The sequence below is a fragment of the Paenibacillus sp. alder61 genome, from assembly GCF_020179875.1.
Taxonomy (GTDB): Bacteria; Bacillota; Bacilli; order Paenibacillales; family Paenibacillaceae; genus Fontibacillus; species Fontibacillus faecis.
The window spans coordinates 173,014-260,340 of the sequence record NZ_JAIUDG010000007.1; the positions used below are offsets into that span (position 1 = coordinate 173,014).

The 87,327-nt window shown below is 47.8% G+C and carries 87 protein-coding genes and 1 pseudogene; 37 read left to right on the forward strand and 51 right to left on the reverse strand.

Annotated elements, in window-relative coordinates; translation table 11 throughout:
• Window positions 1-17 precede the first annotated feature (17 nt).
• Complete coding sequence (locus LBW89_RS09355; RefSeq protein ID WP_213506560.1) at window positions 18-512, forward strand: MarR family transcriptional regulator; 495 nt, start codon at window positions 18-20, stop codon at window positions 510-512.
• A gap of 78 nt (window positions 513-590) precedes the next feature.
• Here LBW89_RS09355 and LBW89_RS09360 read toward each other — a convergent pair whose 3' ends face one another.
• From LBW89_RS09360 to LBW89_RS09370, 3 genes are all read right to left on the reverse strand, one after another.
• The gene (locus LBW89_RS09360; RefSeq protein WP_225039056.1) at window positions 591-1,133 is read right to left on the reverse strand and encodes a hypothetical protein; all 543 of its coding nucleotides are present in this window, start codon (window positions 1,131-1,133) and stop codon (window positions 591-593) included.
• Window positions 1,134-1,228: 95 nt separating this feature from the next.
• Window positions 1,229-1,696 (reverse strand): phage tail protein, encoded by a 468-nt coding sequence (locus LBW89_RS09365; RefSeq protein ID WP_148453890.1) that lies wholly within the window; start codon window positions 1,694-1,696, stop codon window positions 1,229-1,231.
• 26 nt (window positions 1,697-1,722) lie between these two features.
• Window positions 1,723-2,220: a GyrI-like domain-containing protein gene (locus tag LBW89_RS09370; protein ID WP_148453892.1), complete on the reverse strand. Its 498-nt coding sequence runs from the start codon at window positions 2,218-2,220 to the stop codon at window positions 1,723-1,725.
• 102 nt (window positions 2,221-2,322) lie between these two features.
• On the opposite strand from LBW89_RS09370, the gene LBW89_RS09375 reads away from it, so the two are divergent.
• Window positions 2,323-3,306: a helix-turn-helix transcriptional regulator gene (locus LBW89_RS09375; RefSeq protein WP_148453893.1), complete on the forward strand. Its 984-nt coding sequence runs from the start codon at window positions 2,323-2,325 to the stop codon at window positions 3,304-3,306.
• Here LBW89_RS09375 and LBW89_RS09380 read toward each other — a convergent pair.
• The 4 genes from LBW89_RS09380 to LBW89_RS09390 all read right to left on the reverse strand — a co-directional run bounded on the left by LBW89_RS09380 (window position 3,301) and on the right by LBW89_RS09390 (window position 6,722).
• Entirely contained in the window at window positions 3,301-3,993 is a 693-nt protein-coding gene (locus LBW89_RS09380) for an aspartate/glutamate racemase family protein (protein ID WP_148453895.1), read from the reverse strand. The genes LBW89_RS09375 and LBW89_RS09380 overlap by 6 nt on opposite strands.
• Window positions 3,994-4,109: 116 nt before the next feature.
• Window positions 4,110-4,649, reverse strand: a complete 540-nt coding sequence (locus LBW89_RS27700; RefSeq protein ID WP_318249347.1) for a CBO0543 family protein — start codon at window positions 4,647-4,649, stop codon at window positions 4,110-4,112.
• A 27-nt stretch (window positions 4,650-4,676) separates the two neighbouring features.
• The gene (locus tag LBW89_RS09385) at window positions 4,677-5,681 is read right to left on the reverse strand and encodes a DUF3231 family protein (RefSeq protein WP_225039057.1); all 1,005 of its coding nucleotides are present in this window, start codon (window positions 5,679-5,681) and stop codon (window positions 4,677-4,679) included.
• Between the two features lie 96 nt (window positions 5,682-5,777).
• Window positions 5,778-6,722 carry a DMT family transporter gene (locus LBW89_RS09390; protein ID WP_148453899.1) on the reverse strand — a complete coding sequence of 315 codons (945 nt, stop codon included), beginning with the start codon at window positions 6,720-6,722 and terminating at the stop codon, window positions 5,778-5,780.
• 165 nt (window positions 6,723-6,887) lie between these two features.
• On the opposite strand from LBW89_RS09390, the gene LBW89_RS09395 reads away from it, so the two are divergent.
• Window positions 6,888-8,231 (forward strand): PLP-dependent aminotransferase family protein, encoded by a 1,344-nt coding sequence (locus LBW89_RS09395; RefSeq protein WP_148453901.1) that lies wholly within the window; start codon window positions 6,888-6,890, stop codon window positions 8,229-8,231.
• A gap of 68 nt (window positions 8,232-8,299) precedes the next feature.
• On the opposite strand, the gene LBW89_RS09400 is transcribed toward LBW89_RS09395, so the two are convergent.
• On the reverse strand, window positions 8,300-8,878 hold the full coding sequence (locus LBW89_RS09400) for an NAD(P)H oxidoreductase (protein WP_148453903.1): 579 nt from the start codon (window positions 8,876-8,878) through the stop codon (window positions 8,300-8,302).
• 218 nt (window positions 8,879-9,096) lie between these two features.
• On the opposite strand from LBW89_RS09400, the gene LBW89_RS09405 reads away from it, so the two are divergent.
• Complete coding sequence (locus LBW89_RS09405) at window positions 9,097-9,480, forward strand: winged helix-turn-helix transcriptional regulator (RefSeq protein WP_148453906.1); 384 nt, start codon at window positions 9,097-9,099, stop codon at window positions 9,478-9,480.
• Window positions 9,481-9,546: 66 nt separating this feature from the next.
• Here the strand turns inward: LBW89_RS09405 and LBW89_RS09410 are convergent, their stop codons facing one another.
• Together LBW89_RS09410 and LBW89_RS09415 are read right to left on the reverse strand one after the other, a co-directional pair.
• Window positions 9,547-10,008: an NUDIX hydrolase gene (locus tag LBW89_RS09410; RefSeq protein ID WP_148453908.1), complete on the reverse strand. Its 462-nt coding sequence runs from the start codon at window positions 10,006-10,008 to the stop codon at window positions 9,547-9,549.
• A gap of 252 nt (window positions 10,009-10,260) precedes the next feature.
• Window positions 10,261-10,710, reverse strand: a complete 450-nt coding sequence (locus tag LBW89_RS09415; protein ID WP_148453909.1) for a MerR family transcriptional regulator — start codon at window positions 10,708-10,710, stop codon at window positions 10,261-10,263.
• Window positions 10,711-10,883: 173 nt separating this feature from the next.
• On the opposite strand from LBW89_RS09415, the gene LBW89_RS09420 reads away from it, so the two are divergent.
• Window positions 10,884-11,735, forward strand: a complete 852-nt coding sequence (locus LBW89_RS09420) for an aldo/keto reductase (protein WP_148453911.1) — start codon at window positions 10,884-10,886, stop codon at window positions 11,733-11,735.
• A gap of 56 nt (window positions 11,736-11,791) precedes the next feature.
• Here LBW89_RS09420 and LBW89_RS09425 read toward each other — a convergent pair whose 3' ends face one another.
• From LBW89_RS09425 to LBW89_RS09450, 6 genes are all read right to left on the reverse strand, one after another.
• Window positions 11,792-14,089: a DEAD/DEAH box helicase gene (locus LBW89_RS09425; protein ID WP_148453913.1), complete on the reverse strand. Its 2,298-nt coding sequence runs from the start codon at window positions 14,087-14,089 to the stop codon at window positions 11,792-11,794.
• A gap of 20 nt (window positions 14,090-14,109) precedes the next feature.
• Complete coding sequence (locus LBW89_RS09430) at window positions 14,110-14,841, reverse strand: ABC transporter permease (protein WP_148453915.1); 732 nt, start codon at window positions 14,839-14,841, stop codon at window positions 14,110-14,112.
• 187 nt (window positions 14,842-15,028) lie between these two features.
• Complete coding sequence (locus tag LBW89_RS09435; protein ID WP_148453917.1) at window positions 15,029-15,964, reverse strand: LytTR family transcriptional regulator DNA-binding domain-containing protein; 936 nt, start codon at window positions 15,962-15,964, stop codon at window positions 15,029-15,031.
• 229 nt (window positions 15,965-16,193) lie between these two features.
• Window positions 16,194-16,565: a collagen-like protein gene (locus LBW89_RS09440; RefSeq protein ID WP_148453919.1), complete on the reverse strand. Its 372-nt coding sequence runs from the start codon at window positions 16,563-16,565 to the stop codon at window positions 16,194-16,196.
• Between the two features lie 591 nt (window positions 16,566-17,156).
• Window positions 17,157-21,617: an S-layer homology domain-containing protein gene (locus tag LBW89_RS09445; RefSeq protein WP_225039058.1), complete on the reverse strand. Its 4,461-nt coding sequence runs from the start codon at window positions 21,615-21,617 to the stop codon at window positions 17,157-17,159.
• 414 nt (window positions 21,618-22,031) lie between these two features.
• The gene (locus LBW89_RS09450; RefSeq protein WP_148454564.1) at window positions 22,032-22,718 is read right to left on the reverse strand and encodes a TetR/AcrR family transcriptional regulator C-terminal domain-containing protein; all 687 of its coding nucleotides are present in this window, start codon (window positions 22,716-22,718) and stop codon (window positions 22,032-22,034) included.
• Between the two features lie 136 nt (window positions 22,719-22,854).
• Between LBW89_RS09450 and LBW89_RS09455 the strand changes: the two genes are divergently transcribed.
• From LBW89_RS09455 to LBW89_RS09475, 5 genes are all read left to right on the forward strand, one after another.
• The gene (locus tag LBW89_RS09455; protein ID WP_148453923.1) at window positions 22,855-24,207 is read left to right on the forward strand and encodes an MATE family efflux transporter; all 1,353 of its coding nucleotides are present in this window, start codon (window positions 22,855-22,857) and stop codon (window positions 24,205-24,207) included.
• A 102-nt stretch (window positions 24,208-24,309) separates the two neighbouring features.
• Window positions 24,310-25,485 carry a sensor histidine kinase gene (locus LBW89_RS09460; protein WP_170287110.1) on the forward strand — a complete coding sequence of 392 codons (1,176 nt, stop codon included), beginning with the start codon at window positions 24,310-24,312 and terminating at the stop codon, window positions 25,483-25,485.
• Window positions 25,472-26,116 carry a response regulator transcription factor gene (locus tag LBW89_RS09465; RefSeq protein ID WP_148453925.1) on the forward strand — a complete coding sequence of 215 codons (645 nt, stop codon included), beginning with the start codon at window positions 25,472-25,474 and terminating at the stop codon, window positions 26,114-26,116. The genes LBW89_RS09460 and LBW89_RS09465 overlap by 14 nt, the downstream gene beginning before the upstream one ends.
• Window positions 26,117-26,232: 116 nt before the next feature.
• A complete protein-coding gene (locus tag LBW89_RS09470; protein ID WP_148453927.1) occupies window positions 26,233-27,126 on the forward strand; it encodes a CPBP family intramembrane glutamic endopeptidase in 894 nt (297 codons plus the stop codon).
• Window positions 27,127-27,153: 27 nt separating this feature from the next.
• Window positions 27,154-27,726, forward strand: coding sequence for a DUF4062 domain-containing protein (locus LBW89_RS09475; protein WP_148453929.1), 573 nt, complete (start codon window positions 27,154-27,156; stop codon window positions 27,724-27,726).
• A gap of 491 nt (window positions 27,727-28,217) precedes the next feature.
• Here the strand turns inward: LBW89_RS09475 and LBW89_RS09480 are convergent, their stop codons facing one another.
• Window positions 28,218-28,862 (reverse strand): histidine phosphatase family protein, encoded by a 645-nt coding sequence (locus LBW89_RS09480; RefSeq protein WP_225039059.1) that lies wholly within the window; start codon window positions 28,860-28,862, stop codon window positions 28,218-28,220.
• A 256-nt stretch (window positions 28,863-29,118) separates the two neighbouring features.
• Between LBW89_RS09480 and LBW89_RS09485 the strand changes: the two genes are divergently transcribed.
• Window positions 29,119-29,517, forward strand: coding sequence for a nuclear transport factor 2 family protein (locus LBW89_RS09485; RefSeq protein WP_170287112.1), 399 nt, complete (start codon window positions 29,119-29,121; stop codon window positions 29,515-29,517).
• Window positions 29,518-29,553: 36 nt separating this feature from the next.
• Entirely contained in the window at window positions 29,554-30,444 is an 891-nt protein-coding gene (locus LBW89_RS09490; protein ID WP_148453933.1) for an ergot alkaloid biosynthesis protein, read from the forward strand.
• 60 nt (window positions 30,445-30,504) lie between these two features.
• On the opposite strand, the gene LBW89_RS09495 is transcribed toward LBW89_RS09490, so the two are convergent.
• On the reverse strand, window positions 30,505-31,131 hold the full coding sequence (locus LBW89_RS09495) for a TetR/AcrR family transcriptional regulator (protein WP_148453935.1): 627 nt from the start codon (window positions 31,129-31,131) through the stop codon (window positions 30,505-30,507).
• A 217-nt stretch (window positions 31,132-31,348) separates the two neighbouring features.
• On the opposite strand from LBW89_RS09495, the gene LBW89_RS09500 reads away from it, so the two are divergent.
• Window positions 31,349-32,245, forward strand: coding sequence for a class I SAM-dependent methyltransferase (locus tag LBW89_RS09500; RefSeq protein ID WP_148453937.1), 897 nt, complete (start codon window positions 31,349-31,351; stop codon window positions 32,243-32,245).
• A 99-nt stretch (window positions 32,246-32,344) separates the two neighbouring features.
• Window positions 32,345-32,800, forward strand: a complete 456-nt coding sequence (locus LBW89_RS09505) for a DoxX family protein (RefSeq protein WP_148453939.1) — start codon at window positions 32,345-32,347, stop codon at window positions 32,798-32,800.
• A gap of 113 nt (window positions 32,801-32,913) precedes the next feature.
• On the opposite strand, the gene LBW89_RS09510 is transcribed toward LBW89_RS09505, so the two are convergent.
• The 7 genes from LBW89_RS09510 to LBW89_RS09540 form a co-directional block, all read right to left on the reverse strand.
• A complete protein-coding gene (locus tag LBW89_RS09510) occupies window positions 32,914-33,492 on the reverse strand; it encodes an MBL fold metallo-hydrolase (protein ID WP_170287113.1) in 579 nt (192 codons plus the stop codon).
• 13 nt (window positions 33,493-33,505) lie between these two features.
• Window positions 33,506-34,030 carry a DUF5946 family protein gene (locus LBW89_RS09515; RefSeq protein WP_148453943.1) on the reverse strand — a complete coding sequence of 175 codons (525 nt, stop codon included), beginning with the start codon at window positions 34,028-34,030 and terminating at the stop codon, window positions 33,506-33,508.
• A 55-nt stretch (window positions 34,031-34,085) separates the two neighbouring features.
• Window positions 34,086-34,502 carry a VOC family protein gene (locus LBW89_RS09520; protein WP_148453945.1) on the reverse strand — a complete coding sequence of 139 codons (417 nt, stop codon included), beginning with the start codon at window positions 34,500-34,502 and terminating at the stop codon, window positions 34,086-34,088.
• Between the two features lie 36 nt (window positions 34,503-34,538).
• Entirely contained in the window at window positions 34,539-35,324 is a 786-nt protein-coding gene (locus LBW89_RS09525; protein WP_225039060.1) for a YwqG family protein, read from the reverse strand.
• A 91-nt stretch (window positions 35,325-35,415) separates the two neighbouring features.
• Window positions 35,416-35,895 carry a DinB family protein gene (locus LBW89_RS09530; protein ID WP_148453947.1) on the reverse strand — a complete coding sequence of 160 codons (480 nt, stop codon included), beginning with the start codon at window positions 35,893-35,895 and terminating at the stop codon, window positions 35,416-35,418.
• Between the two features lie 65 nt (window positions 35,896-35,960).
• Window positions 35,961-36,584: a hypothetical protein gene (locus tag LBW89_RS09535; protein WP_225039061.1), complete on the reverse strand. Its 624-nt coding sequence runs from the start codon at window positions 36,582-36,584 to the stop codon at window positions 35,961-35,963.
• Window positions 36,585-36,790: 206 nt separating this feature from the next.
• Window positions 36,791-38,920 (reverse strand): 5'-nucleotidase C-terminal domain-containing protein, encoded by a 2,130-nt coding sequence (locus tag LBW89_RS09540; RefSeq protein WP_148453949.1) that lies wholly within the window; start codon window positions 38,918-38,920, stop codon window positions 36,791-36,793.
• 447 nt (window positions 38,921-39,367) lie between these two features.
• Here LBW89_RS09540 and LBW89_RS09545 point away from each other — a divergent pair, with 447 nt between their 5' ends.
• The 4 genes from LBW89_RS09545 to LBW89_RS09560 all read left to right on the forward strand — a co-directional run bounded on the left by LBW89_RS09545 (window position 39,368) and on the right by LBW89_RS09560 (window position 43,537).
• Window positions 39,368-40,051: a response regulator transcription factor gene (locus LBW89_RS09545; RefSeq protein ID WP_148453951.1), complete on the forward strand. Its 684-nt coding sequence runs from the start codon at window positions 39,368-39,370 to the stop codon at window positions 40,049-40,051.
• A complete protein-coding gene (locus tag LBW89_RS09550; RefSeq protein ID WP_148453953.1) occupies window positions 40,044-41,414 on the forward strand; it encodes a sensor histidine kinase in 1,371 nt (456 codons plus the stop codon). Before LBW89_RS09545 ends, LBW89_RS09550 begins: the two co-directional genes overlap by 8 nt.
• A gap of 87 nt (window positions 41,415-41,501) precedes the next feature.
• Window positions 41,502-42,869, forward strand: a complete 1,368-nt coding sequence (locus tag LBW89_RS09555; protein ID WP_148453955.1) for a S41 family peptidase — start codon at window positions 41,502-41,504, stop codon at window positions 42,867-42,869.
• Window positions 42,870-43,081: 212 nt separating this feature from the next.
• Window positions 43,082-43,537, forward strand: a complete 456-nt coding sequence (locus tag LBW89_RS09560; protein WP_148453957.1) for a hypothetical protein — start codon at window positions 43,082-43,084, stop codon at window positions 43,535-43,537.
• A 479-nt stretch (window positions 43,538-44,016) separates the two neighbouring features.
• Here the strand turns inward: LBW89_RS09560 and LBW89_RS09565 are convergent, their stop codons facing one another.
• The 5 genes from LBW89_RS09565 to LBW89_RS09585 all read right to left on the reverse strand — a co-directional run bounded on the left by LBW89_RS09565 (window position 44,017) and on the right by LBW89_RS09585 (window position 48,195).
• The gene (locus LBW89_RS09565; protein ID WP_148453959.1) at window positions 44,017-45,210 is read right to left on the reverse strand and encodes a winged helix-turn-helix domain-containing protein; all 1,194 of its coding nucleotides are present in this window, start codon (window positions 45,208-45,210) and stop codon (window positions 44,017-44,019) included.
• A gap of 225 nt (window positions 45,211-45,435) precedes the next feature.
• A complete protein-coding gene (locus tag LBW89_RS09570) occupies window positions 45,436-45,843 on the reverse strand; it encodes a VOC family protein (protein ID WP_148453961.1) in 408 nt (135 codons plus the stop codon).
• A 149-nt stretch (window positions 45,844-45,992) separates the two neighbouring features.
• Complete coding sequence (locus LBW89_RS09575) at window positions 45,993-46,853, reverse strand: DUF4261 domain-containing protein (RefSeq protein ID WP_148453963.1); 861 nt, start codon at window positions 46,851-46,853, stop codon at window positions 45,993-45,995.
• 190 nt (window positions 46,854-47,043) lie between these two features.
• On the reverse strand, window positions 47,044-47,778 hold the full coding sequence (locus LBW89_RS09580) for a DUF4241 domain-containing protein (protein ID WP_148453965.1): 735 nt from the start codon (window positions 47,776-47,778) through the stop codon (window positions 47,044-47,046).
• Window positions 47,779-47,829: 51 nt separating this feature from the next.
• Window positions 47,830-48,195, reverse strand: a complete 366-nt coding sequence (locus LBW89_RS09585; RefSeq protein WP_225039062.1) for a MerR family transcriptional regulator — start codon at window positions 48,193-48,195, stop codon at window positions 47,830-47,832.
• A gap of 115 nt (window positions 48,196-48,310) precedes the next feature.
• Here LBW89_RS09585 and LBW89_RS09590 point away from each other — a divergent pair, with 115 nt between their 5' ends.
• Together LBW89_RS09590 and LBW89_RS09595 are read left to right on the forward strand one after the other, a co-directional pair.
• Complete coding sequence (locus tag LBW89_RS09590) at window positions 48,311-48,961, forward strand: nitroreductase family protein (protein ID WP_148453967.1); 651 nt, start codon at window positions 48,311-48,313, stop codon at window positions 48,959-48,961.
• Window positions 48,962-49,070: 109 nt separating this feature from the next.
• A complete protein-coding gene (locus LBW89_RS09595) occupies window positions 49,071-50,294 on the forward strand; it encodes a hypothetical protein (protein WP_148453969.1) in 1,224 nt (407 codons plus the stop codon).
• 229 nt (window positions 50,295-50,523) lie between these two features.
• On the opposite strand, the gene LBW89_RS09600 is transcribed toward LBW89_RS09595, so the two are convergent.
• Entirely contained in the window at window positions 50,524-51,162 is a 639-nt protein-coding gene (locus tag LBW89_RS09600) for a TetR/AcrR family transcriptional regulator (protein WP_148453971.1), read from the reverse strand.
• A gap of 194 nt (window positions 51,163-51,356) precedes the next feature.
• Here LBW89_RS09600 and LBW89_RS09605 point away from each other — a divergent pair, with 194 nt between their 5' ends.
• Both LBW89_RS09605 and LBW89_RS09610 read left to right on the forward strand, forming a co-directional pair.
• Window positions 51,357-52,115 (forward strand): SDR family oxidoreductase, encoded by a 759-nt coding sequence (locus LBW89_RS09605; protein WP_148453973.1) that lies wholly within the window; start codon window positions 51,357-51,359, stop codon window positions 52,113-52,115.
• A 21-nt stretch (window positions 52,116-52,136) separates the two neighbouring features.
• Window positions 52,137-53,003, forward strand: a complete 867-nt coding sequence (locus tag LBW89_RS09610; protein WP_148453975.1) for an SDR family NAD(P)-dependent oxidoreductase — start codon at window positions 52,137-52,139, stop codon at window positions 53,001-53,003.
• Between the two features lie 246 nt (window positions 53,004-53,249).
• On the opposite strand, the gene LBW89_RS09615 is transcribed toward LBW89_RS09610, so the two are convergent.
• On the reverse strand, window positions 53,250-54,137 hold the full coding sequence (locus LBW89_RS09615) for a LysR family transcriptional regulator (protein WP_148453977.1): 888 nt from the start codon (window positions 54,135-54,137) through the stop codon (window positions 53,250-53,252).
• A 113-nt stretch (window positions 54,138-54,250) separates the two neighbouring features.
• On the opposite strand from LBW89_RS09615, the gene LBW89_RS09620 reads away from it, so the two are divergent.
• Window positions 54,251-55,654: an MFS transporter gene (locus tag LBW89_RS09620; protein WP_148453979.1), complete on the forward strand. Its 1,404-nt coding sequence runs from the start codon at window positions 54,251-54,253 to the stop codon at window positions 55,652-55,654.
• A gap of 16 nt (window positions 55,655-55,670) precedes the next feature.
• Window positions 55,671-55,772, forward strand: a pseudogene (locus LBW89_RS09625) (short-chain dehydrogenase); the annotation flags it as partial.
• Between the two features lie 77 nt (window positions 55,773-55,849).
• Here the strand turns inward: LBW89_RS09625 and LBW89_RS09630 are convergent.
• The 5 genes from LBW89_RS09630 to LBW89_RS09650 all read right to left on the reverse strand — a co-directional run bounded on the left by LBW89_RS09630 (window position 55,850) and on the right by LBW89_RS09650 (window position 61,052).
• The gene (locus LBW89_RS09630) at window positions 55,850-56,917 is read right to left on the reverse strand and encodes a hypothetical protein (RefSeq protein WP_148453981.1); all 1,068 of its coding nucleotides are present in this window, start codon (window positions 56,915-56,917) and stop codon (window positions 55,850-55,852) included.
• Window positions 56,918-56,997: 80 nt separating this feature from the next.
• Entirely contained in the window at window positions 56,998-58,071 is a 1,074-nt protein-coding gene (locus tag LBW89_RS09635; RefSeq protein ID WP_148453983.1) for a hypothetical protein, read from the reverse strand.
• Between the two features lie 119 nt (window positions 58,072-58,190).
• Complete coding sequence (locus tag LBW89_RS09640) at window positions 58,191-59,252, reverse strand: hypothetical protein (protein WP_148453985.1); 1,062 nt, start codon at window positions 59,250-59,252, stop codon at window positions 58,191-58,193.
• Window positions 59,227-59,814 carry an RNA polymerase sigma factor gene (locus tag LBW89_RS09645; protein WP_148453988.1) on the reverse strand — a complete coding sequence of 196 codons (588 nt, stop codon included), beginning with the start codon at window positions 59,812-59,814 and terminating at the stop codon, window positions 59,227-59,229. The genes LBW89_RS09640 and LBW89_RS09645 overlap by 26 nt, the downstream gene beginning before the upstream one ends.
• Before the next feature lie 209 nt (window positions 59,815-60,023).
• A complete protein-coding gene (locus LBW89_RS09650; protein ID WP_148453990.1) occupies window positions 60,024-61,052 on the reverse strand; it encodes an alpha/beta fold hydrolase in 1,029 nt (342 codons plus the stop codon).
• Window positions 61,053-61,200: 148 nt separating this feature from the next.
• Between LBW89_RS09650 and LBW89_RS09655 the strand changes: the two genes are divergently transcribed.
• The 3 genes from LBW89_RS09655 (at window position 61,201) to LBW89_RS09665 (ending at window position 64,057) form a co-directional block, all read left to right on the forward strand.
• Entirely contained in the window at window positions 61,201-62,094 is an 894-nt protein-coding gene (locus tag LBW89_RS09655) for a LysR family transcriptional regulator (protein ID WP_148453992.1), read from the forward strand.
• Window positions 62,095-62,658: 564 nt separating this feature from the next.
• Window positions 62,659-63,561, forward strand: a complete 903-nt coding sequence (locus LBW89_RS09660) for a hypothetical protein (protein ID WP_148453994.1) — start codon at window positions 62,659-62,661, stop codon at window positions 63,559-63,561.
• 76 nt (window positions 63,562-63,637) lie between these two features.
• Complete coding sequence (locus tag LBW89_RS09665; protein WP_148453996.1) at window positions 63,638-64,057, forward strand: hypothetical protein; 420 nt, start codon at window positions 63,638-63,640, stop codon at window positions 64,055-64,057.
• Between the two features lie 147 nt (window positions 64,058-64,204).
• Here LBW89_RS09665 and LBW89_RS09670 read toward each other — a convergent pair whose 3' ends face one another.
• Window positions 64,205-64,906, reverse strand: coding sequence for a DUF4386 domain-containing protein (locus LBW89_RS09670; protein ID WP_148453998.1), 702 nt, complete (start codon window positions 64,904-64,906; stop codon window positions 64,205-64,207).
• 89 nt (window positions 64,907-64,995) lie between these two features.
• On the opposite strand from LBW89_RS09670, the gene LBW89_RS09675 reads away from it, so the two are divergent.
• From LBW89_RS09675 to LBW89_RS09685, 3 genes are all read left to right on the forward strand, one after another.
• Window positions 64,996-65,865: a helix-turn-helix transcriptional regulator gene (locus LBW89_RS09675; RefSeq protein ID WP_148454001.1), complete on the forward strand. Its 870-nt coding sequence runs from the start codon at window positions 64,996-64,998 to the stop codon at window positions 65,863-65,865.
• A gap of 261 nt (window positions 65,866-66,126) precedes the next feature.
• Window positions 66,127-66,990, forward strand: coding sequence for a helix-turn-helix transcriptional regulator (locus LBW89_RS09680; RefSeq protein ID WP_225039063.1), 864 nt, complete (start codon window positions 66,127-66,129; stop codon window positions 66,988-66,990).
• A 96-nt stretch (window positions 66,991-67,086) separates the two neighbouring features.
• Window positions 67,087-67,959 (forward strand): SDR family oxidoreductase, encoded by an 873-nt coding sequence (locus LBW89_RS09685; protein WP_148454005.1) that lies wholly within the window; start codon window positions 67,087-67,089, stop codon window positions 67,957-67,959.
• Window positions 67,960-68,251: 292 nt separating this feature from the next.
• On the opposite strand, the gene LBW89_RS09690 is transcribed toward LBW89_RS09685, so the two are convergent.
• The 5 genes from LBW89_RS09690 to LBW89_RS09710 all read right to left on the reverse strand — a co-directional run bounded on the left by LBW89_RS09690 (window position 68,252) and on the right by LBW89_RS09710 (window position 73,161).
• Window positions 68,252-69,205, reverse strand: coding sequence for an alpha/beta hydrolase (locus LBW89_RS09690; protein ID WP_148454007.1), 954 nt, complete (start codon window positions 69,203-69,205; stop codon window positions 68,252-68,254).
• A 71-nt stretch (window positions 69,206-69,276) separates the two neighbouring features.
• A complete protein-coding gene (locus LBW89_RS09695; RefSeq protein WP_148454009.1) occupies window positions 69,277-69,915 on the reverse strand; it encodes a peroxiredoxin-like family protein in 639 nt (212 codons plus the stop codon).
• An 18-nt stretch (window positions 69,916-69,933) separates the two neighbouring features.
• On the reverse strand, window positions 69,934-70,365 hold the full coding sequence (locus LBW89_RS09700) for a MarR family winged helix-turn-helix transcriptional regulator (protein ID WP_148454012.1): 432 nt from the start codon (window positions 70,363-70,365) through the stop codon (window positions 69,934-69,936).
• A 501-nt stretch (window positions 70,366-70,866) separates the two neighbouring features.
• Window positions 70,867-71,103 (reverse strand): DUF6953 family protein, encoded by a 237-nt coding sequence (locus LBW89_RS09705; protein ID WP_148454014.1) that lies wholly within the window; start codon window positions 71,101-71,103, stop codon window positions 70,867-70,869.
• A gap of 309 nt (window positions 71,104-71,412) precedes the next feature.
• Window positions 71,413-73,161, reverse strand: coding sequence for an ABC-F family ATP-binding cassette domain-containing protein (locus LBW89_RS09710; RefSeq protein WP_148454016.1), 1,749 nt, complete (start codon window positions 73,159-73,161; stop codon window positions 71,413-71,415).
• A 335-nt stretch (window positions 73,162-73,496) separates the two neighbouring features.
• Between LBW89_RS09710 and LBW89_RS09715 the strand changes: the two genes are divergently transcribed.
• On the forward strand, window positions 73,497-75,521 hold the full coding sequence (locus LBW89_RS09715; protein ID WP_148454018.1) for a right-handed parallel beta-helix repeat-containing protein: 2,025 nt from the start codon (window positions 73,497-73,499) through the stop codon (window positions 75,519-75,521).
• A gap of 218 nt (window positions 75,522-75,739) precedes the next feature.
• Here LBW89_RS09715 and LBW89_RS27890 read toward each other — a convergent pair whose 3' ends face one another.
• Window positions 75,740-76,021 carry a helix-turn-helix transcriptional regulator gene (locus LBW89_RS27890; protein ID WP_225039064.1) on the reverse strand — a complete coding sequence of 94 codons (282 nt, stop codon included), beginning with the start codon at window positions 76,019-76,021 and terminating at the stop codon, window positions 75,740-75,742.
• A complete protein-coding gene (locus LBW89_RS09725; protein ID WP_148454022.1) occupies window positions 75,933-76,781 on the reverse strand; it encodes an epoxide hydrolase family protein in 849 nt (282 codons plus the stop codon). The genes LBW89_RS27890 and LBW89_RS09725 overlap by 89 nt, the downstream gene beginning before the upstream one ends.
• 285 nt (window positions 76,782-77,066) lie before the next feature.
• Between LBW89_RS09725 and LBW89_RS09730 the strand changes: the two genes are divergently transcribed.
• Together LBW89_RS09730 and LBW89_RS09735 are read left to right on the forward strand one after the other, a co-directional pair.
• A complete protein-coding gene (locus LBW89_RS09730) occupies window positions 77,067-77,297 on the forward strand; it encodes a hypothetical protein (protein ID WP_211373311.1) in 231 nt (76 codons plus the stop codon).
• Window positions 77,298-77,477: 180 nt separating this feature from the next.
• Window positions 77,478-78,926, forward strand: coding sequence for a serine hydrolase domain-containing protein (locus LBW89_RS09735; RefSeq protein WP_148454024.1), 1,449 nt, complete (start codon window positions 77,478-77,480; stop codon window positions 78,924-78,926).
• Between the two features lie 72 nt (window positions 78,927-78,998).
• Here LBW89_RS09735 and rlmH read toward each other — a convergent pair whose 3' ends face one another.
• Window positions 78,999-79,478: a 23S rRNA (pseudouridine(1915)-N(3))-methyltransferase RlmH gene (gene rlmH, locus LBW89_RS09740; RefSeq protein WP_148454027.1), complete on the reverse strand. Its 480-nt coding sequence runs from the start codon at window positions 79,476-79,478 to the stop codon at window positions 78,999-79,001.
• A 298-nt stretch (window positions 79,479-79,776) separates the two neighbouring features.
• Between rlmH and LBW89_RS09745 the strand changes: the two genes are divergently transcribed.
• Genes LBW89_RS09745 through LBW89_RS09755 form a run of 3 tightly spaced genes read left to right on the forward strand, consistent with a single transcriptional unit; the run spans window position 79,777 to window position 82,507 of the window.
• Complete coding sequence (locus tag LBW89_RS09745; RefSeq protein WP_148454029.1) at window positions 79,777-80,355, forward strand: sigma-70 family RNA polymerase sigma factor; 579 nt, start codon at window positions 79,777-79,779, stop codon at window positions 80,353-80,355.
• Window positions 80,345-81,475, forward strand: a complete 1,131-nt coding sequence (locus tag LBW89_RS09750) for a DUF4179 domain-containing protein (RefSeq protein ID WP_170287115.1) — start codon at window positions 80,345-80,347, stop codon at window positions 81,473-81,475. Before LBW89_RS09745 ends, LBW89_RS09750 begins: the two co-directional genes overlap by 11 nt.
• Window positions 81,476-81,496: 21 nt before the next feature.
• Entirely contained in the window at window positions 81,497-82,507 is a 1,011-nt protein-coding gene (locus LBW89_RS09755) for a hypothetical protein (protein WP_148454033.1), read from the forward strand.
• Between the two features lie 458 nt (window positions 82,508-82,965).
• Here the strand turns inward: LBW89_RS09755 and LBW89_RS09760 are convergent, their stop codons facing one another.
• The 3 genes from LBW89_RS09760 to LBW89_RS09770 all read right to left on the reverse strand — a co-directional run bounded on the left by LBW89_RS09760 (window position 82,966) and on the right by LBW89_RS09770 (window position 85,766).
• Complete coding sequence (locus tag LBW89_RS09760; RefSeq protein WP_148454035.1) at window positions 82,966-83,133, reverse strand: CxxH/CxxC protein; 168 nt, start codon at window positions 83,131-83,133, stop codon at window positions 82,966-82,968.
• Between the two features lie 152 nt (window positions 83,134-83,285).
• Window positions 83,286-84,737 (reverse strand): CAP domain-containing protein, encoded by a 1,452-nt coding sequence (locus LBW89_RS09765; protein WP_225039065.1) that lies wholly within the window; start codon window positions 84,735-84,737, stop codon window positions 83,286-83,288.
• A gap of 132 nt (window positions 84,738-84,869) precedes the next feature.
• On the reverse strand, window positions 84,870-85,766 hold the full coding sequence (locus tag LBW89_RS09770; RefSeq protein WP_225039066.1) for an EamA family transporter: 897 nt from the start codon (window positions 85,764-85,766) through the stop codon (window positions 84,870-84,872).
• Window positions 85,767-85,893: 127 nt separating this feature from the next.
• Here LBW89_RS09770 and LBW89_RS09775 point away from each other — a divergent pair, with 127 nt between their 5' ends.
• Window positions 85,894-86,781: a helix-turn-helix transcriptional regulator gene (locus LBW89_RS09775; protein ID WP_225039073.1), complete on the forward strand. Its 888-nt coding sequence runs from the start codon at window positions 85,894-85,896 to the stop codon at window positions 86,779-86,781.
• Here the strand turns inward: LBW89_RS09775 and LBW89_RS27475 are convergent.
• Entirely contained in the window at window positions 86,771-86,899 is a 129-nt protein-coding gene (locus tag LBW89_RS27475) for a hypothetical protein (protein ID WP_263639096.1), read from the reverse strand. The two genes, LBW89_RS09775 and LBW89_RS27475, sit on opposite strands and share 11 nt — an antisense overlap.
• 183 nt (window positions 86,900-87,082) lie before the next feature.
• Window positions 87,083-87,327: IS3 family transposase (locus tag LBW89_RS09780; protein ID WP_225039067.1), on the reverse strand; the 245-nt coding region annotated here is incomplete at its 5' end.

Here is an 87,327-nt window from a genome sequence, read left to right on the forward strand (position 1 = left end):
AACTTGGAGGTATGTAAATGTCAAGGGACTCTTTTCCTTTCACCGAGCTTTCTTCTTTGCAGCAAGATGTACTGGATGAATTACGGCAAAACAGCGCCCGCGCCGTCATGTTTCATCAGTTGATTTCCGAAAAGCTGGGGTTGAACGCCACCGATCACAAATGTCTGGATTACATCAATCGCGCAGGCCCCGTAACCGCCGGACAGCTGGCCCAACTGACCGGTCTTACCACAGGGGCGGTTACAAGTGTCATCGACCGGTTGGAACAAGCGGGATATGTGGTTAGAGATAAAGATCCGAATGATCGCAGACGCGTGGTCGTCAAGCCCGCTCCGGAAGGATCGGCCCAGATTTCGCCAATGTTTGAATCCGTTATGCAATCGACGCTTCAAATCATCTCGCAGTATTCGACAGAGGATTTGCAGCTGATTCTTGCGTTTATCAAGCAGTGCAATGAGATGACATTAACGGAGATGAACAAGCTGAAGGATGAACATGAAGGGGAATCCTAAAGACCTCAAGCAAAACGGGCTAACCATCGCGGTTAGCCCGTTTTGCTTATTTCAAATGATTGTACCGCAGGTTTACGATTATTCGTTATCCTGAGCGGCCGGACCCGCCGGAGCCATCAAGCCTTGAACGGCGCCGAGAAACGGGCGGATGGATTTGATCATGCCGTAGCCCATCTTCACGACCGGAACAAATCTCCGGATCATGCCGAACAGCCGCATCCCGCCGCCGAGCATACCGCCAAGCCCTCCGGCGCCCGCAGCAGCGGGGCCGCCGGACCCGCCAAAACCGCCGAACAGCGAGCCCAAGATCGGCAGGAACGCCGACACTTGGGCGTCCGGCTTGCGGGATCGCGAGCGGCCGGACGGTTTGCGCGCGCCGCTTCTCCGGCTGCCGGGACGGACGCCCCCCGGGGAGCGTGCACCCGCTCTGTTTTTCAGAGAGCGGGTGCTTTGCTTCCCGGACGAAGGGCGAGGGAGGGCTCCGGCGCCGGCGAGTACCACCCCGCTGGAATTGACGTCCGTGATGTAGCCGACGTAAGTCTCTCCGTTGTTCAGGGTGACACATACAGGATGGCCCTGCAGCTTCTTCGCTCGCGCACGCATCTCTTTCGATTGTGCCATGAAGTTCACCTCGATCACTGAGTTGTACTTCAGTTTACGCCGGGGGCGGGCTGGCTGCTTGTGCGAATGGGGCATGCGTACGCTAAAACGTTTTTCTAATACTCTCCTTTGATTACGAAAAACGAGCCCCGGATCGTTCCGGCCAGTTTGGACTTCTGGCGGGCAAATTTAAACTTCTTCTCCTCCAGCTCCCGGGGAACCTCCATCCCCTCGGAGAGTTTAAAACCAACCGCCCGTTTCTTCGGGTCGTCCACGGTGTACAAGACATTGACCTCAAGGCCATCTTCATAAAAAACGTAGGCCCATCGGATATTCTCCACTTGAAAACGCGACGTTTCCAGAGGCTTGGCCGCAAACTCGATGCCGCGTTCCTCTTTCAAAATCCGGTTCACATAGTCTAGAGTCTCCTGGCTTTCGCCGGCGGGTTCCACCGTAAATTCATGCTTGTATTTGTTCATGAAGTAGCGGGCTTCATTCGCGCGCAAACCGGCCAGCGCTTCCGCTACGGGTGAAGACTCCAAACCGATCGTGGACACATTTTTAAAATCAACAATATAGGACATCTCCATCACCCCTCCTGTCTATCCATCTATTTTCGAACAACGGGAATCCACATTTCGCCAAACACTTGACCGTCCCGCTGCCCCATGATCACCGTGGCATTCGGACCGCCTACATACGCGACATGGCTGACTTCAGGCAGGACTTGGCCGAAGGCAATCCCGGCAAGCTGATTACTCAATGCATCGGCCGTCGGCCCTTCCCCTTTAACCACCAGGTATTCCCCTTTAGGGAATTGAATAACCCGGGAACCCTCCGCTGCGGATGCCGACCCCGGCGCCGATGACTCGGTCAAGACTCCGGCATAATACATCATCTTGTTGTTCACCGCTTCGTTTACGGCAAATACATAGTCGTTGGCGGCCATGGATTTTAAAGTATCGAGCCTTCCGTCATGATGGACCGCCTGCCAAAAGTCCGATTTTTCCTTGTTAATGCCGGCATAGTCCGTGTAATCGCTCTTCAGCTCGGTTCCCAGACCGTAAACGATAAAGCCCTCTTTTTCTTCCAATTGATAGTTTGCCATGTTCATAACCTTCCTTCTTTTTTATTTCATTTGTGTTCTTCACTTGATAGGTTTATGATAATCTTCAATCATGTCAAAAAATGATACCATTTAGGAGTCGCAATGAAAAAAGTTGAACGGATTAATACGATCATGCGGTATATCAATAATCGTTCCCAATTTACCATCTCCGAAATCATGCGCGAATTTCAGATCTCCCGTTCCACGGCCATTCGGGACATCCGGGAAATCGAAGCCTTGGGGATGCCGCTTGTCGCCGAGGTTGGACGGGATGGGGGCTATTTTGTCATGCACAACAAGCTCCTGCCCGGCGTTCGTTTTACCGATAATGAAGTCAAAGCCCTTTTTATCGCCTTTATGGCCACAAGAAATGCGCAGCTCCCCTATCTGAAGAGCCGTCAATCTCTAGCCGAGAAATTACTGGGCCTCATCTCGACCAACCAGCAGGACGACCTTGTTCTTTTGAATCAAATCCTGCTTTTTGAAGGAACCAACCCGCATAATCCCGATCTGCTTGAGCTTTCCGACCTCCCCCACCCCATGCTGGAAAAGCTCATCCAAAACCTGCTTACGGACAGCTATTTACGGATTACGATCGAAGAAGCGCGGGAAATGAAGTCCTACCCCATCTATCTCCTGCATCTTTATCATCAAAAAGGCGTCTGGCTGATGGAGGGCTTTGACTTACAGGAAGAAAGGAAGCGGCTGTTTCCCGTCGACGGGCTCACCGATATCACACTCTACCAACCGAAGAAAAGGGTAAGCCGGAAAAAGATTATGGAAACCCTGAGCAAACAGGAGGAAGAAATTAACCTTGTCCTGTATCTGGGTCCGAAAGCCATTGCCCAATACAAGAAGTACCATCCTTTAAAAGCTTCCGTTTCCTATACGAACCCTTATCAAACCACGGCCATTCTAAAAACTTTCATCCCTGTGGATAAGCCCGAAGAATTGACCGAATTCACCGATTGGCTTCTTTTTCTGGGCGGGGATATCAAGGTCAGGGAAGCGCCGAAAGAGCTCCTGGACAGGTTGGAAGAACGATTAAGTGCCCTTAAGGAGCAGTTGCGCGGATCATCACTATGACAGCGCGAAGTCAACCGCAGACTCCGCATGAAGTCTTGTTGTATCGTAGAGAGGGATTCCGCAATGTTCTTGCGAAATGAGCAAGGTGATCTCGGTGCAACCCAGAATAATCGCCTCTGCTCCCTGTCGACCAAGCTCCTGTATGATGCTTAGATAGGATTGCCGGGATTCGTCATTAATGATGCCAAGGCATAGCTCTTGATAAATGATGTCATGAATGACCCTTCGATCGGCCTCGCCGGGGACTATCACTTCAAGTCCGAACTTGTCCCTAAGTCTGCCCTTGTAAAAATCTTGTTCCATCGTAAAAGCGGTACCCAATAGCGCGACCTTCTGCCGTCCGTCCTTAACCATTTCTTTCGCCGTTGCGTCCGCGATGTGAAGCAGTGGAATTGTGACGGCTTCCTCCACTTCGTTGGCCATCTTGTGCATCGTATTGGTACAAATCACGATGAAGTCAGCCCCGCCGGATTCCAGCTTTTGCGCCGCATCCATCATAAGTTTCGTGGCCTCATCCCATTTCCCCTGATACTGAAGGCTTTTGATCTCATCAAAATCCACGGAATACATGAGGCTTTTGGCGGAATGAAGTCCTCCCAGCTTCTCATTGACCCGTTGATTGATGATTTGGTAATACAACAACGACGACTCCCAGCTCATCCCGCCGATTAAACCTATGGTTTTCATAAACACGTACCTCCAAGGGGCTTTTTACTCTATCCTCCATTAAAAATGGTTCAAATTCAATCCTTTTCTTCCCCCCCATAAAGAGAAGCACCCCTTAGTTGAGCTGAAGAGTCCACTTAAGAACTTTTTGTCCCACCGGTTTGTTTTTTCATAAACCAAAGATAAAAAATACGGGACAAGCAAAAGGTAATTAGAAGGGAAGCCCACGTCCAGAACCAATTCCAATCGATGTAGCGAATGAGGTTGGTGTACCTTTCCGCCAATACCTCCAAAATGGTCATCCAGCTTGGAAAAAACAAAAACCAGAGTGTTTTATGGATGTTGGTTTTGTTTTTCGGAAATTTCAAGTTAAACACGACGCAGAGAGCGGGAAAGATAAAATACTCGAACGAAAAACTACTTCGCGATGCATAGGGAAACATACGAACCGGATATTCAATTAATTTGTACTGTACAACTAGTAGACCTAAAAACCAGGTAAGTATTTGCTTAAAAGAAAAGATGACAAACGCTTCTCGAATTTTATTACGCGGTGTCGTAACTAGTAACAGCAGAATGGTTAAAATCCATACTACAATTAATATGATTATTTCCATTGTCATAAGACGCATAACCTCGGCTACATGGGATATGTACAGAATGACAAGCAGAGCCATCCTTTGCGGGATGGCCCTGGCTAAGTTTTAATGTCCGGCGTGCAATTCTTCCCGGTCTATAGCCTCTGGAGGCTGCTCCAACCACCCCTGGTCAATCATAAGATTGGCGCCATCCTCCACATACAACGATACATCCAATTGGCATTTTGCATATAAAACGCCTATATCTTTTCTTCCATTCAGCGATGCGCCATTGGCGTATTCCCGGATCTTCATGGAGAACATGTCGATTTTATGATAAACCATGAGTTTATCCGAGAACGGAGGCTCCGTGGAGGGTCTGACCAAATGATCTATACTTTGAGGGAACGGCAAACCGTCTTTAGACAATTTGTCCGACATCAGATCAATATGTTTTTGATTCAGCCTCTTTCCACGCTCTAAATATTGTCTGACTTTTTCGCTTCTCGCCACCTGAACAAAGCCGGTAATAATAGCTTTACTCGTGATGTCGTTGTTCAAGTTTCCGAAAAAATGGGCTATTTCCAATCCTTGCAGCGGTCGCACTTTTCCGAAGAAAACATTTAAAAAACTCTGCTTTGTAATAAAGTCCACACCTTGAGGCGGAGGAAGGACGGGTGGATTTACGGATGTATTTCTGGAGAGTAAGGCCTCCGTGACATTGACCATTAATTTACTGGTATCCTGAAGGGCTTTGACGAAGAAATCCCGGATATCTTTCCTTGTCACCAAGGGGATAGCCACGCTATAAATACTCACCCCGGCTTTACCCAAATACTGCAGGTAATGAAGATAGAAATCGTCTTCATACAGTCGGGGTGCCTCCAAATTGACGTCGTCGTCCGTAAACCCGACCGGGATCGGAAAATCGGCTTGTTTAAAAATAGCTTCAATGGTCTGTATATACTCTTTACATAGCCCCAGGGCATATTGTAAATTTTCTTTAATCTCTTTATCGTCCACATGTTGAAGAAAATAGCCAAGCACGCATTTCCCCATCGTATTTCCCACATATGTGGCCCAAAGCTTCCCCATCTCCGCTGCGGTTAAATGCGATTGATCGGTTTTCACAAGCACTCATTCCTTTGCGATCTATTGAGAATCCGTGATTAGGATATCCCGGTAACCGTTTGAAAATACACGGTTTTTTTGCCGCATAGTAGACTGCTATTGCCGTCTGATCGATTTCGCTGGAAAGCTCGGCGAGGATGAAGTCCCCAACAGATTAGTCCCAATGACACCCACAATAATAAGCGCAGCACCGACGATATGGTACATTCTGATTTCTTCCCCGAGCAAAAGCGCTCCGGCAGCGATCGACACGATCGTCGACAGGTTGGAGAATACGCTCATTTTGGAGGCTTCGATTCGGGACAAGGCATAGTTGGAACTAAGCGCCGTAACCAGGGTAGACAAGACGCCAAGGTAGAGAATGGCTGCAACAAACGCACCGCTGGCCAGCGGAGAGAACAATTGATCCAGCGTACCTGCGGCGGTGTGCCCGGCTAGCGACATGGCCAGGAAAGAAAGAAAGGCAATGCCCAGCATAACATACGTGATTTCCGCAGGACTGAACGATTTGAGCAGCCTTCTCGCGAGCACGTTGTAGCCCGCAATGGCCAGGCAGGACAGGAACAAGAGAACAATTCCCGTCATGTTGGACCAATCGATGCCGCTGCCTTTCATGATAAAGATGAACAGGACTCCGCTCACCGACAAACAGATGGATAGCTTTTGCAGAAGCGTGGTCGTTTCCTTCAGGAACAAGAACGCCAGCAGCAGCGTTAAAACCGGCGTAAAAGCGAGCAGAATGCCACCTTCGCTGGATGTGGTATATTTCAGACCGTAAGATTGAAGCGCGAAAAACGCCAGCGGGTACAATATGGCCAAGAGCACTACCTTGCGGAGCTTTTTTCCGCGATAGTTCAAACGAACTCGGCCCAGCAGGACGGGAATGGACATCGCGGCGAAGGATGCGGCAAACCGGAAGGTCAGTGTATCCATAGGGTCGGCAAATTCGAGCGCAATCTTCGTAAATAAAAAGGAAAACCCTATAATCATAGCATTCATAATAGCGCATAGATAAGCAAGTTTTAACCCGGATGAATTCATCGTAGTAAGTGCCTCCTTAGTGTTGTCATATTCGCGGACATGGGGCTGAATACTTGAAATGGTAAAGCGAAATGGAGACACCCACAACAACAAGTTTCCGGAATTGTATCGATACAGTTCTGAATATCACTTATAATGGGGAGTGGCAGAAATGAGGGAGAAAACGTGAAAAGATACTTGCTAATCCTCTCCGACCTGGAACTTAAATTAAATGAAGGGCACTACCGCCCGGGTCAAAAGCTCCCCTCCGTCCGCGATGCCGCCAAGCTGTACGAGTGCAGCGTCAGCACCGTCGTTCGGGCTTACACCGAGTTGGAAAAGCGCCACGCTATCTACTCGATTCCACAGAGTGGGTACTATGTCGTCGACAAGCCGGCCTCCGAAATCATAGCCGAGGATGACGACTGGATCGATTTTTCATCGGCCATGCCGGATGTTCACGTATTTCCCTACTTGGACTTCCAGCATTGTTTGAACAAGGCGATCGATACCTACAAGCAGCAACTGTTCACGGCCGGCGATTCAAGAGGGCTGGAGAAGCTCCGGCAGACGCTGGTATCCCACCTGGCGAATGATCAGATATTTGCCAAGACGGAGCAGATTATTATCACTTCGGGGGCTCAGCGGGCTTTGGAAATTTTGGCTCGGATGCCGTTTCCAAACCGAAATAAGACCATTCTGGTCGAGCAGCCAAGCTACGATCTCTATCTGCGATACCTTGAGACGGAGGGCATTCCGGTAGAAGGGATTGCGCGCAGCACAGCCGGTATGGATTTGCAGGCGTTGGAGCAAAAGTTCAAGAACGGCGGAATTAAATTTTTCTACACCATGTCCAGATACCACAATCCCCTGGGAACCACGTACCGTGAGGAAGAGCGGAAGGCCATCGCCCGGCTGGCGGACAAATACGATGTGTACATCGTTGAGGACGACTATATGGGGGATTTAGGGGAGGAGAAGCAGTTCGATCCCATTTACGCGTATAGCCGGACCTCCCATGTCGTTTATGTAAAAAGTTTCTCCAAGATCATCTTCCCGGGGCTGCGCCTAGGCGCGGTTGTGCTGCCGGAACGGCTGTCGGCGACATTCCGAGCATATAAGGGGCATCCCGATACTTCGCTATTGTCACAAGCGGCGCTCGATGTATATATCAAAAACGGGATGTATGAACGGCATCGGCATAAAATCAGCAGTCAATATGCGTCCCGGATTCGAGCGGCAAACGACGCGGTGAGCCGACATAACCACGAAGGCCTGGTGGCGTTATCCGAGGTCGATTCCGGCGTTTATATCCAATTTAAGCTGCCGCAAACCGTTAATTTGGATCGGCTGATAAAGCGCCTGTCGGCGAGGCGGGTGAAAGCAATGACCGGAAAGTCGTTCTATTTGACAAACTGGCTCGAGCGGGAAAAATTTCTGCGAATCAGCATTTCACGGGTCAGGCCGGAGAGAATCGAGGAGGGCGTAAGGGTGATTATGGAAGAAGTGGGGAGAGAACTGGGAAGGTAGATCCATTTGCATAGCGCTTCATAACAAGCACCGGCCACCGAAAGATCGGCGGCCTGATTGTCGATGATTTACAGTTCCTTGGCATAATTTAACCCTAAGTCATGCGCTTGATGAAGCAGCATCTCATAATGTTTGGCATCGGAATCCAGGGTCTCGTACAAAAATTCAACCCGGGAATGGTTCACACCGCAATAATCCGCAATTCCCACATTGAGCAGATGAGCAATCGTCTCATCATAGTTACGCTTTTTCATCTGTTCTCTGGAAACGCCCGCCAGACCGATCCACAAGACTTGCCGATGATGAAGCTGGTTCGAACCGTACGCAAACCCGTTGTTCCATACACGGTCAATATAACCTTTTAGCATGGCCGGCAAGTGCCACCACCACACCGGAAAGATAAATGCCAGAGCATCATGCTCCTTCATTCGCCGTATTTCCCTTTCCACCTCAGGGGAAAAAGTCTGTTCCGCCGCTGACCAATCCGGTTCATCTATTCCTTTTAAAACCGGGTCGAAGCCAATCCCGTGCAAGTCCAAAATCTCATAGTCGTGGCCGGCCTCGGCAAGACCCTGCACGAAACGATCGGCAACCTTAAAGGTCAGGGAATCTTTTCTCGGGTGCGACACAACGCATAGTACTTTCATACTTGTATCTTCACTACCTTTCTTCAGCAGTTAACTTATAGCCATCATCCCTGGCTGATGCTATTATAAACAGGACTTGAATAACCTGGAAGTACGCACTTTCACGTGCTATAGGATGATACGGGTGCCATAGGAACATGGAAGTGCCCTACTCTAGATAACCGCCCAAGAGGTTATGTCTCGGCCATAACACATCCTTTTTAACGGAGGAATCAAAGATGACTGAAGCGAGGGACAATAGCGTTCAAAAGAAGTATAGAGTTGGAGTGGAGGCGGCGTTAGAGGTCATGGGGGGAAAATGGAAGCCTCTGATCATCTATCATTTGATGACCGGACCGAAACGGACTTCGGAGCTCCGCCGGTTAATCCCCGACATTACACAAAAAATGCTGACCACTCAACTAAGGGGCCTGGAAAAGGATGAGATCGTGGCGCGAGAGGTTTATAAAGAAATCCCGCCTAAAGTGGAGTATAAGCTGACCCCTTACGGCTGGGGGTTAAAGCCCGCGCTAGACCATTTATGCTATTGGGGAGAGGATCACCTGGAAAAGGTGTATGGCGACAAATCCAAGGTTTTGGAGGAGTTTTACGGGTGTTCATAAGCACAAAACCCTATGAGTTTTCGTGAAAAAGACCATCACATCAACTGATTGGATGGTCTTTTTTGCTCAGTTGGAGCGGAGCGGCTCGTTATACATACTAATGGAGTGAACCTTATTTTGTAATAAGTTGTCGATGATCTGCTTTAATACACCGGGTTCTCGTAAGTCTTCATTCTCGATTTTAGCAAGCTCATTTACTTGCACCCATTTGCTGTCGGAAATTTCATCCTCTTCGAGTTTTAAAACCCCTCCGGTCATCTCACCGATGAAATGAAATAAAATAACCTGATTGTTCGTACGGCTCATAAAATTATATACCCCCGTAGTACCCGTCAGGTTTACTTCCAGCCCCGTCTCTTCTCTAACTTCCCTACGAGCTGTATGAAGAATGTCCTCACCATATTCCATACGTCCACTTGGAAAGTTCCACTTATCCCTAGCATTAGGCTTATTCTCTTTGATTATCAAAGCTTGATCATGATTCAAGATGGTTACACTTGCTACCAAAACAATTCCTTCTGGTGTCATCCAATGATTCTCCTCAATAGTGCATGTTTTGCACTAGTTTTTTAAGTGCGGCCTAGCGCACTTCCAACACGGCAAACTCCAAAAAGATGCAAATCTGCAGGTATTTCTAGCGATTTTAGCGAAAAGAGCCGGTTTCGTCGAAAATTCCTGCAGAATCGCAGGAATTTTCAAATTTTGGCCCCCAACGAGAAAAAAACATGCAGATTTGCAGGAATTCCATGTCATCCAGGTTATCTGACGGGCCTCCCCCCCTCATGCCTTACGGGCAGAGGGCGAGTAAAATACATCGCTATGCATATGCTGAATTCTATCCCAGTTGGCCGGATTGGTCGTGTCTGGCGAACGGCGCTCCAAAATGGCCTGATAGAGGGCGGTTTTTTCCTCCAAATGGGCAACGTGCCGTTTGGCTTCTTCGAGCTTCAGGAGCGCCGCCTCTTTATGCTCCATCATGAGTTTGAAGCGTTGCGGAATGGTCGAATCCCCTTGCAGACATAAATCGATATACATTTTAATGACTTCAATCGGCATCCCGGATTGCTTAAGGCATTTGACGCCAAGCAGCCAGTTGATCGATTCTTCGTCGAACATCCGGATATTATTTTCATTTCGCTGTAAGCTCGGCACCAGGCCTTTATCCGTGTAAAAGCGCACAGCGTGCTCGGTGAGTCCCGTAATCTGTGCGGCTTCTTTGACCGTATACATGTGACATCCCCCTTGGAAAAAAATGATGAACGACGCTTGACTTCGTGTAACACGAAGGTCCTAAGCTTATTGTAATGCAAAACGGCTATATGCGGAACTACCGCTCTGTAGGGCCAATCTCCCGGGGTTCGCGGCCGTTTGCCGTTATACATTTAAACTAAGGAGGAATTACCATGCAAACCGTAACATTGAACAACGGAGTGAAAATGCCGATTATCGGCTTCGGGGTCTACCAGGTTCCCGATGCTGAAGAATGCGAGAACGCAGTATATGACGCATTGATGGCCGGTTACCGCCTGATCGACACCGCCTCCGGATACCTGAATGAGGAAGCGGTCGGACGCGCAATCAAGCGCAGCGGCATCCCGCGTGAGGAGCTGTTCATCACGACCAAACTTTGGGTTCAGGATGCCGGCTACGAGAGTGCCAAGCTGGCTTTTGCCAAATCCCTGAAGAAGCTGCAGCTGGACTATCTCGATTTGTATCTTATTCACCAGCCGTTCGGCGATTACTACGGCGCTTGGCGTGCGATGGAAGAACTCTATCGCGACGGAAAAATCAAGGCGATCGGGGTCAGCAACTTCCATCCCGACCGTCTAATGGATCTCATCGTGCATAACGAAATTGTTCCCGCCGTGAACCAGATCGAAACGCATCCGTTCTACCACCAGCTCGAGAGCGCCGCTTTTATGAAACAGCAGGGTGTGCAGCACCAGTCATGGGCGCCGTTCGCTGAAGGACGGGGCGACATGTTCGGCAATGAAGTATTGGTCTCGATCGCGGAAAAATACAACAAGTCCGTCGCCCAAGTCGTGTTGCGTTGGCTTGTCCAGCGTGGAGTCGTTGTCATTCCAAAATCGGTGCGCAAAGAGCGGATCGTCGAAAACTTCGACATTTTCGATTTTGAGCTGAGCGCGGAAGATATTGAACAAATCTCTACCCTGGATACGGGAAAAAGTCTGTTTTTATCGTATCACGATCCGGAAGTCGCCAAAATGATGGGCAACTGGAAAATCGATCTGTAAGCCTTTGATCGAACTGTAAAAGAAAGGACAGGGGCCGGCACCCCTGTCCTTTTTCCTCAAAACTTCTCCCACCCGAATACCGGCCTCAACATCTTGCGCATCCAATAAGCTAGTACCGTTCCTGCGCCCCATGAACCGGGATTCTGCAAGTACTCCCTGTATTGATCGTTAATGATATAAGTCCGGGTGGAAGTGGGGTTCTTCAGCCCGAACTTTTCCCACATTGCCGGATCATTCGAATCTCCCAGCTTGGCGAGCATATTCGCCGACGCCTTATCTATTTTAGCCGGGAGTTGCTCGAAGGCTTGGATGATTTGCGCATGAAATTCGTCGATCGGATTGCGGTTAACCAGGCTCGTCAAATGGATGCCTTCGCGAAGGTAGGAGACGTATTCCAGATGGTCGGCCCAGAACTTGTCGATAAAATAAAGCCGTACCCGCTGCTCCGATGGGCCCACCTTCGTCTCGCCTTTCAAAATGCCGAGCCGCTCCTCGTATAGAATACGCCGCTGCTCCTCCACCATATCCGAATAACGGTTCAGTTCCTGGCGGATATGGAAGTTTTGACCCATGATCACGCGCTGAATATGCGCGATTTTGCCGCGGAGCACCGACTCTTCGAGAGGCTCATCCTGCCTGAGCCCCCGATAGGCGCGCGGAATCGCTTTATTGATGCCGAACCGCTGCATCAACTCGTCCTCCAAGCTTACGAAAAATACGGAAGCTCCCGGGTCCCCTTGGCGGCCGGAACGACCGCGCAGTTGGTCGTCGATCCGTACGCTTTGGTGCACATGCGTACCAATGACGTATAGCCCGCTCAGCCCTGCGACAACTTCCGCTTGCGCGGGGTCGCCGCCGCCGAGCCGGATGTCGACGCCGCGTCCCGCCATATTCGTAGACACCGTCACGGCGCCGATTTCTCCCGCTTTGGCGATGATTTCAGCTTCCTCCGCGTCGTTCTTCGCGTTCAGAACATGGCAGGGTACGCCCAGAGCCGCCAGCGCCTCCGCCAGCAGGTCAGACTCCTCGACGCTTGACGTACCGATAAGAATCGGCCGTCCCGTCCGATGAACGGACGAGATTTCCTGAAGAAGCGCCTTAAATTTGGCTTCTTTATGGGTATAAATCCGGTGCGGACCGTCGATCCGTTGGTTGGGCCGATTCGGCGGAATCGGCACGACCTGGAGCGCATAAATCGCTTCGAATTCCATCGCGGAAACTTGCGCAGTCGCCGTCATTCCGCAAATCTTCGGATATAGACTAAGGAAGTGCTGCAGGGTGATCGTCCCGAGAATTTTCCCTCCGGCTTTCACGGGCAGCCCTTCTTTGGCCGCAAGCGCGGCTTGCAGCCCCTCCGGCAAATGCCTGTTCTCCGCCACGCGGCCGGTATATTCGTCGATCAGTTCGATCTTACCGTCCCGGACGATGTAATCGACGTCTTTTTTCAATAACGCTTCCGCATGCAGCGCGCAATTTAACGACGATAACAACTCACTATGCCGGCTTTCGTACAAATTGCCGCATCCCAGCAGTTCCTCCGCTTTCGCGGCGCCCGCTTCATTCAAATAAACATTCCGCCGGAACTCGTCGAAGTCGTAATGCTCCCCTTGCTTAAGCTGTCTGGCGACTTCCGCGAAACGAGTGCCGTTGTTGCTCTCGGAAGAGCCCGGCTCGCCGGCGATGACGAGCGGTACCCGCGCTTCGTCGAGAAGCAGCGAATCCGCTTCGTCGACGATGACGTAGTGGAAAGGACGATGCACAGTGTCGGCTTCGCTCAGGGCGATCGTGTCGCGCAAATAATCGAATCCCGCCTCTTTGGCCGTCACATAGGTAATATCCGCGGCGTACGCTTCCCTTTTCTCCGACAGGCTCATGCCGGTCTGCACCGATTTTACCGTTAACCCGAGAAAACGATAGATCGGGCCCATCCACTCCGCATCCCGATCCGCCAAATAATCGTTGAACGTCAGCACATGTACGCCTGCGCCGGTCAGCGCATTGAGACAGGCGGGCATCACCGCGGAGAGCGTTTTTCCTTCGCCGGTATGCTGCTCGATCAGAAATCCCTCGTGCAGGGCGATGGCTGCCATGACCTGGACATCGTAGGGCTGCAATCCGAGCGTTCTCTTCGCCGCCTCGCAGACTAGCGCATACGCATCGACAAGCAGCTCGTCCAAAGGCGTACCCGAAGTCGCCTCCTTTTTCAGCCGGAGAGATTCGGCTTGCAGCCGCCGATCGTCCCAGGCTTCCAAATTCCGCTTCCTGACGAGCTCCACTTTGTCCCGATAGCCTTTCAGCCTAAGCCGGTGATCGCGGTCCTTCCATTCTTGCATCCACTTGATTGCTAAACTCATTGGAATGGGCTCCCTCCTTCCTACTCATCCGTTGACCGTCGTTGGTACATGACAACGGACACGATCGATAACACAACCGTCCAGGCCAAAATAATGAGGAGCGGTTTTAATAAATCTCCTGTCGTAAAGCCTGTGCTCTCTATGCTCAGCAAACGCACAAGTTGAACGCTTGGGGTGTACTCCAGCACTTGGAAAATCGGAAAATCATCTGCCAGCAGCACTCCCCAGGGCGCCCCGGAGAATACGAATGCCACAGGAATGATGGATAACGATGCATCCAGCAGCGTCCTGGAGAATAACCCGCAGATCGTTCCGACCGCAATGTAAAGGATGATCGAAAGAATAACGGCCGTCGCAAAAGCCCATATATTGACCGGCGTATATTCGAATATATACGTAGAAACCGTCAGAATCACCGCAGACATGACAAAGACCAGACTGCTTTTACCGATTAAAACGTCCAGGGACGTGGCCGGAGTCATCATTAATGATCTTAACGTGCTACGCTCCTTTTCTTCCGCAATCAAGCAGGCTTGTGCGAAACAGGTCAGCAGCACAAACGAAAGATTAAGAACGGTAGCAAAAGTTCCAGCCACGGAAGCTAAGGGTAAAGACGAATCTACACCTCGAATAAGGAGTGCGAGAATAATAGGGAGAGTCAGCATAATGGAGAGCCCGTAATTGCGCGAAAACTCTTTATAATCCTTCACAAATATCGCGCGCACACGTTTAAATGAGATACTCGTACTCATAGCAGCTCACTTCCCGCTTTCGAATAAGTTCTACTTGGATCACACCCATGAACACCACTTCCTTGGAGTTGATACCTTAAGCATATAAGGATCGCGTGCTCCAAGCCATCAAAACCCGCCGAAATGTAGCTATTGTCGCCTGAACGGTACCCTGGAATGCCTGACGGATTCCATATTGCCCCGGAAATTAAAGATGAAGAAGCGACTTTAATTCCTGCAATTTTGAACGGGATAACGGAACCACGGCGTCTTTACCCGTACTTAATCGCAAGCTGTAGCTGTTCTTCGTCCATGTAATGATTTCTCTTACCTTTTGCAGATTCACGATGTAGGATCGGTGACACCTGAAAAAGCCGAAATTGTTCAATCTCTGCTCGAGCTCGGTTAGCGTCAAAGCGCAGACATAATTTTCTCCACCTACATGCACGAGGACCGAACCATCCATACTTTCTATGTAGTCGACTTCAGGCGGATCGAATAGAATCACCTTGTCGTTTTTTTTCGTATAAATCTTCTGCAGGGTGATGTTGGCCCGATCTTGTTCCTGCGCTTCCTGCTTATCTTCTTCCGAGTCCCGAATATCCAGTGGATGAAATCCGAGCTCGTTCAAACGATAGATGACATCACAGGAAATCATGGCGTCTTCTAAATTCGAAGTTAACATCAAAATCCGTTTCTCTTTCGAGAGGTCATCCAAAATCCGTTTAAAATGGCGGCGATCTTCTTCTTCCAAGTAAAAATAAGGTTCCTCCAAAACAATCGTAGGCTGATGCGCAAAAAAGACACGCAGCAAGGTGACGTACATTCTTTTCGATGAGCTTAGATCCTTGATTTTCACCTTCCGCTCTTCCTTTAAACCAAAATATTCTATTAACCGTGCGGCACGGTCATTCCGCTCTGTTACATTGATTAGAAAAGTGATTAATTCCTCCACCGATAAATGCATATACTCGTTTTGCCCCGCTCGAAATAAATAATACCGGGAATGATCCTCTAACTGATTCATGATAAGCTGCTTTCGCTTCAAGTCCGTTATAATGCCGACCGATTGGTTCGAGGTCATATTGAATTCGATCTTGGGTAGAAGTAATTTCCCATGCTCATAGATCGGTTGAAATTGCATGCCGTCCTCCTAGTCCGTGCCGCTATAGGATGTATATAACAATTATAATGTCGGGGTGCCTATTTGAAAAATATAACGGGTTCCTATCGGGAGCCCCAGCCCTCCTCCTCACATCAAGGATGTGAGGACCCGCTAACAAGCAGCGGCCATTCCACCTTTAGTTAAATCGCCGGCGGCTCCCGCGATCCGGAACGATTGATAACTCGTGTCCATGAACAGCCGAATGGCCTTAGAAGCACACAAACGAGCCAATCCGGTTCAAATCGATGCCGAAGTACCCCCAGAAGAAGCCGAACCATCTATACCCTGCAACCGAAGTACGCCCGACGAATACCGGGAAGAACCAGAATTGCTCACCGTTGTTCAGCCAGATGTAGGTGTTGCGGAATAGGCAGCGTCTGATCCCTCCGGGATCAACGGCAAATGTGGCAGTTTGCATTTGCGGTACGAATTGCGGAGGAGGACTTGTCGGCGCCTGAACGCCTCCCGGCGCACCCCCCGGAAATCCCCCTGGAAATCCACCTGGAAATCCCGGTCCTCCCGGTACACCCGGTCCGCCTGGAAATCCTCCACCCGTCCCTGGCGCTGGAAAAAACCCCATATATGATCGCTCCTTTCAATGATTAGGCATAATCATCATATGCATTCGCGGAAAGAGCGCTTGGGTGAACGCCCATAAAAAACATTCAGCCGCAGCTTTCTAAAATCATAATCACCCGTCTTAGGCTATAAGCCATTATTACCGGCTCGCGTCTAAAGAAGCTAGCTTTCACTTTGTCAAGCTACTATGCCGTTGCCGCTTTTGCCTCCCCCTGAAGGGATGCGTTTATTACTAGTCGCCTTCAGACAACCTGGATACTATAGAATTCCTGCATATGTGCATGTTTTTTTCTTGTTTAAGGCCAAAATTTCAAAATTCCTGCAAATCTGCAGGAATTTTCGACGAAACCGGCTCGTTTCTCTAAAATCGCTGGAAATTCCTGCGGATTTGCATCTTTTTTCGCATCCCCTCGGGGATCGGCCTAAAATACCTGCAGATTTGCATCTTTTTGGAGTTGGAAGCACATAGCAGGTGGTTTATTGTTTCGCACGCTTCGCGTGCTCAACTGGCTAAAGCCGCTAATAAAAACAACCGCCGCCGGTTTTGAGCCGACAACGGTTGTTTTGTTTTGCAGCTTAAATCGATATCTTCTTAGTCAATCAGTCCGGTCGTCTTCAACAAGCGTTGGATCATCGCGGCGGCTTCCGCCCGCGTCATCTTCGCTTGCGGCTTCAAGAGTTGGCCGTTGCCACCTTCGGTAATTCCTTCGGAGATCAGCAGCGCGACCGCTTCCTTCGCCCAATTCGATACCTTGTTGCCGTCGCCGTATCCGGACAGTACGGCATTCATTTGTTCCGTATTCATCGACGCTTCCGGTCTGATCAGGCGGTAGGCGCGCGCGATCATCGCCATTCCCTGCTCTCTCGTAATGTACGCTTCGCCATGGAACGCGCCATCGTCATAACCGAGCACGATGCCGGATTCGCTGGCGATCGTGACTGCCGCATGGTACCAGGTCGATGAAGGCACATCGCGGAAAGCGTTTTGCTCTACATCCTGGCGCATCAGACCCAAGCCTTTGACGATAAATACCGCAAATTCGGAGCGGTTAATATCGCGGTTTGGCGTGAAGGTATTGTTGCCCGTTCCTTCAATCACCAACCGGGCTCCGATATCATTGGCGCTAGCTTTCGCCCAGTGGTTCAACACATCGTCATAATTCTTCGGATTCCAAATGACGGAGTAGGTTCCACTGCCGCGCAAATCGTTGATTCTCGCAAAATAACGGTTGTTGATCTTCGTGACTACCGTCGGCACGTGGAACACGCTGCCGTCCGGGTTTACGATAACGCCGGTGGTGATCCGGCTCGGATCAACGCCTTCCGGCAAAGCGATATATTTGGCGGCATAACTGTTCAGTTTACCCGCCTTGATCGTTTGTCCGCCATGCGTGAAGGACAGGTCCAGATCGACCGGATGGACGAGCAGTTCATAGCCGTTTTTAGCCGCCACTTCACGCGCGAGTTGATTCAATTCGTTCGAAGCCCGTTTGATGTTGACGTTGACGGCGATGTCGCTCAGCGAAGCGTTGCCGAATTGGCCGGCGATGCGGTTCAGGTTCAGTTGTCCCGCAGGAAGCGGATAAATCGCCAGCAGATTCTCGATCTCCAGGCTGGAGCCGGAATCCTTCAGCTCTTTCAACTGCTGTACCGTCAATCCTTGCACCGTCAAATCGCCGTTGTTCGGAACGCTGATGGACAGCTTTTGTCCTTTTCCGCCCGCGAGAACGCCGGACAGTTTGCCCGCATCTACAGTTACAGTCGTTTGCGTACGGTCGCCCGTTTGCGTTACCGTGCCTGTAGCAAACGGTACTTGCTGCCCATTGACCGTCGTGACAAGATCGAGCGGCTTGCTCACCTGTCCCGTGCCGGTCGATGGCGAAGTGGTCACCGTGCCGCCACTGCTGGAACCGCCGCTGCCGCCGTTATCGGAGCCGCTGCTGTACGCGCGGTACACCGTGACTTTGTACTCCTTCGAAACGTTGTTCTCATCCGTGACTAGGATGTAAATGTCGTTCGAGCCGGGATTCAGATTCAGAACGCCGCTGAATTCGCCGCTCGTCACTGCTTGCGGTTTACCGTTCGCACCCACACGAATCTCAATCTTCGCGTTCGGATTCTGCGCCGTCGGCTTGAACTGAATCTGATACACGCTGTTCGTTACGCTCATCGTGTAGGAAGCTGTATCCGGATTGAACTCAGGATACAGGCTGCCTGTGGACGGCACCAACGATCCCAGCTTGTTGTTGGCCGCCGGCGAGTCTTCGTGAGTGATTTCGATGGTATACTCGTTAATTAGGTTGCCAGCCGTGTCTTCAACTTTGACCTGAACCAGATTTCTCTGCCCCACATTCAATGGAAGCTTGCTCCATTGTTCCGCAGGGTATTCCGTTCCGTTGACGTAAACCTTCACCTGTGTACCATTCGGATATTCGACCGTTGGGTTCAGGCCAATGCCGTATACGTCATTCGTTACGGTAGCCGTGTAATGCTTGTACTGATTCGGGTTAAACTCAGGGCTTACCTTGATGTCTTTCGTACCGTCTTCAGTTAGTCCGACAAGCTCCCAATCTTTCAGTTCCCCGCCGATTTTCACCAGGTTCTTCTCGGCATTGTCCAACGCGGTTTTGACTTGGTCTACTTGTTCTTGCGTTGCATTTGAATCCGCGAAGACTTCTCTCGCTTTCTTCAATACATCCTGCATTGCTTGCCAGCTTTCCGTGGTGTAATCTTCGGCTTTCAGATTGCCGTTCTCAAGTTTGCCGTCCATATCCGAGATTTTGGCTTCAAGGGCGGATTTATCGACGATTTCCGGAACTGTAGTGTCAACCTTCAAACTCACTTTCACCAGTTCCGAGTATTTTCCATCCTTGGCCGCTCCTATTTCGACATCATAAACTCCGTCCGGCAAGTCTTGCTCCGGTTGAACGCTCCAATTCCCGTCCACGTCAGCTTTTGTTGTCAGGATAAGGCCATCCTTTAACTTCACCATTATTTCCGAACCTGGCGTTGCGGTTCCCTTAAATTGCGGTTTGCCGGTATTCACTGTTCCGCGTGGCTCGGTCAGCGTCACCGTTGGCTTGGTTGTATCTACTTTTACGTCCATTTTGAACGGTTCCGATGTTTTACCGCCATACGTCGCGGTAACCTCAACATTGTAAGTGCCATCCGGCAGGTCTTGCTCCGGTTGAACGCTCCAGTTGCCGTGTTCATCCGCTTCCGCGGTCAAAGTAATTCCTTCGCTTACTTTTACCGTCACTGTGGAGCCTGGAGTCGCCGTTCCCTTAAATTGCGGTTTGCCGGTACTCACTGTTCCGTTCGGTTCCGTCAGCGTCACCGTTGGAGTAGCGCCAATTTTATTGGTAACTTCCTTATTAAAATCAAGGACAGAGGCACCATGGGTTCCTTTTAAGTTACCTTCTGCATGCTTATACTCCAGTTTTACGGTATCAGTCGGTTTGAGCTCTTTCGACAGCGTCAATTTCACTTTGTTGCCTTCTACGACAACTTTGCTGATATCGACCGGCTCTTGGGTGTCACCAACTGTAATTAAAAAACCATCTTTAGTAGCATCTGTTGCAATCTCTTGATCAAAGCTCAGCACGATCTCGTTGCCGCCAGCGGTGATCTCCTCAAGCGTTACGGTCTCCGGCTCCGGGGCCAGTACTCCATATGTAAAAAATTGCCCATCTGCCAACCCTTCCGGTACTGTAGCCACATAATGCGAAATGCCGTTAATCGCTTTAATTTCAAATTCATAACTTTTAGCATGGTCAGGTGTAAAGTCAGTTTCACTATCGCTTACGAACAATTTCTCCAATTTCGGGATATTGTTCTCCGGAATAGCAACTTGAACTTGTCCCACCTGCCCGGTGTTTTGCACCTTCCACACACGTTGAGCACGGTATTCCTTTGTGTCACCGATCTGCTGATCAAAAAGCAATGGTTTGCCATTATCGCCCCAGATCAGATACTGCTTGTCCGTAAGTGAATTTCCATTAGCCTCATTGGTTTCGGCAAACACACCAGCAGCAATGGCCACTTGCGGCACACCTGCGTTAACGCTGCGACTTTGTCTCTGGTCAAGGCCCTCCACGCTGTCGCGGCCGATACCTGCAATGTTGTACTTGTAAGTGGCATCTACCTGCCACACAGGATTACCATCGGTGTCAACGTAATTACTGCCGCCTTTATTCAGCGTGATTCCATACTTTACCGCTAAATAGGTCTCTATTTTCGCTGCATCGGCACTTGTCAATTGATCGTATAAAATAATTTCCGCGACATCGGCGCCAAGACCCAACCAATCATCAGAACCCCCATTCGTAGCTCCAATGACAGGTGTGAACGTTATGTCGCCAAAATCGCTCGGTCTTGTAATTGGCACCGATTCCCCGTCCAACTTGGCGGAATGACTGCTACTGCTTACGTCGGCGATTTCAAAGTTCACTAGTTGAGGTCGTGTTCTGTTTACAGGTCTAAAATAATTATAAACCCCGGTGGTTCCATTTCCCGTAGTGAAGTCATCACCATAGCCGCCCATTATAATTACACCGTTTGTTTGACCGGCATTTTTATCCTTTCCCCCAACCAGTGCTCCTGCACTGCCGGAGTCAGGAGTCTTATAGACAGCAAAGCCTGATTTGAAAGTGATTGGCTTATCTCCAATCAGTTTTACTGACTTACTGTAATGCCCAATTCTTGGAATGTCATTGTTATAAAATTTGATACTTGGGTTGAAGTTAATCCCACTTGCATTCACTGTCGGGATTCTCGCCTCTTGGCCCGCTGGAACATCCATATCAAACCTTATCGGATTCGCCGATTTATCGCTCCATCCTGCCAGTTTTCCATCCGGAGCATCCAGGCCGTCATCCGCCTTCAACCACACCACGGGAGCCTTTGTACTAGCTCCGCCCGGGTTTTTAGGATCGGCTTCCGCCGCCTTCGCCACCGGCGCGAACGCAGCGGGAAATCCGCTTACGACCACAACAAACGCCAGCAAAACCATAAGCTGCTTTTTCCAAAAAAACTTGCTGCTACGTGTAGACACGTAATCTCATCCCCCTGTTCATTTCGTACCTCCTGGTATGTATAAACCGCTGGAGAGCAAATGGAACAGGCTTCCCACAGAGAGATCCACCTGCCTGTCTCATACATTTGCAGGAGGATTTGAATTTTGCATACACATTTCGGGTGTTTGTCCTTCAGTCCTATTGTCGCGATCCTGAGCATTATCATTACGGCACTATGTTTGAATCAAATCGGTTCCAACTTCCCCCTCTCCCTATGACGTTGGGCACAACGGAACAAAAATGACTAAATTTTACACACCCTTATAGACCAGCATAACTACCTCGCCTATACAAAAACTATACAAATTATGGTTCTTGGTATGGCAATCTGACCGGTGGAATCGTTCTCGCGCATGAAAGAAAGAACTGCCTGGCAGGGATTTTTTTACATTCTACCTTGCCTGTTCCTCGATCACCTGTTCAATCCCGAGCAAAATCACCTTCAAGCCGAACTCAAACGCCTTGTCGGTCCCCATCAGTTCGAACAGCCCGCTCGTGAACATTCTCCGGAACAGCCCCGCATCCGTCTCGCTCATGGAATCCAGCAGGTGAATCATTTGCTCGCCCGGAAGCGCCTCCGCTCCCTGTTCCTCAAGAATCGCAGAGACATTGCGCTGGTGCTCATAATCGTCCAGAACGAAGTTGTAGACATAGTTCATAAGCGTGAGAACCACTTGCACTTTCTGCTCTGGTTCGAGCGGCGTCGATTCCACGCAGCGCAGCATACGATTGTTGAACCGGATGATATCCGCTTCATGGGGCAGCGTCGACATCATGAGCTGCGTGGAGCAAGGATACCGGCCGAGCACGCTTCGAACCGTTACGGCAAGCCCCTTCAGTTGCTCCTTCCAGTCCCCCTCGGAGTGAAACTCCTCTAGAATCACGCTCGATACCTGGTTGGCCAGACGCTGGTAGAGATGCTGCTTGCTCTTGAAGTGCCAGTACAGAGAGGGAGCCTGAATCCCCAGCCGGCCGGCCAATCGTCGCATACTGAATTTCTCGATGCCATCCTCTTGAAGAAGCTCCCACGAGGCTTCCAAAATCTTATCCTCCGAAATCTGAGGCTGCTGTTTTTTCATCATTATCCGCCCTTTTATCTAACAGTGTAAGTTTATGCTTTACATGATCCTATGCCCATGTTATCATCTAACACTGTAAGGCTCAACCTAACGGTGTTAGATTGGTTGTAAAATATATATGAAAGTGGTGAACCCCATGGATGCGGAAAACCTCCATTACTTTGAAAAAGCACCCGTCGCAAAAGCTGTAGCTCACTTCGCTGTACCGATGATGCTCGGCACGTCAATGAGTGTCATCTATTCCATTTTGAACGCCTATTTTCTGGGTACGCTTCACAATACCGCCATGTTAACCGCACTCGCGCTTACCCTGCCGTTATTCGCCATCATTATGGCGCTAGGCAACTTGCTTGGCATAGGTGGCGGCACATTCATCTCCCGTTTGCTGGGAGAGAAGAAATATGATGACGTCAAGCATGTGTCTTCATTCGCTTTTTACAGCAGCCTGGTTCTCGGTATGATCGTGATGGCCGTCGGCCTCCCGTTGATCGATCTCATCGTTCATGGCTTGGGGGCAACGCCCGACTCCTTCGGATTTACGAAGGACTATGTCACGATGATGCTGGTGGGTTCACCTTTCGTCATCTTATTTTTCACGCTGGAAAATATCGTGCGTTCGGAAGGTGCGGCCATCACGTCGATGATCGGTATGATGCTCAGTGTCCTCGTTAATATTATTCTGGATGCGCTCGTCATCTTCGTTTTCCACTGGGGCGTGATCGGCGTTGCGTCCGCTACGGTTATTTCCAACCTGGTCGCGAGTGCCTTCTACGCCTTCCATATGGGAGCCAAGAGCCAATTCTTGACCATCTCCGTAAAATGGTTCAAAGCTACCAAGGAGGTTCTGAGCAATGTGTTCAAAATTGGAACCCCCGTCTTTATTATGAGTATCTTTTTGGGGGCGATGTCGCTCATCTTTAACCATTTTCTTGTTGAGTATGGAGATTCGGCCGTAGCGGCTTACGGTATCTCGTCACGTTTAATGCAATTTCCCGAGTTTATTCTGATGGGGTTATGCGAGGGAGTCGTGCCGCTCATTGCCTTCTCGTTTACAGCGAATAAATTACGGATGAAGCATACGATCGGGTTTACGATCAAAACGATTGCGGCGTTAGCCGTCGTGTTCGGCGTCATCGTCTATCTGATCTCCGACCACTTGATCGGTTTATTTACGAATGACCCGCAATTAATCGAAATGGGCAGCTATATTCTGCATGTCACGTTCCTATCCTTGTTCATTTCAGGAATGACCACCTTGTTCACGGGGATCTTTCAAGCCACAGCCCAAGGAACCGCCGCGTTAATCATGTCGGTTATTCAAGGAGCGACTCTGATTCCCGTATTGTTTATCGCCAATCAGACGAACGGCTTTCACGGGGTCGTCTGGTCACTCGTCATTGCGGATGCCGTCGCGTTCCTTGTCGGGGCCGCCATGCTGTATGTTCTGCGGAACAAGTTGCAGCCGGATATAGAAAGTTTGGTGCAGTAAGAAATCTATCCTACGCAAGAGGACAGGATTCGGGGCTTTCCGATCCTGTCCTTTTTACGTATTCTTCACCCAAGTTTTGGGGTTTTCCTGTATGATGGGGCTATGAAAAAAATATTATCTTTCATGGATTGGGGGGTATTCGCCCTTCGTTCGTACCATTATATTCTGCTGTTGTCCCGGATTCTGCCAGGAAGTGAACTTTCAACCCGAACGCTAATTAACGTGATCTGGCTGAGCATAGCCCTTGTTACCCCTTTGCTGTTCTGGTTTCCCGGGCGCCGGATGAACAAAGTCTGGTTTTGCATACTGGAGCTGTTGCTTGGCGGTTCTTATTATGTGCATTCTGTCATGGATCCGACCCTGACTTCAAAAGCGGACTATTTGCTGCCGAGTCTTACAATGGGATACTTATTAACGAAGCCAACCCTCTGGATCATTCCCTTACTCGCGGTCATTCCATTTTTCTTTCAGTCCTACTTAAAAATATCTTGGGAGCAAACTCTAAGTGTCGGAACAGACAACCTGCTGTTCTGCTTCATCGGGATGTGGGCAAGCTTCGTGGCCAATGCGTATGTGCAGAAGAATAGACTGGCAGCCGAAGTGGAGCGTCAAAACAAGCTCTTAACCCACTACTCGGCCGAGATCGAGAAAATGACTCTGCTTGAAGAGCGCAACCGCATGTCCAAGGAGCTTCATGACACTCTGGGTCATTCCTTTATCTCACTCATCTTGAGCCTGGATGCTTCTATTGCTCTGATGGACAGCAAGCCTGTCGAGGCCAAAGACCGGCTGATTCGCTTAAGGGCATTGGCCGAAACGAATCTGGACGATATGAGAAACATCGTACACGAGATCGGAGAAGAAGAGGAATCCCGTCTGATCCGACAGGTTGAATCCCTTGCGGCCCGTTTCCGGGAACACACGGGTACAGCCCTGACTTTGAGTCTGCCGGAGACGGAGCGGTCTATACGTTTTGATATACGGCAAGCGGTCCTGCGGGTCATCCAGGAGTCTTTTACAAATGCGCTAAAACACGGAAAAGCTACTCAACTGCATCTGGAGCTTGGATATTCTGAGAGCCATCTTCATTTGTCCGTACGAAATAACGGTATACCGATCGACAAGTTCCATTATGGTTTCGGATTGACCGCGATGAAACATCGGGTCGAGCGGTTGGGAGGCCGCCTGCACCTATCATCCGGGAAGGGAATTCCCACGATCACCGAGGTGAGATGCGAAATCCCGCTGAAAGGAGTGATGCCGCATGGTGAAGATTAAAGTGCTGCTTGCGGATGATCAAGAGTTGATTCTCGAGAGCTTGCATATCGTGCTGTCCATGGAAGAGGATTTAGAAATTGTCGGGTTAGCCAAAAATGGAGAAGAAGCCCTAAAGGCCTGCGAGCAGTTTAAACCGGATATGGTGTTGATGGATGTCAACATGCCGGTCATGGACGGCGTCGCCGCAACGGCTCTGATTAAAGAGCGAATGCCGGCAACCAAAATCATCATGCTGACCTCCTATAAAGAAGTGGAATATGTGTTAGCGGCGTTAAGCCATGGAGCGGAAGGTTATCTCCTCAAAGCCATTCATCCCCGAGACCTGGCGGCAGGCATACGGGTGGTTCAGGCGGGGGGAACTTTAATTACGCAGGAAATGGCGAGTAAAATGATCAAGAACATCAACCGCACCACCCCTCCGAAAAATAATGAGTTCGGGCTCTCCGGCCGTGAAATTGAAGTGATGCATAAGCTGGCTGCCGGCCTGCGTAATCAAGAAATCGCCGAGGCGTTGTATCTTAGCGAAGGGACGGTTAAAAATTATATCTCCGCGATTTATTCGAAGCTCCATGTGAAAGGAAGACGGGAGGCCGCCCGTAAAGCACGCGATTCGGGAATTTTGGATCGTTGAGAAGCCGCTTTTTTGAAGCTAGCCGCAGATTAAATTATGACCAAAGCGCACTGTCCCTTTATGACTTTTTCAGCCTATACTCATAGCATTCTACAACAGGGAGAGTGATGTAAGGCATGAAGAAAAAAGGGTCTGAAAATAAAGGGCTGCCGCATAATGGCAAAAAGTTGAGCGCTTGGAGTTTATTTTGGGGCTTTCCCCTCGTTTGGATGATTGCGGGAGCTATCGGCATCATTCTCATAGATGCGTTATTCCGGCAGTTGACAGCGCAATTCGATGGGATCGTTTCCCTTATTTTTACTCTAATAACGGGGTTTCTTGCCATCTTGGTTTATAAGCTCACGCTGACCTGCCTTGCGCGGCGGTCCACCCCAGAGATATCTGGACAGCGCGCAGGGATTGAAACGGTTCTGGGCGTACTAATCGGGACCCTTTTTATCACGGGATCCGCTTTTATTATTATGGCTCTGGGAGGGTACTCCTTTCAGTGGGCGGGTTCCACGGATACGAGTTTTGTTCTGATTTCCTCCATTGAAGCAGCTTTAGGAGCAGCCGTTATCGAGGAACTCATCTTTCGGGGACTTATGTTGCAAGCCATCGATAAATTAGGGGGAAAAACGCTCGCACTTGCCGTGACCTCACTATTCTTTGGAGTCGCCCATCTTGGCAATGCAGGCGCAACCTTATGGAGCGCGCTCGCCATAGCCCTGGAAGCAGGGCTTCTGCTCGGAGCCGCTTTCTTGTGGCGGCGGAACTTGTGGTTTACGATGGGATTGCATTTTGCTTGGAATGCCGTTGAAGGCTTGCTTGGTATTCCTGTTTCCGGACACGCCGCTAACGGTCTATTTACTGTAAAGGTCAACGGTGCCGCACTTCTCACGGGGGGCGACTTTGGACTTGAAGGCTCTATTGTTCCGGTCGTAATCAGTCTTCTGATCTCTATTCCTATGCTCATAACTTTCTATGCCCATTTTGACAATGGAAGGAAGAGAATGGTAGATTCAAAATAATACTATTTCTTTAATCCGGGTGGGCCTATGAGAAAAAAATTGCAAATTTATATATCGTCTACTTACTACGATCTTATTGAAGAAAGACATACCGCTGTGGAAGCCGTACTTCGAGCCGGTCATATCCCTGCGGGAATCGAACAATCCTTCAAGGAAAGTCCGATCCATATTAGGAAGCGATGGATCGACGAGTCGGATGTCTATATGCTGATTCTCGGAGGATTCTATGGTTTAACGCTTCCTGATGATGAATCCAAGAGCTACACGCAGTGGGAATACGAGTATGCCGGAGAAACGGGCAAACCCCGATTTGCTTTTGTGGTCACGGATGAAGCCTTAAGACAAAAGCCATACGACTTCTCGGCAATTGAATACTATCAGGAGTTCCAGGAGTTTAAGCAAGCGGTCATGGAACAAGTCCCTATCTATTATGTTGAAGATGTACGGCATATTATGATGGTACTTCGTGACCAATTGCCGGTGTATGCTGCAAGAGACGATTTGTCTGGCTGGGTTTCCGGCAAGGATATCCCGGACGTTCCAAAGCTGTTGGAAGAGAATGCGAGATTAAAAGCGGAGTTGGAGAAAAAGAAACCATAACCACCATCAAACGGGTGGTTTGCTCTAAGGCTATAAGCCTTTATTACCGGCTCGCGTCTTAATGGCGCTAGCTTTCGCTACGTTCAAGCTACTATGCCGTTGCCGCTTTTGCCTACCCCTGAGGGGGTGCGATGATTACTAGTACCCCTTCAGACAACCTTGATAACATAGAATTCCTGCATATGTGCATGTTTTTTTCTTGTTTGGGGCCCAAAATTTCAAAATTCCTGCAAATCTGCAGGAATTTTCGACGAAACCGGCCCGTTTCTCTAAAATCGCTGGAAATTCCTGCAGATTTGCATCTTTTTTCGCATTCCCTTGAGGACCGGCCTAAAATACCTGCAGATTTGCATCTTTTTGGAGTTCGAAGCTTAGTCAACACACTAGGCGCCTCTTGGGATGTGACATATCACTTCGATTAGCCATTAAGCCACCCCTTGGTTTTTTAGTGTCTAACGCTCAGGCATAGATCTCCCCTCTTTTCGCCCTACTTATCTCAATTCAGATTTTAACAACTCCTCTAAGGTAAACCTGCCTACAACTTCAAAGCCATTCCCTCGCCCTCTTGGTTTTATAACAACCGTGCCTAAGCTTGGAATTTCCCCTAATCCCATCCCTTGAGGGAAACTGTGAGCAATAATCACTTTGTTGGTCTTAGGAGACGGTAATGCTTCTAATTTAGAAGTTAGGTCTTTGAAAGTTGATTGCTGCTCGGCGGGAGGCAAGGAAGCGTTTAATTTATACACTCTGACCCAGAACGGGTCGGTTTGAACCTGGTCCTGGCTAAAGGCCAATGCTGCGGTTTCCTTTGTCCGGCAAAAGGGACTAGCCAGAACGGGGGTCTGGATCGGAATTTGCAAACTGCGCAGCTCCTCACCAAATTGGACAGCTTGTCTTCTTCCAGCCTCGGAGAGATTTCTTTGGGTGGAGCAATCATTGAAATCAAGATTCGGTAAGTCCTCCCCTACTGTTGCATCCCCATGCCTTACATACAGGATATAACCTCCTTGACGAAGTGAATTTAGCAACGAGGAGTCCAGGGGCCTTGATTCCGAAACGCCCCCTGATGCTCCAGCCGGTTGTGTGAGCATCAGGAGCAGTACGCCAAAGATACTTGTGAAAAATAATCCTTTCATTTTTTAAAACCTCCTTCAGGTACGTATTTACCATGAAATAGTGTCTGCAAGGAGGTGAAAGTTAAAACAGATAAGGGACAAATTGTTCAACTTATCCGCCTTTTTAGGATTACAAATGGCTTCAAAACGGCTCCACAATTTTTTGACCAATCAGTCCGAATATATTTGACTGTTCGGTCCGGAAAGTGATATAGTAATCCTAGACCTTCCCCCTTGGATCATGCACCCATTCTCTCAAGAAAGCGAGGCCACTGAAATGAGTACCTTGTCTTACGAGCAAGCTGAACGGCTCATTCAACTTTTCGCAGACCGTTATATTCGTAAGGATTATGATGCATTTCTCGATTTGTTTACTGACGCTATCGTCTTTGAATTCCCTTATGCCCAGGAACCGAATCCTAAACGTCTGGATGGGAAGGCCTCGCTGCAGCAGTATCTCGAGAAGCTGGAAAAGGTGCTTGAAATCACTTCATTCACCAAACCGGTCATTCATGTAGCGGCCGGCGCTCCGGTGTTCTTTGCCCAATTTGAAGCGAGCGGCAGCAACCTGCTCACAGGCGGATCTTATGAACAAAGCTATATATCCGTAGTCGAAGTTCAAGATGGCAGGATTGTCCGCTACCAGGACTACTGGAATCCACTAGCAGTCAATTGAAACCCGACATGAATGAGAACTAAAGGAGATAATCATATGCCTAATGAATCATCCACTCGTTTTCTGCTAACCGGAGGACAGGGCAAGACTTCCTCCCGTATCGCACAGCTGCTGCACAGTCAGGGCTATCTGGTTCGAAGAGCCGGACGCAGCATCCCCAAGCCCGGGGATCAACAAGTCGGCGAACACGTCCCCTTCGACTGGTTTGACGACTCGAACCATGATGACCTCCTGCAGGACGTCCATGCCGTATATCTGGTCGCGCCTGCGAGCCTGCATCCTGAAGAAGTCATGATTCCTTTTATCCGCAGAGCACTGGACGCTTCGGTTAAGCGCTTCGTCCTGTTATCCAGTGCCTCGATTCCGGAGGATGGCCCCATCTTCGGTGGCGTTCACCGTTATCTGCATGACCATGCCCCCGAGTGGGCCGTATTGCGCCCCTCCTACTTCATGCAGAACTTCACGGAACCCAGCCACGGGCACGGGTACTCTTTGCGCCACAGCGGGCGCATTTATACGGCAGCGGGAGACGGCAAGATCGGCTTCGTCGACGCCGATGATATCGCAGCGGTTGGCTTCCACGCCCTGACCGACAAGGAGCCCCCTAACCGGGAACTCCTCATTACGGGCCCGGAATCCCTCACTTATGATGATGTGGCCGGCGTGATCCGCAAGGTTACCGGTCTGGACGCCAAGCATATTCGTGTTACACCGGAGCAACTCACTGAGAGACATAAGGCTTCCGGCCTGCCGGAGAGCTATGCCGAATACCTGGCTGGAATGGATGTCCGTATTCGCTTGGAGGGAATGGAGGATCGGGTAACGGACACGGTACTTCGTATAACCGGTCGAGAGCCGCGATCCCTGGAGCAATTCATTTCGGAGCATAAGACGTCGTTTCATCTCATTAATCAAATGGTACCTTAAGATAAAGAAGGCTCTCCTGTCATCACCATTTAAGATGACCCTAGGAGAGCCTTTTGACGTTTACACTTCGTTGAGATCTACCGCTTTGCTGCCTTGTCCTTGTATCGTCCGGAAGACCGACAGTACCATCTGTAGAATGGCAACCAGCCTCGGCTCATCCATTCCCAGCTTGGCTGACGTGATCAGGGCGATCCGCTCATGCACCAGGAACCGGGCCAGGTCTCGGATGTTCACCTCCGGGTCCAGTCCCCCTTCTTCCACCGCGCGTTCCAGCATAGTGTAAAAGATCTGTTCCGACAGCTCGATACTCTCGTGCAAATAAGCAGCCAGCTCCTCATGATGAGGCGCCTGCTCGATCGCGCTGCTGATAATGAAGCATTGCAGGCGCAATTCGGGGTCCACGAGCACTTTAATGATGGTTGTGAATGCGAGTTCCACCTTTTCAACGACCGTTCCCGGTCCCTCGCAATGCTGCTTCAACTCCTGATTCTTCTGATCCATATAATGTCGGACTGCTGCGAAAAACAACTCCCACTTCGTTCCATACGTATCATATATACTTTGGCGGGCAATGCCCAATCCTTGGATTAAATCCGGCAGCGAGGTGCCTTCATAGCCGCGATTTCCAAAAACATGCATGGCTTTATAAAGGATCTCATTCGTATCAAACGCCTTCGTTCTTGCCACCACTCACCCCCCTTTCTTCAGTTCCACCTATAAGCAATTATACTATAATTGCTGGCGAACCCGCTTCTTCCGCCTGGATGCTACCGAACCGTAAATTCATCACGTGTTAATCTTGACAATCCATTTATCTATAGTTATTGTAGACACATTAAGTCTACGATAAAAAATGCTGGAGCCTTATGCTACGAATTTTAAAACCTTAAAAGGAGCGGGTACCATGAAGAATGAATTATTTGATGCGGCGGTATGGGAACGGGCTTGGAAGGAAGATTCACAAACGGCAGTGATGAGAATGAAACATGCGGGGATTGATCCCACCCGCTCTTTTGACCATAAAGCCCAGGCGTTCAATAAGGAGGTCTTCAGCGAAGGAGGCAGACGCAGAGCCAAACGGATTATCGGATGGCTGGAGGACCAAGGGGTCACTTTTGCGGGGAAATCGGTATTGGATATCGGTGCGGCCTCCGGAGGTTTTGCGCTGCCCTTTGCCGAGAGGGGAGCTGAAGTTACGGCCCTTGAGCCGAACTTACCGCTGGTTGAACTGATGAAAGACAATGTAGCCGGGTCCGCAACCGGGAACATTAAGATCGTAACCAAACCGTTTGAGGACATTGATGTTCAGACTAACGGATGGGAAAAGGCGTTTGATCTCGTCTTCGTCTCCATGTGCCCCGTATGGAGCAACTGGGATGATGTCGAGAAGGTGCTAAGCTGTGCCCGGGAATTTTGCTATTTGAGCACCATGGTAGGCTCTGCGGAGCACAGTCTGTTGGATGAAGTATGGCCTCTTGTTAACGACCGCCCCCGCACGAACGAAGTGATGGATATGGCCTATTTGTCCCATATCCTGCTGCTTAAGGGTTATGCTTACCAGTCACTGGTTACGAGGGAAATGCAGACCATGGTGGTATCCCATGCCGTGGCGTTGGAAGAGGTCATGACTATGCTGCAAACGTCCAGTCGATCGGCAGATGAGCAAGCGCGGGTGCGCCGCATCGTCCTGGAGCATCTGGAGCGCAATTATCCTTCCGGCGAGGTGACCGTCCGGAAGGGAGGACGGTTCGGCAAGGTGCTGGTCCGCCTGCAAAACCAACAGATGTACAGCAGAGATTGAGGGAAAAAATCCAAAATAGTATCATTTTTTGATACGTTTTAAAGTTATTATAAACCCATCAAGTGAAAGACATTTTAAAAAAGAGGATGGGATCAAAGCATGGGAGCAAAAGGAAAAAGGATTGCATACTGGATAGTCACTTCATTTTTCGCCGTATCGATGCTGTTAAGTGGTTTGGGCCAACTGATGAAATTAGGAGAAAATGTCGAGTTGGTAGAAAATATCGGTTACCCGTTGTACATCATGAATATTCTTGGGGGTTGGAAAATACTCGCGGTTATTGCTATCGTTCTTCCAGGTTTTCCTCGGCTTAAAGAATGGGCCCATGCCGGTGTCTTCTTTTTAATGACAGGCGCGGCTTTATCTCATGCTTTCGCTAGCGACTACGGTACTTTCGGGTTCAATATTATCCTTCCGCTTTTCTATGCGGCCCTCAATATCGCCTCATGGGCGCTGAGACCAGAAAGCCGCATCCTGGGGATTTTACTTGGGGACCCTGAAAAACGTGCGCAAAAACAAAGATTCAACAATACGGTGACTCGGACTCCCAAATAGAAGACGAACCGCGAATTCCAGATTGCGACCAGTTCAGCTAAAAAGGCCTTCCTTTTTCAGGAGGGCCCCTTCTTTTTTCCATTTAAGAAATACACTAGCTTCAAACTGGCAACTCAAAGTGTTATGCCCTTCCCATGCCCCGGGAATACCCTTTTTTCGTTTGTCCTTCTTAGTTGCGACCAACTAATATCAACCTTTTCGTTCGATTCAATAATCAACTGGTTTTGGAAAGGCAAATCACCCGTAAAAATCCCTACCCCCTCGATTACAATACTGATGGAATCATCTGAGTGACCTGGTGTATGGAGGATATAACCTGGCATGCCTACTTTCTCAAAAAATGCCGATGTATCGTTTTCGTTGATTATGTTTCGTGGGTTAATTACAATTTCCTTAAAATCGTGAAGCTTTCTCATGGATTCATTGGCGGATTCGAGAAAATCCAGTTGCGTTCTGCCGATGATTAATTCAACGCCCATGGCTTGAATCTCTTGTGCGATTCCACAATGATCAGGATGAAAGTGAGTAACCATCAAATGATGAATATCCTTCAATTGGATTCCAAACTTTCGCAGTTGGCTCATCATCTTTCCAAGCGTACCCGGCAAGCCCGTATCGATTAGCAGATACTTTTCTTGATATTCAACCGCATAATAATTTGTCGAACCATAACCCATATTTAATACATTCATCGGGCCCTCCATTTTATCGTTCATATCGGTTGATATAGAGATCGCCCACAACTTTTGCATTAGGATGAAATCGACCATAGGATTGATATACATCATTTGCCCATTTTAATATCATCATTTCAAGATCTTTTAGCTTAAGTCCTACCAAGTCCGTAACCGTGACTTCTCCTCTTTCTTGAACAGGCAATGTGGGGATCAAAACATCCGGATGGGACAATTTGTATTGATCCATGATATGGCTTAACTGAGGTGTTTTTGAATACGTCCATTCTATATTTTTTTCAAGAATTAAATATTGTCTGGTGAGATGAAAATTGTTGTTCCATTGCCCATGAACCTCCGAATGTTGCAAACAATGGGCATCGGCAAATATAAATGGAAACAGACCGGTTCCACCCACAAAGTTACTTGCCATATCATTGAAAATGTCAAAACATTCAAATACTCCGCCTTTGGTTTTTGCCCCACAAAATTGGCATCTCCCGTAATCCTTCAACTTTACGCCGTTTTTCTGGGCTTGTCGCTCTATACTCTGCATAGACTCACCTTAATCACCCCTTATTACCACTATAAGGGTTAACGCTACGTTAAAGTCAATCAGCATCCTCCGCCCTAACGGGGTTGACGGCGAAGAGGGAATGAATGTTGCCTTCTGGATCCGCAAAGAAGCCCGTGGTATGCCCCCAGGGCATCACCTTCGGCGCCGTTATCCCTACAGCCCCTTTTGCAACAAAAGCATCATACCTAACGTAGACATCCTCAGGAGAATCACATTCGAAGTTAAGCTCAAACGCTTGCCCTTTACGCTCTTCTAGAAAAGAATGGTGACCGTTTGTGTTATCTGCCATTAAGGGTCCCGAGAAAATGGCTAGTCGGACGCCGTCATTCTCAAATTCAGTGTAATGCTCTTCTTCTATAAGCACCTTAAATCCCAGGACATCACGATAAAAGCTGGTCAATCCAGGAACATCACGCGCCAAAACCGTGATTCCTTCTAATTTTACTCTCATGCCCATTCTCCCATCATCCCTATTTGACTTGTTCAACTAGCAGCATTGCCAATCATACACGACTTGTGAAAAATCCCTATTTCTTAGTGCATCCTTTGGAATCGAGAAAACACAGTTCCCGGCATCCCCGAACATAATTCCGCATTCATCATCGATATCCAGTTGCAATAAGAGGAAATCATCGTCGTCAAAACCCAAATAGTCATTCTGAACAAAATACGGATACCCGCCAACTCTGCTATTACTGCTATAGCAATCATCGCTCAACTTCTCATATTCTGCTTCTGAAAGCTCATTCTTAAAAGTTTCCCGAAATAAATCCAAGGAGGAGGACATAGGCATTTCCCTTGTTTTAAAATACATCTTTCCACTATGTGAGAAGGGGAGATTCCCCTCATACTCTTCGTTTTCATAAGGATTTTTCTTTAGTAAATGCTCTTCATTTTCCTCATAATCTTCTATATATCTTACAAGAACTGGACTATCCAAACCAAACATATCATCATTTGCAACGTAAAACTGCAGCAGCCCTCGTTCTGGCAGTTCATCTAGCTTTTCGAGGTCTGCGAGATTGATTTGCGCTAAAAACAACATCGGCTCTCCAGCTTCATCCATCGGATAATCTTTAATGTTTTTTAAATAGGGACATCCGCCTAGTTTACTCTCCCAAGGCTTTGTTTCTTCCCGTTTAAAATGGATCTCGTTACTATACCTAAACGTTTTTTTAATGATAGGCTCATGCTTTTTCAAAATTTCAGGAATTTCGTAGGTTATCAATTTAAATCCTCCGATCCGATATTTGACTTCCAAAATCCATTTCATAATCCTATAAAAGTACTCCAGAGTACCGCATACCGCCTGTCCGGCTGATCAGGGTACCCGTATTATTTAACGAGGAGAGGCAACCCGCACGCTAAATTGGGAATAATCCTCTTCCTATTAAATTTGCAGTGACAGGCTTCTTCCCCATTTCACGTGACCATACTGATAATTGGCCGATGTGGTGAATCTCGTGAGCGATAACGTGCCGCAATACTTCGCCATATTTATGAGCTTCTTGTTCCCCTTCATCCGTGATATCAATCATAATCAGGTCCTCCAGGCTGTCGTTCCAATCATAGATAAACGGTGCAACTTCAGTGTGGCAACGGTCGGAGAAGTCTTTGATTTGTTGCAAGCTGGTCAACTCCTCGAAAGGAGGGATTTTAATGTCTTTCCCCTGAATTCCCCCGCATATCCAGCCATACTCGACTGCCACAATGTGATACAAAGTGGGTAAAATGTATCCGATCCCGCCCGTGCGTCTTTTCATTAATTCCTCCTCGTTCACCGTATCACACCAAGCAAACCAATCCTTGCGAACCTGCCAGTTATATTCGAACAGTTTCAACATATCGCAACCTCCTATTCAACGATGTCCACCCCCTGATCGGGTTAATACGGGAGTGTCTTCAGGTATCAGCGACCGTACTGTGAGGCAAAAAAGCGATCGATCATTTTTTTCGTTTCGCTTGGAAGCCTCAACTGAACGGCCTTTCCGTCTTCATCAAAGGTAAAATGCCCCTTAAAGGCCTCCGGCATATCTTGATACTGTTTCTCGACTTGTTGCCGTACTTTTTCAAAACAGGGATAACCGTATTTTTTAACGAGGAGAGGCAGCCCGAAGGCAGACCTTAAAAACTCATATTCTTGGTAGTTATAAGGGGTAGACTCCGGCCTTTTTACCAAAATCTTAAGGAAATGATCCATGACCTTGTCGATCTCTTCTTCTGAAGCATCATGTGCTAATCCATGGATCGCGAGCAGTTTCATGTCCAAGTATCGTTCTTTTTTATAGGCTTTCTGAAAAAAATCTTTCAATTCCAATTCCTTGCACCGGATTAGACCGTACAGAATTTGATTTCGCAATGCGATATTCTTCAATTTAAAATACAGCTCCTCGATCAAAGCTGCTTCGTCTGCTGTTAAAAACTCATAGGTTACCCCGCCTATTGCGCTGATAAACTTAGCGTCATTTTCACGAAGGGGGGCAGTCGTTAGATACTTCATGGATTCCTTGTGAAGCTGTTGATTGGAAGACATAGCGCCATAACTCCTTTGATCATATATCTTAATTCCATTATAAAGCTCATTTTTCCTGAATCTACCTACTATATACCTGTATTCTCATTTAAAAAGGGTACGGGGTGGACGTGTCATGTAAGCGTGAAAAAACACATCCTAAATTGGAATATGGACCAAAAAGGATGTGTTTTCCTGTCTTACTATAAGGTTGGATAGGTGCTACATTAAGAAGCCTTGGCGGCCACAGCTTTTTGGATTAATGCTTTTGCTTCGTTAACAGAAAGACCTTGTTTAGGTTGAAGCAGGTTTTTGTCTGCTGCATTAAGAATACCTTTGTCAACCAGTTTTGCCATGGATTCAACCGCATAGGCGGAAACGGTTTCGCCATCTTCAAAACCTGCAAGGATCGCAGCCGCATTTTTATCGGAAGCTGGATGGTTTAACAGGTTGGCAAGAATCATAGCCGCTTCTTCACGAGTGATCTCACGATCCGGATTGAAGTTACCATCGTAGCCTTGAATGAATCCGGCATGAGCAGCTTCAGCGATGGCATCCGCATAGGCAGCGTCAGCAGCAACATCCTTAAATGCAGGCGCTGTGGCTACCTCGTTGAGTTTCAACATGTCTACCAGTGCACTTACAAATTCAGCGCGGGAAATGAATTCTGTTGCTGTTGCAGGTGGTTCAGTTGGCTCTGTAGATGTGGCAGCCAGATTCGTGATACGTCCTTCCTTTTTCGCCTCAATCTTACCGCCTTTAAACGTATCTACAATGTACTGGTAGAATACATCCAGATCGATCGGGCCTGCCAAGGAGGATTTGGCATCCACCAACACTTTATAGTTATCTCCACCCGCTGCCATAAAGTTGTTAACTATCGCCATATATGTTTTTTCAGGATCAATAGGTGTGCCATCCTCAAGACTAAGACTAGTGACACGCTCCGCAACCGGCTTATTGAAATCTGCAGTGTACTTCAAGCCGGAAATTTGTAGTGTTTTTGTGTTTGGCGTACCGTCGGCATTGGTTCCCCATTGCTGCTCCAACAACGTTTGAATTTGTTTACCGGTCAGCTCTAGCTTCACCAAAGTATTGCCAAAAGGTTGGATTTTAGCAAGATCGGCAAAGGTCACATCGCCTTGCGGCAGATCCGCACGAATACCGCCTGGGTTCATAAATGCAAAGTCAGCAGGACCTGCCTTATCGCCAAAGTCCGCTTGGCGCATGGCATCCGCAATGAGGTTCCCTAGAGGCGCTTCGTTATTATAGGCGTCTGTACGAGTGACAGAACCGTCTGTTGTACCTACCGGCTTCGTCAACTCAGGATGTTTGTCTAAAGATTTTTTAATAATAGCTAAAGATTCGGGGTCTTCTTTTACACCCTCCTGAAAAGTCGTTGTCACGGTAGCTGATTTCTCGGTGACATCCCCCGTCGTAGGGTCGATCATCAACTTAATATCTTCAAATGCCGTACCATAAGAATAGGCTTGAACGATCAATTTTCCATTCACTTCACCGTTGGCAAATGCATGATTGTCACCCGCAACGATAACGTCCACAGGGGAATCCGCCGGCAAAGCCTTTGCTAAATCCGCCGCTTCTCCCGTTGTTACGCCTTCTTTGGTTGTTGCCGGATCATGCGCCAGGACGATGATCGTCTCCACACCTTGATCTTGCAATTCTTTGGCATATTTATTGACCGCTTCGACTTCTTCTTCTGCGCTTAAGAAACGTACGCCCGCTGTGCCGGATGGAGATACTTTAGCGGGTGTAGCCTTGGTCACCAATCCGATAAATCCGATTTTGACGCCGCCCACTTCTTTAATCACATAGGGCTTAAGCAAGGTTTTGCCCGTGGAAGTTTCAATGACGTTGGCATTGACATAATCAAACTTTGCACCGGCATGAGTTACCTTGCCTTCTTTGGGGTCAAGGCCGCCAAAGATTTGTGCTTTTAATGCCGCGATACCCTGGTCGAATTCATGATTGCCTAAGGAAGCCACATCAAAGCCCATCATATTCATCCATTCCATCGTAGGCTCATCCCGATCTAGAGAAGAGACTGGAGCGGATGCGCCAACCGAATCTCCATTATGAAAGAGTAGGGAGTGTTTATATTTGGCTTGAGCTTCTTTTAGATAGGTTGCTAGAATCGGAGCTGTTCCTACTTTTTTATCATTAACGATCGATGTGGTATCTAACTGACCGTGCAGGTCATTGATTCCAATCAAGTGTACTTCGACATCTTGGCTTGCAGCCGAGACAGAACCTGCCGCGCCCAATAGCTGGGAAAGCAATAGTGCTGCAGCGGCCACACGAACAGTGCTTTTACCCACATTCTTTTTCCATGACATAAGTTACAAAACCCCTCTCCAGTTTCTACTCCTGACAACTCTAACATGATTAAATTCAGAAACATCGTAGACTGTATGAAATCTATGTAAAAAAAGTTGAAAAAATTCGTATGCTCGATGTTCCCAAGCCATCTTATTTTTTGCACTTTGTTCATTCATGTTTGGACGATAAATCCCCCTTTATTCAAGACTTTTCCGACTTAAGAAAGCGTATACAATTCTAAAGTAGAATTCATGGTACCATATAATGGAACAATGTACCAGATCCTTTCGCTTCAAATTTTACGCATAGTCTAAAAAGGCTACATAATAAACAAGATTAAACGCTGGAATAATAGATTTCTAATCGTTTTGCAACGCCCCCCCTTCTCTGTGTAAGATACTAGGGAGGGCTTCTAATTGATGCTTTTCTCATGGCAGGGAAAGTTAGTACGAGGTGAATGAACATTGCCGACGATTATGGTAGTGGATGACGACGCCTTTGTCCGCGAACTGGCAGGGCTGTTATTAAGAGACGAAGGTATGGACGTCGTAGAGAAAATGGATGGTCTCGAAGCCTGGGATTATTACTTGCATCATTCCGTCGATTTAATCATTTTGGATATTATGATGCCCGGTATGGACGGTTGGGAACTGTGCAGAAAGCTGCGGGAGGTCGGGGACAAGCCGATGCTGATGGTCACGGCCAAAAAGGAGTCGCTGGACAAAGTCAAAGGCTTTCGTTTGGGGACGGACGACTATTTGACCAAACCTTTTGATCCGATGGAGATGGTCATGCGGGTCAAGGCACTGCTCAAAAGGTATCGGATCGCTACCTCCCATATCGTGAAGCTCGGTCGAGTCATTCTCGATAAAACGAGCTACCAGGTTCACTTTTCCGATACGGGCGAGGAATGGGCTCTTCCTTTAAAAGAATTTGAGCTGCTATACAAACTGGCCAGTTATCCCGGGCAAATTTTTACACGCGACATGCTGATCCGCGACATCTGGGGCTACGCGTACAATGGGGATGAACGCACCGTGGACACGCATGTCAAACGTCTGCGCGACAAGTTTGAGCGGTATGCCGAAGATTTTCGCATCGTAACGATTCGCGGCATGGGCTACCGTCTGGAGGCGTATCATGATTAACTCGCTCTATGCCCGCGTCGTGTTCACGTTTCTGGGGGCCGTCATAGTCAGCCTGCTCTCGGTTTTTTTCGTTCAAAGCTATTTCTACAAAAGCCATATCGAAGCGATCGTGGAAGAGAAGATGATCGGCAATGCCGAAATGATCATTCAATTATATAAGAAATTGTCTCCGAAGGATGCGAAGGCTTTCGTGGAAGTAAGCAGCTCCACTCCCTTTTATAAGATACGGTTTTATGACAGTGCGGGAACGCTGCTGAACCCGGGGAGCGCTCTTCCAGACCCAAAGAAGGATCAACCGTATCTGCAGCAAGTGCTCAAACAAAACAAAATTTATCGCAACGGATCCAGTGAGGATGACGAGATTACGGTTGGCCTGCCTTTTGCGCTGAACGGTTCGCCGCACGCCTTGTTGGTTACGACCCAGACCGGTTTTTTCCTCGACGAAATCGATTCCTTGATCCGGTATCAGCAGCTGTTTACTCTCGGTTTGGGAAGTATTCTGGTGTTGATCGCTGCGCGGTATTTGGTCAGGCCCCTGCGGAAGTTGACACATGCAACGCAAAGAATGGCCAGGGGTGATTTTAACGTTGGCCTGTCTACCAAACGTCGCGACGAAATTGGACAGCTTACTCTAAGCTTTAACGCGATGGCGGCTGAATTGGGAAGGCTGGATATGCTCCGTCGGCGGTTTGTTTCCGATGTATCCCACGAAATCCAATCTCCTCTAACATCGATCAAAGGATATACCCGTGTGCTGAAGATCAAGTCCATGGACGAGAAGACCCGTATGCGGATGCTGAATATTATCGACGAGGAGAGCGACAGGCTGTCCCGGCTGTGCGACGATCTGCTGGAATTGACCAGCCTGGAGCACGAGCATGCAAAGCCCGCCCCGCAAAAGTTTCGTCTCGACGAGCAACTGCGCAAAGCTGTCATTCGCCTGGAACCGCAATGGTCTGCCCGCAATCTGGATATGCAACTTAGGCTGGAGCCGATAACTCTTGTGGCGGATGAAGACAAGATGAATCAGGTGTGGAACAACTTGCTTGGCAATGGCATCAAATTTACCGCCGATCATGGAAAGATAATGGTGGAGTCTTTCCAGAGAGGCGAAAGCGCGGTCGTCCGAATAACGGACAATGGAATCGGCATACCTGAGGAGGAAATCAGCCAAATTTTCAAACCGTTCTACAAAGTGGATAAAGCGAGAAACCGCAATATTAGCGGCAACGGAATCGGTCTTTCCATCGTGAAGCGAATTGTCGACCTTCATCATGGAAAAATCGAAGTGTCCAGCAGATTGGGGAGCGGAACCTCCTTCTCGATCACCCTTCCCCTCGAAGATACAAAGCCCGAATTGTAATCCTCCGTTCAAACTGAGGACAAATTCGGGCTTTATACTATCCTCGAAAAGCCGATTTAATTTTTTTGATCAGAAGGAGGACCAAAAATGAAAGTATGGATTGCCATCTTGACCCTCCTGACATTCAGCATGTCGGGAACCTATGTCCAGGCGAAGGAGAATCTGAAGCTGCCGCCCCCCGCAACCACAGCCGCCGAGCGCCAGCTTTGGCAATCGGAAGGGTATGGCCATATATTCGAAATAGAAGGCCAGTCCGTTAAGGTCTACAGCTACACCAAGGACAGCTTGGTACCGTTCGGGAAAGGAAATATCGAGAACAACGGCGACATTTATATTCATGAAATTTACGACAACTCCAAAGCCCAGGAGCAATTTAATGCCCCGCGATTTCTGATGGGCCGCTTCGTTAACGGCAGCTTGACCGATGGCTTGGGGTACGTGCAGCATCTCAAACGGATCGATAATCTTCCCAAGGTGAAGTATAACGGATTCAGCAAGGATCCCGTGCAAAATTTTGAAGTATTCTGGCAATCCTTTGAAGAGAATTTCAGTTTCTTTCCGCTCGTCAAAGTGAATTGGAAAGAGGTGTACAAAGAGTATCGGCCCAAAGTTAGCGCCGCTACCTCCGAGAAGGAACTGGAAGATATTTTGACGCAAATGTTCCAAAAGCTGAACGACGGACACAGCATCATATTCGGTAAAGAGGGTATGATCTTCTCCAAGTCCAAAGTTGAGCGAGAAGAATTTTTCATAGCCAATTCGGAGTCGATGCAACGAAACGTCGAAGATGGATATATGAAAGGTGCGGTAAAGAGCAAGCTCGACGGGCGCATTGTTTATGGCCAAACGAAAAGCGGCGGCGCTTACGTTAGGCTGATTGGTTTTGACGAGTCCGATCCGCAGAAAATTGACCAAGCACTGGCGGAAATGGTGCGGGATCTGGCGAACTGCCGCAACTTTATAATCGATATGCGCTTTAATGAGGGGGGTGAGGACTTCTTCGGGTTGAAAATAGCCGGCTTGTTTACCGAGAAACGCAAGCTGGCGTATGCCAAACAGGCCCGAACAGGCGGATACGAGCAATTCTCCAAGCCTACGCAGGTATATATCGAACCGGGAGCAAAGCAGTTTTCGGCTGACAATATTGTGGTGCTGACCAGTCCGATGACGGTAAGCGCCGGCGAGACAGGAACGATGGCCTTAAAAGCATTGGACAAAGTAACGGTTATCGGGGAAAAGACGTGCGGATACTTTTCGGACATGCTGCTTAGACTGTTGCCGAACAAACAGTTATTCACCCTGAGCAACGAACGCTATACATCGCCTGACGGCACTAATTACGAGCAGCGCGGCCTGCCTCCGGACGAAAAGATCATGATCAAGCAAGCCGATATTGATGCCGGCAAGGACCCGGTGATGAACCGCGCTTTGGAATTGCTTAAAAAGAAGCGATAAGGGACACCCCTTTCACTTATGGGCACTCCTCCCATGGGATAAAGCACAAGCCCCTGGCAAATGTAAATGCCGGGGGTTTTTGGCGTTCATTCCGCAAAATCACCGGGTACCCCGAAACCATTCCGTAAGGCGGACGGACGGATACTCTTTTAATGTGATATAATCACGGCAATACCTTAGACCGTTTAATTCGTATTGGAGGAACCGTCGAGATGCTATCGGAAAAAGTGGTCCATTATTGCAAAAGCAAAAACTGGTGGTTTGAAGAGATTTTAGAAGAGTATGAACAGGCTTTAGTAAAGTTAGGCATCGATTTGGGTTCAGATTTTGCAACGTTTTATTTGCATGCAGAGGATGGGCCGACTTTCATTAATAGACGACGTGAAATCTATCAGATTTGTTGGTTTATGATCAATTCTTCGGACTACATGCTAGGTATGGAGAGGACGCATGCCGTTTTAAACCTGCCTGAAGAGTATATTCCGTTGGATAACTTTGCAGGGGAGTTCGGCTTTTTTTACAATAAGAACACGGACGAAGTGTTAGGCTTAGGATTGGGCCAGCAGATGGAGGATTTTTTTGCCGGCAAATTGGAGTCGCAATGGAAGAGCTTTAACTCCTTTCTGGAGTGGTATTTTGAACTGACGGATTCGAGTGTGACGATATAGAAAAAAGCCCCAGCTACCGTTATCAACCATATATTTGGGCAAAAACCACAATAGTGTGTCCCCAAAACAATTAAAGGGAATTCTTCCCGCTAATTTGGTGCGTATGCGGCTCCAGAGGCGAATTAGCTGGAAAACCTCCCGCTAATTCGCCTGAAATTGTGTATACCGGCAATAGGAGCGTGAAATAGATGGAACTTTTCCAGCTAAATCCGTTCGAAGAGCCCAGGACGGTATATTAACAGGAGATTTTCCCGTTAATGGTGTTATATTGCTTGATTACAGAGGCACACGCTTGGAGCAATCTTTCAAGAGAAGAAATGATTTCAGCATACCGTGAGGTAACTGAACTTCAAATTGATCATCTGGGATGGCAATTGCAAATAGGTGGTTTATGTTGGTTGATAAAAACATTATATTGGCTTAATCCTCACCTCCGATAAGGAGGCTTGTCGGCAGATGTTACCGGGAAACCGGAAATCTCAGTCCATCGACTCTGCCGAAATCGTCTCGCAGCCGTTGAATAGCGCAAACTTTTGGAAACAACGGTTCAGGGCTGTTCGCAACTGCTTTGTTAGCCGTATGCCGTTCTCGTACCAAATATTTTTAACAACGAGCGTCCCGGTTTTTCGCTCCGCGATAACCTCGGCTCGTCCGATGAGGCTTTCTCCGTATAATAGAGGCAGCACATAATAGCCGAATTTCCGTTTGTTGGCGGGGGTGTAAATCTCCCAGGTGTAATCGAAGCCAAACAATGCGTTGATCAGCCTTCTGTCCCACATCAAATTGTCCAGCGGGGCAATCAGCTCGCAGCGAAATTTCGGCTCCGGATTTTGCAGGACGGCTTCAATAAGCGGCAAGTCCTCCACGCGGCAGTACAGCGTATCCTTCACTTGGTCTACGGCAATTGCAACAATGCGGGCTTCGTCCAACAACTGGCGAAAAACCTCCTTGCGCTGCTCCGCTTTTAATCCCCATATGCTTAGCCAGGCATCGGATGCGCGATTCCATAAAAGACCCACAGCGCCGATCCGGCGCAGTACCCGCCACTTGTGATGCTCAAGCTCGTCTTTCAGGGGCTCCGACGCATTCAGCAGATTGGGCTGTATATACTTCCCGGCGATATCGTAGTATTTACGTGTTCCTTTTTTGTGATGGATAACCAACTCGCCTGTTGAGTACATCTGTTCCAGCACCGACCGGGACGTATTGTTTCCGCCGCTCCAATGGATGGCCGATCGCCATGAGAAATTTCCATCCAATTTTAGATCATCCGAACATATCGCACCGTGATTTTGGATGTGGACCCGCACTTGCTCCGTCAACGCTTCCATCTCGGGATAGCGCTTGGCATGTTGTCGGGCGGCCTGCCTGTACCGCTCAAAATACGGCCAGTCCTCAACAGGCATAATAGCCAGATTCTTGTCGGGATAATCGATTAGTAATCTGTCTTTATAAAGCAACTCGTCGAGCAAGTTCTTGGTAAATCCTTTGATTCGCGACTGCAGCACCAACTCGGCGTTTTTTCCGCAAACATCGATGGGATCGAATTGAATACAACCGACCTGCCGCACAAAATCCAAAACTCCCTGTTTTCCAGTAAATTGATATTCACCTAACAGCCCGTGCTTCAACAAAAGAAATTGCCGTGCCTGGCGGTTTGTCAATTCGATCATGTACGCATCGACTCCTTAACGGAACTATTCCCTCTATTCGTGGAAAAAAACAAACACACGTTCCCATAATTTTACCATTATATAGGGAACAAAAACAAGCATTATTTAGGTTAAGGTTCACCGCGTTAGTGGCCCATCAGACAACCTGGATAATATTAAATACCTGCAGATTTGCATCTTTTTGGAGTTGCAAGGGTTGGAAAATAGAATTCTTATTTTCCCCTACTACGATGGTCTCCCTCTAAACCGTTCAATCGCATCCTCGGTCACCGGCTCGAAGAGGTTAAGCAGGTTGCCGTCGGGATCGCGGAACAGCATAGAGCGGTTCCCCCACGGCATCAGGGTCGGTTCCATTACCCAATGATCGACCAGTGGCTTCAAGCGCACATATTCGGCTTCGACATCGTCGACGCGGAACTCTAGAATGACCGTGCGATTATGGGCCCCTATTGCGGAACCGGCGCCGAATAGCTGCGTCGTCTGGACATGGCCGATGGCAAGGGTGCAGGACGGCAGAACGAGCTCGGCAAATACGGGCGCGGGGCGCTCCGCCGAAACCTCCATGACTTTCTCATAGAACCCGACAAGACGATCCACGTCGTCCGTAATGATGCGTACAGAAGCGAAATTCACAAGATATCATCCTTCCTAATATCTATTCCTTTACATTTGCATGTCCAATTATAAAAAAACGCTACTGACAACATTATGTCAGTAGCGTTTTAGAATTCTTCGGGCTTCCTCACGAATCCGATTTCGGAATGATTCGGGTTCCAACACGATTATTCCCGATCTCCCGCCGCATATTCGCCCGGACAGACGTCCATCACTTCTCTGGAAGGCTGGATCAGCGCCATTTCGAACCTGCAAGGCCAATGCACTTCCGGCGCCATCTCCCCGTTCAGCAAGCCGGCGATCGTTTCGCCGTCGCTCACCGGCACCTCCGCTTCAAACAAGTAGGCTGCGACAGCGAAGGCATGCCGTGACACGTCGTTCGGATCCAAGGTATGAAAATGATACTGCACATCCGGAAGTCCAAGGGCAAACAAGCCGAGCGAATCGACCAGGCTGTCTTCGGTCCCATGAATGGTAAAATAGCGGATATTCATGCCGAACTGCAAAAACCTCTCGGCCCCTTCGTACGGATTATCCGTAATTTCCGCCGGATGCAGCAATTTCCCGCTCGATGGAATCCAGATCGCTTTGCAGGTCGGAAACAGGCTAACGGCGACCTCCAGCCAATCCGCCAGCAAGGCGCTGCGCGATTTATAGTCCAGCCCCGCCGCCATGAAGTCGCTGATCAGCAGCTTATAGCGGCATTTTTGCAGAACGTCCTCCGCATCCGGCATCGTCCAAAACTGGGTTCGCTCCAAGTCGCTAATCGTCTCCGGTTGAAAAGGAGTCATGTCGGTCATCATCACCTGAGCCGGCAGCTCTCCCTCCTGGTAGGCTACTTTATAAGCCTCCACGGCAAACGACGACAAGGCGTCGTCTGGCGACACGGTATCCGTTTTCCCGCAGCGGGCTTCTAACGCCTTCCGAATGGCTTCCGCATTCGGCCGTTCCGCGTTCTCCTCAAACAGCAGATACATTTGAAACAACCGCTGAAACTCGCTTTCTTCATCTAAATTTTGCTGTAGCACGCGTTCGCTCTCCATTTTCCCCTACCACTCCGTTCGTATGTCATTTCCCTCTACTATAGAGATTCCCGCATAGTTCACGCAACTCCCGCCAGGAAAATGGTTCCAAAGTCGGGTCTATGGGACATTCCGTCTTTGCCGAACGCCTATAGATACGTATAGGGCTGTGATGGAGCGGATGGGTGAGTTGAAGTTACGTGTAGGCCAATTGAATGTAAATAAACTGAACGACGAATTGACAAATTTCACCCGCTTGGTCGTAGCCCCAATAAACCGGATAAGCGCCATCCCCAAAACCCGACTGAAACAGGGATATATGGTACTCGGTATCAGGAATCCGCCAGTTCACCCAATCGCCTCCACTGCGCTGATACTGTGGATGCTCACGAAAACTCTCAGCAAACAGAGCGGCAAAATAATCATCGTAAAGATTGCCATCCGGATGTTCTTTATGCCAGCGACTAGAAAAGTCGCAAAACGCTTGATGCGCCTGCTTATCGCAAATACATGCCAGACCGGCGTCTACATTAAAGCCAAAAAACTCTCCGTCCCCCATCCCCGAAATATCTTCATGTCCAATCAGCGCTTCCTCGAACCGGACGGCAGGAGCATCGGAAAATCGCAGACGAACGGCGGCATAGCGGGCACAGTCCCCCTCCTCGTCCGGCTTCACCACACAGACTTCGGTAGAGTAGGTTCCAACGGGTGCCGTTTGGAAATAAGGCTGCTCCTCTATATGCCCCAAATAACATAGCGGATCGCGGACAAGAATTTGACCCGTAGGAATAGAGGTGGGGCCGATATCCATAACTACCAGCTGCTTACCTGCTATTTCAGGCAAAATAAAATAGTCGTTCAAATCTACGGGGCATTTCAATTTGTCACGCTGCCGCTCCCACTGGGACAGCCACTCGCTCGTTGGTACCATCGGCATTCATCTCCTGAAAATAGACTTGTACAAGTAGAATGTGTGCTAACCTTAAATTTTCCCAAATCCTTTTTCGCATATCATATCCGACTCGAGAATATCATACAGATTTTGCTTGGATTCTTCTAATTTTTGTTGAGCGGCTTCAATCTCCGCAATTTTATTTTGGATCAGGTTTACATGCTCATCCTTCGGTATCCCGTTCATCGAGATCATGACTTGGATATCCCGAATCGAGAAGCCAACGGCCAAACAATGTTTAACCACGCTCAAATGATGAATGATGTCTGGAGTATATACCCGATAATTGTTTTGATTCCTTACTACGTATTCATCCGTGATAATGCCGATTTGCTCATAATAACGAATCGTTGAAATCGGAAGATCAACCCTTCTTGCAACTTCACTTATCTTCATAACCAACACCCCGTTCTCAGCGCTTGCTATAAAGTATACTTTATAGTTTACCATCTTGTTAGTAATGATGAGGAACATCATTGCCAGACTCAACCGAAAAAGGAGAGGACCCTTTATGAGTATCCATACCGGCAACTACCACAAAACTAACGACTTCAACAAAATTGTGTTGGAACGTCGTTCCGTTAAAGTCTACGATCCCCAAGTAAAAATCAGCCGCGAGGAAATGCGCGAAATTTTAGCGGAAGCTACCCGTGCCCCATCGGCCATCAACATGCAGCCCTGGCGTTTCCTTGTGATCGACAGCGACGAAGGAAAACAAAAACTCGCGCCGCTAGCTTCCTTCAACCAGACACAAGTTTTGACATCTTCGGCTGTCATTGCGGTATTTTATGATGCTCACAATGTTGAATATATGGACGAGATTTTCAATAAAGCAGTAGAGCTCGGCTACATGCCGCAGGACATCAAGGACATGCAATTGCCGCAGGCAAGGTCGTATTATGCGAGCCTGACTCCAGCCGCTCTGCGCGACATCAACATGCTGGACTCCGGCCTTGTTTCGATGCAGTTGATGCTGGTAGCTCGTGCGCACGGGTATGACACCAATCCGATGGCGGGTTATGACAAGGAACGAATCGCGGAGGTCTTTGGCCTGGACAAAGATCGCTTCCAGTCGGTCATGCTGATTTCGATCGGCAAAGCGAGCAAAGAAGGCTATCCCTCCTACCGTTTGCCCGTAGATACGATTACTAGATGGGCTTGATTGAAGCTCGAGATCGACTTGACGACGCATTTTGTCCGATAAAAGCTGAACCGGTATAATGTAATGAAAAAGAGTTGGGACTTGCGCCGAATGCAGGTGAAAAGAGGAGATGAAGGAAGTGCCAAATCATAACCAAGCCAGGCCCCCTGCCGGTTCTATTCGAGAAGTTGGTCGTTATCCCATCGACCTAACAGGCCCTCACAGCCATACGCTCGTCATTGAGCCAGGCGTGGGCAGCCTCTCCATTGGACCGGCTCATTTGGGCAGGAAGGCGGATCTGTACGTCGAGCCTGATGCACATATCGATTGGACTGTATTCGATGCCTTTGCCACGCCGGCGGGCTCGCCTTGGCCACGATTTTTGCACTACACGGGCAGCGACGCCGGATTCTTCGACTGGGCACGGGAGCGCCCCATTGAGGAAATGACGTGGGTTCCGATCTTGTCTGCTGACACCGTGGCGGACGCCAGCCGTTCCAAATTGCATGCCTTGCATGTCGGGCTGGACCCGTCCGGTGGGCGGCTGCACCTGCAGCTTCCGAAGCGGGTTGATTATTTCCGCCTGAGTATGTCCGGCGACCTGTCGCGCTTCTCGGCCGATGGCGTTAGGCCCTACTCGCTGACACTGGCGCCGAGTACCAGCCGACGCAATAATGGGGCTCCTGTCCTGCTGCCCGATCTGGGTGAGCTGCACCAGGTCACGAATCTAACGCTCCGGAACGAACCGTTGGCACAGCCTATCTCGCTGGAATGCCTAAGCCGTTTCCCCAACCTCACATCCCTGAGTTTGTGGGGCAACTTCTGCGACTTGGATCAACTGGCCTGTCAGGCCCGGTTAACCAATCTGGAGCTGCGCTACATGCCTGATCTGGGTGGCTTGCCGCCCTTGGATACATTGCCGCTGCTTGACAGTTTTATCGCCTTCAACGTGGAGGAGATCACCGGCAAGCGTCTAAGGCAGCAATTGAAAACACGGGCTAACACCCGCCCGTGGAACGGGTATACTTCAGTGAGCAAATTGCGAAAGCCTGAATGGTGGGCGGCCGAGTTTGGACGTCCGTTTTCATCCTGGCCCAAACGTCTGGCTAAACTGGCTAACGAAGCCTACGACGTTGCCCAGGCGGCCATGGCCCAAGCTCGCAGCCTTGCCGATGCGGAGGCGGCCATCACCGCCTTTACCGTGCGCTTCAATACACTCAAAGGGATCGAAACCGTTGAGAGAGAAGACCTGGGTGAAGCCGTACGGCAACTAAGCCAGTCCGACCACCTGATCGGCCAGCCTATACCGGAGGAGATGGCTGAGCGCTGGTTTGACGCAGCACGCGATTACTGAGCGAAGTGAAGACCCTTCCCATTGAAAGGGGGCGCTTCCCAAGTCATATTAAATGACTCAGGAGCGCCCCCTTTTTTCATTTATTCACCGACTCACAGAGGCATCCAAAGGCGCTTATCAGAACATGTTTACGATATCGCTTGGTTTTGTCATTCTACTAGTGCCCCATCAGACAACTTTGATCACATGGAATTCCTGCGGATTTACATCTTTTTGGAGCTAAAAAGGGTTATGAGATAGTTTGCAAAATATGAACGATTTTCACCTCCATATGGGAGTCGTCGATCATCTTCTGGTATTCGGGTTTTAGCAATTGATACTGCTTCATGCGGTAGTAATCCATAATGGCTTGCTTCAAGGTGATATCATACTGAATCGAAAATGAGGGCTCGATAAAGCGCCGCAGCACAGCGTCATCTTGGACCATAAACAATACGGCATTCAATCTGTTGAAAATTTGCTGCTCCATGCCGGATTCAAAAAAAGCTTGCAAGTTTTTATTCCGATTTTGCAGGGCAACCGACAGATTCTCAAAATGGTGCGGATAAAATTCCTTCAGATCCTGCAAGAACAAATCGGAGATATACACGGCACACATCAAAGATTGTAAAAACGTGATTTGAAACCGTTCCAAAAAAGAGACGGAATCATCATTGGCCGTGGCGTCAGCTTTCTTCGAGTAATCCAAGTAATAATCTACAACCTGTTCGATGATGTCATCTTTGGAGGCAAAATACTTATATAGTGTCACTTTGCTGATATCCATATATTTTGCGAGATCGTCGACTTTCAGTTGGCTGAATTTTGTTTTTCTAATCACGGTTTTTATTTTTTCTATATATTTCTCCACACTCACGGCTTTTCTCACGAATAAATGCCCCTCTCTGTGATTCGTATCAAATGCATTATAACAAATTTACAGCCTTTTTATTTACACTAATAATGAAATGAATTAGGTTAACTAATTTAGTTAATTTAGTTTACTTAGTAAATACGCTGTTGTATAATCGTTCCTGTACCTAATCATCCGATGGCGGATTATACCAAGGGAGGACGATTCAAATGGAACTATCCAGTAAGGGCAAATTTTCCGGCAAGAAAGTCGTGATCACGGGAGGCAGCAGCGGAATCGGCCTCGAGACAGCGAAGCTGCTAGTGGATGAAGGGGCGCGCGTGCTGATTACCGGACGCACTCAGGCGACGCTTAACGCGGCTCGTGAACAACTCGGCACCAACGCGACCTCGTTCCTGAGCGATGCCGCTTCATTGGAGGATATCGCCGCGTTGGCCGATCGAGTGAAGGTTGAATTTGAAACGATAGATGCCCTGTTCGTTAACGCAGGTGTCACCGGCTTTGTCCCATTCGAGTCAACGACGGAAGAAACGTTCGACGAGATTTTTACAATCAACGCTAAAGGGTCGTACTTCACCGTCCAAAAACTCGCTCCACTCCTGAGCACAGGAAGCGGGGTAGTCTTGACCACTTCCATCGTGAACGTCGTGGGTCTCCCCATGCTCAGTGCGTACGCAGCCAGTAAAGCGGCGCTACGCTCCATGACTCGAAGTCTGGCACGCGAGTTATTGCCTCGAAATATTCGCGTCAACGCAGTCAGTCCTGGCGTCATTGACACAGGGATCTTAGAGAAGGCCATGCCGAAGGAAGCCGCCGAACAGACAAAGGCACAGATGACTCAGCAGATCCCGATGCTGCGTTTGGGCGATCCCGACGAGGTCGCCAAAGTCGTAGCATTCCTGGCCTTTGACGCCACCTATACCACCGGGGCCGAGTTCCCTGTCGACGGAGGCGGCTCCCAGATTTGAAGCCCGAGGGGGGGACATCCATTGAGTACGAACCAACCAAACCATATCGCACTGATTACAGGCGCGAGCCAGGGAATCGGCTTGGCATTAGCCCGGAAACTTCTATCGCAGAACTGGCAGGTCCTTACTTTGAACCGTTCCGATATTCCGGCGGACGATATGCTCATGCAAAATGCCCTCAAGAACGGACAGCTCCGCACCTATAAAGTGAAGGATCTCACCGATTATGGCAGCTTGAGACACGCTTTGGAAGAAATCAAAAGCAAGGAGCGGCGGATCGATATTTTGTTCAACAACGCCGGAGGAGGCTTAAGTGAGCTGCGCTATTCGAAACAAGGCCGCGAAATGCATTATGAATTGCTGACGGTCGTTCCCTATATTGTTCTGATGGAATTGAAGGAGCTGTTGACAAACGGCAGCTTAAAAACGGTGATTAACACTTCATCGCAGGTGTTTCGATTTACGAAAGAGTTTTCGACCGAAAACTTGGAGCATCCCAAATCCTTCCGTAAAATGTATGGCCCTTATGCGACTTCAAAGCTGGCTCTTTCGTTGTGGACCCAGGCCATTGCCCCACAACTTGCCAAGGAAGGCATCAAAATCCGCAGCGTCGACCCTGGAATTAACAACACGCTAAGAAAGGGAAAAGATTCCGGACTGACCGCATCGTTTGGGCTATTTATGAAGCTGTTTGCCTCTCCGCCTACGCATGGCGCCAACCTGTTATTTGAAGGCGCCCTCGGCAAAAACCGCAATGAGACCGGCGTGTTCTTGTTGAAAGATCGGGTGGCGGACTTGAAATTTACAGATCACGCGCAGCATGTACTGGACAGAATATCCGACATCTATAGCCGTGAGTTTCTTGACGGGAATGTTCTTCATGGCTGAGTTCCAGGAGAGCTTTGCTTAGGAGACGATCTTCTGAACTGCGTTCCAATTGCGGCATATTGATTACTACCTGTAGGAGCGCCGGACGAGATCGGATATCTCATTGGGGGTTTAATCCGACATCATAGAAGGGGCTTCTGTCGGAAATATTACTTTTAGGGACACCCTTATGGGTGCCCCTTTTGCCTATAGCTATCGTTAGATTAAGCTTAGCAGTTTGTTTGCTCGTTAAAGATCGTAGACCTACTATATCCTCTGCTTGGAAAGTGTCTCGAAATAGTCAATGACCACCTCCCGAAATTCCAAAGCCCCCTGCGTAAGGTACCGACTTTTGTGCCGTAACAATGCGATTTCCCGCACTAAGTTATGGTCGTCGATATGGAGATAACGGATCGGGTCTCTTTCATTTCTGGCTGTACTCGGCATAAAGGCGATCCCGATCTCGGCTTCCACGAGTGCACTTAATCTTGCTGGTTCATCCCCCTCATACACATAATGGGGTTCAAACTCAACCGATTTACAGGCGGCGTCTACAATATCGCGAATCCCATAACCCCTCTTTACCCCGACAAACCGCTCTTCCCTGAGTTCCAACAGCGTAACGCTGTTTCGGTTCGCCAGCCGATGTCCATTCGGAACGGCAACGAGGATCGGGTCAACGAACACGATTTGGCACTCTATGTCCTCCTCATAAATTGGCGGGGAGGATAAGCAAAAATCGACTTCTCCTCTATGGAGGAGCGCGATCATTTCCCGCAAGCTCGTCATTTGCACGTGGACTTGAACGTTGTTCCTCCTTTTTTGAAACGCTCGAAGGATATTGGGTAACGTGCTTGCGGTCGTTACCGCTAATTCGAGCGTGCCCGGCACCCGGCCAGCTAAATCATTAAGCTCCAGCTTCCCCTGTTCCAGTTCAAACAAAGCCCTTTCCGCACGGCGAAGGAATCGGCTTCCGGCCTCGTTTAATTTCAGTTTTCTGCCTGATCGATTAAAGAGAGGGACACCCAAACTCTCCTCAAGACGCTGAATCGTTCGGCTGAGCGAAGATTGCGTAACGTGCAGCGCTCGGGAGGCTTCAGTCATATGCTCCAAGCGAGCTACCGTGAGAAAATACTGCAATTGAAGAAGTTCCATTTCAACGCCCCATTCATTCCTTCTAGTAAATGGGATTATATCACAAAATGCGTTAGAGTAAATGTAAATACTCAAGTAAGATAGCTATAGAAACATAAAGGGGATGATTTGCAATGGGGGCTCAAAGTAGATGGTTGGTGATAGCCGTCGGGCTCGGGATTATGTTGAACCCGTTAAATTCTTCAATGATTGCTGTCGCAATCGCGAGGCTGCAACACGTGTATCATCTAAATTTCAACGTGGTATCCTGGCTAATTTTCTCCTTCTACATTGCAAGTGCGATTGCTCAGCCCATCGTCGGCAAGTTGAGCGATTTATTCGGGCGGAGGAGAATATTCCTAGCCGGCCTTGTCGTATCTTTCATTTCTTCTTTACTGGCTCCGTTCTCACCTAACTTTGGTTGGCTCATTGTGTCGCGTATTGTGCAATCAATCGGGACAAGTATGATGGTTGCAACTGGAATGGCCATTGTGCGCGTTCATATAACGGAGAAGCAGGCGACAGCCCTATCCATTCTCTCTATTTTCATGTCCGGAGCGGCGGCCATCGGACCCTTCGCCGGGGGAGTCTTGCTAGAGTGGTGGGATTGGCCTTCGATCTTTATCGTCAATATTCCGTTTGTGGTCATAAGCTTTTTCTTAGCTTGGAAAATGATCCCCAAGAGTCAACCCGCTTCCTTTGAAGGCCGCATGTCCATTCGTAAATGGCTGGCTATGATTGATGCCTCAGGGATTGTATTTTTTACTATCGGACTGGTTGCCCTGCTAGTCGGCGTAATGTCGGCTAACTCATCCGGATATGTCTCATTATGGAATGGGGTTGTTCTAGCAATCGGCTTTGCGGCTCTGGGCGTGTTCATCCGACACGAGTTAAGAACGACGTCGCCCTTTATTCCGCTGCGTACATTTGCCTTATATCCATCGATAACATGGGTAAATATACAATTCATGCTGGTCAACCTACTATTCTATGCCCTATTCTTCGGGCTTCCGTCCTATTTGCAAATGGTGCGTCATGTTAGCGAGTTCCATACCGGCATCCTGATGCTGACCTTAGGCGTGAGCTCCCTTGTTGCCTCCCCCATCGCGGGCAAATGGATCGACAAATCGGGACCGCGTCCTGCATTAGTGTTATCCGCAATCTTGATGGCAGTCGGTTCGGTGTGGATCGTAACCTTAAATGAAACGTCACCGGTGATCAGCGTGAGCTTTGCATTGACCGCATTCGGGATCAGTAACGGGCTGAATTCTGTCGGTATGCAGGCAGCCTTGTTTAAAAGTTCCCCTAAGGAAATAGTCGGTGTAGCATCGGGACTGTTTAATACTTCGCGGTATTTGGGTACCATTTTATCTTCCTTATTGACAGGAATCATCATGAGGGGGACGTTCAGCTTCGCAGGATTTCGCCTTCTTGGTGTATTCCTCACAGCCGTTGCTTTAATTCTTGTTGTGATTAGTCTTCGATTTCAGGTGTCTGGACAACGGAAAGAGGCTAGTGCGAACAATGGAGTTGGCTAGTAAAATTAACTACCCGATAGGGTACGGTTCTTCTGTGGCCCGTCTTCGCATGTCGCGAGATGAAATAGACGAATACACAGAGCAGATGTATCATGCCATGAAAAACACACTGGAATAATAGTTGCAGCAGCTACGACTTGGAATTGGCGCATAAGAAGAACACTCGCCTCCGTAACGGCGAGTGTTCTTTTAGTATTAGTTGGTTAATATTTTTGGTTGCTCATTTGCAGGCCCTACAATCGTGTTTCCGCCGAAACTGAGATGCTGACCATACTTCTCTACGATAAAGTCGTTAAACGATCCGTCTGCATTCACTGTGGCAATGACTGTGGGAGCGTCTTTTTTGGTGAACGTCATTTGATCCTTGTCCCATGCATTTGTTCCTCTTGCTCCCTTATATCCTTTCAGATCCAGATCTAGCATCGTTTTTGCGTCTTTCACTGCATTCTTCATTAATGTATCCAACGTCAGATTCTTGATCTTTGTATCTTTTGCTTTTTCTTCCTTTTGGAATTCTTCGTAATTATCTACGCTTTTACCATGATTTACGCCTGCTTGGAGCAGTTCCAGCGTTTGTTCTTCAATGGCAAAGCTCACATCCATCGTATTTGATTTATACTTATATTGATACACATTCGGTTTGCCATCAAGGACAAACACACGATCTAACTTTTCTCCTTTCTTGACCTTACCATTGGTAAGCTTGGATAATACCTGAGCCGCCTTCTTCTGCACGCTTGCCGGGGCATCGTCAGGTGCATAATTTACGCCATGCAGCTCTCCGTTGTCTTCCATATAAACTTGTTTATTTTGTTTGGCATTCGATGAGATTGTACCCACACTGTAGATTGACTCCGAGATATTCACATACTTCGGTTCTTCCCCTGGGAACAAAGCTGCCCACGTTTCCTTCAGTTTGGTTTGATATTTCCCACCGTTTAAATCTTCATAATTGATTTTAATACCGATATTTTCGAGCTTTCCATTCTTTTTATAAGTAATAATATCGTCCTTGAAGTTCTCTCTTTTAAAACTCACCATATCTTTCATGGCCGTTCCCTGAATTAACGTATACGTATTTCCTGTTAGCTCTTTCAGTTTATCCTGAGCCTGTTGCATAAGCTTCTGATCCTGCTTAGCATTCTGTGAAGCATTTGTATTTACCTTGTTAGGCGAATCTGCCTGAACAGGGGTTTGGCATCCCAGCAAACTTGCTGATAATAAGGCTACCCCGAGTATAGGTAAAATTTTCTTTTTGGTCATATCAATGAATTCCTTTCTTTTGCTACCTCATGGTTATACTGAAATAGAAGTGCATCTCCAAGCTGCTTTTTCAATACATATCAGTCAATTAACAATTTGAGTTCTTCATTTGGGGGACCTGCGATGGTCATTCCGTAAAAATCGATTGTCTGATTATACTTGTCAATGGTAAAGCTGCTAAACGATCCGTCTTTATCAAATCTAGCAGTAACTGAAGGAGCCCCTTCTTTGGTGAACGTCATATAATCCTCGTCCCATGCATTTGTTCCTCTTGCTCCCTTATATCCTTTCAAATCCAGATCTAGCATCGCTTTTGCGTCTTTCACTGCGTTCTCCATCAAAGTGTCTAACGTCAACTTCTTCATCTTTGCACTTTTTTCTTTTTCTTGTTTCTGGAATTCTTCATAACTGTCTACACCTTTACCAGCGGTACGATATACATCTGCTTGGAGCAATTCCAGCGTTTGTTCTTCAATGGCAAAGCTGACTTCGATCGCTTCTGATTTATACTTATATCGATACACATTCGGTTTGCCATCACGGACAAACATACGATCCAACTTAGCACCCTGCTTGACCTTTCCATCGGTAAGCTTGGATAATGCCTGAGCAGCCTTTTTCTGCACGCTTGCTGGAGCATCGTCAGGAGCATAATTTACGCCATAAGCCCCGCCATTCTCTTGCATATAAATTTGCTTATTTTGCTTGGCATTCGACGAGATTGTACCCACACTGTAGATTGACTCCGAGATATTCACATACTTCGGTTCTTCCTCTGGGAACAAAGCTGCCCACGTTTCCTTCAGTTTGGTTTGATATTTCCCACCGTTTAAATCTTCATAATTGATTTTAATACTGATCGTTTCGAGCTTTCCATCAGCTTTATAAGCAATAATATCGTCCTTGAAGTTCTCTCTTTTTAAATGGATAGAGTCTTTTGTAGCAGTTCCTTGAATTAACGTATACGTATTTCCTGTCAATTCTTTAAGCTTATCCTGAGCCGTTTGCATAAGCTTCTGATCAAGCTTAATATCTTGTGAAACATTGATATTTACGTTGTTAGGCGCATCTGCTTGAACGAGTGATTGGTATCCAAGCAGACTTCCTGATAATAAGGCTACTCCAAGGATAGGGAAAATTATTTTTTTGTTCATATTAATAAACTCCTTTATTTTTTATTTTGCTTACCCACAGCTTGTTAATGGAATGCTTCAGTCACGTTGAAATGAATCTATAGAAAATCAGTAGTCATCACCTCCTCTCACTACATTTATTAGTCCGTTCCTTTTTCAGATAACGGCCTTAGCTCAATTTTAATGGAATAGATCGTTCCTTTAGAGGTGAACAACGCAGTCACGTCTGGAGAACCCGCTTTTGTGAACGTTAATGTATCAAACCGTGATTCAAGTTTGGACACGCTATAATCAGTCAAGTCCAAATTCATCCATGCTTTAGCTTGCTTCACTGTTTCCTCATGAATCTTATCCAGCTCAATTGCTTTTGTTTTCTCAACTAGATCATGATATTTATTTTTATCGTCCAATTTATAAAGGTGATCCGACAACGGAAAAGCTAATACCTCTGTGATCTGATTGGTATCTTTTTGTACATCAATGAGGACAGAACCCTTCTTTGTTTCATACACGAACTCATACACCGGGTTTTGATTGGGTCTTAAGATCATTTGACTTACTGACCGTTTACTTTGTTTAAAATCTCCAACTTTATGAAAAGCTTGGTCCGCTGCATCTTTTGCAGCATCTGGAACCTGCTCCTCTCCAATCGTTTGCTCCGCATAATACCATTTACCTTGGTTAAATTCGATGGATCTGTTTTCGTTTCGCGCCTTTATGTGAAATGTGTTCGTATCATATTCGTACATAATCACATCATTAATTTCTTCTCCCTGGGGAAAAATCTCATTCCAGACCCTTTGCAGCTGGCTTTTAAACTCTTGGTCCTCAATGTCATCAAAGCGAATCATCCCTGTATGAAAATGCTTATTCCCATCCAAACCTGTCGCATAAAGTGTATCCACCTTCTCATTTGGATTCATTTTCATTTCTTTGACAAAAGGATTCAAATATTCAAGCAAGGATAGCCGCTCTATGGTTTGAGCCATGACAGGAGTTAGAGACACACAAAAAGCAACCAATGCCGCTGCGATGACTCCCGCCCTTCTTGTGAAGACTGGCTTTTGGAGTGGCACGCTTTTAGATTCAAGTTTTTCTACAATCTGTTGACTAATGCTATGCTCTGGCGTCTCCGTATCCCGAATCATTTGCTCCACCTGTTGAATACTTAGATTTTTAGATGGATTTGGTGATTGACGCATTCGCTCTACCTCCTTCATTAACTTCCTTCGTCTGTAGTTTTTTACGAAGGCGTTCATACTTTTTGCGCACAGTTGCTGGTTTCATATTCAACATTTCACTAATCTCGTCAAAGTGATATTGATGAATCGCCCGGAGAACCAATATATGTCTCTCTTCGATCGTCAATAAATTTAGAAAATCCTTCAGTGTAGTTTGACTGTCGATTTGCTGAGTCGAGGTCTCAGGCTGATCATATTTATAACGATCTATAAAACGAAACCACCTTTTTTTGCTCCGGATTTGATTCAGACTGTAATTGTAAGCAATTTTGTACAGCCATGCCGAGAAACTCATATTTGGACGATACTTATGTATCTGTTCATACACTCTAATAAAGATTTCTTGCCTAGCATCCTCGGCTTCTTCCTTGCTTTTGAGCATATGGTAACAATAGATATACATTGGTTTTTCAAAGTTTCTTATAATTGAAGCGAAGGCTTCCTTATCACCATGCTTAGTCCTTTCAATCAGCATCTCAATTTCTTCGGAGTCTGATTGATACTCTCTGTGCTGTCTATCCAAAAGTCTTCCCCCCCTCCTGGCTTCACTCTTAATACACCAATGCAGCTCATTTTGTGACAGCAACATCAAAAATAATGCTTGGTAACATCATCCACCTTGAAATAACGAAAAAGAAAAAAACACCGCCTATAAAGGAAATAGCACTCTTCTAGATTATAGAAGGGTGCTTATATTCCATACAGATGTGTTTTCCAATGGACACTCCAATGTTAAGGCTGACTTCCGTTTGTACTAAGCGCCAACAAGCGTTTTAGATTGTCATCAATAAATGTATTATCGGCACTGTTGATGCCGCGACCGGCAAAATGGCCCCACATTGACTCTATAGGCTTAAAAATAGCGTTCGGTATACGCTCAGCCTCGTATTCGCTATCGTCCGCCGGGCAGAAGAGATCCGTGCTCCCTGGCATGACGCAGGCAAGCGCCTTAATGCTTCCCAGCGCCTTATCGAAATCTCCGCTGTAGGTGGGATTTGCACTAATATCTGCATTTTGGCCCGTCCATAACATAGCTAAAACATTGTGCGGATCCATCCGCACAAAGCTGTTTTCCCAGACGCCGACCATAAAATCCGCCAAGGAGTCAAATCCCAGCTCACGATAAAGTTCCTCTCTGTAAAACGCCTGCGATACGCCCCATCCCGCATAGACACGGCCAACGGCACGCATATCTTCAGAAGTCAACTGGTTGAGTTTGCTTGAATCGAAGCGGACGGCGGCTATAAGCGAAGCTTTCATGCCTTCCAGGACCACATATGTTTGAGGCCAAGTCTTGGCAACGCCGGCGAAAGGCGCAATGCGTTCCACCATGTCGGGATAACTTGCCCCCCATTGGAATGCTTGAATGCCTCCCATGGACCATCCAACGACGAGAGCGATCTTTTGGATGCCGAATTTTTCAGTCAGCAGCCGATGCTGGAATTGAACGTTGTCGTAGATGGTTACCTGCGGAAAATTCGCCCGGTCGAATGGCGGAGGCGTGTTGCTGGGAGACGAAGATAAGCCGTTGCCCAGCAGATTTGGAACGATGATGAAATATTTTTGCGGATCCAGTGCCATGCCGCTGCCAATCAACCATTCATTCTGAACATGCTGATCGCCAAAAGCCGTCGGATAGACGATGACATTATCTTTTTTTTCATTTAATCTTCCATAAGTTTTATAAGCCAGAAAAGCGCCCGGTAACGTCACTCCCGACTGCAAAGTTACGTCGCCCAAATCGAAAATCTCATAATCCATCGTATAGCCTCTCCCTTCAAAATGAACCCTACCCCATGCCTAAAAATGTATTCCTTGTTGTTAGTATAGAACTGTGCTACCTTCAATAAAAGTGAATTAATTTCAACTTAGCATTCAATAATATTGAAAGTTAAAGGGGAATCATAGGATGGAATTGCGCCAACTTATTACGTTCCGTACGGTTGCGTCAACTTTAAATTTCAGTCGGGCTGCGGAAGCGTTGAATTACGTTCCCTCCAACGTCACGATGCAAATCAAAGCGTTGGAGGATGAGCTTGGCGTTCGCCTCTTTGACCGCTTGGGGAAGCAGCTTGTTCTCACCCATGCGGGCAAGCGCTTTTTAACTCAGATCCAAAGTGTTCTGGATAAATTGGACGAAGCTCGCAGCGTCGTTCACGACAATGAAGTGCTGAACGGCACCCTAACGATCAGTGCTAACGAGGTGATTTGCGCCTATCGGCTTCCGGCTGTCTTTCAACGATTTCGTGCGCAGCATCCGGGCGTTCGTTTGATCTTCCGCTCCGTTCCCAATCAGGAACTCAAGCAGGCACTCTTTGAGGGAACGGCCGATATCGTCTTTATGCTGGACGAGCCCGTTCGCTCGAACGGACTTGCCGTGGAGCCTCTACTGGAAGAGACTTTCCGCCTTTTCGCCGCTCCAGACCACCCGCTCGCTAAACGAACGGTGCTGCAGCTGGATGATTTTCACGGAGAAGTGTTCCTGACGAATGAAAAGGGCTGCCCCTATCGAACCATGTTTGACCGGTCATTTGAGAAAGAAGGCATGGATAGTATTACGTATTTAGAGTTTCAAAGTGCGGAAGCCATTAAACAATGCGCCATTTCGGGAATCGGCATTGCCTTTCTTCCCGAAATCGTAGTGGAAGCCGAAGTTGAACGGGGCGAACTTGTTGCTCTTCCCTGGCAAATTCCAGACCTTCACGTGTATACACAAATGTCATGGCACAAAGACAAGTGGCTTTCACCCATCATGTTGTCTTTTATAGAAGCGGCAAGGGGGGTTCTCCTGCTGGGGATTTGAGCTTTGAATCGTAACCATTAGGGAACAAGAGGAGAAATTCAATATAAATAAAAAGCTAGTAGTTATAACCCCGTCTTGGATGTAACGGGGCTGAACGACACTTATTTGGAATAGAGCTTCTAACCAAGCTGGGAACGCGGCCAAGATTGGCCGGCTCGAATCCCAAGCCCGTAAGGATTGATGGCTCAAGATTTCGTACTTGTGATGGAAATGCCTATCTTGCGTTCCGCGATGGAACTAGGGAAAGGGGTACCCTTCCAGTCGCAGCACTATCATCTTAAGTGCACAACACATCTGCATTAGGCGTTGAATTGGCAGCAAGTAAATAGTGACCTGTAGGAATCTCAAACATAACAGGTTATGTAAAATATTCCTTTAGAGAAATTTACATATTATGTATTTTGTAGCATTATGCCTATAAGAAATATTTTCCATTTGCATCAAAATTATCGGGATGTGATTAGCCTTTTCTTAAGGTGTCTATTGAAGCTGGCCAGCCTTCAATCCACATATACTCCTATGAATATTACATCGGACAAAAATATATTTTAGAGGGAGAATATCATGAAAAAAATCTTATCTTTAATATTAACTTGTTCGTTCTTCGTATATTCTGGATTAAATGTTTCTTACGCATCTTCTGAAAGTAATGCAGTCGATACAAAGCAGTCGTATGATCAGCAAATGGTTAAGCTAGAAAACTCCATTAAAATTGAATCTAAGGTACCATTACAGAAGATCACTATTGATCCTAATAATAGTAAAGAAGTGGAAATGACTATTAATAATTATAAGTTGTTACCAAAGACTGCTAATGATATTCGTGAATATTCTGAAAAAGTTCAAAATGGTGACATTACCTCGTATGGAATTAGTCTATATCTACCAGCAGGGAGTCAAGGGAATTTGTCAACTAACTCCACTACTAGAACTTACGTAGGCTACAATCATAAAACATATTATGAAGATATAGTAGTATACAATAGTATAAGCCCAGAAACAGAGATCAATAAAACAAAAAAAGAAAAATGGGCCGATTATGCAAAAAAAACTATTAGCGCGACAGTTAAATACTATATTGATAAAACACTAGATTCTGTTACTTTAGGTAATTGGAGTATGGCAAAAATTTTTTTAGAGGGTATCCCCTCTCAAGTTAGTGGACAAACGGAAATTACACATACGGCCAAATTCATCCAAAGTGTAGCTAAAAAAAATACCTATATAGTTTTGGATGGACAATATTATTTTGGATACGCCAGTGAGAGCGGCTCTTATTACTGGCAGAATTTCCGCAACATTCCGGGATACGGTATGATATTTGATGAAAGCACCCCTGTGGTATCAAAAAAGTTGCCAAATTATGATAAGGGTGACGAAAAGGCATATTTTAATTATGTTAATGGGGGGCTTACTGAACGTTTTAGCAATTACTCGTATGGAGGTGTAATATTCAACGCGATTTAGTATGAAAAGGAAAATATTACTGCTAAGTGTCCTCGTTTGTGTATTGCTGTTGATTTATGTTCTATATAGCGGGTATATGTATACAAATAGTTACTACAAGCATGAACATATTAAGGGAGTAGTTGTAGGACTTTCTGATAACAAACCCGGTATAGGGTCAACCCTTCAACAAATTAGAAGCATTGATGAACAAGAAATTGCTGAAGTGGTAGGGCTCTTAAAAGACAGGACAGTCATTAAATTATTTCCTGACATAGGGCCTGTAAGAGGGCATTCGAGTCAATATTTTGATTTACGAATTGAGCTTATTTCAGATACTAATTTAACCTTAGAGTATAGGGTCTCCTCAACCGGGCATGTTGAAGTTAAAAAAGGGGTTGATAACAACCCCTCAAATACTTTGATTTTCGGTGGCAGCAGTAAGGAATGGTTTAATGAAATAAACGCTTTGTTTGAGGAAAAAAAACAAAATCCTCTATGGTCTAAACAGGAGTAACCGGTTATTCACCGTTTTACTCCTGTTTCTTTCAGCGCGCCCGGTAAGGGCGTACAGAATCATTAATAAAGAAATATCAGTGACTGGGGACAGAAAGATCAATCGAATTGAATTTAGCTCCCGCTATCGCTGTGAAATAAGCGAGAATCAAGCAGCAGGCGATCTCATTTTTTGCAGGTTATCGCGATGAAATCCCTTCACAATCAACCAGACTGCCAAGGTCATCTCATAAACGCCTACAGGCAGTGCGACCAGTCCTTTTACTGCCGAGTAAGGTCCAATAATTCCGAACATTTGCAATAAACCAGCCACAAAAACCATAACCGCTGTAAGCATTCCGAAAATCGCTATCGGTTTAGGCACATAGCCTGTTCGATAGAGCAAATAACTATATATACTTGTATTGATGCCTAACATGAGATTGGGACCCAACATAGCCGTCCAGCGATAAATATCCTGCAGCAATAACCCTATAGGCTCAAGATTGGCTGCATTTGCTAAGCTGGCCGTACTATAATACGTACTAAGCCGTAACAAGCCTAATATACTTAGGATTCCGATTGCAATAAATACAGCCTCCATAAACCGAAAACATAAATATCCCAATGCAAGGGGTTCATTCCAGAGCCGAACGTAAGGAAATAGCATGATTGAAGTACCAACAGCCGTAACCACAAGCAGGAGATCATTCAATACACCGATTAAGACCTTCGTTTCCGACCCATTTGCCACGGCCATCTGCCATTGCTCCGACAAGACAGGCCCGTACAAAACCACCGCTATGATTGACGACAATGCAGCTATGATATAAAAAATCCCCAGTATTCTGGCATTCCTTTTGTCTCGCATTTTTCCTCCTGAGAAATCATTTTTTGCTGATGCTCGTATGGTATACTTGGTACAAAACAGCCTGCAAACACTTGATAGAAGGAGTTATTATGAACCATAACGAAGTCATCGAACGTGCTTTGATCCATATCGAGGACCATTTACAACATTCCTTAACCGTGGAATCCGTAGCCAATGCCTTCAACATGTCTAAATATTATTTTCATCGGCTGTTCTCTGCTATGATGGGCTGTACGTTAAGTCAATACATCCTATCCAGAAGATTGAATGCATCCTTAACCTTGATTCTTGATAAAAACAATTCTCTGACCGACATTGCCTATCGGCTTAACTTCGGTACGCAAGCCTCTTTCACTCGCGCTTTCAAACGACAATACGGTACAGCCCCAAGTTCTGTAAAAGCAGGAATCACAACGATCTCTCCAATCCCCATACCTACAGTAGTGAATAGACCCATTAAAAACATTAACGGCGATATCGTCGCGGATTTCACCTTGACTGAATTCGAGAAGACCCGAATCAGCGGAATCGCTTTTGAAGTCGATCTAGCCAATGATGATTATAAGAAGAAGATTCGCGCACATTCAGAAATGCTGCTAAGTCAAATTGATGAAACCATAAATGGTCCCTGCTACGTCATTTATTCAAACTGTCAACCTGATTCAACCCGGTTTAAGGTTCTATTCGGGATCCCGAGCAGTATTGAAATCGATGAGCCTTATTATTTTACGGTCGATGTGCCGCAAATTTTTTGTGCAAGGTTCAACTATTGTGGTGATCTACTTGACATTGGGGATGTACTGAAAAGTGACTATGCTCGTTTTTTAAAGATCTCCAGGCAGGAAACGGCAGAAACCGATATTGAACTCATTCAAGTTTTTGAGGACGTCCACAATTCTGATTCGGCCTATCATATATATGCACCTATCAAAAAACTCCCTGCTGACTCTCATCTTTAGTGCCCTGGCTCTAATATCATCTTCTCTACTCCTTTCTTTTCTTGCAAATAAGATAACATGCCGGGTTTTCGATCTACTTTCCACATCTTGCTGTAATTTAGGGACGAAAAAATGCACCTCTCTCGAGATGCATAATCTAACTGTTCAACGTTCCATGATCAAAGCCACCCTGCGCCTGCTGAAAAGTCGGATCATTAGAGCCAGTGCCTTGAGTCCATTTGGTTAATTACGATACGTATTCTTCCATATAAGTAATTAGAGGTGAGCTGCTTGAAAACAAATCGTTTCTCATCCGCATTGGGTGAGTTCATAAAATCGCGCAGAGAACGCTTGCAGCCTTCAGAGGCAGGGATCCAGCCGCTGCCCGGACGAAGACGCACTCCGGGACTTCGAAGAGAAGAAGTCTCTTACCTTGCCAATATAAGCGTGACTTACTATGCCTGGCTGGAGCAAGGCAAGGAGGTGAATCCTTCGCCGGAAGTGCTGCTAAGTATCAGCAAAGCGCTTCAGCTTGACGAAGACGAGCAGAAGCATCTATTCGATCTGGCCAATGTAGATGTGGCGAGCGTCGTCACAGCGCCAAATAACGGTGGGCCGGATGCGGGAGTTCTGCAGAAAATCGTAGATCAACTTTATTATCCTTCATTTATCACGGACGAAGGTACGGATGTTATCGCCTGGAATCGAGCGGCAGAACTGATCGTAGCCGATTTCGGCAGTCTGCCGGACAACGAACGGAATATGATGGACATTATGTTTTTAAAGCCGGATTACCGCAACAGACTGGTGAACTGGGAAGCCGCTGCCCGTTACTCTGTAGCCGTTATGCGGGCAGGCTTCGATCTTTACAAGAACAACCCGTTATATATGGAACGGTTTGAACGCTTGACGCGGGAAAGCGTGGAGTTCGTACATTTCTGGGAGTTATATGAAATCAAACAAAAACGCGTAGCGACCGCCTTATTCCGCGTTCCTGACGCACAGGAGATGGAGTTCGAGCTCCATTCCGCGGCTGTAATCGATAATGACCCGGGAATGCACTGGTGTTTCTTTGTTCCGGTGCCCGGTTCAGGTACGGAGGAGAGATTATTACGTTTACTTGAGCAGGACAGGCAGCTCCCGTAGACTGTTACTCCCGTTAATAGTATAGATGTGCTGTGGCTAGCTCCTTCCAGTTGCTTGTATGATTCAGTGGATGACAACGAATGGAGGGTGTTTAGCATGCAAACTTGGTTCATTACAGGAGCGTCAGGAGGCTTGGCTTCACGTATAACTCGCCGGTTGCTGGTTAGAGGGGACCGTGTAGCCGCAACGGTACGCAAGCCGGGGGTGCTGGATGATCTGCAGGCACAGTATGGCTCCCAGCTATGGCTGGCTAATTTAGATCTCACAAACCCTCAGCAAATTGCTGAAGTCGTGGAACGGGCATTTTCAGAACTGGGCACGATCGATGTGTTTGTCAATAATGCAGCCTATGGCTTGTATGGCGCAGTCGAAGAAGCAAGCGACAGACAAATTGAGCATCAGTTTATGACCAATGTGCTTGGCTCCCTGCGTGCAGCGCGTGCAGTCCTGCCCTTTTTCCGCAAGCAGGGCGGCGGTCACATGGTACAGATTTCAAGTATGGCGGGTCATTATTCTATTCCGGGCATGGGACTGTATTGCTCTTCGAAATGGGCGGTCGAAGGAGCCTTTGAAGCGCTAGCTAAGGAAGTGGCTCCGTTCAATATTAAGACCACTATGGTGGAGCCCGGCGGGATCCGAACGAACTTCCTTACAAGTAACGCCGTATTCGGCGAGCGGATGGACGAATACCGGGATACGGAGGCGGGCCGATTCGTTAGCCTGATGAAGGGAGAACTGCCTCGTATAGATATGAGCATGTTCAATCAAATGGTTGTCGGCGATCCGGATAAAATGGCGCAGCAGATTATCCGTCGTGTCGACCAGGGAGAGGGTCCGATACGTATGGCGTTGGGCAGTGACGCCTATGAGCAAATCCGGGCAGCCCTGCTGGACAGACTGGGCGCTCTGGAAGCACAGAAAGAGCTGGCTTACTCCACTGATTCAGATGATGTGGTAAAACCATTTTAAAGTATACCAAAGCATTCGACACCCACGGCAATTTTGATATGCTCCTCTGAAGTAGCGGGTTTATTTATTAATCCTGTCTACTTAAAGGGGAGCTTGTTTAGGGATTTTCGTTATTTGTGATACGGTTCAGCTTAACGGGTCTACGGCGAATTTTAAAAGTACCCAATTAATTAAATGACCATTTAAGCAACTCAAAAACCGGGATTCGCCAAATAAGGCGTCCCGGTTTTTGACGTTCTATGTTGGGTTAATCATCTCAGATAGCAGAGAATATCTTTCTCTCCCTGATCCATTATTGAAATCCATCTTTCAGCCAAGCGCTGGCTAATGCAGTCGCACCGCGGGCGGCCAACGTATCCGCCAAAGCATTCAACATGACGAAATCATGAATGATTCCTTGATAACGCACCGTTGTGACCTCCACACCAGCCTCCCGAAGCTTATTTCCATAGGCCTCGCCTTCATCTCGAAGAACGTCGGCTTCCGCCGTAATGATGAGAGCTGGAGGAAGATCGCGAAGCTGGTCGATGGAAGCCCTCAGAGGAGAAGTATAGATTTCATTTAACTCTTCCGCTTTGTTGATGTACTGTTTCCAGAACCAAGCCATCCCGTCACGGCGAAGGAAGTATCCTTCGGCGAATTCATGATACGAGTCCGTATCCATTCCCCCATCCGTAACCGGATAGAACAGCAGCTGTCGTTTAATCGCAGGTCCCTTTCTTTCCTTAGCCATCAACGTGATTGCCGCAGTCATGTTGCCGCCAACGCTATCGCCACCGATGGAGATATGATCCGAATCCAGGCCATGAGCCTTGCCGGAGGAAGCGATCCATTGCAGCGTAGCATAGATCTCTTCAAGAGCTGTCGGGTATTTGACTTCAGGAGACAAGCTGTAATTAGGAAATACGATAGCGGATCCGCTTCTGACCGCTAGCTCACGAATCAACCGGTCGTGGGTATGGGCATTACCGAACACCCATCCTGCACCATGGATGTACAAAACCGTTTTAAGCAGTTGGCCAGCCGTGTTCTTCGGACGCAGGATCCGAACGGACACTTGACCGCTTGGTCCGCCTGGGATGCTGAGATCCTCAATGTCTACATCTTTTTTCTTGGTATCTCCCGATTGAACTTCGTCTACCGCAGCTCTCCCCTGCTCAGGTTCAAGATGGAATAAGTAGGGCGGATTCGCAGTAGCCTCAACAAATTGTTGTGCGGCGGACTCAAGAATAATCTTTTTGGTCATTTTCAACATTCTCCTCATATCATATTAGTTTTGTAAAATTTAATTTTGCACAATCATTATGGGTAAAAAAATTATAACTTTCGCAGCTCCCAGAGAATATCCTCCGGTTCCATTCTCCTGGTGAAGTCAGGATTCACGTATGCGGAACGGATAACGGAGTATTCGTCAATCATGAACGTTCCCGTCACCGGAAGCAGCCAATGATCTGTCCCATTGTACTCTTGAAGATCAATATTATGGCTTAAGTACATGCCCCTCAGATAGTCAGGCACTTCATACAACAGGTTATATTTGGCGGCAACGATTCCCTTAGGGTCGCTGAGAACCTTAAAGGACATTTCTGCCTTCTCTTGATCAGACAGTGTATAATCCGGCAATTGTGGACTGACTGCGATAAGCTGCGCGCCTAGCGCCTGAATGTCGGGGAGAATCTCCTGGTATGCTCTTAACTGCCGATTGCAGTAAGGGCACCATCCTCCTCTGTAAAAGGTAAGGACAACAGGACCTTTTGCCAATTCGTCGGCTAAATTTACTTGGTTCCCTAGTGAATCTGACAGTACAAAGTCCTTGGCTTTCGTCCCGACTGGTAGCCCTGTGGCGTTGCCTCCCTCCTGAAGTTGCTGGATGAAACGTTGGTGTATCGCCTGCACTTCAAAAGGGCTTGCTGCCGTAATCTTCTCTAACGCTGAAGTTAGGGTTGTTGTTGACATGGTCACACCTCGAATGGATTATTTTCCGCTAGTCTGAATGACTTTCTCTGCTAACTCTTTGATAGTTTTGTTTAATTCCGAGACATCTTCGGTTGACATTCCGCTGGCTGAGAGGAGTGCGGATGGAATACAATCGGATTCCCCCTTAAGGGCCAACCCTTTCTCCGTGAGCAGGACCAAGATGACCCTCTCATCTTCCGTCGATCGTACTCTCCTAATCAGTTCGTTCGCCTCCATCCGTTTCAGCAGCGGCGTCAAGGTGCCTGAATCGAGGTCTAATTGTTCTCCCAGTTCTTTCACCGTCCGCCCGTCACTTTCCCAGAGGGATAGCAACACGAGATACTGAGGATAGGTAATTCCCATCTCCTCTAATAGCGGTCGATACAACCGAGAAATAGCTCGGGAGCAAGCATATAAGGAAAAGCAAAGGTGTTCGTTAAGTTGCAGCATGTGAGGTCAACCCCTTCTTCTGGTAGGTGATCGCTTACTCCGCTAGCTCCCGCAGGGCAGCTAGGGCGGCATCATAATTCGGATGATCCGTTATCCCGCAGGACCCGTGCCGATAATAACTGTTTGATGATGTGACATGTATTTCACCTCATTTTCAGTTGCCTACAAATTACTTGTGCACAATGTTTATAAACCAATAATATCCACTCTTAATTCAATTGTCAACAATTTAATTTTGGGCAATTGAAATTCAGTAAATTTCGCCGATCAAGTTTTCACGATAGACGTTAGGGATGCCCACTCAATAGTCTCCTAATAAAAACGCGTATTAATTCCTTATTGACCTTCCTCAGAATATCAACCTGATCCATGTCCAGTCGACCGATGCGGCCACAAGCTTGTCAATTGAGCACCGGGGTTATCCAGAATCATCATAAGGGGGGGCTTCGGGTTGCCTTCACCCTGAGCACATAGGTTGGAGTTGTTGGAAGGATGAGCGGCTCAGGTCCAAGCCCAAAAGAATCCGTCGCGGTCCCAAGCAATTTTGCCGCCGTGGAGTTTGCGGAAAGCCTTCTTCACCTCTTTAGACAGCGATGTATTTCCATTCTCATTCACGAATACAAACTGTTCGCCAAATTGAGTCTTCACATATTCAATCGCATCGGCCTGGTATAGCGTTCCCCTAGACCTGATTTCCTTGACCATCCAGTCCGCTACTTCCTGGGCAGTTACTTCCATAAGATTATGCTCCTTTCTAATCGCTTATTGCTCATTAATACAACCTATATGATTTTTCATCCGCTTTAGAGGAATCATCAAATAATCGCGCAGACATCGGCTTCAGCCTGATAATTACCGTCAACGATTCTGATTCTGTGCTCCCCACTCGCACAGCTGCTCCTACCTGGCTTTTCCGGAACAGTGGGTAGAGGTTCGGGCTGTGGCGCATGTAAGCTAAGAAAAAGAGAGGAGCTTTGCTTGAAGCGGAGCTCCTCTCTCCAAATATTCGACTGTGCTTCCCTAAACCGTCTAAGCCTGTGGCGCATGCTAGAGCGCAGACAGCTGCTTGATCAATCCTTCCAGCTCATCGATCAATCCTTTTGCAAGTTCGAAATCTGTATCTTTCAAGGCCGATTCAATTTGCATTTCGACCGACTTTTTCTTTTGCTCAATTTCTAAGTAATCTTTATTGAAATGACTGGCGTAGATCATCTGTCTGAATTTGCGCATACTCATTTTTCTAATCGTCTTGTCGTCAATGATTAGTACATAATCCATACCGTTAACGACCGAATAGAAATCATGGGAAATCATGAGGATAGCGCCTTTATATTCTTCGATGGCTTTCTCCAGTGCGATCTGCGTATAGATGTCCAAATGGCTTGTCGGTTCGTCAAGAAGCAGCAGGCCGGCTTGACTTGCAGCAGCTTTAGCCAATTGAAGTATGTTTTTTTCGCCCCCGGATAGCGATTCGATCTTTTGATCCAGGGTTTCGCCTTCAAAACTGTAGTTTAAAAGATACGCTCTGATCTCATCATACGTTTTAAACCCGGCATCGATGAACTCATGGAGTATCGTATTTGAATCTTTTAGCGTTTCGCCTTGAAGCTGCGATAAATAAGCCACTTTGATATCGTCCTTGATTTCGATGGAATCCTGATTGTTTTTGAAGATATCCCGGAGCAAAGTCGTTTTCCCGGTGCCGTTCGGACCGATGATAGCGACTTTATCCGTGGATTTGATCTCGAAGTTCACATCTTTCAAAAGCAGCTCGTCAAAGGAAACACTATAGTTATCGACTTTTACGACAACAGTGTCTTCTATTTCATGCTCGATCCCGAAGCGGATATTCGGCTGCTTGATATCAACGAACGGCGCTTTGATTCTGCGCGCTTCTAATCTTTCCTGGAACTTCACTCTGGCTTTTAACGCTCGGCCCCTGGAAGCGTCCGCAACATTCGTCGCGATCTCTCTAAGATTGTCGATGATTTGATCGTATCTCTCGATCTCTTCCGCTTCAGCGACTGCGATTTCTTGCAGCTCAATTTTAGTCTGAAGCAAGGAGAAATTGTACTCGATATATTTTCCGTCAAACTCCTGGATTTCCATGTTTTCGAGATGAATGATTTTGTTAAAACAGTGATTCAAAAGATAGCGGTTATGCGTAACGACCAGCAGCATTCCTTTGTGGGAATTGATCAATTTTTTAAGCGCATTGAGGTTTTCAAAGTCTAAAAATACATCCGGTTCGTCCATAATCATCAGATCCGGACTACTGAGCATTTCCTTCATCACTTGAATAAGCTTGAATTCCCCGCCGCTTAAGGAAGATATGTCAGCGTCTTTTAGCTTCATGAGGTTGGCTAGATTCAGCTGTTTATTGATGGTACTTTCGAAATCATCTCCGCCCATGGCATCAAGTGCGTCCAAAGCCGATTGAACCTTTTCCAAGAGCGAATCCATATCCGACGTGGTTGCCATTTCCGCATACATCGCTGTAATTTCATGCTGAAGCTTGATAAATTCTTCCCCGATATATTCAAAAACGGTCATTTCTACCGTTGGGTCTACCTGCGAGAACTGACTCACATATCCGATTCTGCAATCGGAGGCGATCTCCAGCTTACCCTCGAACAAATGTCTTTCCGGGTCCATCAGGATCTCGACCAGCGTACTTTTCCCGCTGCCGCTTGTGCCGATAAAGGCGCAGTGTTGGCCCTCTTCAAGCGTAAACGAAATGTCTTTGTAGAGTTCTTTTTGCGGAAACGAGAAGGATAAGTGTTCAACTTTGATCATGGTGTTACCTTTCTTGGTATCTGAAATGGGGTTTATGGTTGGAAGCAAACGTAAGTTTGAGGTTTTCGATTCTCAGAGTAACACTGATTGGGAGCTAGTACAATTTATTTGTATAGCTAACGGCCAGTTTTAGGGCCACCTTCTATGGGATGGCACTATGAATGGACATTCGAGGATAGGCTTTTAAAGAAACGCCTTTATCGCGCGCAGATATCGGCTTTCGTTCAACTTATATAGTATAATAACTTAATACAACAATAATTTTATAACTAGCCTGCCTTCAGCTTGTAAGGAATTCTTACAACTTTTTTAACGCGGAAAGAAGGAGAGTTGTTATGGAATATCATGTATCTATACATGGGAATGATCAACACAAAGGAACAGCGGATCAACCCCTTCGCACCATATCACGCGCTGCGGCTCATGCTATGGCTGGTGATACGGTTATTGTTCATGCCGGAGTATATAGGGAATGGGTTAACCCGGCTAATGGAGGAACAACGAAGCATAGAATCATATATCGATCCGCAGGAGACGGAGAAGTCGTCATTACAGGGGCTGAACGGATTACCAACTGGAAACCAGAAGGAAACCATGTTTGGAGCACAGAAGTGCTCAATTCCATATTTTCCGTTCGCAATCCCTTTGAAGTGGAGCTAAGTGGAGACTGGTTGTTTGACGGGCCCTTCCCGATCCATCTCGGTGATGTTTATTTGGATTGCAAATCATTGTATGAAGTCGATAGTGTTGAAAGCGTTCGCAATCCCGAGGTTTGGCCCGAAGCCAAATATCCTAAGGATTCACTGTTAAAATGGTATGCCGAAGTTGGTTCTACGACAACAAAAATCTGGGCTAACTTTGGTGGAAAAGATCCCCGTAAGGAGAATGTAGAAATTAATGTCCGTCCTTATTGTTTCTGGCCTGAGAAACCAGGATTGAACTACATAACCGTTAGTGGCTTCACACTTCGTCAAGCATCTCCGGGGTGGGCGCCGCCTACGGACTACCAGGAAGGTTTGATCGGACCTCACTGGAGCAAGGGCTGGATTATTGAAAACAATATCATTAGTGAATCAAAATGCGTTGGGATTAGCCTGGGTACCGAAATCGGTACAGGTCACAGCAAATCTTTAGATAAGCACAGTAAAGGCGGAACTCAACGTGAGCAGGAGGTTATCCTACGAGCATTACGCTCCAGCTGGCATAAGGATCGGGTCGGCAGTCACATCGTTCGAGGGAATGTGATCCATGATTGTGAACAGGCAGGTATTGTGGGTCATATGGGAGGAGCCTTCAGCCGCATTTATCAGAATCGTATATACAATATTCACCACAAACGGCTCAGACACGGGGCCGAAGTCGCGGGAATTAAACTGCATGCTTCCCTGGATACTCAAATTAGTGAAAATATAATCTATAGCTGTTACCGTGCGCTTTGGCTTGACTGGCAGGCACAGGGCACCCGCATCAGCCGCAATGTATTTTTTGACAACCTTTCTGAAGACCTCTTCGTTGAGGTTTGCCATGGTCCGTATATGGTCGATCATAATCTGTTCCTCTCTCCTATGAACTTCAGAAATATGGCACAAGGCGGTGCATTTGCTCATAATTTGTTTGCAGGCCGATTTGTCGTTCGTTCCGAGATTACCCGTATTACGCCATATCACTTCCCTCATGAGACAGCAATGGCCGGGTACTCCAATATCACTGGAGGCGACGACAGATACTACAACAATATCTTTTTGGGGGATAATGATGCGAATAAGGAACCTGTTCCAATAACCTTTTTTGAGCATCTTCCACTTAAACCAAGGGATGCAGTTGGAGATGATGGGAAGACGGTCATGGATGGCGTTCCGGACAATTCCATTTGCTATCTGCATGCTGTGGGGCTGGGGGGCTACGATAAACATCCTAGTGTAAAAGATAAGAGATGGTGGGAATATACCAAAGAGGAGCTTGCTGAGCTTGGCGATGTCGCAAAGGATTTCTTTATAGGAAATGCAGTTCTTCCGGTGGCTATGGGTGGAAATGTATATCTTAACCATGCGGCTCCAAGTCGTCATGAATCCAATGCGAAGACATATGCGCAGAAGGGCATAAAAGTTGAGATTAATCCTGCGCAAGGCAGGGTGCACATTCAGGTCAATGAGCCTCAATTGCTTCAAGGAGCCTCTGCAATGGTGGTTACCACTGACCTGCTTGGAAAGACTTATCACGCCGATATGAAGTATGAGGAGCCAGACAGCACTCCATATCGTTTTGACTCCGACTTTTTCGGGATAGAGAGACCCGATACAGATGTCACACCTGGTCCGTTTGAATTAACCGAAAAAGGTACCATGGATTTTGAAATTTAGTTTATGGTTGAGGATCCAGTCATTTCATTTTAGGTGACTGGATCTTTTTCGTGTGTACATGAGATACTCCGATGATCTTATATTTGTTTTGCCCTTATTGAAAGCCACATGTATATCTTTGATAAAATTTCGCTCTACTTATGATACGGTTCGGCTTAACGGGTCTATCGGATGATTCAACTATCGTTCCCCGATAGATCAATGGTTGCTGGATGTAATCACTCAATCACCAGCTTTTCGAGGTCTCCTCCGCATACGTTATATGCATTATAACTTGTACGATACTCCGAAGGTGATATTCCAAGCCGTTTACGAAAAGTAGTCGAAAAATGCGCAGCGCTAGAAAATCCAATAATGACAGCAATACGCGTTATAGTATAGTTTGTGTTTTCCAATAATTGTTTCGCTTTCTCAATACGTTTTTTCATGACATATTCCATTATCGTTATGCCTGAGACACGCGTTGGATTTCTTCCCCGGCATCCCCCATGATTTAGCATCCTCCTTATAAATGCGGGCAGAGGACCCTGCCGTTCCGGTAAACCAATAGATCGACACATTTGTCAGCAGCAGATCGCGGTCCGCCGGATCGCCAGAAGGAAACGCTATTAGACCGTTGGAATGAATTCCTATCACACGATCCGGAGCAAGATTGCCCATCTTCGGTGATATGATCGCCCCAGTGTCTCCTCCTTGCACGCCGAAGCGTTCATAGCCCAAGCGGCCCATCAATTCCAACCATGCTGCCGCTACTCGGTCCGTGTTCCAACCGATTTCATTCGTCGGGCCGGAGAATCCGAATCCCGGTATGGATGGGATCACCAGGTGAAAAGCGTCTTCCGGACGGCCGCCGTGAGCACGCGGATCGCTCAACGGACCGATGATATTCATAAACTCCACAATCGATCCCGGCCAGCCATGAGTAAGAATAAGCGGCATTGCGTCAGGTTCTGGAGATCGTACTTGAAGGAAGTGCACTTGTTGTCCGTCAATTGTCGTCGTATACTGCGGAAAGCGATTCAACGCATCTTCATATTTCCGCCAATCGTACTCCGTTCTCCAATATGCCGCCATTTCTTTCAGGTAACGGACAGGGACGCCGTAGTCCCAATCGATGGAATTCGGTTCGTCGGGCCAGCGCGTCCGCTCCAGACGGTCCCGGAGATCATCCAACGCTTGCTGGGGAATGTCGATGAGAAACGGGTGGATTTCGGTGTTTTCGTTGTGTTTGCGATCAATTGTTTGTTTGGATGCGTTCATTGGGATTACCTCCTAATTTGACTGGAACATTTGCTTAAAGCAGAGTTCCTGTCCATAGGATAATCCACCCTTGTTGCCAACAGGATGGCAACAACCTTAATATCCTTTTTCAATGTTCGTCTCTTGACTTAAATCAATGCCAGCAAACATCCCCCTAGTTAGAATGTAATCATTACTTAAACTTAGGGGTTTGTACATGGGTACTGCAAGGATGGGGTTCTCGGATCAGTAGGTGCCTCTTGTAAATGTCCGTCGCAGTAAAATTTCCGTTAGGGGGAGAAAATCATGAGAGCCATGGTTCAAATTTCATATGGTCCACCGGAAGTGATTGTTCTGCAAGAAATCACGAAACCGTCGCTTGGAAGCAAGGAGCTGCTCGTACATATTCAAGCTGCCAAAGTAGGGCCGTCGGACTGTGCCTTTCGCAAGGGCAATCTATTTATTAAGGTAATAATCTCCCATATTATTATTGTTTTTCGGAAATCGCCTCAGACAAACTATTGCCCCATCCGCTAATGAAGCAGAGGGGGCTTTTTTGTGTTCCTAGCAAAATAGTTCGTAGTAAGTAGGAGATTATGATAGCAATCTAATTTTTTATATCGTATGATTCTTCACATACAAAAAGATTTTGCAATAATAAGCTAATGCGGGCTATTTATATTTTCCGTACGGGAGTTTTTTCGGAATGGAGAGACTATGAAAAAAATTATTGTCTTTATGATTGCACTACTTATACTGTTCACCGGATTCGCAACACCAAGCTATGCATTATCAGATTCGCAATCTGATTCAATACAAACATTGTTGGATGATGCAAGCCGTATATCAGGTGTACCGGGAATGTCAATCTCCATACTTGCGAACAATGAAGTACTCTACTTTTCTTCCGGGTATGCAGATCGTGAAAAGGGACTGTCAGCAAGTGAAAACACTCTATATGAGCTGGCTTCGGTAAGTAAAGCTTTTACCGGCATGGGTATTCTGCTGATGGAAGAACAAGGACTGCTGTCAATGTCAGACCCTGTCCAGAAATATTTGCCTTGGTTTACGTTAAAGTATCAGGGTAAACACGTGGATATGCAAAGTATTACACTCAATAACTTTTTACACCATACTAGCGGCTTAACAAATGGCAGTCACAGTCAAAACATTCCACAAGGCAATACGCCGGATATGTTGCAAAAAACCGTAGAAATGCTCGTAGATTCTGAATTGTCGTTCTATTCTGGTGAGCAGTATACTTACGGAACTGTTAATTATGACGTATTAGGTCTGGTTATTGAGATTGTGTCGAGACAAAGCTATGAGGACTTTATGAGGGAACAGGTATTTCAGCCGTTGGGTCTTCACCAGACGTATGTTTATAAAGAAGATGCTCAAGCCACCGGACAGTTGGCACAGGGCTATCGTTCTTCCTTTTTTATGACAACTCCATATAATGCGCCGGATTATTCCGGGAATAAACCCGCAGGCTACATCATTTCTTGTACAAAAGATATGGCGCGTTGGATGGGCATACAGATGGGTATTGTGCAGGACATACCCGAAATATTCCATACGGTTATCGAAAAATCACATCAGGGTGATATGTCTGTTCCTGCTGTCAACGAAATGTATTATGCGGCGGGCTGGTCGGTAAACGCCAACCAAACGATTATAGAGCACCCCGGGGGCAATCCCAATTTCGGAACCGAAGTGGTCATACAGCCAAATGAACGAATAGCCATCAGCTTGCTGACCAACGGCGAAAATATCAATAGAAGCATGGTACTAAAAATTAAAGATATATTAGACGGCAATCTGACGCAGTCATATGGAATAAGCGGCACACAGCTTTTGGACATCATTTTGTCGTCTACCACAATTATTCTTTGCCTATTGGCTGTTCTGTTCTTTCTCTTGGGATTACGCAGAAGGAAAACGAATGAGCGGCAGCCAATGACCAAAAAGCGAATAATCGTAACAGCTATTTTGCTGTTTGCTACGATTGTCCAGTGTATACTGTGCTGTGCATTAGATTGGTCAACGATACTTATTTGGCGAACATATAGTGTTCTTACAACTTTGATTTCGTCGGCATTATTAACAGCAAGCATTACATGGTTTGTATACACTCACCGATATAATGCCTCGCTCCGAAAATAAGCATTTCATTCGTTCACTTATTGAAAAAAAGCCAAGGTTTCTTTTAATGAGAGAACAGCCCCTATTTTCGCCCTACTTATGATACGGTTCCCCCCGATTGATCTTCACCGCGCGATAAATCTGCTCCACCAGTACCAGCCGCATCAACTGGTGCGGCAGCGTCATGCGCCCGAAGCTGAGCTTCTGCTGGGCGCGGCGCAGCACGTCATCGGAGAGCCCGTGGCTCCCGCCGATGACGAACACCACATGGCTCGTCCCGTACGTGCCGAGCCGGTCCAAATGCGCGGCGAGCTCCTCCGAGCTCCACAGCTCGCCGCCGATCGCCAGAGCGATGACATGGGCATCGCTCTTCACGTGCGCCAAGATGCGCTCGCCCTCTCGCGCCTTCACGCCAAGCACCTCCGCCTCGCTCATCGTCTCCGGCGCTTTTTCGTCGGCCACCTCCGTCATCTGGAATTTTACATACGGCCCCAGCCGTTTGGCGTATTCCGCGATTCCCTGGACCAGGTATTTTTCCTTCAGTTTGCCGACTCCGATCAATTGAATAAGCATGGCTACCTCCCGCATCTGCCTCAAAATATATTATGATTATACTTTAGTCTCCCGCCGCAACAAAACGACACATCAGGTTTCTCAAAACACCGAGCTATTTGACTTTGCCTATAAGGCACCGTATGAAACGTTCCCCCCTGACAGGGCTATTCACTAATCCACTTCGCTTTCCGAGACTTTTTTTTCACCCTGCCATAGACGAATTTCTCACTTGCTCCAATAAATTTAAAATTCCACTGAACCATTTTCGCGTTCGGAGCGAATATAGGGGTGAGGCACACGGAAGGAGGAACGGGGCTTGCAAGATATCGACATTACTCCCTGGCTGCAAAAATTAAAAGAAGGGGACGAGGAAGCGTTTCGTCACGTCTACGACGCCACGGTCCAGGATGTCTACCGCATTGTCGCGCTGCTGATCCCTCGCCGTCAGGATATCGAGGACATCATGAGCGAAGTGTATTTGAAGTTATGGACTTCGATCGGGAATTACGACCCCACCAGGCCCTTCCGCTACTGGCTGCATGGCATCGCCGTCCGGCAGGTGCAGGATTGGAAGCGCAAAATGTGGCGCAAGCTCCGTTTGTTTGAGCGCCAAACCTTGCTGGAGATCAAGGAAGAATCGCCCCAAACCGACCACCCCGCCTTGAGGAACGAGACCAGCGAGGAAGTGCGGATGGCGCTCCACAAGCTGTCGTACAAGTTACGAGTCGTGATCGTACTTCGTTACTATCATGAATACACGTTCGGCGAAATCGCCGAGCTGCTGGACCTTCCTCAGGGAACCGTTAAATCCCGGCATCATCTGGCGTTGAAAGAACTGCGCAAATACGCCGTATTTTTGGAGGAACAAAAAGGGGGTGACTGCCTTGTCCATTGAAGATCAGTTAAAGGAGCAGATTCAGCGCGCCGCCCGGGAGCTGGAATGCCCGAAGGACCTCTCGGAGCGCGTATGGGAATCCAGCCGCCGTCACATCGGTCAAACTTCCGTTCCGCGTAAACCATCGGGACAAACCCGGCTCTTCCGTAAAGCCGCCCTAGCTTGCGCCGCCGCCTTCCTGTTGACCGCCGCCGTGATTGCCTCCGGCTTCGTATCGCCCGTGATGGCGGAAACGCTCGGCAAGCTCCCGTTTGTGCAGAACATTTTTAGGCTGGCTGGGGACTTCGGACTGCAAAGCGCCGTGGACAAAGGGCTGGTCAAAGAGATGCGGATCAGCGATACCCGGAACGGTTTTACGTTATCCGCAGTCCAGGTGCTTTACGACGGAACGCGGGCAAGCGTAGCCCTACAACTGGACGAGGCGGGACATCCGGCTTCCTTGTTTTCTCCCGTCAAAGACAACGGCATTGTACAGCAGCCTTCCAAAGGTAAGGGTTCCTTTAACCGGCTGGAGGCGCAAATCCGGGGGGCGAAAGGCAATGTGGCGTGGGTCCTCGGGCCGGGGGCCGATGCTTCCTCCGCCATTGTGACGGTCAGTGTGGCTTCCGATGAGAGTACCCGCCGTCCCGCCATGCCCGATCAATACACCTTGTCCCTGGAAATCAGCCTGAATGGAATTCATGAACCGTTTCAATTGGACATCCCCGTCCGGAAAAACACCAGCAATCGGGTTCTTTCCCTGAACACGGGCAAAACGTTCGGGAAGTTAAGCTGGAAACTGGATGAAATGGAATCGTCCCCCGTCTCCACCCGGCTGTTTTTGCAGACCTCGGGCATGACCGCGGACGGAAGAGAGATGTATTTTGATGTGGTGGACGAACAAGGGAATGAAGCGGGCTGGATCGACATCTACAGATATCGACTCCAAGATGGCCGCAAACAGCTCGACCTGCTTTACGAACCGCTGGCGGCGGACACCAGGTCCATCACGATTAAGCCCTTCTTGTACGTTTACAAGGATGCGCCCGACAACCGGATTGCCGAGATCGATTCCCATGGGAACTGGACCAAAGAGTACATTCCCGAATTACAATTGACCATTCCCTTACAAAAACAATGAAATGTTCAGGAGGTTTTACTTATGAAAAACGTGCAAAAAACCATCGCCATGCTGACCGTTACCGGGCTTTTGCTGGGCGCCGCCCCTTCTCTGACGGCCCCTGCGGCCGCCGCTCCCGCAAAAACCAACGCGGCTTCCAAGGCTTCCGCTCTTAACGGGATCAGCGCCAACCTGATCAAGGCGGCACAGGCCAAGCTGAAAGAAGTTACCGGCAAAACCTATACCTTCAGCAAAGCCGACAAATGGACCGAAGGCAAAAATACGAGCTGGGTTCTGCAAGTCAAAGAAGCCGCCAATAGCGAAGTGGATATTTTCAACGATAAAGTCGCCTACATCTCGGTTGTTCAGAAATGGGCCGACCTCAAAGACACCTATAAACAACAAATCAACGCCGCATTAAAGCTCGCGGATGCCGAAGCGACCAAGACGCCCGAAACGGTAACGCTAACCATCGGATACACCGCCGAGTATGCCAATCCCGGCAAGTTGGAACTGTTCGCTTCCGTGGGTGACCAATTTCTGACACTGCTGGACGGGAAAGCAAAACGTATCATGAGCCCGCTCCAGGTTGAAGAGGTGCCGGAAAGCGCCCTGCAGGCGGCCGACAAAGTTGCGGAAGGGTTAAACGGGGTAAAAAAGGGCAACTTGCTTAAGGCTTCCGTCGTGCTGAACGGTAAAGGCGAGAAATCCTACGAGCTGCAATTCGCCAGCGATGACGCGAACAATCCCATCTTCATCAACCTGAAAGAGGCGACCGGGCAAATTACCAAGGTCGAGCTGTCCAGCCTGGAGGACTCCTCCTCCGACTATACCAAGGGCTACAGCCAACTGAAAGGCTACACCGAAGCGCAATTGCTCAAGAACGCATCGCCCCAGGCCCTTAAGCTGCTGAATATCGACTTGACCGGCTATAAAGCCGCCAAGGACAAGGATCACCCGGGATCCATCGTCTTTACTAAAACCAATGCACCCACGGTAAAAGGAACCTATAACACCAAAGGTCAGTTCTATAACCTGGAATTGGCGGAGTAAAGCGCATACGGAAAGAGGACCAGCCTTTATGGCGGGTCCTCCTTTTTACTGTGAGACCGGATGCCCCGCCGCAACACATTAACGGGAAAACCTCCCGCTAATTCGGTCCGAATCTCACGAATCTCGAAATTACCTGGAATTTCTACCGTTAATCCCCCCCCGCAAGGCGGTTTTGGGCCATGTTCCGCTAATTTAGCGGGAGCTTTTCCAGGTAATTGATTCCCGGAAGTTAGAATCTGCCTCATTAGCTGGAGAAAATCCCGCTAAACACCTCATCGCCCGACAATGCACGGACTGTCCGAAGTTCGCTCTCCTTTTCCATGCAAAAGAGGCCGCCTCCTCCGCGCAAGTGGAGAAAAACCGCCCCATCGTTTTCACATTACATATTTTCTAAGTGTTCCGTATCACCCGGCCCGGTGCCAAGATTCGCGGCTAGCCGTCGGCAGAGCGATCCCTAACTAGACGATCAGAAACCTCGCTTCATGCTCGCACTCCTGGCATTTGACCGGCGGATCCCAGTCGATAAATTTCGTGTGCTCCAGGTCCACCACATCCGGTGCATCCTCAAACTCGTCGACAAACATGTCAATTGCCAGCTCCACATGATCTTTGCATACTACGTACATTCGCTCAAAGCATCCTTTCTTGCCGCCATCGCGGCGGGCTCCGTATTTACAGGTTGTCCTTTATTTGTTCTACCATACTCGGCCCAAAAAAGGAACCGTCCAAATCACACCGGATTTCGGACGGTTCCCCACATGCTGCTTCCTTACGTTCTTCAACGCGGCGTATAGAAGTTTTGCGTAAAGTACGATTGGTATTCACTCTTGTCCGAACCCAAAGCCACGCCGATCCCGAGCGTCGTAAAGGAGCTCTTCAGAATATTGGCCCGGTGGCCCGCGGAGTTGATCCAGCCGTTGTAGGCTTCAATCGCATCGTCATAGCCGGCCGCGATATTTTCACCCCAGGTGCGGTATTCCTTGAGACCCTGTGCCGCCATCCGGTCCCCGGCCGACAAACCGTCCGGCGTCTCGTGCTCGAAATAATTCCGCTTCGCCATGTCCTGGCTATGGAGCCGGGCCGCGGTGGCGGCCTTGTCGTTCCAGGTCAGCGGCTTAAGTCCTTTTTTTACCCGGAACGCATTGGTCAAATCAAAAATCTCCTGCTCCGTCACACTCAAAACCGCCTCCGAAAGACCACCTGATTTTACGCCGTCAAAATAGGCCTTGTCCTGAAGCATAACGCCGTCAACCGCTCCGCTCTCATGGGAATCCAGGAACAGCAGCACTCGGCTTCCCTGAGCCTGGTAACTCACCAATTGGTCTCCTGCCGCTTCGCCTTTGCCCCAAAGCTGGTCCGCCCGGGACTTTAAACCCTTCAGCCCTTGCGTATCCCCGGCTTCAAACTGCCAGCCCTCGCTGTTCGAGTACAAGGCGACCACTCGCCCTCCCGCGATGCCGATTTGGGCGTAACGCTTGTAATCGCTATTGTAGATGTACCAGCTCATGCTATGGCCGGTCACATCTTTGCGGGCCGGCTGGCCCAGCAATTGCGTGACCTTCGACTCGACGTCGCCGATCGCCACGCCCTGCAGCTGAATTCCCGCTTCAGCCTTGGCCGGCTTGTCCGGCTTTTCCGCCGCCGCGGGCACGCTACCCGAAGTCGTCTGCTGCTTCAATCTATACAAGAAGGTCTGCGCCTCCGCACGGGACAGCGCATCGTTCGGAGCGAAGCCCGCCACGCCGGAAGAACCGGCCTTCCCCTGCGCCAGACCTTTGTCCAGCACCAGTTGGACCGCTTCCGTTTCCGCCAAAGGCTGACCCATGACGGCCGCCATCAAACGCGCCACCTGGCCGCGGGTAATCTTCTGTTCCGGCTGATTCGCCACGGGCCAACCCGCATCCGAAGCCACTTTATAATAAGGCGTGTACCAAGGCTCCCCTGCCTTTTTCTCCCCAACGGCTTTTTCCGGATAGGCGCGTACCAGCATGACCAGAAATTCCGATTCCGTAACGGCTTGCGTTGGACGGAAGGTACCATCCGGGTATCCGCTCGTCACCCCGTTCTCCTGGGACCACATCACCATGTCGTAAGCCCAGTGCGAACCCGGGACATCCGAAAACCCGGCCGCCTTGGCCACCCCCGCCGGTCCCACCGCACCCATCAAGGCCGCTCCGGCCGCCCCCAGGATGGCAAGACTACTCATTCCCCGCTTCAGCGTTCTTTTCATCGCTCTCTGTCCCTTCTAAACTAAGCTGAAAATTCTTATCCCGTTAGTTCGACAAAAACCGATGAAATCCTTTAATTTTTAATCGCTTTCTTCCCAGGACCCTGCTTCAAGTAGTGACGGGATCGATAGACCTCAGCTATCCTCTTTGTTAAAAGCTAAGAAAAGAATCATGACCATGAGGCAAGACGTCCCGATCCATTGAAACAAGCCGAAGGAATCTTTTAGCCAAAATACGGTCGTCAATACAGCCGCTAACGGTTCCAAGCTGCCCAAAAGACTGGATTCCTTTGGTGACAAGCTGTTCAAGCTTTCGATATAAAACCAAAAAGGCAGCATCGTGCCAAAAATAATGACGAAACTCAAATATAGATAGGCTTCCATAGGTAAGCTCGTAACCTTCATATCCCAAGGCGGGTGGATAACACTCAAGGCCACGCCCCCGATCATCATAGCCCAGCCCACTATGACCAGCGAATCGTATCTCTCAAGAAAGCGGACTGCATACAAGGTATAAAAGGCAAGGGCAGCCCCGGATAATAATCCCCAAATCACTGCAAGGGACGGTACGGATAACTGAGACAAGGAACCGTTGGTCAGCAAGAAAAAACAACCTGCTAATGCAAGCGTTACAGCATACATCTCTTTCCTTGTTGGAGCGGATTGTTTACTGACGAATAAGTAAATCATAATGATTACAGGAGCTAAATATTGTAACAGCGTTGCTACAGCGGCGTTTCCCTTTTCTATGGAAGCCATATAAGTGTATTGAACCCCGAGCATTCCAACCAATCCGAACAAAATGAGTTGAAGCGAGAACTTTTTACTCTTCCAGATCTCAAGAATGCTCGCAGGACCCTTTTTCAGAGATTGAACCCCGAGCAGTAAAAATCCCGCAATCAGTAGACGTATTGTAACGAGCCAACCCATATCGATGCCGTATTGTTGGAACAGTTTTTTTGCTACCGTACCCCCAATCCCCCAAAGGATAGCGCCGGTCATGATGAAGAAAATCCCTTTCCCTCTACCCATAGTCAACTCCCTGATAAAGTATTAAAATAGTACTCTGTTTGACTATAATAAAGAGAAAATGCGTAAATTTATACTAATATCCAATGATAAAATATAAATATATTGAGATGGGGGTTTGTCGATGCAAATCAAGGATTTTACAATTGATCCCGATTTAAAAGAGCTGACCGAACATCGTACCACCACGTTGCCCATCGCGTGTTATCACACCACGATTAGTCACAATATAAACGGCTATATCCCTATGCATTGGCATGATGAGTTTCAATTTGTTCTCATTATGAAGGGACAAGCCGTCTTTCAAATTCAGGAAGAAAGCGTGACGCTGGACGAAGGAGACGGGCTATTTATTAATAGCGGCTGCCTCCACCTGGCCAGAGACAATCACCATTCCGGATGCGTTTATATTTGTTTAAATGTTTCTCCAAGTTTTGTTCTCTCGCAAGAACTTTTTAGATCTCATGTGTATCCTTATATAGGAGCGACCAACTTGCCTTACCTTCGCCTGACTCCCCAGGAGGATTGGGCCAAAAATATCGTCGACGCCATCCTGGAGATTGACCGTTTAATCCGGCAAAGTCCAGCTTTGTATCAAATTGATATTACGATACAGTTAGCCCACATCTGGAGAAACCTGGTCGCTAACGGTTTTCCATTAGAGTACAAAGAAGCTGAAATGCTGAAGAACCATAGAATGAAGAACATGCTGAATTGGATTCATCTCCATTTTGCCGAGAGGGTTCGTTTAGAGGACATCGCAAAAGAGGGGCAGCTGAGCAGGTCCGAATGTTGCCGCTATTTTAGACGGTTTCTAAAGAAAACCCCTTTAAATTATGTGATGGAATACCGCATTCAAAAAAGCCTGACCTTACTGCAACAACCCGAGTACAATGTCACCGACGTGGCTTATCAAGTAGGGTTCAATAGTACCAGCTACTTCATCCAGCAATTCAGAAAATCCATGAACATGACCCCGTTAGCCTACAAAAAGAGAAAAATTAGCCTTATCCCTTAAGGCTCTCCTCCGGCTCCATCGCTTCCGTCGGCGTGCGATCCAGCTCTTCGGCACACCCCGCTGCCGAAACGCCGGAAATCGGCAGCACCTTGGTCGGGCGGCAGCTATGGAAACCCACAGGCCGTACTCCTCGTGCATTGGGGCTTCCACGCGATCGACGACCGGCTCCGTCATTTGCGGTAGCCAGTCAGCTTGCCGCGTACATTAACGGGATTTTCTCCCGTTAAATCCGCCCACAGGGTGCGGCCCGCCCATTTACCTGGAATTTTGGAAAGTGGACACTATTTTTTTGGCTTTTATGTTAAGCCGACTTTTTCTTCTTTTGCAATTGAGCCGCAAAGCGTACTGGGGACATATATCCCAATGCTCCATGGATTCGTTTCCGGTTATAAAAGAACTCAATGTATTCAAATATTTCATCGTATGCCTGCTGCTGCGTCTTAAATTTGGTGCAGTAGATGAGTTCTTTTTTGAGAATACTATGGAACGATTCAATACAAGCGTTATCGTAACAGTTGCCTTTGCGGCTCATGCTGGCTTTCATCC

Excerpts from the sequence above, each read along its gene's own strand:
- LBW89_RS09355 (WP_213506560.1), top strand. The coding sequence starts at position 18 with ATGTCAAGGGACTCTTTTCCTTTCACCGAGCTTTCTTCTTTGCAGCAA.
- LBW89_RS09360 (WP_225039056.1), bottom strand. The coding sequence starts at position 1,133 with ATGGCACAATCGAAAGAGATGCGTGCGCGAGCGAAGAAGCTGCAGGGC.
- LBW89_RS09365 (WP_148453890.1), bottom strand. The coding sequence starts at position 1,696 with ATGTCCTATATTGTTGATTTTAAAAATGTGTCCACGATCGGTTTGGAG.
- LBW89_RS09370 (WP_148453892.1), bottom strand. The coding sequence starts at position 2,220 with ATGGCAAACTATCAATTGGAAGAAAAAGAGGGCTTTATCGTTTACGGT.
- LBW89_RS09375 (WP_148453893.1), top strand. The coding sequence starts at position 2,323 with ATGAAAAAAGTTGAACGGATTAATACGATCATGCGGTATATCAATAAT.
- LBW89_RS09380 (WP_148453895.1), bottom strand. The coding sequence starts at position 3,993 with ATGAAAACCATAGGTTTAATCGGCGGGATGAGCTGGGAGTCGTCGTTG.
- LBW89_RS27700 (WP_318249347.1), bottom strand. The coding sequence starts at position 4,649 with ATGGCTCTGCTTGTCATTCTGTACATATCCCATGTAGCCGAGGTTATG.
- LBW89_RS09390 (WP_148453899.1), bottom strand. The coding sequence starts at position 6,722 with ATGAATTCATCCGGGTTAAAACTTGCTTATCTATGCGCTATTATGAAT.
- LBW89_RS09400 (WP_148453903.1), bottom strand. The coding sequence starts at position 8,878 with ATGAAAGTACTATGCGTTGTGTCGCACCCGAGAAAAGATTCCCTGACC.
- LBW89_RS09405 (WP_148453906.1), top strand. The coding sequence starts at position 9,097 with ATGACTGAAGCGAGGGACAATAGCGTTCAAAAGAAGTATAGAGTTGGA.
- LBW89_RS09410 (WP_148453908.1), bottom strand. The coding sequence starts at position 10,008 with ATGACACCAGAAGGAATTGTTTTGGTAGCAAGTGTAACCATCTTGAAT.
- LBW89_RS09415 (WP_148453909.1), bottom strand. The coding sequence starts at position 10,710 with ATGTATACGGTCAAAGAAGCCGCACAGATTACGGGACTCACCGAGCAC.
- LBW89_RS09420 (WP_148453911.1), top strand. The coding sequence starts at position 10,884 with ATGCAAACCGTAACATTGAACAACGGAGTGAAAATGCCGATTATCGGC.
- LBW89_RS09425 (WP_148453913.1), bottom strand. The coding sequence starts at position 14,089 with ATGAGTTTAGCAATCAAGTGGATGCAAGAATGGAAGGACCGCGATCAC.
- LBW89_RS09430 (WP_148453915.1), bottom strand. The coding sequence starts at position 14,841 with ATGAGTACGAGTATCTCATTTAAACGTGTGCGCGCGATATTTGTGAAG.
- LBW89_RS09435 (WP_148453917.1), bottom strand. The coding sequence starts at position 15,964 with ATGCAATTTCAACCGATCTATGAGCATGGGAAATTACTTCTACCCAAG.
- LBW89_RS09440 (WP_148453919.1), bottom strand. The coding sequence starts at position 16,565 with ATGGGGTTTTTTCCAGCGCCAGGGACGGGTGGAGGATTTCCAGGCGGA.
- LBW89_RS09450 (WP_148454564.1), bottom strand. The coding sequence starts at position 22,718 with ATGAAAAAACAGCAGCCTCAGATTTCGGAGGATAAGATTTTGGAAGCC.
- LBW89_RS09455 (WP_148453923.1), top strand. The coding sequence starts at position 22,855 with ATGGATGCGGAAAACCTCCATTACTTTGAAAAAGCACCCGTCGCAAAA.
- LBW89_RS09460 (WP_170287110.1), top strand. The coding sequence starts at position 24,310 with ATGAAAAAAATATTATCTTTCATGGATTGGGGGGTATTCGCCCTTCGT.
- LBW89_RS09465 (WP_148453925.1), top strand. The coding sequence starts at position 25,472 with ATGGTGAAGATTAAAGTGCTGCTTGCGGATGATCAAGAGTTGATTCTC.
- LBW89_RS09470 (WP_148453927.1), top strand. The coding sequence starts at position 26,233 with ATGAAGAAAAAAGGGTCTGAAAATAAAGGGCTGCCGCATAATGGCAAA.
- LBW89_RS09475 (WP_148453929.1), top strand. The coding sequence starts at position 27,154 with ATGAGAAAAAAATTGCAAATTTATATATCGTCTACTTACTACGATCTT.
- LBW89_RS09480 (WP_225039059.1), bottom strand. The coding sequence starts at position 28,862 with ATGAAAGGATTATTTTTCACAAGTATCTTTGGCGTACTGCTCCTGATG.
- LBW89_RS09485 (WP_170287112.1), top strand. The coding sequence starts at position 29,119 with ATGAGTACCTTGTCTTACGAGCAAGCTGAACGGCTCATTCAACTTTTC.
- LBW89_RS09490 (WP_148453933.1), top strand. The coding sequence starts at position 29,554 with ATGCCTAATGAATCATCCACTCGTTTTCTGCTAACCGGAGGACAGGGC.
- LBW89_RS09500 (WP_148453937.1), top strand. The coding sequence starts at position 31,349 with ATGAAGAATGAATTATTTGATGCGGCGGTATGGGAACGGGCTTGGAAG.
- LBW89_RS09505 (WP_148453939.1), top strand. The coding sequence starts at position 32,345 with ATGGGAGCAAAAGGAAAAAGGATTGCATACTGGATAGTCACTTCATTT.
- LBW89_RS09510 (WP_170287113.1), bottom strand. The coding sequence starts at position 33,492 with ATGAATGTATTAAATATGGGTTATGGTTCGACAAATTATTATGCGGTT.
- LBW89_RS09515 (WP_148453943.1), bottom strand. The coding sequence starts at position 34,030 with ATGCAGAGTATAGAGCGACAAGCCCAGAAAAACGGCGTAAAGTTGAAG.
- LBW89_RS09520 (WP_148453945.1), bottom strand. The coding sequence starts at position 34,502 with ATGAGAGTAAAATTAGAAGGAATCACGGTTTTGGCGCGTGATGTTCCT.
- LBW89_RS09525 (WP_225039060.1), bottom strand. The coding sequence starts at position 35,324 with ATGAAATGGATTTTGGAAGTCAAATATCGGATCGGAGGATTTAAATTG.
- LBW89_RS09530 (WP_148453947.1), bottom strand. The coding sequence starts at position 35,895 with ATGTTGAAACTGTTCGAATATAACTGGCAGGTTCGCAAGGATTGGTTT.
- LBW89_RS09535 (WP_225039061.1), bottom strand. The coding sequence starts at position 36,584 with ATGTCTTCCAATCAACAGCTTCACAAGGAATCCATGAAGTATCTAACG.
- LBW89_RS09540 (WP_148453949.1), bottom strand. The coding sequence starts at position 38,920 with ATGTCATGGAAAAAGAATGTGGGTAAAAGCACTGTTCGTGTGGCCGCT.
- LBW89_RS09550 (WP_148453953.1), top strand. The coding sequence starts at position 40,044 with ATGATTAACTCGCTCTATGCCCGCGTCGTGTTCACGTTTCTGGGGGCC.
- LBW89_RS09555 (WP_148453955.1), top strand. The coding sequence starts at position 41,502 with ATGAAAGTATGGATTGCCATCTTGACCCTCCTGACATTCAGCATGTCG.
- LBW89_RS09560 (WP_148453957.1), top strand. The coding sequence starts at position 43,082 with ATGCTATCGGAAAAAGTGGTCCATTATTGCAAAAGCAAAAACTGGTGG.
- LBW89_RS09565 (WP_148453959.1), bottom strand. The coding sequence starts at position 45,210 with ATGATCGAATTGACAAACCGCCAGGCACGGCAATTTCTTTTGTTGAAG.
- LBW89_RS09580 (WP_148453965.1), bottom strand. The coding sequence starts at position 47,778 with ATGGTACCAACGAGCGAGTGGCTGTCCCAGTGGGAGCGGCAGCGTGAC.
- LBW89_RS09585 (WP_225039062.1), bottom strand. The coding sequence starts at position 48,195 with ATGAAGATAAGTGAAGTTGCAAGAAGGGTTGATCTTCCGATTTCAACG.
- LBW89_RS09590 (WP_148453967.1), top strand. The coding sequence starts at position 48,311 with ATGAGTATCCATACCGGCAACTACCACAAAACTAACGACTTCAACAAA.
- LBW89_RS09595 (WP_148453969.1), top strand. The coding sequence starts at position 49,071 with ATGAAGGAAGTGCCAAATCATAACCAAGCCAGGCCCCCTGCCGGTTCT.
- LBW89_RS09605 (WP_148453973.1), top strand. The coding sequence starts at position 51,357 with ATGGAACTATCCAGTAAGGGCAAATTTTCCGGCAAGAAAGTCGTGATC.
- LBW89_RS09615 (WP_148453977.1), bottom strand. The coding sequence starts at position 54,137 with ATGGAACTTCTTCAATTGCAGTATTTTCTCACGGTAGCTCGCTTGGAG.
- LBW89_RS09620 (WP_148453979.1), top strand. The coding sequence starts at position 54,251 with ATGGGGGCTCAAAGTAGATGGTTGGTGATAGCCGTCGGGCTCGGGATT.
- LBW89_RS09630 (WP_148453981.1), bottom strand. The coding sequence starts at position 56,917 with ATGACCAAAAAGAAAATTTTACCTATACTCGGGGTAGCCTTATTATCA.
- LBW89_RS09635 (WP_148453983.1), bottom strand. The coding sequence starts at position 58,071 with ATGAACAAAAAAATAATTTTCCCTATCCTTGGAGTAGCCTTATTATCA.
- LBW89_RS09640 (WP_148453985.1), bottom strand. The coding sequence starts at position 59,252 with ATGCGTCAATCACCAAATCCATCTAAAAATCTAAGTATTCAACAGGTG.
- LBW89_RS09650 (WP_148453990.1), bottom strand. The coding sequence starts at position 61,052 with ATGGATTATGAGATTTTCGATTTGGGCGACGTAACTTTGCAGTCGGGA.
- LBW89_RS09655 (WP_148453992.1), top strand. The coding sequence starts at position 61,201 with ATGGAATTGCGCCAACTTATTACGTTCCGTACGGTTGCGTCAACTTTA.
- LBW89_RS09660 (WP_148453994.1), top strand. The coding sequence starts at position 62,659 with ATGAAAAAAATCTTATCTTTAATATTAACTTGTTCGTTCTTCGTATAT.
- LBW89_RS09665 (WP_148453996.1), top strand. The coding sequence starts at position 63,638 with ATGTATACAAATAGTTACTACAAGCATGAACATATTAAGGGAGTAGTT.
- LBW89_RS09670 (WP_148453998.1), bottom strand. The coding sequence starts at position 64,906 with ATGCGAGACAAAAGGAATGCCAGAATACTGGGGATTTTTTATATCATA.
- LBW89_RS09675 (WP_148454001.1), top strand. The coding sequence starts at position 64,996 with ATGAACCATAACGAAGTCATCGAACGTGCTTTGATCCATATCGAGGAC.
- LBW89_RS09685 (WP_148454005.1), top strand. The coding sequence starts at position 67,087 with ATGCAAACTTGGTTCATTACAGGAGCGTCAGGAGGCTTGGCTTCACGT.
- LBW89_RS09690 (WP_148454007.1), bottom strand. The coding sequence starts at position 69,205 with ATGACCAAAAAGATTATTCTTGAGTCCGCCGCACAACAATTTGTTGAG.
- LBW89_RS09695 (WP_148454009.1), bottom strand. The coding sequence starts at position 69,915 with ATGTCAACAACAACCCTAACTTCAGCGTTAGAGAAGATTACGGCAGCA.
- LBW89_RS09700 (WP_148454012.1), bottom strand. The coding sequence starts at position 70,365 with ATGCTGCAACTTAACGAACACCTTTGCTTTTCCTTATATGCTTGCTCC.
- LBW89_RS09705 (WP_148454014.1), bottom strand. The coding sequence starts at position 71,103 with ATGGAAGTAACTGCCCAGGAAGTAGCGGACTGGATGGTCAAGGAAATC.
- LBW89_RS09710 (WP_148454016.1), bottom strand. The coding sequence starts at position 73,161 with ATGATCAAAGTTGAACACTTATCCTTCTCGTTTCCGCAAAAAGAACTC.
- LBW89_RS09715 (WP_148454018.1), top strand. The coding sequence starts at position 73,497 with ATGGAATATCATGTATCTATACATGGGAATGATCAACACAAAGGAACA.
- LBW89_RS27890 (WP_225039064.1), bottom strand. The coding sequence starts at position 76,021 with ATGCTAAATCATGGGGGATGCCGGGGAAGAAATCCAACGCGTGTCTCA.
- LBW89_RS09725 (WP_148454022.1), bottom strand. The coding sequence starts at position 76,781 with ATGAACGCATCCAAACAAACAATTGATCGCAAACACAACGAAAACACC.
- LBW89_RS09730 (WP_211373311.1), top strand. The coding sequence starts at position 77,067 with ATGAGAGCCATGGTTCAAATTTCATATGGTCCACCGGAAGTGATTGTT.
- LBW89_RS09735 (WP_148454024.1), top strand. The coding sequence starts at position 77,478 with ATGAAAAAAATTATTGTCTTTATGATTGCACTACTTATACTGTTCACC.
- rlmH (WP_148454027.1), bottom strand. The coding sequence starts at position 79,478 with ATGCTTATTCAATTGATCGGAGTCGGCAAACTGAAGGAAAAATACCTG.
- LBW89_RS09755 (WP_148454033.1), top strand. The coding sequence starts at position 81,497 with ATGAAAAACGTGCAAAAAACCATCGCCATGCTGACCGTTACCGGGCTT.
- LBW89_RS09760 (WP_148454035.1), bottom strand. The coding sequence starts at position 83,133 with ATGTACGTAGTATGCAAAGATCATGTGGAGCTGGCAATTGACATGTTT.
- LBW89_RS09765 (WP_225039065.1), bottom strand. The coding sequence starts at position 84,737 with ATGAAAAGAACGCTGAAGCGGGGAATGAGTAGTCTTGCCATCCTGGGG.
- LBW89_RS09770 (WP_225039066.1), bottom strand. The coding sequence starts at position 85,766 with ATGGGTAGAGGGAAAGGGATTTTCTTCATCATGACCGGCGCTATCCTT.